At 52.4% G+C, this 111,475-nt stretch carries 112 protein-coding genes, 1 tRNA gene and 1 pseudogene (2 of these 114 running past the window's edge); 71 read left to right on the top strand and 43 right to left on the bottom strand.

The annotated features are described in order from the left end of the window. Window positions 1-922, bottom strand: the 5' portion of a protein-coding gene (locus ACFE8Q_RS12680; RefSeq protein WP_375445763.1) for a helix-turn-helix domain-containing protein. Its footprint begins 77 nt before the window's first position; the window shows 922 of its 999 coding nt (coding positions 1-922); the start codon lies at window positions 920-922; its stop codon lies beyond the left edge, outside the window. Between the two features lie 154 nt (window positions 923-1,076). Here ACFE8Q_RS12680 and ACFE8Q_RS12675 point away from each other — a divergent pair, with 154 nt between their 5' ends. From ACFE8Q_RS12675 to ACFE8Q_RS12620, 12 genes are all read left to right on the top strand, one after another. After that, window positions 1,077-2,129, top strand: coding sequence for a DUF2806 domain-containing protein (locus ACFE8Q_RS12675; RefSeq protein ID WP_375445762.1), 1,053 nt, complete (start codon window positions 1,077-1,079; stop codon window positions 2,127-2,129). 89 nt (window positions 2,130-2,218) lie between these two features. After that, window positions 2,219-2,626, top strand: coding sequence for a hypothetical protein (locus ACFE8Q_RS12670; RefSeq protein ID WP_375445761.1), 408 nt, complete (start codon window positions 2,219-2,221; stop codon window positions 2,624-2,626). Next, complete coding sequence (locus tag ACFE8Q_RS12665; RefSeq protein WP_375445760.1) at window positions 2,577-2,945, top strand: hypothetical protein; 369 nt, start codon at window positions 2,577-2,579, stop codon at window positions 2,943-2,945. Before ACFE8Q_RS12670 ends, ACFE8Q_RS12665 begins: the two co-directional genes overlap by 50 nt. Before the next feature lie 85 nt (window positions 2,946-3,030). Further along, window positions 3,031-3,297, top strand: coding sequence for a hypothetical protein (locus ACFE8Q_RS12660; RefSeq protein WP_375445759.1), 267 nt, complete (start codon window positions 3,031-3,033; stop codon window positions 3,295-3,297). Window positions 3,298-3,302: 5 nt separating this feature from the next. After that, entirely contained in the window at window positions 3,303-4,616 is a 1,314-nt protein-coding gene (locus ACFE8Q_RS12655) for a hypothetical protein (protein WP_375445758.1), read from the top strand. 2 nt (window positions 4,617-4,618) lie between these two features. After that, entirely contained in the window at window positions 4,619-5,581 is a 963-nt protein-coding gene (locus ACFE8Q_RS12650; protein ID WP_375445757.1) for a DUF6712 family protein, read from the top strand. Continuing rightward, entirely contained in the window at window positions 5,578-6,420 is an 843-nt protein-coding gene (locus ACFE8Q_RS12645) for a hypothetical protein (RefSeq protein ID WP_375445756.1), read from the top strand. Before ACFE8Q_RS12650 ends, ACFE8Q_RS12645 begins: the two co-directional genes overlap by 4 nt. Further along, window positions 6,348-6,986: a hypothetical protein gene (locus tag ACFE8Q_RS12640; RefSeq protein ID WP_375445755.1), complete on the top strand. Its 639-nt coding sequence runs from the start codon at window positions 6,348-6,350 to the stop codon at window positions 6,984-6,986. Before ACFE8Q_RS12645 ends, ACFE8Q_RS12640 begins: the two co-directional genes overlap by 73 nt. 103 nt (window positions 6,987-7,089) lie before the next feature. Further along, window positions 7,090-7,353 (top strand): hypothetical protein, encoded by a 264-nt coding sequence (locus ACFE8Q_RS12635; RefSeq protein WP_375445754.1) that lies wholly within the window; start codon window positions 7,090-7,092, stop codon window positions 7,351-7,353. 1 nt (window position 7,354) lies between these two features. Further along, window positions 7,355-7,534 carry a hypothetical protein gene (locus ACFE8Q_RS12630; protein ID WP_375445753.1) on the top strand — a complete coding sequence of 60 codons (180 nt, stop codon included), beginning with the start codon at window positions 7,355-7,357 and terminating at the stop codon, window positions 7,532-7,534. Beyond that, window positions 7,534-8,418 carry a hypothetical protein gene (locus tag ACFE8Q_RS12625; RefSeq protein ID WP_375445752.1) on the top strand — a complete coding sequence of 295 codons (885 nt, stop codon included), beginning with the start codon at window positions 7,534-7,536 and terminating at the stop codon, window positions 8,416-8,418. Before ACFE8Q_RS12630 ends, ACFE8Q_RS12625 begins: the two co-directional genes overlap by 1 nt. Then, complete coding sequence (locus ACFE8Q_RS12620; RefSeq protein WP_375445751.1) at window positions 8,415-8,885, top strand: hypothetical protein; 471 nt, start codon at window positions 8,415-8,417, stop codon at window positions 8,883-8,885. The genes ACFE8Q_RS12625 and ACFE8Q_RS12620 overlap by 4 nt, the downstream gene beginning before the upstream one ends. On the opposite strand, the gene ACFE8Q_RS12615 is transcribed toward ACFE8Q_RS12620, so the two are convergent. After that, on the bottom strand, window positions 8,882-9,679 hold the full coding sequence (locus tag ACFE8Q_RS12615; protein WP_375445750.1) for a hypothetical protein: 798 nt from the start codon (window positions 9,677-9,679) through the stop codon (window positions 8,882-8,884). The genes ACFE8Q_RS12620 and ACFE8Q_RS12615 overlap by 4 nt on opposite strands. Before the next feature lie 267 nt (window positions 9,680-9,946). Here ACFE8Q_RS12615 and ACFE8Q_RS12610 point away from each other — a divergent pair, with 267 nt between their 5' ends. Genes ACFE8Q_RS12610 through ACFE8Q_RS12600 form a run of 3 tightly spaced genes read left to right on the top strand, consistent with a single transcriptional unit; the run spans window position 9,947 to window position 13,973 of the window. After that, window positions 9,947-10,447 carry a hypothetical protein gene (locus ACFE8Q_RS12610; RefSeq protein ID WP_375445749.1) on the top strand — a complete coding sequence of 167 codons (501 nt, stop codon included), beginning with the start codon at window positions 9,947-9,949 and terminating at the stop codon, window positions 10,445-10,447. A gap of 53 nt (window positions 10,448-10,500) precedes the next feature. Beyond that, on the top strand, window positions 10,501-12,531 hold the full coding sequence (locus ACFE8Q_RS12605) for a DUF5977 domain-containing protein (RefSeq protein WP_375445748.1): 2,031 nt from the start codon (window positions 10,501-10,503) through the stop codon (window positions 12,529-12,531). Continuing rightward, window positions 12,531-13,973, top strand: a complete 1,443-nt coding sequence (locus ACFE8Q_RS12600) for a hypothetical protein (protein ID WP_375445747.1) — start codon at window positions 12,531-12,533, stop codon at window positions 13,971-13,973. Before ACFE8Q_RS12605 ends, ACFE8Q_RS12600 begins: the two co-directional genes overlap by 1 nt. Here ACFE8Q_RS12600 and ACFE8Q_RS12595 read toward each other — a convergent pair. Further along, window positions 13,936-14,274: a hypothetical protein gene (locus ACFE8Q_RS12595; protein WP_375445746.1), complete on the bottom strand. Its 339-nt coding sequence runs from the start codon at window positions 14,272-14,274 to the stop codon at window positions 13,936-13,938. The two genes, ACFE8Q_RS12600 and ACFE8Q_RS12595, sit on opposite strands and share 38 nt — an antisense overlap. After that, complete coding sequence (locus ACFE8Q_RS12590) at window positions 14,237-14,509, bottom strand: hypothetical protein (protein ID WP_375445745.1); 273 nt, start codon at window positions 14,507-14,509, stop codon at window positions 14,237-14,239. Before ACFE8Q_RS12590 ends, ACFE8Q_RS12595 begins: the two co-directional genes overlap by 38 nt. A gap of 170 nt (window positions 14,510-14,679) precedes the next feature. Between ACFE8Q_RS12590 and ACFE8Q_RS12585 the strand changes: the two genes are divergently transcribed. Then, window positions 14,680-15,486: a DNA adenine methylase gene (locus ACFE8Q_RS12585; RefSeq protein ID WP_375445744.1), complete on the top strand. Its 807-nt coding sequence runs from the start codon at window positions 14,680-14,682 to the stop codon at window positions 15,484-15,486. Between the two features lie 303 nt (window positions 15,487-15,789). Here ACFE8Q_RS12585 and ACFE8Q_RS12580 read toward each other — a convergent pair whose 3' ends face one another. Further along, window positions 15,790-16,203 carry a hypothetical protein gene (locus tag ACFE8Q_RS12580; protein ID WP_375445743.1) on the bottom strand — a complete coding sequence of 138 codons (414 nt, stop codon included), beginning with the start codon at window positions 16,201-16,203 and terminating at the stop codon, window positions 15,790-15,792. Between the two features lie 95 nt (window positions 16,204-16,298). After that, window positions 16,299-16,484, bottom strand: coding sequence for a type II toxin-antitoxin system HicA family toxin (locus tag ACFE8Q_RS12575; RefSeq protein WP_375445742.1), 186 nt, complete (start codon window positions 16,482-16,484; stop codon window positions 16,299-16,301). Between the two features lie 169 nt (window positions 16,485-16,653). Between ACFE8Q_RS12575 and ACFE8Q_RS12570 the strand changes: the two genes are divergently transcribed. From ACFE8Q_RS12570 to ACFE8Q_RS12495, 16 genes are all read left to right on the top strand, one after another. Next, window positions 16,654-17,199, top strand: coding sequence for a hypothetical protein (locus tag ACFE8Q_RS12570; protein WP_375445741.1), 546 nt, complete (start codon window positions 16,654-16,656; stop codon window positions 17,197-17,199). Between the two features lies 1 nt (window position 17,200). Next, complete coding sequence (locus tag ACFE8Q_RS12565) at window positions 17,201-22,072, top strand: hypothetical protein (RefSeq protein WP_375445740.1); 4,872 nt, start codon at window positions 17,201-17,203, stop codon at window positions 22,070-22,072. 52 nt (window positions 22,073-22,124) lie between these two features. Further along, window positions 22,125-22,607: a hypothetical protein gene (locus ACFE8Q_RS12560; protein WP_375445739.1), complete on the top strand. Its 483-nt coding sequence runs from the start codon at window positions 22,125-22,127 to the stop codon at window positions 22,605-22,607. A gap of 174 nt (window positions 22,608-22,781) precedes the next feature. Further along, window positions 22,782-23,339: a hypothetical protein gene (locus ACFE8Q_RS12555; protein WP_375445738.1), complete on the top strand. Its 558-nt coding sequence runs from the start codon at window positions 22,782-22,784 to the stop codon at window positions 23,337-23,339. A 2-nt stretch (window positions 23,340-23,341) separates the two neighbouring features. Then, a complete protein-coding gene (locus tag ACFE8Q_RS12550; RefSeq protein ID WP_375445737.1) occupies window positions 23,342-24,457 on the top strand; it encodes a hypothetical protein in 1,116 nt (371 codons plus the stop codon). 2 nt (window positions 24,458-24,459) lie between these two features. Continuing rightward, complete coding sequence (locus ACFE8Q_RS12545; RefSeq protein ID WP_375445736.1) at window positions 24,460-24,915, top strand: hypothetical protein; 456 nt, start codon at window positions 24,460-24,462, stop codon at window positions 24,913-24,915. 1 nt (window position 24,916) lies between these two features. Continuing rightward, window positions 24,917-25,324 (top strand): DUF1353 domain-containing protein, encoded by a 408-nt coding sequence (locus ACFE8Q_RS12540; protein ID WP_375445735.1) that lies wholly within the window; start codon window positions 24,917-24,919, stop codon window positions 25,322-25,324. Between the two features lie 132 nt (window positions 25,325-25,456). Then, window positions 25,457-26,320: a S49 family peptidase gene (locus ACFE8Q_RS12535; RefSeq protein WP_375445734.1), complete on the top strand. Its 864-nt coding sequence runs from the start codon at window positions 25,457-25,459 to the stop codon at window positions 26,318-26,320. A gap of 28 nt (window positions 26,321-26,348) precedes the next feature. After that, window positions 26,349-26,843 (top strand): hypothetical protein, encoded by a 495-nt coding sequence (locus ACFE8Q_RS12530; RefSeq protein WP_375445733.1) that lies wholly within the window; start codon window positions 26,349-26,351, stop codon window positions 26,841-26,843. Between the two features lie 103 nt (window positions 26,844-26,946). Further along, window positions 26,947-27,870, top strand: coding sequence for a hypothetical protein (locus ACFE8Q_RS12525; RefSeq protein ID WP_375445732.1), 924 nt, complete (start codon window positions 26,947-26,949; stop codon window positions 27,868-27,870). 91 nt (window positions 27,871-27,961) lie between these two features. Next, complete coding sequence (locus ACFE8Q_RS12520) at window positions 27,962-28,681, top strand: hypothetical protein (protein WP_375445731.1); 720 nt, start codon at window positions 27,962-27,964, stop codon at window positions 28,679-28,681. A 72-nt stretch (window positions 28,682-28,753) separates the two neighbouring features. Continuing rightward, window positions 28,754-28,939, top strand: coding sequence for a hypothetical protein (locus ACFE8Q_RS12515; protein WP_375445730.1), 186 nt, complete (start codon window positions 28,754-28,756; stop codon window positions 28,937-28,939). Continuing rightward, on the top strand, window positions 28,939-29,337 hold the full coding sequence (locus ACFE8Q_RS12510; protein ID WP_375445729.1) for a hypothetical protein: 399 nt from the start codon (window positions 28,939-28,941) through the stop codon (window positions 29,335-29,337). Before ACFE8Q_RS12515 ends, ACFE8Q_RS12510 begins: the two co-directional genes overlap by 1 nt. Window positions 29,338-29,417: 80 nt before the next feature. After that, window positions 29,418-29,795 (top strand): hypothetical protein, encoded by a 378-nt coding sequence (locus tag ACFE8Q_RS12505; RefSeq protein ID WP_375445728.1) that lies wholly within the window; start codon window positions 29,418-29,420, stop codon window positions 29,793-29,795. A gap of 29 nt (window positions 29,796-29,824) precedes the next feature. Beyond that, window positions 29,825-30,358 (top strand): hypothetical protein, encoded by a 534-nt coding sequence (locus ACFE8Q_RS12500; RefSeq protein ID WP_375445727.1) that lies wholly within the window; start codon window positions 29,825-29,827, stop codon window positions 30,356-30,358. Then, window positions 30,342-31,838 (top strand): hypothetical protein, encoded by a 1,497-nt coding sequence (locus ACFE8Q_RS12495; protein ID WP_375445726.1) that lies wholly within the window; start codon window positions 30,342-30,344, stop codon window positions 31,836-31,838. The genes ACFE8Q_RS12500 and ACFE8Q_RS12495 overlap by 17 nt, the downstream gene beginning before the upstream one ends. A 290-nt stretch (window positions 31,839-32,128) precedes the next feature. Here ACFE8Q_RS12495 and ACFE8Q_RS12490 read toward each other — a convergent pair whose 3' ends face one another. Next, entirely contained in the window at window positions 32,129-33,394 is a 1,266-nt protein-coding gene (locus ACFE8Q_RS12490) for a hypothetical protein (protein ID WP_375445725.1), read from the bottom strand. Between the two features lie 387 nt (window positions 33,395-33,781). Next, a tRNA-Ser gene (locus ACFE8Q_RS12485) sits at window positions 33,782-33,866 on the bottom strand. Window positions 33,867-34,002: 136 nt separating this feature from the next. Here ACFE8Q_RS12485 and purL point away from each other — a divergent pair. From purL to ACFE8Q_RS12465, 4 genes are all read left to right on the top strand, one after another. Beyond that, window positions 34,003-36,351: a phosphoribosylformylglycinamidine synthase subunit PurL gene (purL, locus tag ACFE8Q_RS12480; RefSeq protein WP_375445724.1), complete on the top strand. Its 2,349-nt coding sequence runs from the start codon at window positions 34,003-34,005 to the stop codon at window positions 36,349-36,351. Between the two features lie 145 nt (window positions 36,352-36,496). Continuing rightward, entirely contained in the window at window positions 36,497-37,279 is a 783-nt protein-coding gene (gene truA / locus ACFE8Q_RS12475; protein WP_375445723.1) for a tRNA pseudouridine(38-40) synthase TruA, read from the top strand. A 107-nt stretch (window positions 37,280-37,386) separates the two neighbouring features. Then, window positions 37,387-38,289: a glycerophosphodiester phosphodiesterase family protein gene (locus tag ACFE8Q_RS12470; protein ID WP_375445722.1), complete on the top strand. Its 903-nt coding sequence runs from the start codon at window positions 37,387-37,389 to the stop codon at window positions 38,287-38,289. Then, the gene (locus ACFE8Q_RS12465; protein WP_375445721.1) at window positions 38,286-38,672 is read left to right on the top strand and encodes a DUF2809 domain-containing protein; all 387 of its coding nucleotides are present in this window, start codon (window positions 38,286-38,288) and stop codon (window positions 38,670-38,672) included. The genes ACFE8Q_RS12470 and ACFE8Q_RS12465 overlap by 4 nt, the downstream gene beginning before the upstream one ends. 117 nt (window positions 38,673-38,789) lie before the next feature. Here ACFE8Q_RS12465 and ACFE8Q_RS12460 read toward each other — a convergent pair whose 3' ends face one another. Together ACFE8Q_RS12460 and ACFE8Q_RS12455 are read right to left on the bottom strand one after the other, a co-directional pair. After that, window positions 38,790-39,353, bottom strand: a complete 564-nt coding sequence (locus ACFE8Q_RS12460; protein WP_375445720.1) for a PEGA domain-containing protein — start codon at window positions 39,351-39,353, stop codon at window positions 38,790-38,792. Window positions 39,354-39,524: 171 nt separating this feature from the next. Next, entirely contained in the window at window positions 39,525-41,114 is a 1,590-nt protein-coding gene (locus ACFE8Q_RS12455; protein WP_375445719.1) for a GNAT family N-acetyltransferase, read from the bottom strand. Window positions 41,115-41,317: 203 nt separating this feature from the next. Between ACFE8Q_RS12455 and ACFE8Q_RS12450 the strand changes: the two genes are divergently transcribed. The 9 genes from ACFE8Q_RS12450 to ACFE8Q_RS12410 all read left to right on the top strand — a co-directional run bounded on the left by ACFE8Q_RS12450 (window position 41,318) and on the right by ACFE8Q_RS12410 (window position 49,440). Beyond that, window positions 41,318-41,758 (top strand): OsmC family peroxiredoxin, encoded by a 441-nt coding sequence (locus tag ACFE8Q_RS12450; protein ID WP_375445718.1) that lies wholly within the window; start codon window positions 41,318-41,320, stop codon window positions 41,756-41,758. A 161-nt stretch (window positions 41,759-41,919) separates the two neighbouring features. Continuing rightward, window positions 41,920-43,125: a TolB family protein gene (locus ACFE8Q_RS12445; RefSeq protein ID WP_375445717.1), complete on the top strand. Its 1,206-nt coding sequence runs from the start codon at window positions 41,920-41,922 to the stop codon at window positions 43,123-43,125. A 122-nt stretch (window positions 43,126-43,247) separates the two neighbouring features. Then, a complete protein-coding gene (locus ACFE8Q_RS12440; RefSeq protein WP_375445716.1) occupies window positions 43,248-44,165 on the top strand; it encodes a sterol desaturase family protein in 918 nt (305 codons plus the stop codon). A 94-nt stretch (window positions 44,166-44,259) separates the two neighbouring features. Then, window positions 44,260-44,535 carry a 30S ribosomal protein S15 gene (gene rpsO, locus ACFE8Q_RS12435; RefSeq protein WP_375445715.1) on the top strand — a complete coding sequence of 92 codons (276 nt, stop codon included), beginning with the start codon at window positions 44,260-44,262 and terminating at the stop codon, window positions 44,533-44,535. 341 nt (window positions 44,536-44,876) lie between these two features. Next, window positions 44,877-47,012 (top strand): polyribonucleotide nucleotidyltransferase, encoded by a 2,136-nt coding sequence (gene pnp / locus ACFE8Q_RS12430; RefSeq protein ID WP_375445714.1) that lies wholly within the window; start codon window positions 44,877-44,879, stop codon window positions 47,010-47,012. Between the two features lie 73 nt (window positions 47,013-47,085). Next, window positions 47,086-47,949, top strand: coding sequence for an RNA polymerase sigma factor RpoD/SigA (locus ACFE8Q_RS12425; protein WP_085413706.1), 864 nt, complete (start codon window positions 47,086-47,088; stop codon window positions 47,947-47,949). 150 nt (window positions 47,950-48,099) lie between these two features. Further along, window positions 48,100-48,456: a VOC family protein gene (locus ACFE8Q_RS12420; RefSeq protein WP_375445713.1), complete on the top strand. Its 357-nt coding sequence runs from the start codon at window positions 48,100-48,102 to the stop codon at window positions 48,454-48,456. A 34-nt stretch (window positions 48,457-48,490) separates the two neighbouring features. Continuing rightward, window positions 48,491-48,979 (top strand): FKBP-type peptidyl-prolyl cis-trans isomerase, encoded by a 489-nt coding sequence (locus ACFE8Q_RS12415; protein WP_375445712.1) that lies wholly within the window; start codon window positions 48,491-48,493, stop codon window positions 48,977-48,979. 11 nt (window positions 48,980-48,990) lie between these two features. After that, a complete protein-coding gene (locus tag ACFE8Q_RS12410) occupies window positions 48,991-49,440 on the top strand; it encodes a hypothetical protein (RefSeq protein ID WP_375445711.1) in 450 nt (149 codons plus the stop codon). Window positions 49,441-49,515: 75 nt separating this feature from the next. Here the strand turns inward: ACFE8Q_RS12410 and ACFE8Q_RS12405 are convergent, their stop codons facing one another. Next, on the bottom strand, window positions 49,516-49,911 hold the full coding sequence (locus tag ACFE8Q_RS12405) for a hypothetical protein (RefSeq protein ID WP_375445710.1): 396 nt from the start codon (window positions 49,909-49,911) through the stop codon (window positions 49,516-49,518). A 234-nt stretch (window positions 49,912-50,145) separates the two neighbouring features. Next, entirely contained in the window at window positions 50,146-50,442 is a 297-nt protein-coding gene (locus ACFE8Q_RS12400) for a putative quinol monooxygenase (protein WP_375445709.1), read from the bottom strand. Between the two features lie 136 nt (window positions 50,443-50,578). Here ACFE8Q_RS12400 and ACFE8Q_RS12395 point away from each other — a divergent pair, with 136 nt between their 5' ends. Both ACFE8Q_RS12395 and ACFE8Q_RS12390 read left to right on the top strand, forming a co-directional pair. Next, window positions 50,579-50,944: a DUF1304 domain-containing protein gene (locus ACFE8Q_RS12395; RefSeq protein WP_375445708.1), complete on the top strand. Its 366-nt coding sequence runs from the start codon at window positions 50,579-50,581 to the stop codon at window positions 50,942-50,944. A gap of 91 nt (window positions 50,945-51,035) precedes the next feature. Beyond that, window positions 51,036-51,509, top strand: a complete 474-nt coding sequence (locus ACFE8Q_RS12390; protein WP_375445707.1) for a hypothetical protein — start codon at window positions 51,036-51,038, stop codon at window positions 51,507-51,509. Window positions 51,510-51,583: 74 nt separating this feature from the next. Here the strand turns inward: ACFE8Q_RS12390 and ACFE8Q_RS12385 are convergent, their stop codons facing one another. From ACFE8Q_RS12385 to ACFE8Q_RS12375, 3 genes are all read right to left on the bottom strand, one after another. Next, window positions 51,584-52,801 (bottom strand): DUF1501 domain-containing protein, encoded by a 1,218-nt coding sequence (locus tag ACFE8Q_RS12385; RefSeq protein ID WP_375445706.1) that lies wholly within the window; start codon window positions 52,799-52,801, stop codon window positions 51,584-51,586. A 13-nt stretch (window positions 52,802-52,814) separates the two neighbouring features. Next, window positions 52,815-54,284 carry a DUF1800 family protein gene (locus ACFE8Q_RS12380; RefSeq protein ID WP_375445705.1) on the bottom strand — a complete coding sequence of 490 codons (1,470 nt, stop codon included), beginning with the start codon at window positions 54,282-54,284 and terminating at the stop codon, window positions 52,815-52,817. A gap of 86 nt (window positions 54,285-54,370) precedes the next feature. Beyond that, window positions 54,371-54,691, bottom strand: a complete 321-nt coding sequence (locus ACFE8Q_RS12375; protein WP_375445704.1) for a hypothetical protein — start codon at window positions 54,689-54,691, stop codon at window positions 54,371-54,373. A 252-nt stretch (window positions 54,692-54,943) separates the two neighbouring features. Between ACFE8Q_RS12375 and ACFE8Q_RS12370 the strand changes: the two genes are divergently transcribed. The 5 genes from ACFE8Q_RS12370 (at window position 54,944) to aac(6') (ending at window position 57,390) form a co-directional block, all read left to right on the top strand. Next, window positions 54,944-55,531, top strand: a complete 588-nt coding sequence (locus ACFE8Q_RS12370; RefSeq protein ID WP_375445703.1) for an RNA polymerase sigma factor — start codon at window positions 54,944-54,946, stop codon at window positions 55,529-55,531. Between the two features lie 30 nt (window positions 55,532-55,561). Then, window positions 55,562-55,870 carry a hypothetical protein gene (locus tag ACFE8Q_RS12365; RefSeq protein ID WP_375445702.1) on the top strand — a complete coding sequence of 103 codons (309 nt, stop codon included), beginning with the start codon at window positions 55,562-55,564 and terminating at the stop codon, window positions 55,868-55,870. 4 nt (window positions 55,871-55,874) lie between these two features. Next, window positions 55,875-56,372, top strand: a complete 498-nt coding sequence (locus tag ACFE8Q_RS12360; RefSeq protein ID WP_375445701.1) for a Spy/CpxP family protein refolding chaperone — start codon at window positions 55,875-55,877, stop codon at window positions 56,370-56,372. A gap of 92 nt (window positions 56,373-56,464) precedes the next feature. After that, entirely contained in the window at window positions 56,465-56,887 is a 423-nt protein-coding gene (locus tag ACFE8Q_RS12355) for a hypothetical protein (protein WP_375445700.1), read from the top strand. 62 nt (window positions 56,888-56,949) lie between these two features. Beyond that, window positions 56,950-57,390 (top strand): aminoglycoside 6'-N-acetyltransferase, encoded by a 441-nt coding sequence (gene aac(6'), locus ACFE8Q_RS12350; protein WP_375445699.1) that lies wholly within the window; start codon window positions 56,950-56,952, stop codon window positions 57,388-57,390. 16 nt (window positions 57,391-57,406) lie between these two features. Here aac(6') and ACFE8Q_RS12345 read toward each other — a convergent pair whose 3' ends face one another. The 9 genes from ACFE8Q_RS12345 to proS all read right to left on the bottom strand — a co-directional run bounded on the left by ACFE8Q_RS12345 (window position 57,407) and on the right by proS (window position 68,526). Continuing rightward, the gene (locus ACFE8Q_RS12345; RefSeq protein ID WP_375445698.1) at window positions 57,407-58,186 is read right to left on the bottom strand and encodes a heme ABC transporter ATP-binding protein; all 780 of its coding nucleotides are present in this window, start codon (window positions 58,184-58,186) and stop codon (window positions 57,407-57,409) included. Further along, window positions 58,179-59,246, bottom strand: coding sequence for a FecCD family ABC transporter permease (locus ACFE8Q_RS12340; RefSeq protein WP_375445697.1), 1,068 nt, complete (start codon window positions 59,244-59,246; stop codon window positions 58,179-58,181). The genes ACFE8Q_RS12345 and ACFE8Q_RS12340 overlap by 8 nt, the downstream gene beginning before the upstream one ends. Beyond that, entirely contained in the window at window positions 59,246-60,103 is an 858-nt protein-coding gene (locus tag ACFE8Q_RS12335) for a hemin ABC transporter substrate-binding protein (RefSeq protein WP_375445696.1), read from the bottom strand. The genes ACFE8Q_RS12340 and ACFE8Q_RS12335 overlap by 1 nt, the downstream gene beginning before the upstream one ends. A 106-nt stretch (window positions 60,104-60,209) precedes the next feature. Then, the gene (locus ACFE8Q_RS12330; RefSeq protein ID WP_375445695.1) at window positions 60,210-62,552 is read right to left on the bottom strand and encodes a TonB-dependent receptor; all 2,343 of its coding nucleotides are present in this window, start codon (window positions 62,550-62,552) and stop codon (window positions 60,210-60,212) included. An 85-nt stretch (window positions 62,553-62,637) separates the two neighbouring features. Continuing rightward, window positions 62,638-63,141 carry a hypothetical protein gene (locus tag ACFE8Q_RS12325; RefSeq protein WP_375445694.1) on the bottom strand — a complete coding sequence of 168 codons (504 nt, stop codon included), beginning with the start codon at window positions 63,139-63,141 and terminating at the stop codon, window positions 62,638-62,640. Between the two features lie 210 nt (window positions 63,142-63,351). Continuing rightward, complete coding sequence (locus tag ACFE8Q_RS12320) at window positions 63,352-64,164, bottom strand: SDR family oxidoreductase (RefSeq protein WP_375445693.1); 813 nt, start codon at window positions 64,162-64,164, stop codon at window positions 63,352-63,354. Between the two features lie 116 nt (window positions 64,165-64,280). Beyond that, complete coding sequence (locus ACFE8Q_RS12315) at window positions 64,281-66,155, bottom strand: TlpA family protein disulfide reductase (protein ID WP_375445692.1); 1,875 nt, start codon at window positions 66,153-66,155, stop codon at window positions 64,281-64,283. 178 nt (window positions 66,156-66,333) lie between these two features. Further along, the gene (locus tag ACFE8Q_RS12310) at window positions 66,334-66,948 is read right to left on the bottom strand and encodes a thioredoxin family protein (RefSeq protein ID WP_375445691.1); all 615 of its coding nucleotides are present in this window, start codon (window positions 66,946-66,948) and stop codon (window positions 66,334-66,336) included. Window positions 66,949-67,053: 105 nt separating this feature from the next. Further along, window positions 67,054-68,526: a proline--tRNA ligase gene (proS, locus tag ACFE8Q_RS12305; RefSeq protein WP_375445690.1), complete on the bottom strand. Its 1,473-nt coding sequence runs from the start codon at window positions 68,524-68,526 to the stop codon at window positions 67,054-67,056. A gap of 290 nt (window positions 68,527-68,816) precedes the next feature. Between proS and ACFE8Q_RS12300 the strand changes: the two genes are divergently transcribed. From ACFE8Q_RS12300 to ACFE8Q_RS12270, 7 genes and pseudogenes are all read left to right on the top strand, one after another. Further along, on the top strand, window positions 68,817-70,130 hold the full coding sequence (locus ACFE8Q_RS12300; protein WP_375445689.1) for a hypothetical protein: 1,314 nt from the start codon (window positions 68,817-68,819) through the stop codon (window positions 70,128-70,130). Window positions 70,131-70,322: 192 nt separating this feature from the next. Further along, the gene (locus tag ACFE8Q_RS12295) at window positions 70,323-71,927 is read left to right on the top strand and encodes a hypothetical protein (protein WP_375445688.1); all 1,605 of its coding nucleotides are present in this window, start codon (window positions 70,323-70,325) and stop codon (window positions 71,925-71,927) included. Between the two features lie 184 nt (window positions 71,928-72,111). Further along, window positions 72,112-72,228 (top strand): annotated as a pseudogene (locus ACFE8Q_RS12290) (Clp protease N-terminal domain-containing protein); the annotation flags it as partial. Window positions 72,229-72,482: 254 nt separating this feature from the next. Continuing rightward, window positions 72,483-72,617 (top strand): hypothetical protein, encoded by a 135-nt coding sequence (locus ACFE8Q_RS12285; protein ID WP_375445962.1) that lies wholly within the window; start codon window positions 72,483-72,485, stop codon window positions 72,615-72,617. 58 nt (window positions 72,618-72,675) lie between these two features. Then, window positions 72,676-74,667 carry an ATP-dependent Clp protease ATP-binding subunit gene (locus ACFE8Q_RS12280; protein WP_375445961.1) on the top strand — a complete coding sequence of 664 codons (1,992 nt, stop codon included), beginning with the start codon at window positions 72,676-72,678 and terminating at the stop codon, window positions 74,665-74,667. Between the two features lie 15 nt (window positions 74,668-74,682). Beyond that, window positions 74,683-75,501: an aldo/keto reductase gene (locus tag ACFE8Q_RS12275; RefSeq protein ID WP_375445687.1), complete on the top strand. Its 819-nt coding sequence runs from the start codon at window positions 74,683-74,685 to the stop codon at window positions 75,499-75,501. A gap of 89 nt (window positions 75,502-75,590) precedes the next feature. Then, on the top strand, window positions 75,591-75,992 hold the full coding sequence (locus ACFE8Q_RS12270; RefSeq protein ID WP_375445686.1) for a glyoxalase: 402 nt from the start codon (window positions 75,591-75,593) through the stop codon (window positions 75,990-75,992). Here ACFE8Q_RS12270 and ACFE8Q_RS12265 read toward each other — a convergent pair whose 3' ends face one another. The 4 genes from ACFE8Q_RS12265 to ACFE8Q_RS12250 form a co-directional block, all read right to left on the bottom strand. Further along, window positions 75,993-77,591 (bottom strand): hypothetical protein, encoded by a 1,599-nt coding sequence (locus tag ACFE8Q_RS12265; RefSeq protein WP_375445685.1) that lies wholly within the window; start codon window positions 77,589-77,591, stop codon window positions 75,993-75,995. A gap of 94 nt (window positions 77,592-77,685) precedes the next feature. Next, on the bottom strand, window positions 77,686-78,561 hold the full coding sequence (locus ACFE8Q_RS12260) for a carbon-nitrogen hydrolase (protein WP_375445684.1): 876 nt from the start codon (window positions 78,559-78,561) through the stop codon (window positions 77,686-77,688). A 129-nt stretch (window positions 78,562-78,690) separates the two neighbouring features. After that, complete coding sequence (gene argH / locus ACFE8Q_RS12255; protein WP_375445960.1) at window positions 78,691-79,950, bottom strand: argininosuccinate lyase; 1,260 nt, start codon at window positions 79,948-79,950, stop codon at window positions 78,691-78,693. A 187-nt stretch (window positions 79,951-80,137) separates the two neighbouring features. After that, window positions 80,138-80,509 (bottom strand): DUF6970 domain-containing protein, encoded by a 372-nt coding sequence (locus ACFE8Q_RS12250; RefSeq protein WP_375445683.1) that lies wholly within the window; start codon window positions 80,507-80,509, stop codon window positions 80,138-80,140. 169 nt (window positions 80,510-80,678) lie between these two features. On the opposite strand from ACFE8Q_RS12250, the gene ACFE8Q_RS12245 reads away from it, so the two are divergent. Then, on the top strand, window positions 80,679-81,671 hold the full coding sequence (locus ACFE8Q_RS12245; protein WP_375445959.1) for a type I phosphomannose isomerase catalytic subunit: 993 nt from the start codon (window positions 80,679-80,681) through the stop codon (window positions 81,669-81,671). Window positions 81,672-81,842: 171 nt separating this feature from the next. Further along, the gene (locus ACFE8Q_RS12240) at window positions 81,843-82,640 is read left to right on the top strand and encodes an energy transducer TonB (protein WP_375445682.1); all 798 of its coding nucleotides are present in this window, start codon (window positions 81,843-81,845) and stop codon (window positions 82,638-82,640) included. A 66-nt stretch (window positions 82,641-82,706) separates the two neighbouring features. Here the strand turns inward: ACFE8Q_RS12240 and ACFE8Q_RS12235 are convergent, their stop codons facing one another. Next, entirely contained in the window at window positions 82,707-83,522 is an 816-nt protein-coding gene (locus ACFE8Q_RS12235) for a TIGR02757 family protein (RefSeq protein ID WP_375445681.1), read from the bottom strand. Window positions 83,523-83,612: 90 nt separating this feature from the next. Between ACFE8Q_RS12235 and ACFE8Q_RS12230 the strand changes: the two genes are divergently transcribed. Continuing rightward, on the top strand, window positions 83,613-84,638 hold the full coding sequence (locus tag ACFE8Q_RS12230) for a patatin-like phospholipase family protein (protein WP_375445680.1): 1,026 nt from the start codon (window positions 83,613-83,615) through the stop codon (window positions 84,636-84,638). 22 nt (window positions 84,639-84,660) lie between these two features. On the opposite strand, the gene ACFE8Q_RS12225 is transcribed toward ACFE8Q_RS12230, so the two are convergent. Together ACFE8Q_RS12225 and ACFE8Q_RS12220 are read right to left on the bottom strand one after the other, a co-directional pair. Continuing rightward, window positions 84,661-84,873, bottom strand: a complete 213-nt coding sequence (locus ACFE8Q_RS12225) for a hypothetical protein (RefSeq protein WP_375445679.1) — start codon at window positions 84,871-84,873, stop codon at window positions 84,661-84,663. Window positions 84,874-84,918: 45 nt separating this feature from the next. Next, the gene (locus ACFE8Q_RS12220) at window positions 84,919-86,106 is read right to left on the bottom strand and encodes a LysM peptidoglycan-binding domain-containing protein (protein ID WP_375445678.1); all 1,188 of its coding nucleotides are present in this window, start codon (window positions 86,104-86,106) and stop codon (window positions 84,919-84,921) included. 93 nt (window positions 86,107-86,199) lie between these two features. Between ACFE8Q_RS12220 and kdsB the strand changes: the two genes are divergently transcribed. From kdsB to ACFE8Q_RS12205, 3 genes are all read left to right on the top strand, one after another. Continuing rightward, window positions 86,200-86,958, top strand: coding sequence for a 3-deoxy-manno-octulosonate cytidylyltransferase (gene kdsB / locus ACFE8Q_RS12215; protein WP_375445677.1), 759 nt, complete (start codon window positions 86,200-86,202; stop codon window positions 86,956-86,958). A gap of 60 nt (window positions 86,959-87,018) precedes the next feature. Beyond that, on the top strand, window positions 87,019-87,882 hold the full coding sequence (locus tag ACFE8Q_RS12210; RefSeq protein ID WP_375445676.1) for a glutamate--tRNA ligase family protein: 864 nt from the start codon (window positions 87,019-87,021) through the stop codon (window positions 87,880-87,882). Window positions 87,883-88,034: 152 nt separating this feature from the next. After that, window positions 88,035-89,612, top strand: coding sequence for a PglZ domain-containing protein (locus ACFE8Q_RS12205; protein WP_375445675.1), 1,578 nt, complete (start codon window positions 88,035-88,037; stop codon window positions 89,610-89,612). Window positions 89,613-89,690: 78 nt separating this feature from the next. Here the strand turns inward: ACFE8Q_RS12205 and ACFE8Q_RS12200 are convergent, their stop codons facing one another. From ACFE8Q_RS12200 to ACFE8Q_RS12175, 6 genes are all read right to left on the bottom strand, one after another. Continuing rightward, window positions 89,691-90,440 carry a hypothetical protein gene (locus ACFE8Q_RS12200; protein ID WP_375445674.1) on the bottom strand — a complete coding sequence of 250 codons (750 nt, stop codon included), beginning with the start codon at window positions 90,438-90,440 and terminating at the stop codon, window positions 89,691-89,693. A 58-nt stretch (window positions 90,441-90,498) separates the two neighbouring features. After that, window positions 90,499-91,263 (bottom strand): hypothetical protein, encoded by a 765-nt coding sequence (locus tag ACFE8Q_RS12195; RefSeq protein WP_375445673.1) that lies wholly within the window; start codon window positions 91,261-91,263, stop codon window positions 90,499-90,501. 133 nt (window positions 91,264-91,396) lie between these two features. Continuing rightward, the gene (locus ACFE8Q_RS12190) at window positions 91,397-91,795 is read right to left on the bottom strand and encodes a DUF2267 domain-containing protein (protein ID WP_375445672.1); all 399 of its coding nucleotides are present in this window, start codon (window positions 91,793-91,795) and stop codon (window positions 91,397-91,399) included. 125 nt (window positions 91,796-91,920) lie between these two features. Beyond that, on the bottom strand, window positions 91,921-93,000 hold the full coding sequence (fbaA, locus tag ACFE8Q_RS12185) for a class II fructose-bisphosphate aldolase (RefSeq protein WP_375445671.1): 1,080 nt from the start codon (window positions 92,998-93,000) through the stop codon (window positions 91,921-91,923). Window positions 93,001-93,183: 183 nt separating this feature from the next. After that, window positions 93,184-93,819 carry a vancomycin high temperature exclusion protein gene (locus ACFE8Q_RS12180; RefSeq protein WP_375445958.1) on the bottom strand — a complete coding sequence of 212 codons (636 nt, stop codon included), beginning with the start codon at window positions 93,817-93,819 and terminating at the stop codon, window positions 93,184-93,186. Window positions 93,820-93,972: 153 nt separating this feature from the next. Beyond that, entirely contained in the window at window positions 93,973-96,615 is a 2,643-nt protein-coding gene (locus ACFE8Q_RS12175) for a DNA gyrase/topoisomerase IV subunit A (protein WP_375445670.1), read from the bottom strand. A 305-nt stretch (window positions 96,616-96,920) separates the two neighbouring features. Between ACFE8Q_RS12175 and ACFE8Q_RS12170 the strand changes: the two genes are divergently transcribed. Next, window positions 96,921-98,753: an ABC transporter ATP-binding protein gene (locus ACFE8Q_RS12170; RefSeq protein ID WP_375445669.1), complete on the top strand. Its 1,833-nt coding sequence runs from the start codon at window positions 96,921-96,923 to the stop codon at window positions 98,751-98,753. Between the two features lie 15 nt (window positions 98,754-98,768). Here ACFE8Q_RS12170 and ACFE8Q_RS12165 read toward each other — a convergent pair whose 3' ends face one another. The 3 genes from ACFE8Q_RS12165 to ACFE8Q_RS12155 all read right to left on the bottom strand — a co-directional run bounded on the left by ACFE8Q_RS12165 (window position 98,769) and on the right by ACFE8Q_RS12155 (window position 103,254). Next, on the bottom strand, window positions 98,769-99,701 hold the full coding sequence (locus tag ACFE8Q_RS12165) for a PhzF family phenazine biosynthesis protein (RefSeq protein WP_375445668.1): 933 nt from the start codon (window positions 99,699-99,701) through the stop codon (window positions 98,769-98,771). A 46-nt stretch (window positions 99,702-99,747) separates the two neighbouring features. Further along, window positions 99,748-100,368 (bottom strand): hypothetical protein, encoded by a 621-nt coding sequence (locus ACFE8Q_RS12160; RefSeq protein ID WP_375445667.1) that lies wholly within the window; start codon window positions 100,366-100,368, stop codon window positions 99,748-99,750. A 189-nt stretch (window positions 100,369-100,557) separates the two neighbouring features. Next, on the bottom strand, window positions 100,558-103,254 hold the full coding sequence (locus ACFE8Q_RS12155) for a sodium-translocating pyrophosphatase (protein WP_375445666.1): 2,697 nt from the start codon (window positions 103,252-103,254) through the stop codon (window positions 100,558-100,560). 192 nt (window positions 103,255-103,446) lie between these two features. Here ACFE8Q_RS12155 and ACFE8Q_RS12150 point away from each other — a divergent pair, with 192 nt between their 5' ends. Both ACFE8Q_RS12150 and ACFE8Q_RS12145 read left to right on the top strand, forming a co-directional pair. Beyond that, entirely contained in the window at window positions 103,447-104,709 is a 1,263-nt protein-coding gene (locus ACFE8Q_RS12150) for an N-acetylmuramoyl-L-alanine amidase (protein ID WP_375445665.1), read from the top strand. Window positions 104,710-104,826: 117 nt separating this feature from the next. Continuing rightward, the gene (locus ACFE8Q_RS12145; protein ID WP_375445664.1) at window positions 104,827-107,352 is read left to right on the top strand and encodes a PIG-L family deacetylase; all 2,526 of its coding nucleotides are present in this window, start codon (window positions 104,827-104,829) and stop codon (window positions 107,350-107,352) included. A gap of 108 nt (window positions 107,353-107,460) precedes the next feature. Here the strand turns inward: ACFE8Q_RS12145 and ACFE8Q_RS12140 are convergent, their stop codons facing one another. Beyond that, the gene (locus ACFE8Q_RS12140) at window positions 107,461-108,174 is read right to left on the bottom strand and encodes a DUF2461 domain-containing protein (protein ID WP_375445663.1); all 714 of its coding nucleotides are present in this window, start codon (window positions 108,172-108,174) and stop codon (window positions 107,461-107,463) included. 216 nt (window positions 108,175-108,390) lie between these two features. On the opposite strand from ACFE8Q_RS12140, the gene ACFE8Q_RS12135 reads away from it, so the two are divergent. Further along, a complete protein-coding gene (locus ACFE8Q_RS12135; protein ID WP_375445662.1) occupies window positions 108,391-108,600 on the top strand; it encodes a hypothetical protein in 210 nt (69 codons plus the stop codon). Between the two features lie 158 nt (window positions 108,601-108,758). On the opposite strand, the gene recR is transcribed toward ACFE8Q_RS12135, so the two are convergent. Further along, entirely contained in the window at window positions 108,759-109,376 is a 618-nt protein-coding gene (recR, locus tag ACFE8Q_RS12130; protein ID WP_375445661.1) for a recombination mediator RecR, read from the bottom strand. A 109-nt stretch (window positions 109,377-109,485) separates the two neighbouring features. Next, complete coding sequence (locus ACFE8Q_RS12125; RefSeq protein ID WP_375445660.1) at window positions 109,486-109,764, bottom strand: ATP-dependent Clp protease adaptor ClpS; 279 nt, start codon at window positions 109,762-109,764, stop codon at window positions 109,486-109,488. A 104-nt stretch (window positions 109,765-109,868) separates the two neighbouring features. On the opposite strand from ACFE8Q_RS12125, the gene ACFE8Q_RS12120 reads away from it, so the two are divergent. Together ACFE8Q_RS12120 and ACFE8Q_RS12115 are read left to right on the top strand one after the other, a co-directional pair. Next, on the top strand, window positions 109,869-111,371 hold the full coding sequence (locus ACFE8Q_RS12120; RefSeq protein WP_375445659.1) for a sodium:solute symporter: 1,503 nt from the start codon (window positions 109,869-109,871) through the stop codon (window positions 111,369-111,371). A 71-nt stretch (window positions 111,372-111,442) separates the two neighbouring features. Next, window positions 111,443-111,475, top strand: partial view of a hypothetical protein gene (locus tag ACFE8Q_RS12115; RefSeq protein WP_375445658.1) — the start only. It continues 768 nt past the right edge of the window; only the first 33 of its 801 coding nucleotides appear in the window; its start codon is at window positions 111,443-111,445; its stop codon lies beyond the right edge, outside the window.

The raw sequence follows: 111,475 nt of genomic DNA, 5'->3' as shown, positions 1-111,475 counted from the left end.
CTTGAAGGTAGAATATATACGTTTGTTTGATTGGGGCGGATAATTCACCCCCAGCAGTAAGGTTTACAGTCAGCATTAGGGTGTTGGTGATATTAATTAATTCTCCCGCTCGTATATGAAGTTTTAATGAAAACTCAACTGGGATACCAATAGGAAGAATCAGCTTTAATGAGTCGTCGAATGCTTCCCTTAGTTGATCGCCGCGTGATGCTGGATCTGTAAAAGACCCGAAATCTGTACGAATTATGTAAAATATATTTTTGTCATTTATAGCTTCCGATAAATTGGTGATTGAGCCTTCTAACGCGATAACTATTAAGTCTTCGGCATATGACGGGTTCCATTTTCTCTTTATAAGGTTATAAACTGTCGCTTTTAGATTTGCATGTAAAATAGGACGTTTAAACTGCTTGAAAAGAGCATCGATTACATAATGGGGAGCTGCTTTTGATTGACCGTCCAGCCGGATGAAATAGCGGTCGTCAAATTGGTGAGGCTTCACTTCGCTTTCAGGTACGTCAAACAGATATACGTACTTTCCTTCTTCAATCTCTATTGATCGAAACAGGGCTGGGGATGCAAAAGGGATAATCTTGGTTGACAGCTTGCTGATAAACTCATCTTTCGAGTACCGTTTTTCAACGGGAGAGAGCGGTCCAGCGCATACCTTGTAACCCTTATCCCTTCTGACTTCTATTGGTGCTCCCCATATAAGCAAACCACCGCTCGAATTGAGAAAAGCGCAAATAGCTCGCATTACCCCCTTCTCTTTGAGGCTTATATCGTTTTCCCGCTGGCAAAATGACTTGAATTCTAGCGTTAATGATTCTTCGCGTTCAACAATGAAAAAGTCGATAAGGTCTTGAGCCTCTAATTGATCTATCGTTTTCCCAAGATGAGTTTGAGCGTAGGAAGTAGGCATATGTTTGAGGTAAGTCTGCTCGAAGATAGCATATAGCTATTTCTATTATAGGCTTGTTCGGTAAGTGAGGAGGCTAAACCAAGTAGTGAGGATTACAGCATATATCTAAGTTTACTATTATATTGCCAGTGTACTAAACTCTCAAATTCATCATATGGAGAACCTGCCTATTCATTTAGATCATGATAATTTGAACCGGTTTGGAGAGCTTGCGGCTAAAGCTTTTGGGTCTAAAGGGGTGATTGAAGTCTTCAAAAGTGTTTTAGGAGAACAGGCAACAATGTTGCTTTTTATGAAGAAAGCCAAGCAAGAGGTTGAGAAAGCTCGGCTTTTGAGTGGAGTCGAATTTGAGAAGTATTTGTACACCAAAGCAGTAGATGGTTTCATTCAAACTGAGGAAGGTAAGCATGTGATGAACGCTGTTGGAGGTTCTATCCTGTATCAGCAATTACATAAGATTGGCAATCTTGAGTCAGTGATTGAAACAGCTGCTGAAGAGTTATCTCAACAAAATACACCCATCAATGACGTACCTATTGACAAAGACTGGATGACTCGTTTCTTGTTTGATGCAGAAGAGATATCACAAATTGAGATGCAAAAACTGTGGGGCAGAGTGCTAGCAGGTGAAATAGCTAGACCAAACAGCTTTTCTTTAAGAACATTGTCCGTACTTAAAAATCTATCGAAGAGGGAAGCTGAGCTAGTTAACACAGTCGCTAAGTATCATATAGACAGTGGGTCTTCTTCGTTTTTACGCGGAAGACTGTCCGATTATAGTGCAAACAGTGATATTAAATATGGCCACCTATTATTGCTGAGTGAATTAGGTATAATAACACTTAGGGACTCTGCTCATTTAATCGATTTTATGGAAAGGTCTGGGCCATTTGCTGATTACAGTGTATTATTTTACACGGGTAATAGAATGATCAGCTTTAGTTTGGTGGGCTTAGATGAATCTAATTTAGAGAAATATGAAAAGGTATCTATCCCCGTCATTGCTTTTACAACGGTGGGTCGTGAATTGTTAAGATTGATCGAAACAGAATTGAATATTCAAGAACTTAAACTTCTTCAGAAGGCAGTTATGCAAGCATTTGATGTCTCTACATCAGCTTGCTATGTTTCAGATCAAAACCTATTCGAGTTAGGCGCTGATTTTGATAGTTTGTCTTTTACTCAATTATTCGACGATAAAGAATAGTTTTTGAAAAAGTATACTTAAAATCCTACTGGTAAATTTAATAAGATATTTGTCCTTTATGGCGGTTCGATATCGGGCGAGGTTTGGGTATGTTTTTGAAATACATTAGCCCAGTTCTCAATTTTCTTCAGGGCACGTACGCCAAATTCGGCACCACCAGCAACCTGTTTCGGGAGGTAATCGTCAGTGTGATGGCGGCGGTGGCAGTGGCGCTGACGGTGCAATTACTGCTCCCCACTGCACCATCGCCGATCGCGGAGGTGCGGGATCTGATCAACCCCATCCTGAAAGCACAGCACCGGGCCGACTCGGTATTGGGGCTGCAACGCGAATGGGTTCTCCGGGAGCGGATCGACTCACTCATTTTCGTACTTCATGATCGCGACCTACAAGACTCGTTGCGTGCTACTGCTGGCCTGTCTCCTCTGGATGCCATGCGCCGAATTAATGGCGCAAGCGCCAACACCCGGCTGGAAAAGCGACGGGGCATCGAGTAAACTCCCTGACAGCCTGGCCACCGTACGGGCATTTGTAGCGTCGGCACCAGCGCTGCTCGACAGCCTGACTGCCCTGCACTTCTGCCGGCTGCGGATTCATTCGCTCGAGGCGCAGCTGGTGCGCACAAAAGCTGAGCGTAATGGTATGGTCACAACGTTTTCGGATGCCCACCATGAGGCCACCGTTACGTCGACCCAACTCCTGGAGGCTATGGCTGATCGGGACAGCTATCGGAAAAAGTACCGAGCCGCAAACGCAGAGCGGTGGGCTTTCCGCATTGGCCTGGCAACGTACCTGGGCATACTGATCAGGTTCTAACGGTCGACATTGCCCTGTCCTTTTTGGCGGTGTATTCCGGAGGGAGTTTTGGGGTATGAGTAAGCTGACAATTAACCGTAGGGCCATGTTTGCCGAGATTCACCAGGATATCCGGGAGGGTGGCCAGGTGCATGAATTCGCGATCACCTATGTCAAAAAGGATGGGACGCTGGGCGAAAAACAACGGTGTTCCAAAAGTATCAGCCGGTTGCCGCAGCAGCGGGGATACAGGGGCAATGTCAGTGCCAATCACGTGCTGCTCCTGACCAACCGGGAGAATGACAAACCGTTCGAGGTGCTCATCGATCTGCTGCTGACCTACAACGGTCGCCGTATTAACCACCAACACTAGCTGCTATGGAAATGGATTGGATAAGCCCAAACGTGGCCGTTGTGGCTGGCCGTCGTACCAGGCAAGGAGCAACGCCCAGCGCGGCTATTCTTCAGTTGACAGAGACTCAAGCGGTCCCGCGTCCGGGTCGCGATCATGCCTACGGTACCACGTCTTATTTTGGCGGTGCTGGACAGATGCACGTGCCCTGGGGAAATGCCGACAATCAGCCTAACACGATGGGGGTGCTGATTCAGAAGAATAACCAGATCAGGCCGCTGCTGGAGTCGAACCGGGATATGATCTACGGCACCGGCATTAGTTTCAACAAGCGGGTATATGCTGACGGTGGTGTAAAGCTGGAGCCCTACGTCGACGCCAGGCTAGACGACTGGGCATTCGATACCCGCCTGGCGCACTACGCAGTAGCAGCGATCAACGAACGGCTGACCAACGGTAACCATTTTACCCGCTTCGAATTCAGGCTCGACGGTACGCCGATGCTGGATGTACTCGACTGCTACAGCTCACGCATCAGCCTGAAGAGCACCAGAGCTAATCCTGCCTATTTCTATAATCCATATTTCGGTGATTCAGGCTATTACAAATCGAGGGAGAGCGAACCCATTGCCGGGTTTAATCGGGCCGATCCGACAGCCAACGTGGTTAGCCTGCTTCATTCTAGGGAGCACCTGTCGGGCAATCCACACTACGCGTTCCCCAGCTGGTGGGGCGCTGCGGAATGGATCGAGCTGGCCAACCTGATTCCTGTCTTCCACAAGTCGGGTATCACCAACGGGTACAATATTAAGTACCTGATCAAAATCCCGAAAGACTACTTCGATACAGAAGGAGGGAAGCCAGTACCGGTCGACAAGGTGCGCCAGAAATGGAGCGAGTTTTCCGATAACCTGAGCAACTGGCTGGCCGGTACCAAGAACGTCAACAAGTCGCTTATTCTGAAGTACCTGCGGGGCGAAGATGGCAAGCCACTCGATAGCATCGAGGTGGTGCCGCTCAAAAACGAAATGAGCGACGATGCCTACGCCAAGGTGTGGGAAATGGCCAACGTCTCCATTGCCAACGCGGCCGGAATTCTTCCTACGCTGGCCGGTGTCAATCCGGGCAAGGGCAACGACTCTGGCAGTCAGATTCGGGTGATGGCCGATTTTCAGATGCACTTCCGCACACCGGTGCACCACGTCATTCTGCTGGAGCCGGTGCTGCTGGCGCTCCGGATCATGGGCTATACCGATGTGGTGCCCAGCTTCAACGGGGTGCAGATCACCACGCTCGACACGAACCCGACCGGCGCTCAGGCGGTCACTAATCACAACTAGCCATGCTGACGCAGGATATTTTGAAAGCCCAGCTGGGTACGTTGCAGTCCAGTATGAGCGAAGTAACGGTAAAGCCGTTCATGCAGCATGCCGAGCGGTGGTTCGCCGATGAAGTTGGGACCGATTTGTGGACGTACCTGAAGGCACTACCGCCCACTGATGCAGCGCAGGCTGAGCTGCTACGACTAACCCAAAGTTGCCTGGCCTGGCAATGTTATAGCCTGGCGTTTCCCCATCAGAAGTTTCGGGTGGGTGATCTGGGCATGATGAAGGCCTCGCCACAGAACGCCATTGCGGTTACGAAGTGGGAATATGCCGACAGCCGGGATGCCAATTTGTCGATGCTCGATCTAAGCCTGGAGTATTTCTGGCGTGAACTGGAAATACAGCGCCCAGCTGCCTGGACAGCTTCTTCGGCCTACCAGGAGCGACAGCGCCACCTGATTCGGTCGGCGGCTGAGTTTGGGTCATTGCTCCCGATCGCGGGCCGCAACTACCGATTCTTCCAGAAACTGCTTCCCCACCTGGCCGACGTGGAGAATGACATCATTCGGGTAACACTGACCACTCAGGTGTATAAAGACCTGATGCAAAAGTGGCTGGCTCCGGAGCCAGCCTTCAGCTTTGAAGAGGAAATGCTACTGACTCATTGCCGGAAAGCGCTGGCCTATTTAGGTACGTATGAAGCCTGGCCGTATCTGCCGCTGTCGCTGAATGAAACGGGGATATCGGAACGGCGCGACAAATCCGGGATGCTGGAGGAAGTAGCCGCCGATGGGAACCTCCGTCAGAGCATGCGGCAGCAACTCTACAACGATGGACAGAAGCGACTCGCTCAGGTACGTTCCTTTCTGGATGAAACGGCCACCAGCACACTATTCAGTAGCTATTACCAACAAAACCTTGTGGCAGGAGCAGTGATTCCTGACGACGATTTTACCAATAAACCGCACGTGATCCTATGAACGCACGATCGAATAAACTCCGCGACGTTTCGGTCGCGCCAACCCTGAACGGTAAATCCACAGGTGAAGTAAAACCCCTAAAGATGGTTCAGGTGGGCGATGACCCGGCTGCTCGGTATGAAGCTGAACTGGCCGATATTGAATCGAGAAAAAGAGCGTTGGCGGATGATAACAAGGCCAGAGAAAAGGAGATGGCCGATCTGGTAGAGGCCGAAAGGCAGGCCTTCGCCAAAAAGCAGGAAGCTCGAAAACGGGAGAAGACGGAACTGCGCAACCTGGCTAAACACTACCGGGAGATGGCCGCAGCGAGCGAAGATCGCCAACAGGCCGACGAACTGTTGCGCTGGGCAATGGAGTGCCACGAAGAAGCCCAGCAGATTATCATCGAGGGTGAGGCTGAGCCGGTGGTATTGGCCGCTAGCATTGAGCCAGAGGCCTGGTGGGAGCGCAACCGGAAGCTGATGGCCATTGGGGTAGTAGTACTTACCTGTCTGTTGATCTGGGCAATGAGTGAATATTTCCAGATGTTCCGGGATATGATCATCGAGCAGAATAAAGCACTTCCGCCTGAGCAGCAGATGCAGCCATACGACCGCACGAGCATTCAGAAACTCATTTTTGAGAAGCTGGTGCAGGCCACAGATTTGCCGGTAGCCCTGCTGATGCTGTTCATCGTGATGCCTCCCGTTGCGTTTTACGTCCTACCATTTGCCCGTTCGAAGCCTGACTTTTGGAGTGATTTTAAAACGTTAACACCTGCTGTTAGATGCACTATCGCCACCTGCTTTGTTTTGGGCTTCTTGTTGCTGGCTGTGCTGGCGCACCTGGTCAAGTCGTAAAAAAGAAGCCAGTTGTTGTACCTCCATTCACGCTGGATGAAACGGTGCTGCGGCAGGCCATTTTCGACACGGCCGCAACCTACGTTGGCCGAACAGAACGTACCGACCGCAACGATGCGCCCTGGATCGCTGAGATCAACAAATACAACCACCTGCCTACGCAGGCGATGTATTGCGCATCCGGCTTCTACTACGTCCATTCAAAAAATGGGGTAAAGCTGCCGGTTACCAGCGTTGGTTACGTTCGGGTCTATTTCGCTGATGCAACGAAGATTGTGTATCGCAGGAACCAGCGGGGGAATCAGCGGGTAGGCAAGCCGATTCGGCGCATGGATGCCGTTTCGTTGTATGCCAGCCATATCGAAGGTATCGCCCAGGATCGGTATGATCCCGCTGAAGACGATACGGTGCTGCTGCTGGGATTCAATACCACCGGTGGTAAGGGAACGAAGGGCGGCTGCTACATCAACCGGCGACGAACCAGCGAGATCAACGCCATTGCCAACTGGCTGACACCCTACTTGGTGCAGTTCAAAAAGCCGCCCAATCCGGTATCGCCAGGCTGAGCAAGAAGCCCGCAACGGCGGACCGGTCCTTCGGGGCGGCTTTTTTCATGGCCTACTTCGGCACTGTGAAAGTCGAAAGACCAACTAACCAACCAGTTTTCCAATGAATATTCAAGATGAATTAACCATTCCAGAGCGGCTGGGCGCACCAACGCCGAGGCTGTTCAAAACCGTTCGCGTGATTGGCATTACAGTAGCAGCAGTGGCTGGGGCATTGATCGGGGTGAAGGCACAGGGTATTGCTCTGCCTGCCGGTATCGAATTCTTCGCGCAGAAGGCCTACATCCTGGCTGGGGCGGTAGCGGCGCTGGTTAGCCAACTGACGGTCGATGTGAAAGCGTATCAAAAGGCAAACGCCCTTCGGTAGGATGAGAGCAATTAGAATCCTGATAGGCATCCCATTGGTTATCGTGGCCTGGCTGATCGAATTCGCTGTTTGTCTCTTGTTCTGGCTGCCGATCAGGCTGATCTACGGGAAGAACGCGTTCAAAGCGCTGCGCTCAGAAATGAGCCTGAGCGAGTGGCTAATGGTAGAAACAGACGACTGATGCAGCAAATAGACCTTGATGGCGTTCGGTATAACCTGCCCGAACGTTGGAAGGATGTAGATCTGGAGCGGTTGCCGCGTCTGATCGAACTGATCTTCCTGACGCCTGAATCAGGAAAGATGTACCATGCCCTGATTCAACTGGCGCTGAACATTCGCCCGAAGGTGTGGCGCAAGCTGCACCAGGCCCATTTTTCGGAACGGCTGAGCGAGACGGTTAAACGGAAAAACGCGGAGGTGCTGCATCTGCTGCTACAGCAATTGTCGTGGCTGTTCACGGAGCCAATGGATCAGCAACCGTTCGAGTCGCTTCAGGTTGGTAAAGAGGCCTGGCTGTTACCCGAGCCTGAGTTCGTAACGATGAGTTACGGCGAAATGACCGATCTGTATGTACACCTGAACGGCTTCATTCAGCAACAGCCAGCAGGCGATGAACGACTCGACTACCTGGTAGCCACTGCCTGCCGACCGCGCCGGGCGCAAGGTTACACAACTGATCCGGATTGGAACGGCGACCATCGGGAAGTATACAATGAGTTCATCGTGCGCGATCGGGTAGCGACGGTGTCCGGGCTGGATTTTAGTCTGAAAATGGCGGTACTACTCTACGTGGCCAGCACCTTCAAAGATGTATTGAGCCGGTACGTACTCTTCGACCGCCCCAGCGTTTCAGATGCCACCACAGTTGGTATACCTGACGAAACGGGCGAGGCCTACATTGGACAGGGGTTCATCAGGAACCAGCATCTACTGGCCGAGAAGGGGATTTTTGGAACAATGAAGCAGACTCAGGCAGCGAATGCCCACGAAGTGTTGCTTTTCCTGGAAGAACATCGGGCTGACATGATAGTCCGTCAAAGAGCCGCCGAGGCAGAACGCCAATGACCGCAACGGATAGCATTTATTGGCCCTATTTTCAGGCTTTGGCGCTGGGCATAGAGGGAGTAACGACGGTGCGCCTGAGCGATGGCGACCGCATGGAACGGCTGATCTCAGCTTCGGTGTCGGAGAAGATATACCCGGCAGTCTTTTCTATGCGGCCGAAGTACCGGATTCTGGACACCGGTGCTGAACAGTTTTATGCCGTTTTTGAGATAACGTTCTACGTTTTTTGCCAAAGTGAGGTAAGTAATGAAGCCAGCCAGGATGCCGCCTTTAACCAGGCTGAAACGATAGCACTGGCGGTGCTGCACCAACTGAAACAAGACCACCTGACAACTGCCACTGTAGATTTCGACTACGGCTCGGCAGGCCTGGAGCCTGTGTCAATGATGACCATCGACTCGACACAGGGATACGAAGTAAAGCTGAAACTGACCATGTCGGCACAACCCTTATTTGAACGACTTTAGTCTAGTAGGTCCTTAATTGAGTGCCAATTTTCTTCTTTAAATATTTCTCCCGTTAGTTTTTTGAGTGATTCTTTCTTGAATTCGGAAAACAAGTCTTTAATGAGATCAATGCCGTGTTTTCTGGCTTTGGCCCATAATTTAGCCATCCGGCTTATTGTTTGGTTTTGGGTAAGTGCGGGCAGGTCGGCCTTTAACGACTCGGTTTCATTTATCAGTTGGGCCAGTTCAGCCGCTTTCTCTACGTTTGATTCGTTCGCCTGTCGAATGGCCAGACGAGCGGCAACTTGTGCTAGGTAATCGCCAAAAAGTAACTGGCGCGGCAAGTCAAAAGGAATTTTATCTGCTTTTTCATCTGCCATCCTAAAGAAATCAGTGAACTCTGCCTCGTATGCTTTCTGAATAGGATCATCGTAGATAGTAACTAATTCATCATAGGCTTTTAATAATTCAAACCACTGCTTTAAACGTATGGCCATCTCCTCGACCGTACTTTCTATAGTGTACGTTTTGACTGAAATCTCGCTTTCTGGTTCAAACTTGTACTTAACCATTCCACCAGACGTATTTTGGTGGCTGATTATAAAAAAGAAGTTAGAGTTAGGATCAGCATCTCCAATTATGAATGCATTTTCAGTGTTAGGTGGTTCTACAATAACATACTTACGATATTGCTCGAGCAAAGGCTGTACGTGGTTCCACAAGTGGAGTGATATCCGTTTCTTCATTAGCTTTATACTATTGTAGGTTTTTGGGAAATGCCTGTCAGGTCGCCAAACTTGGGCAGGCATTTTCATAAAACACAATATTAGGTTCTTTTGTAACCATTTTTCAACGTAGTCATGGTGCTTCGTAAAATTCTCTTCTGGCTAGTTTGGATTCCGCTCTCGCCGATCGTTTGGGCCATATGTGGTGGTGGCCGTACATATCATCTTGATTACGTCGAGGACAAGGTGGGGCGGATAAAGCAGGCTGTCTGGGAGAAGTACGTGCTCCGGAAAGCTGAGGAGCGCCAAAGTCTGAATGAGTATAAACGAAGACACCGCTTGTAAAATAAATATTTTATGACTCTTTCTGATTGGCTTGCCGTAGGTGGGATTTCTATTGCTATAGCAACTCCGCTTGTTACTAAGTGGGTTGATTTGCATTTAACTACTAAAGAGGCATATAAAGAATTTATAGAAAAGATAGTTGATATCGGTTCTCTGCTATATATCTGTGGACTGCTGGTGTACTACTTCGTTAGTTACGAATCCGTTACAAAAGGGTTTGTATACAATGTTGGCTTCACCTTTACAGCTCTTTCAATAGTCATTAGCTTTCAAATGAGGAAGGCTATGAGTAAACGGTTGCAAGATGTGTACATGAGTTTAGCAGGTGGCCAACAGGAACTATTTAGCACTCAAATCGAAGTAATGAAACAACAAATTCGAATGACTGAGGAGGCGACTAAGCTAGCAAATGTGACTGGTGAAGGATTCACTCGTACGAATGAATTAATAGCAGATACTGTGGATGTAATAAAAATTATATCCGACAAAGAAGAGCCAAGTTCTCAAGTGTAACGTCCTTTAACCAGTTGATTGTGATCGTCATCTTTACCAAAAACTGATTTGGTATGATCGACGCACTGGCTCAGAACCTTGTATTTCAGCCGCTGGCCTTCTCCCGGAATCGGCTGGAGGTGCTCATTGACCCCGCCGACACGGCCCTGACCGACCGCAGTAACCTGCGGTACGCCCTGACGCTGCTGGTACCGAACTACCCGCAGTCGACCACTTTCGAGGAATTGACTACGCTGAGTGGTCGGGAGCGGCCACCGGTGATCAGCGCCGGTGCCATGCGGTATGATGGCGCACAATTCCGCATTGATGAGTTGCTGGATGGGTTTCTGCAAGTACAGAAGCCGTTTCCCCGTCAGGCTGTGCTGGGCATCGTGCCGAGTCTGACGATGCCTTATTGCCTGCACGAAAGGGTGACTGGAGGAACGCCAGCGGTGAGTACGGATGTGACCCGGCCAAAGATGTGGGTGTTTGCCGGTGGCCTAGATCGAGCGGATTTTGCCGGATGGGGTACCAATTTCTTCAACACGTATCTGGCCGCGAAACGTCAGTTTTTGACGTGGCAACCCGCTGATAAGGTGGTATCGGGCGATGTACTGGCGGAGGAATACTTGTATTTCCTGATCAATTTTACGCCAACCCCGACGCAGATCAGGCTGAAGGCGCAACTAACCTGGCCCGATGGGAGGCAGGAAACCTGTCAGCTGCTGGCGCTCGACAGTCCAGTACTGAACTCGGTAGTGAGTGTGCCGGCCGGCGTGGCGCAACTGGGCCTGGTCGGCGAAGGGATAACAAGTTACCAGCTCTGGCTGAGCAATCAGAATGACGAGCGGCTGAGTGAGGTACGTACCTACCGGATCGATCCGGAGTATCGGCCTGATCAGCGGTGGGTACTGTTTGCCAACTCACTCGGCGGATTTGATACGGTGCGGCTCCTGGGCCAGGGATCGGAGACGATGACCGCCAACTGGGCTATTACGGAACAGGACCAATTCGGTTCCACAGCCATCGACTTCGCATCGATGCGCGTCGTGAATGTAGATGCTGATAATACGCTGACCGTTTCTACCGGCTATTTCGAAGAAAAAGGGTCGTACTGGCTACAGTACCTGACGGAGTTGATGCTGACCAGGGCGGTGTATCAGATCACGGAGAAAGGGCATATACCCCTGTTGTTGACTACAGCCGAGTTGACCAATAAACAGGACAACAGTGACGTAATTGCGCGAACCCTGACCTTTAAACGGGCCAATCAGGAAAACAATTATAGCCAGTTGCCGGTGGCCACATCGGGACCAGTCAGGCCAACAGCCTGGCGTGGTGAGGGAGCCGTGATCCTTTTGCGGCCAGACGGAAAGCGGAGCGGAGCCGGTCGGCCGCTGAAGCTTCAGAAATATTATGTCGATGATAGCAGCCTGTTTAAGCCTGTGACCGAAAAGCCCAACCTGCCAGGCGATCCTGATTATATACCAGAAATCATGATTCCGGGTATTGCGGCGGGTAGCACACCATATCCAAGTACCGCCATTATTCGGGAGGGTACGTTTTTCAGGGATAACTGCCCAACGGGCCAGACGGGTCAGAATGCCGCTATCTCGATTGCGGCCGGTGCGTTTGGGGGCGAAAACCCAGGCGACGCTGATGTGTTGGCGGAGGCTGAGTTTACCAGGCTTAACAACCAGGTATACGCCAACATATATGGTGGCTGTAGCCTGAACCCGTATGATTATCCGGCCACTGTTGGCGCGGGGAACTGGCGTTTTCGAACGAATGCACCAGGGCGGATCGTGCTGCGAAATGATACGGCTGGTTTAGGTAACGCCTGGTTTGCGGTAAACGGTGCGAACCTGTTCCCACTAACGGCCAACGACCGGGACGTACCGGTAACCAGTTCGCCAGGCGACTGGACGATTGGCATAACTACGGCGGGGAGTGGTGGCGTATCGACGGTGAAAACGTACCGAAACGGGGTGCTGGTGGCTTCGCGGAGACTGGCCTGGAATGCTGGCCCGTTCCGGCTGCTGGATGCGGGAGTGGCCGTAGTGGCGGCGGGTGATCGAATCTTTATTGAAGAAATTCTAGACTAATGAGCGTAGACATTCGCATCGATGGGCGGTCGGTTGATCTGGCTGCCGGAGCAACACTTGGGCTGAAGCTGACCAACCCGCATTTTGATTTTGAGCGCGTTGTCAGCAACACGGCCACGATGCCGGGTTTTCCGCTGACGCGCACCAACCAGCAGATCTTCGGATACTGGGAACAGCCGCAGGCCATTGGCGCAGCTGGGGGGATACTATCGCGCAGGAGGCTTGAACACTACTATAACGGCCAACTGATCCGGGAGGCTCAGTTTCTGCTTACCGAAGCGGGGCCAGGCGGGTATGCCGGGCAGATGGTGGAACCGTTGGGCGAGTTCTTCGGCGACTGGCAAAACAAGCTACTGACTGAACTTGATTTCGGCACCCTGCCAGTACCTGCGGTGATACCCGCAGCAGGCATAAACCTGGAAGGGCAACTGGCAGTCGTCTTTCCAACGATCATCAACCCGGATTTTTACGGCACCCAGGGGGCTGGTGCGGGGTATGGGGGTCGAATGAACCCTTATTCGGGTGGGGTGTATCAGATGAACGGCGGTGCCGCGTCCGGGCCACTGGTGCCGATGGTGATGCTGAAGTGGTTGCTCAGAAAACTGGCTCTGGCCACCAACACCACCATCGACGGTGACTTTCTGGACCACCCGGCTTATTCGCAACTGTTGCTCTACAACACCAGGGCGCTCGACGGAGCCGCGACGATCACGATTAACCGCCATCTGCCGGTGATGACACCCGTCGAGTTGATTCTGGAGATCAGGAAGCTGTTTTGCCTGCAACTGGATTTTGACCTGGTGAACGGTCGGTTATCCATGAATTTCTTCCAGGATGCCATTGCCGAAGGGGCAGTACTGGACTGGAGCAGTAAGCTGGCCGGGCGTATGGTGAAGACGCCAGAGCCGAATAAACGTCTAAAGCTTGGCTATGATTTGGACGGAGGTGATGCCCTGATGAAGGACAAGCCAAGCTTGCTGGCCGACTACGAAACGGCCGGTACCAGTACGTTTGCCACGATCAAGAGCCAGTTCTCGACTTTACTGACAGATAATGCAACGTACCCAGACGTGGGACCGCTGGCCACAACATCGCAGCCGGGAATTACGGTGCAGTTTGGGCAGTTGAGCAACACTTTTACGCCGAGGCTTCTATTCTGGAACCCAGTTGATGGGCTACCGAAGGCGCATAATGCGCTGGCCGGGTTTGGACTTTACTGGAACGGATTGGCCGGATTGTATACCAACCACTGGCGCGAACTGGAAGCGATGCGCCAGGCGCAATTCTGGGCGAAGGCGAGTTTGAATCTGACGGAAACCGATCTGGCTGGCTTGAAATGGCACAGGAAAGTGCATATCAATGGAGTGAACTACTTTGTGGTGACCGTAGAGGTAACCTTACCCATCAGGAAGGCCGCGACGGTTCTATTGGTTGCAGCGTAGTTGGCTCGTCACCGGGTTTAATCTGTGTATAGTAGTACCAATCGCCTAGTCGGCTAAGCAAACCAGGGGTGATATCGGCGGGGTTCTGAAAAATCTGAACGACCTCAATGAGCATTGGTAGATCACGGACCAAGGTGACGTAGGTAGGCTGATGTTCGTTCAAGTACGCTTCAATAGCCGCTTCATCTGGAAACGACAACGCCCGCGCTACAAAAGCGGGGCGTTGGGTATGCACAATAAATGGGGAAGACACTTTAGCAGCTTCATTTTGGGTAATCAGGAAGCGAGGTAACTTCTTCATCAGGTCGGTCGGCAAACCGCACGAAGTGAACCCTTTCACCGTCAGCGATAGGGTATTGAATAACCCACATCACCAACACTGAATTGTCCACGTCGGGCGCGAAGTAATATGGCACCATCAAATGCTCTCGGATGTAAGCCGGAACGTTCCGACCCATCCAACGACTGCCCTTTGCTCTAATTCGGGCAAAGTGTTTTAGGCCGACAGTCTGGCCGTTGGCGAATAATTGATCCATGAGATAGCCGGATGTTTAGCCTGCTGGCAGTGCAGGGGTTTGGACCTATGTACGCTGTGAATTTACGGGTATCGTCAAAAAAATGACGGTTTTGCGTCAAAATAATGTCCTGTTAGGCGGTTTGGGCTGCTTGTAGGTTTGGGTAGTTCTTTCTGAATTACTCAAACGTTATGGATACTAAAGTTTTGCCGCTGCTCAAAACGCCGATCACTTACTATGGTGGCAAGCAGCAAATGTTGAAGCATATTCTACCGAAGATTCCCGCTCACATTACCTATGTGGAACCCTTTTTCGGGGGCGGTTCCGTGTTCTGGGGGAAGCCACCATCGGCGGCTGAAGTGGTCAATGACATCAGCAACCGGCTGATCACGTTCTATAAGGTGCTGAAATATGATCTGGATGAGTTGCAATCGCTGATTGATGAGACATTTCACAGCCGGGCGCAGCACCGCGAAACAGATGCCGAGTATGAAAGCGGGGAAGAAGAAATCAGCGATGTTCTTCGGATGGCCTGGGCGGTGTGGGTGCAGAGCAACATGAGTTTTGGTAGTGCGATTGGCGCTGGTTTTGGGTACGACAAGTATGGTAAGTGTGCGTTAAAAATCTTCAACAAGAAGAAACTGCTGTGCGATGCCTACCAGGAGCGGCTGAAGTTCGTGACGGTAGAGAGCTACGACGTACTGAAGGTGATGAAGGCGTACGACACACCTGATACGTTTTTCTATCTTGACCCACCTTACGTGTCGAGTAACCAAGGTAGTTACAAAGGCTATACTGAAGACGACTTTGTGAAGCTGCTGGAGGCCTGCGTAAAACTGAAAGGAAAGTTTCTGCTGAGCAGCTACCCAGAGCCTATTTTGCTGGAGTACCGCCAGAAATACGGATGGTCGACGGAAGACATCGAAAAGACCCTGGCGGTTGATGGTCGCCGAAAAGCGGCCAAAACGAAGGTGGAGTGCCTGACATGGAATTACTGATGGTCGTGGTTTCAATCCCCTTAGAAAATCAGGTTATTTAACCTAAAAAAGCCACACAGCGCATGTCTGTGTGGCTTTTTTTAAAGATTAGATTCCAATTTCAATACCACCATATGATAGTATGAAGCCTGTACAAAGCTTAATGTGGACGACTGCCACCGAACTTCTAATTCAAATAAGGTACAGACTAAATTGGAGTCGTGTGTACTGTAGTTGTGCGAGCGGACTAGCCCTTATGCCATTATGAATAGGTTGTTTGAGTACATACTGTCATCATTTGATGACAAGTTGAGACAAAAAAAATTAGGCCACTGATACATGCATGAGTCGTTCGCCTAACTGACGTAAGGCAGTCTCAATCTTCTTTGCCTGCTTTTCAGAAGGCTTTTTATTACCGGTGGCATACTGGCGCATCAATGATGAGTTGATACCAGCAAATTCGGCAATGATCGTAATCTTTATAGCCTTGAATACATCGAATAAGGCCGTGAGGTCGTATTCATAGTCGTAGGTGATGTCGGTTTCCTTGATACCTTCCCACTCTGGCATATTCTTGCCTTCGTTTTCGAGAAAGTCAACGACTAAGTCGCGTAGGTTCGTGGTCACCTCCTCGACGGAGGCTCCAACGGAAGTCAGTAAGAAGCCGGGCGCGTCAATGCTGCCCCAGAGTTCATCATCACCCTTTTCGAGTGTGATGGTTAATGTTTTGCTTGCCATTTCAGTGACTGTTTTGTTCAACAGGAATAGAGTGGTTATACATAAGTGCAATTAACTGTTGGTAAACTGCTGTAATCGCCCGAAGCGGGCGGGGGCTATTTAACCCCCGCCGTTTTCAGGATGCTGCTTAAGAGGCCGGGTTTAAGATCGTCCTTGCCATGTTCGGGAACCGTGATGATCTTTTGAATGGAATCATGTTTGTAGATCCGGTGGCTTCCGCGTTGGCGAACTTCATACCAACCCTGCTTCTCAATCAGCTTGATCACTTCCGAAGCTTTCATCAGTTAAGCTGTTTAAGTATGGGTCAAAGGTAACACAAACGTTACTTATTTGTCAAGTTTTCAGGTAACTATTTTGTTACTTTTGTTTTTGCCCTGCCCTGACCGGTAGGGCTTTTTTGTGCTGTTCCGCGTCCTTCTGTGCCTTCGGGGGGGGAATGACCTTCGGGGCATGGCAGATTCGATACCGGTGCAGTTTGCGGATGCTGAGCGGATTGCTCAACTCCTGAACGCGTATATCCAGAAGGCAGAAAATGCATTTCAACGGCGCATCAGTTCGCAGGGACTGGTGCTGACGGGGGAAATGCTGAATTCATTCCGGCAATATGCCGCTGAGCGTGGTGAAGGCTATGTAGAGGCCAAACTGGGCATGGTGGGCTATCTGCGAATGAAGGATTTAAAGTCGCTGAACTACAGCCGTACCCCACCGCTCCGGGCGCTGATGGACTTCGTGGAGAAGGTCGGTGTCGACAAGTTTGCCTACGTACCTGGGTATCCACAGGGCGTGAAGCCTGCCACCGAAGCCAAAGCCATCGAGCGCATTGCCTGGGGCATCAAAATGAACATGCAACGGCACCCGAACGTGAAACGGGGCTACCGGGGCATCTACGCAGACCCGCTTCTGAGCGAGGTGCTGCCCAACTTCTTCCGCGACCTGACCGACGATTCTAACCGCACCGCGATGCTCGGTGTGAAGCAACTGTTTAGCCAATTCTGACATGGCCATCAATCTTAACGAAGAAGCTACCCTTACCCTCAAGGCCAATACAAGGGACTTCGCCAATGAAATAGCGGTGCTGGATACGAAGGCGAAAGACCTGAAACAGACCCTGTCGGACATTGAAAAAACGGGCGCTGGCAAAGGCTCCGAGGAGTGGAAGAAGTACCGGACGGAGCTCACCCAGGTAAACGCTGAACTGGCCAAAACGCGCAAGGAAACAGACCTGACAAAGCTCACCTACGGGCAACTGGGCAACCTGGTGAAGCAACTTAATGCTGATCTGAAAGGCCTGGTGCCAGGTACGGAGGCGTTTGTCAATGCCACCAAACGCCTGGATGACGCAAAGGCCAGGCTGAGCGACGTAAGCAAGCAGGTCAACAGCATCAATACGGAAAGTACGGCCCTGGGGCAACAGAGCCGCTGGCAAAAGGTGGCCAGTGGGGTTTCGCTGATGGGCAAAGCTTTCCAGGCCATAATGGCGCTTCAGGTGATTGGCTACATCATCGAGATCGGTAAAAGCATCTTCGATATTACCGGCAAGTTCGAGCGGTACGAGAAGGTACTGACCAACGCACTTGGGTCTGAAAAACTGGCGAAGCAGTCGTTAGCGGCCATTTCACAGATGGCTAAAAACACGGTCTTCACTGTAGACGAACTCACTGAAGGCTATGTGAAACTGGTGAACCGGGGTATGCGGCCGAGCCAGAAGGAGATGATTGCGATGACCGATCTGGCGGCATCTCAGGGCAAAAAGTTCGATGAACTGGTAGAGGCGGCACTGGATGCCCAGACGGGTGAGTTTGAGCGGCTGAAGGAGTTTGGTATCCGGGCTACGAAATCGGGCGATAGCGTAACGATGTCGTTCAAGGGAATGAACCAGACGGTGAAAAACACACCGGAGGCCATTCAGGGAGCCATTACGAAGTTTGGCGAAATGAACGGGGTGGCGGGTCAGAATGCAACGATGATGTCGACGCTGGAAGGCCAGACCAGCAACCTGTCGGATTCGTTTGATGCGTTGAAGGTGGAAATGGGCCAGAAACTGAGGCCTGTTTTCGTGGCCATCATTCAAGTGATTAACGGGGCGATTCCTGTCGTTCGGTTGCTGGCCAATGTGCTGTTTACGGTGATATCTGCTATGGTCACGCAGTACAACACGTTGACGGACTTTGCCGCTGGAGCCGCTGGTGTATTGGGTAACCTGGCATTAGCTGCTCATGAATTCCTGCAAGGCAATTTCGCTGCCGCAGCTGTAGCGTGGGATAAGACCAAAGCAGCTGGTGCCAAGACAATTGATGGCATTAAAACCAACGCCAAGCAGGGTGCCGCAGCCATTATTGGCATCTGGTCTGACCCAGCGGCGACAACAGCGGCCGATTTTGCCGGTAAGGCGCAGGGTAAGGCGCACCAGGACGGGCTGACCGATGCTCAGAAAAAAGCACTGAAGGAACGGGAGGCTGAGGAGAAGAAAGCGCAGAAGCAGGCTGAAGCAGACCTGAAAAAATATCTTGAAGATGTCGGCAAAGCGAATCAGAAGGCGATTGAAGACCTGCACAAGCTGGAGGCCGACGCTCATATTGCCAGTATTCAGGATGAGCAGAAGCGGGAATTGACCAAGATTCTGGCCAAGCATGACCTGGCCGTTGAGGAGATCATGCGGGGGATTCAGGATGAAAAACTGAAGAATCAGCAGATTGCTTTTCTGGATCAGCAGCTTCAGGGGGAAGTCACCAAGTTGCAGGCCGATCATGCCGAGAAGCGCCGTAAGAAGTCGGAGGATGAGGAGAAGGCCAGGCTCGAAACCCAGAAAAATATACTGGAGCAGGAGCGCCAGGCTGAAAACGCCTTGCTCGACTGGAAGGAAATAAACGCCAAGGGCAATGCCACCAAACTGGCGGCGATCCACCTGGAGCGTGTAATGGTCAATTACCGGGCAACGGTTGAAAAACTCGAAGCTGAGGAAGCTGCCGAAAAGGCCAAAGCAACGCGGGAAATTACCGACAAAGACCAGCTTGATCGGGCCATCACGGCGATTGAAGCCAGGTACCACAACGAGCAGTTGCTGGCATCGGCGAAGACTGCGGAAGAGAAAGCCAAGATTGAAGAGGAGCTTAAAGCGAAGAAAAAGGCGATCTGGGGCGAGGTAAGCAGCGCATTCGGTGCGTTGCTGAAGGGCGATATGAGTTCGTTTCTGGATCATGCTGATAAGCTGGTTCAGGGCGAGAAGTCGGCCATGCAGAAGAAGCTGGCAGCTAATCAGGAAACGTACGCTGCCATCGGATCAATGGCCAGCCAGGCGGCGCAGTTTTTGGCTGATCTGGCAAAGGCGAAAGCTGACCGGGCCATTGCTGAGATCAACCGGGAGCGGGATGCCAACGTGGCTGCGCTGAACGATAAAGTGGCTAAGGAGCAGGCGGCTATTGATAAGATTGAGTCGGATAAGCAGCGGATCAAGTCGGAGTCGGATGCCAAGATCGAGATGCTCCGGACGAACAGTGAGCAGACGATATCGAATCTGGAGAGCCAGTACCGGCAGCTGAGCAGTTCGGAAGAAAAGGCGAAGCTGACTGACCAGTTACAGGGCTATCGGGATAACGCCGATGGGAAGACAGAGGCTGCTAAGCAGGCAGCAGAGGACGCTATTGATGCCGCCAAACTGGAGGCTAAAGAAACCATTGATGCAGCACAGAAGACGGAGGCAGCGGCTATTAAATCAGCTGTAAATGAGAAGAATGAGAAGATTGACGCGGCCGAGGCGACTCGTGATGCGGAGATCGCCAGCATTAACAAGCGCACTGATATTGACCAGGCTACCCGGAAAACGTTGCTGGCTGAAGCCAAAGATAAGTTTGAGCTGGAGAAAAAGCAGGCAACGGAAGAAGCTGACCACAAGATCGAGTCGGCTAAAGCGGAAGCGAAAACGAAGGTTGACCTGGCCAATTCTACCCAGAAGACAAAGATCGAACTGGCCAATGACCAGCGGGATGCCGAACTGAAAGCAATCGAAGCCATCAGGAATGGCGATGAGAAAGCAGCCAAAGAGATTCTGGCCAGGGCGAAATCGGATGCCAAAGACAAGATTGCGCTGGCCAAAGATGAGGCGACCAAAAAGATCGATGAAGCTGAACGCGAGAAACGGGAAAAACTGAAGAAGGTAGAAGCCGAAAAAGCTACTCGGATTGCCAACCAGAAAGACCTGAACCGGGCTATCGAGCAGGAAAACGCACGGGCTAAAGCAAAAGAGGCGGAAGAGAAACGGAAGGCCTGGCAGGCGCAGAAGAAGGCCGATACGGCTAGTGCGTTGATAACTGGAGCGCTATCTGTCATTAAGGCACTGGCATCGGGTTTCTGGCCGGTGAACCTGGTGTTTGCGGCGATGGCGGCCGTGATGACGGGTATTCAGGTGGCGAAGATTAACAGCCAGCCAATGCCACAGTTTGAGGGTGGCGGCTTTATTCCACAAGGTGGCCGACATGGGTCGACGTACGGTACTGGTGGGCTGGCTATTGTAGACCGGCAGAGTGGGCGCGAGCAGGGTGAAATGGAAGGTGGTGAAGCCATTATTTCCCGCGAACAGACGAAGGCTAACCTGCCCATTATTCACCGCATGTTTGCCAATGCCCGAACGCCTGGGCGAAGGAACCAGCCAGTTACGACAGACCGCGATGCGCTGGGCAGGCCTGCCGGTTTCCGGGATGGTGGTCTGTTTGACGGTTTTGGTGGGTCGATGTACGTCTATGGCGGGGTTATTCCCAAGTCGAGGAAGCGGTATGATGAGGGGGGGATGGTTGATGGTGGATCTGACGGCGGCGGGGGCGAAAGCAGCGGTGGTGAAAGTAGTGGCAGCGATGGGCTGGACTCGGCAAACAGCGATTATGAAGAATCGAAAAAACAGTTTGAGAAGCAGGTAAAAGCCCTGGAGGACATCAGGCTGGCGGTGGTGCAGGCGAGTAACGACAACCGGAATGCGCTTAATTCGCTGTACTGGGGACTCGGTTGGCAGAATAGTCAACTGCGTGATGAGGTTACGTCGGCCATTCGGGCGATGAGCCAGAACCTTCAGAACACGATTACGACCAGTAATGAGGGTTTACGGACGTCGCTGGCGTTGCTTGTATTGCGGCAGCAGAATGACAACAAGGAGGTGATCAAGGCGTTGCAGGCAGGCTTTGGGCTGATGCAGCAGGAGGAGCGAACGACCCAGCGGGCTGTGGCCACCAACACGGCAGCGGTGGAGACGAGTACGCGCCAGAACACGATGGATCTATGGCGGCTGGAGCTGACGATGGCCAGCAACCTGAGCCGACTGGAGCAACACCTGGTGAACGTGCTGACTGACCAGACGCGAACGCTCGACGATCGGATGCTGGCCAGCACCACCAGCCTGGTGCGATCACAGGATGCCGCAACCCGGAGCATGGGTTTGAGCCTGGCCAACCTGGCGTTGAGCATGAGTTCGGGGATGCTCAGACTGAGTGACAGTATGACGCTGGGGCTGACTCAGCTGCGGCAAACGACTACTCAGGAGTTACGCCAGTCGGCAACCCGGCAGGAGGTGGCGATGAGCAACCTGGGGAGCCTGCTGTACTGGAGCATGACCGACCTGGCCAGCCGTACCGAGCGCAGCCTGGCGATGGTAGCGGACGTAACAAAAACCGGGTTGCGGCAATCGGCTGATCGAACGGCGGGAGCCACTGATGCTATGGCAAATGAAGTGCGGGGGCTGCGCTGGAGTATCAACTCAGTCGAGGCGGCGGTGTGGGCCAATCGGCAGGCGACACAGGGTGTGGAAGGTGCTATCTGGGGAAGCAACCAGCAGGGCAGGCTCGATGCATTGATTGCAACGATGAGCGTTTTTGGAAAGAAGTAAGTAGTTTTAGGTGTTCTAAACCCGCCATGAAATTACTTTTCTCTATACACTTATGTTGAAGACGCTGACGCTGTCTGTTCCAAAATACCTGCAAAAATTTCTGGTTGGTGAATACTCCGGGGAGGAAGGTCGTATCCACGTGGAGAAGTGGAGCCAACTGGGAAGCCTGATCGATCTAGTTTCGAGATCGTATCCGTTTCCACTGCCTGTTCAGCAGGTACGTGGGACAACTATTCAGATCACCTACTACTGTCGTGAAAAGAGCTACGATATTCCACCCGATAAGTACCCGGCGCTGGTGCGGAGTATGGATGAGTTGTTTCGCCGGGCGATGATCTGCGAAGTGCGCAAAGTTCACGAGATGGCGGGTGGGGCGTATGGCCCTTATGTACGCTCGTTTCTGGACCGGTACGATATTGTGGCGGACGTTGATGTCGACTTTGAGACCATGCGCAAGATCTATCGGGACTATCTGGCCCGAAATGATCGAAAAAATGGAAAAAACTTATGCGTAAAAAGTCCGGCTGTGGCCTAAAAAGTCCGGTTTAGACCTGAAATGTCCGGGCTGCGCGTAAAAAGTCCGGGCTAAGGACCTACAAAAACCCCACTGGTTAATCGTCAGTGGGGTTTTTTCGTGCCATACAGTGCTGGAATGGGCGGGGATTTAGTCCTTTTGATGGGGGTATGAAGGGGGTAGTTTTGGCCGTAGATGGTACAAACAAACACGTTCGGCGGCATTGGTGGAGGCGAAGCCAATCTGGGCTATATAGCCGAGTTCTGGCTGATCGATGTACGGGACGTGATTGATTTGGCGAAGCCAGTACTGACCCAGGCTGGCCTGCAATTTCCAATTGGTGCCGTAGCGCTGGCTTCGGATGCTGCGGTTACGCATTTCCGGTTTGGGGCCAAGGCCTGCACCGCCGGGAGTGACGTAGTCCGTAGTGAAGCGGGCATTGCCTACTCGGTAACCATAACAGGGAGTATGCCAAAGCCTGACATGCACCTGCTGGGCTGGCTGTTGCTCAATGCCCGTCGACGGTGGCTGGTGATCTGGCGCGATCGGAACGGAATGCTGTGGCTGGGTGGCCAGCCTGACCAGGGTTTGCGACTAGACTGGAAACAGGTCACGGCCGATCGAAATGCGCTGGAGCTCTCGTTGACGGGGCTGACTACGAAACCGCCTATTCAACTAACCGCCACTACGCTGGAGACAATGTTCCCGGTGGGCGAATTCGATTATTCATTCGATTACTCTTTCAATTCATAGATATGGCCAGTACAACAGAACAGATCGATGGGCTGATCGACAGTAACCTGCCCGATAATAACACGCGCAGTAATAAAGCGCTGACCGTGCGAACGCTGCTGAAACTGATTACTTCCTGGGTACGTGACCAGGTTAATGCCACGACAACGACCTGGTTAAGGCCAGGTACAAACATGGCGGGTACAAATTCAGAGGCGGTATACCGCACTGGACAGATAGAGACACGAGGCGGTATTATCGCTCTTACCAGACAAAATAGCACGGCGGCTATGGCCATGTTGGAAATCGGCCCGTCGTCGGCAATGCAGGTGACAGGCGGCGCAGCAGGTAACGCAGCATTTATTGAGTTTCATGTTCCCGGCCTATTGATTCAACAGTTTGGCGTAGATACGGACGGAAGGCTGAAACTGCATCCGTGGGGCACATCGACTGCCTACGACTTCATTTTGGATGGGTACAATGATAAGATCAGCACTGGTAACGCTATACAGAAGCGGAAGTTAGTTCTGTACTCGACCGCTTCGAATGACCACCAGTTTTATGGATTAGGTGTTTTGGGCGGCCAATTCGTGTACCAGGTTCCTACGTCGACGGACGCACATATTTTCATGGCTGGCCTGAATGCGGCAACCAGCAAAGAGGTAATGCGCATTCTTGGTAATGGCCGCGTTGGCATTGGTACAGACGTGCCGAGCACAGCACTGGATGTTGCTGCCAGCAACCCGACGAATGGGATAATTGCCATGTTCATTAATTCCGCCAACCCAGGCGCGACCGGCGCATTCGTAGCCATTCATCAGTCAGGCGTTGCGATCTGGTTAATGGGTCAACCAGGCGGCGTCGATGCGTGGGTGCTTAAAGGGTATGGTGGTGGGGCTTTCCCTGAATTTGTTCGAGTTGATCTGAATGGTAACATGGGTATCGGAGTCAATAACCCTACCTCAAGACTGCACGTGAAAGGCGCACTGGGTCACAATCAGTTTAGGGCTGAAACGCCCTACACGCCCACTGGTACTGCTGATGTTAATGGCGCAACAGGTCAGGTGGCCTGGGACGCGAACTACCTGTATGTAAAAACGGCGGCAGGCTGGAAGCGGTCTGCCTTAACTACCTTCTAATTATGCAGAATAAAGACAGTATTCATGTTCCTATATCGCCTGCGCCTTTTACCGTAAAGGCCAGAATAGCAACGCATCGTTTTTTTGGAATCACCGAAAACCTGAACATGATCCAGCAGGTTGATGTCAGCTACACTGATGAAGCTGGTAAACCGATGCATGAGGTGATTGACGGCATCGAAAGCTTGACACCCATACAGAAAGAGTTGGCAAAAGCTCAGTACCCTGATCGTATGGTAAGCAAAACTACTGAAGCTGCCTGGTGTAACCCTGCAACGGGGGCAGTGGTACCAGCAGGAACAGAGGGTGCTATTTCTCAATTGCAATTCTTTCAGTCCATAACCGTCGAGCAAATGCTGGTGGAGACGGGTAAGAATTTAAAAAGTGGTTTTGCCGAGGTGCTGTACACGGTGCTGGCCGGTGAGATACTGAAGATCGACGCTAGAGGCGAGTTGTAGAATGCACCAGAACGTACCGCGCAGCGGACCGCCCGAAATTATAGTACGCTATTGTTGGGAGAATGAAAAGGCAGACCGGTTTGAGGTGCAGCAGCCCGTTCATTTCCAACTCACTGGCGGTCGGAGTGTCACAATACCGGTTGGTTACAAGACCGATTTTGCGTCAGTACCTGCTATATTGTGGGGGTTTATTCCTAGCATTGGCCGACACAACCATGCCGCGTTAGTCCATGATTATCTGTACGATAATCGATTATTCGAGGAGGAGTTGGGTCCGTTCCAGGCGCGGCTCTTCGCCGATCAGGAATTTCTACGCATTGCCAACGAAATTGGACCGACTCATCGGCTGAGGCACCTGATCATGTATCGGTTTGTCCGCTGGTTCGGACTGAGTTGGTGGGTGCAGTGAACGTTATTTACGGTGGGTGTCGAAAGCCTCCTGGCAGTTGCCGGGGGGCTTTTTTGTGGCCTGAAAACGTCCTTTATGGCGGGTTAATGGGGTAATTATTTCGTAGCGTATTAAACCGCTGCTGGCACCGCAATGCAATCCATCAACTTCTCAGGGCTCTGGTATCTCAATGATCAATTCGCCGAGCGTATGCAGAGCATCATTGTTCCCAGGCTAAGTGCAGGGTATGATGCGATACCGAACTACCTGATCAACCCACATCCGTCGGCGATGAAGGGCGATAATGATTCGCCCAGGCCGAGGGCAGGTACGTTGGATTACTACCAGTATTTCGCTGATGCCTACCGGGTTGGGTCGGTGTGTGTGGTGCCCATGATTGGGGCCATGAGCCGTTACGGCCAGTGCAACTGGGGCACTGAAGACCTGGCTGGTATTCTGAAAGCAGCTGATAAACTGGAATCGGTATCTGCGCATCTGCTCAAATCGGATGGACCAGGCGGAACGGTTGATGGCACTGGGCCACTGGCCGACGTGATAGCGGGCCTCACCAAGCCGGTGGTGGCCTGGACGCCGTATTCGGCATCGGCGCATTACTACGTGATCAGCCAGGCTGACGAGATCTGGATGGAAGACCAGACGGTGAGCGAAGTGGGCAGTATTGGGGTACTGATGGTCTACGTGGACCAGAGTGCAGCGCTAGCCAAGGCCGGGTATTCTCCGACAATTTTCCGGGCTGATGGATCGACTGATAAAGCACTGGTCAATGGTATAGAGCCACTTAGCGATGGCACGAAGGCCGAAATCGTGTCGCAACTCAATGCGGCACGGCGGAGATTTGTGGGCGCTGTTCGACGCGGCCGGGGGCAGAAGCTGAGCAGTGATGAAGTATTTACGGGCAAAATGTATGGCCCTAAAGAAGCAATCCGGACGGGGCTGGCCGATCGCACAGGTACGTTGGAGCAGGCCATTCGTCGCGCTGCCCAACTGGGCAAATAATTAAGCAATTTCTTTTTTCACGATTCATATGGTCAAGAACACAATTACGGGGAGTCTGCTGGCCAAGCTGTTCCCGTCGATGAGCAAGTATTTTCTGGAGAACGCCTCGCAGGAGCAGGTGAACCAGGCCGAGCAGGAAGCGGCCGTTATCCATCAACAATTACAGGCAGCAGAGAAGCCCGCCGGTGTGGTAGTAGCTGAAGCGACGCCAGTACTGGCGGGGGGAGCTGAAGCCGTGGAAGCGGTGCTGCTGGAAATTCCTGCACCACAACAGCCAGGCGCTGTGGATGTGATGGCTTTAACGAAACGGGCTACCGATGCTGAAGCGACGGTAACTACGCTGCAAACGCAGTTGGCCACCGCCGAAGCCGATCGGGACCGCTACAAGGGCTGGTATGACAAGCAGGCCGGGGCCGGTACGAGGTTGCCGGGGGCCGACGCATCGACGCGCAGTCAGGCAGAGGGTGATAAGCAGCTCACGGCCGCTGATCAGTACGCGTTGAGCCTGGTGAAAGGGCGCTAAGGCGCACTAAGGCAAAGGAAATAAGCGGATTAAGACACTTTTTACTAATTAATAGAACGTGGTAGGACCAACAATTGATTTTACAAACTTCGGGCCGGAACTGATGAAGACGGTCGAGGACATGGGCGGCGGGATCGTGCTTCAGGAAGCAACTATTGACGGCGTTGCCAGCCTGAGCAACGACTTCTCGGTAGAGATTATTCGGGACCGGGGGCAACTGGTTACGGCGGAATTTCTGGACGCCTTTATGCCCGCCAGCGATACGTTTAGCCCGCAGGCGGCGATGACGGTGAAGAGCCGTACGGCGAGTTTCACGGAGGCAGACATTGATCTGAAGCTGACGAATTCGGATATCTCGAAAGCCTACCGGTCGTATTTGGGCTGGGTGATAGAGAAAGGTCGGAGTGAAGCGGAGGTGCGTGCGAACCCGTTCAATCTGTTCTTCATACGCCAGATCATTGCGAACCACTTCAAATTTGCGAGGCTCAAAACCTCGTGGAAGGGGGTATTCAACCAGGCAGGTAACGGAGCCGGGTCCATTGCGGACGGTTTCCTGAAGAAGACCGCCACAGGCCGGGCCGTTGGGGGTGACATTGCGGCAGGCCACGTATTTGCGGCGGCAGCGATTACGGAACTCAACGCCTATGACCAGGTAAACGGGTTGGCCGAACTGGTGGACGAAGAGTTTCTCTCGTCGGCGTTCAATATGTATTTGAGCCAGGCCAGCTACGACAAGTACTGCCGGAACAGGCGGTCGCTGTTTAAAGAGCACGTGGGGCCGGGCGAAAAGCCGGGTACGCTCGATGAGCGTAGCAACATCACATTTGTGGTCGATCCGGGTTTGTCGGGGAAAGACACGCTGGTGGTTACGCCGCAGCAGAACCTGAAGTTCATCGCCAACGAGGCTCCGGGCGTGTACAGCATCAACGTGGTGCGGCAGGCCAAACACTGGGAGATCAGCATTCGGATCAGCATTGGGTTCGATTACGCCTCGCCTAGTTTGCTCTGGCTGAACGACAAGATTTAACCCAGGCGGCGGGCCACCGCTCCCAACGGGGTGGTGGCCCGCCGCCTGGTTGCAGTGAATAAAGTAGGGTTTCTAAAGACAGCTAATTGACATGAAGTATTTCAAAGTTTTGATGGGGGTGGCACTGGTGCTGCTGGCGAGTTTGGTGGTGCAGGCCACGGGTAATGTGCTGCTGGGGGTGGCGACGATTCCGGCTGTTACGTACCTGGTACAGGTGACGGCGGGTTTCTCGCTGTTTTCGGCTGATAAGTTGGTACTGGGTTCGCTCATTTCGATTAAACGACCAGGACAGGGGCAACCCAACCCTGGCGGTGGTCGACGGTTGTTTCTGGTGCCTATTAACGAGCTGACGGCGGAGTGGCCTAAACGGGCAGATATTATTGCTGGTGAGTTGACAGTGGCTCCACCGTTGCAGGTAGCGGCGGCTGGGCCACCGGCTATTACGGCGGGGGCCTTTGTGGAAGTGGACGTGTCGGATGCATCGCTAAAGATTGATCAGGCCCTAAAAGGTGCTTCGGGGTATCAGTCGTGGGAGCAGTCGGTGGAGGTGAAGATTGCCGGGTTCAATGCGGCTCAGTGTGCCGGGATCGACAAGCTGTTGAACCAGGAGGTTGTGGCGGTGGTGCTGAGCAATGATGGCACACGGATCGTGGTTGGATCGAGCTTTAACGGGCTTCAGTTCGAGATTACGAATACGTCGGGGGCGAAAGGGTCTGACCGTCGTGAATGGTCGCTGAAGGCCAAGCAGGATGGCTATATGTTCGGCTACCAGCCGATTGCGACGTCGGTGGTGATTCCGGGTATTGTCTAACTATTGATTGAGTATCATCTAAAAAAGCTCCCGCTCCATCCGGAGCGGGAGCTTTTTTTAATCTGTTTTATCATGAAAAAAGTGGAGTTGATCTGTGGCCCGGAGATGAAATTCTCATTGGGCGACGAAGTGGTAACGGCCGCTAATCTGACGGTTGATCAGGCGGAGTTGATTGCGGGTCAGTACCCGGATCAGTACGTGCGGATAGTTGAAACGAAACCAGTAAAAACGGTGGCTGAGAGTGCCACAGCGAAATAATGGCCAATTTGACACAGTTGAAGGGATCGGTTGACCTGGCGCAGATGAACCACAGCGCGATGGGTACTGACCAAACGAAGGCGGCACTTGAAGCAGCCCAGGCGATGTATGATGATGCTGTTGCGGCTGAAGAAGCGGCTGGCAACGATAAAACCGGTGATGTCGTCGATGAATTTGTTAAGCTAGGTAAGCAAGCAGCAGCAGCTGGAATTAACAACGTGCTGACTCCCGAAGAGAAAGCAGCTAAAGTGATGGAGAATGCGAAAGCAATTGAAACAGTCTTCACAACGCCAGCTAATCTACCAGCTGCAGATTCACAGCCTGCTAATGGATCAGAGCCCACCAATACTGGTGAGGGTGCCGGTGATGCTGCCGAGTTAGAAAAAAAAAGCGAATAGCGCCTGTAAAGGAGTCTGTGGACGCTGCGAAAGAGCGACTCACGTTGGAGGCCGATCGGCTGAATCGTGACGTCGCTCTTTTGAGTAATAGGCTGGGTGACTTCGCCGATGATGATGTTGCCGGCCGAAAGAAGATAGTTGATCAGATCATTGAACTGCGTGAGCAGTGGAAAGACTGCCGGTACGAACTGGAAACTGGCCAGGTACGTCGGCCGGTGGCGATGGAGAAGCCAACGAAGACCACCACTGGGTTGTCGGTAGCTGAAATTAAGGTGGAGTTGGGCCGGATCAGGACCAACATCAGCAAGCTGAAGGATAAGCTGCAGGAACGACCTGAGCATAAGAAAGCGGCCGAGTGGCAAGCCGATCTGGACAGGTTGATTGGCCTGCGCGAAGCCTATGAAGCAGAAGTGGCTGATTTGAAATTTGCTAATTCTGGAAAAACTGAAGAGGGCTAAAAATTCTGGCTTTTACCGGGAATGATGAGATGAGACAGCATAATAAATACTTGGTGAAGGTACAGGAGGAGTTGAGCGTGTATCAACGCTACCTGCTGAATGATGGTGTAGAGCTGACACCGACCCAATTTGACACGTTCGAGAAAATAGATACGGTACGTGCCTGGCTGCGCGAAGGCTACTCTGATCAACAGGTGCTGTCGATGCTGAAGAACGGCCGGTCGATTCAGGATAGGCGGGGCCGGGAGATTCTGGCGTTATCCTACGCGATTTTTGCTGAGCTGCGCCGGGCTCGTGATAAGGATGGTGTAAAGTACCTGTATGCAGAAATGTTTAAGGCGGCAGCGAAAGAGGCAAAGGACGCCGGTGATCTGGTCAGCTTCGGCATATTGCTGGAAAAGGCGGCGAAGATCGACGGGGCTTATGATAAGCAGGAAGCGATTGATCAGGAGCAGAAGAAGAAACCGCAAAAAGTCGTGATCAAGGTGAAAACGATGAATGTGCTCCCGGCTCCGGAGCAAGCACGTACTGTAATTGATACGACCCATGAACTCGGAGAGTAGCGTTGATGACGAGTTGGAACTGCTCGTGAATGAAAAGCAGGCCGAGTTTCTGGCGGCCGTGACCAGTCGCCATTATAAAATGGCCGGGATGGTGGGCGGTCGTGGATCGGGCAAGTCGATTACATTGGCGGACTTCCTGAAGGTGGCCTCGGAAGAGTTACCCAGGGGGAAATGCGGCTGGGGCGTAAAAACGATCAAGAAAGCGAAGTCGAAGCTGACGCCAGGACTAAAAGCTGGTTGGCTTCGCTGGCGCTGTTATGAATATGACTTTGCTACTGGCCAGGGTGATTATGTTCTCTGGAGAGAACCACCAGCGCATTTCGATCGGCCGTATGAATCGCCGGATAACTGGGAGAACTGTATTTCGTTTGCGAACGGATTTGTGGTCGAGCTTGAATCGTTCAAGTTGGCCAGCGATGAAAACAGGGGCTCCAATTACGATCTTTATGTAGTTGATGAAGGGCTGAACTTTAAACGCGCCTGGCTGAAAATCGTATTACCGACGCTACGAGCGAACGTCGGAAAATTTGCGTCTTTTCTGCACCATACGTTTGCGGTGTTTTCGTCGCCACCCTGGACGCCGGATGGCCAGTGGATGTACGACATTGAGGAGTCGGCCAAGAAGAATCCGGACAAGTATTACTTTATGGAAGTGAAGACGCGGGATAACCAGGCGTTTCTACCTCCTGATTACATCGATGATTTACGGGAGACGTTGACAAAGATGGAGTTTGAGGTGGAAGTAGATGGTAAGCGGATTTCGAAGCTGCCTAAAACATTCTACCCGGCTTTCCGGAGAGAGGTTCACGTCATTATGGATGACGATCTGGAGGATGACGTTCCACTGATGCTGGGAGGCAAGCCGTTTTACAACGCTAATGATTACCTGGTAGCCTCGTGTGATTTCAACGCTCACTTCACGTCGGCGACCATGTGGCAGGAAGACCCTGAGTGGGCCAGGCAGGTGGAGAATGTGTTCGTCAAGAGCGCCGGGGAGTATGAGTCTATGGCGGTGGCATTAGGGCATGCTATAAACGACCGCTTTTCCAGACATCGTAAAAAACGGGTGATTTTGACGGGTGACCGGAACGGGCGTAATAAATCGGCGGGTTCTAACCGGACCATGTATGAGCAGGTGGAGGCCGTGCTGGAGGCAGCAGGGTGGGATGTAGTAGCAGCACCACTCACGTTCAACCCAGCCCATAAGGACAAGCACAATGACATCAATAAGGTGCTGGCCGAGAGGGAGGGATGCGAGTGGCGGGTGCGCATCGATGAAGAGAAGTGTAAGGCGACGGTGATCAGTATAGAGAACAGCCCGATCGAGACGGACTATAGTAAGGATAAGAGTAGTGAGAGCGCCGACGTAGAGCAGGAGCGGGCGACCCACCTGAGTGATACGGTCGACTACTACATCTACCGTCGACTGAAGGTTGGCTTGACACGAGCCAGTGACGACTTCGAAGTGGATTTTGGGTAAGCCGGTACCAGTGAATAGCAGTGCTTGCCAGGTCAGAATAACATAGCTGAAAAGGCCAGCGGCCAATCTATTGCAATGAACGGATTGGCCGCTGGCCGTTTCAGCTATTCGGCATTTTTGAAAATGGAAATTTCCAAAATGGTAAAGGGCGGGGTCAGAATACAGAAAACCGCACGAAAAAATAGATACGATGCCCTTAAATGCCTGTCTATCTGGCATTTCATCGATCAAAACGGTGCAACTTTTTGGGACGAGTGCCACTTAATACCAACTGCCAGACAAATAAAGGGTTACGCAGCTGAAGCGAGTTCATTCCAACTCGTGAGCAATTTCGCCAGGCGTTCACGACGGGGACGAACGTAGTGGCGTAGACGTTTGGTACTGCGCAGGCCGAGCATAGTGGCCACGTCATCGGCACCAATCAGCATTTCATTCAACGCCAGATCGGCGAAGGTCTTGCGGGCTATTTTGGTACTCAGATTATAGGGCAGCTCGACATGAACCGCGATAAACTTCAACGAATCGTTTCGCTTCTGATTCGATTTAGCAGGCAGGTCAGCCAGGTTGCCGCCATACTGCTTTAGGATTGTAACGGCCGGTTCGAGCAGTTTCAGGAAAAATTCGTTGCCGGTCTTCTGACGTTTGCCAGTAAGCCAGTACACATCATTCTTATCACGCTCAATGCGGAATAATTTCGATGTGTAATCACAGTGGTGCATGCCGGTGAAACAGTTGAAGACGAAAGCATCCCGTTCAGCCGAGAGCGTATTGGCAGTGATAATATGCATCTTTCCCGCCGCCACCAGCGCGTGAAAGTTGAAATCGATCAAGCGTTGCAGTTCCTCAATTGTTAGGTGGGTCGTGTCAGGCTCCTCATCACTACATTCTATCACATACTCTGCGATTGGATTACGCTTGATAAGTTGCCTGGCACAGCACCATTTCATGACCTGCTTGACATACTTCAGATGTTTCTCGATGTGCGGCCCACCGAATTCTTCAGTTTCAGAAAGGTGTAGTTCCAGATTCTCCATGAATTCTTCGTTGAACGCGGTGGCTGGTAACTTCTCCCGTTTAGTTGCAGTCAGATAGTCGTGGATATTGGCAGCATAGTTAGCCTGGATATCGAGTGTGGCCTGACTGATCTTATCTAATTTGAAGCGTTTAACCTGATGCTCGGTATGAAAGACAACCAGATCTGGAAAGGTGAATAGAGTACGTCGATGAACGATACCTGCTCCGGGTTCGCCATTAGGGCGGTGCTGTAACTTGAAAAAATCTTTAATCAGTGCAGCATTGAGCTCGTGGCCATCACGTTCCAAATTTTCTACAAGGGTATCAATGCGTTTTGTGAGCTTTTTGAGTTTTAAATCTTGCTCCTGAGCCCAGACTGATTTGCCGTAGAAACACTGATTCTCTTGATCCCATTGAGATTTCTTGCATAGGATGTGAGTTGAGCCTAATTCTTCACGATCTGCGTTGAAGGTGAGACGCATTTGAATTGAACCTTCTTCATCGTTTTGGGTGGATTTTCGGAACCAGAATAGAAGTGCCATTCGGTTAATGTTATACATGAGTCACTATAAATTGGTGGACTCAAGGCCACACAAAATATAGTCCTAGGTAGATAGGTGTATTTATAAGGATTAATATAACTACAATAAGTTAACTTAATCCTTTATTTGCCTGACGTAACCGCGTTGGGTTGACGTAACCGCGAACGTAACCGACGTAACCGATTTAGGTTGACGTAACCGCGATGAGTTGACGTAACCGCGAGAGTACCCGACGTAACCGCGCTGGGTTGACGTAACCGCGAACGCAACCGAGTTAAAACGACCTTGTAAAGTCGTGGTGGCAGTTGGAAAAGGGGCAAAAGAAAGAGCCACGCGGTTTTCCACGTGGCTCGGCCTCTAAACCAATAAATTAATTTTCCTTATTTGCAGAGAGAGAGGGATTCGAACCCCCGGACCTGTTACAGTCAGCGGTTTTCAAGACCGCCGCAATCGACCACTCTGCCATCTCTCTGTGGATTCGATGATGCAAAAGTAGGCTTATTTCTGACATTTGTCAAGCCGCAAGCAGAAAAAAATGGCCCCGAACGGGCAAAAAAGCCTATTTTTGCCCTGTCAAGTATGGGCCGTTCCGGCTTACCGGCTTGATAATGAATGGGTATAACCAACCTACTCAACTCGTTTTCATCCTCCATTTTTCTCCCTTTGTGGTACGCACTGTGAACGCTCCCGAACAACCGCAGACTAGTCTAGATCCCATTCCCACCGTTGAAACCGCCCGTAAGCTAGGGGTGCTACCCGAAGAATTTGACAAGATCGTCGCCATCCTCGGTCGTCAGCCCAACTTCACCGAACTCAGCATCTTCTCGGTGATGTGGTCGGAACACTGTTCGTATAAAAACTCCATCGTCTGGCTCAAAACGCTCCCCCGCGACTCCGACCGGATGCTGGCCAAGGCCGGCGACGAAAACGCAGGGCTGGTCGATATCGGCGATGGACTGGCCTGTTCCTTCAAGATCGAATCGCACAACCACCCCTCAGCACTGGAACCCTACCAGGGTGCCGCCACGGGCGTTGGCGGCATCAACCGCGATATTTTTACGATGGGTGCGCGGCCCATTGCCCAGTTGAATTCCCTCCGTTTCGGTGATCTGAGCCTGCCCAAAACCCGTCGGCTGTTGCGCGGCGTAGTGAAAGGCATCGGCGACTACGGCAATGCATTTGGTATTCCAACCGTTGGCGGCGAGCTCTATTTCGACGAATGCTACAACACCAACCCGCTCGTCAATGCGTTCTCGGCGGGTATAGTTGAGGTGGGCAAGAGCGCCAAAGCAACCAGCTACGGCGTGGGTAACCCGGTGTATATTGTCGGTTCGGCAACGGGTAAAGATGGTATCCACGGGGCCACGTTCGCGTCGGAAGATATCTCGGCTGCCTCGACCGACAAGCTGCCAGCCGTGCAGGTGGGTGACCCGTTCATGGAGAAACTGCTGCTCGAGGCCACGCTCGAAATCATTGCCACCGGGTACGTGATTGGTATTCAGGACATGGGCGCGGCCGGTATCATCTGCTCAACCTCAGAGATGAGCGCCAAGGGTGAGCATGGCATGATCATCGACCTCGACAAAGTGCCCACGCGCCAACCGAATATGGCTCCGTTTGAAATTCTGCTGTCAGAATCGCAGGAGCGAATGCTGGTGGTGGTTGAAAAAGGCCGCGAGAACGTGATCCAGGGCATTTTTGATAAGTGGGACCTCCACTGCGCCCAGATCGGTGAAGTGACCGCCGCCCCCGAAGATGGCATTGGTCGACTGCACTTTTACCGCTATGGTCAACTCGTTGCCGACGTACCTGCGCATGACCTGGTGCTGGGTGGTGGTGCGCCGCAGTATCGCCGCGAATACAAAGAGCCTGCCTACATTAAGGAGTTCCAGAAATTCCGCATCAGCAGCGTACCCGACGTAACGACCAACGAGTTGAGCACCGTGGCAAAGCACCTGTTAAGCCACCCGAACATCTGCTCGCGGCAGTGGGTATCGCAGCAGTACGATTCGATGGTGGGCACCAGCAACCGCAGCACCAACGCGCCGTCTGATGCCGCCGTGGTGCGGGTGAAAGGCGCGGGTATTCCGAAGTCAGAAAAGTCGATCGTGATCACCGTCGACTGTAACAGCCGGTACGTGAACGCCAACCCCTATGTGGGCGCACAGATCGCCGTGGCCGAAGCCTGCCGCAACGTGGTTTGCACCGGTGGCGAACCGCTGGCCGTGACCAACAACCTGAACTTTGGCAATCCTTACGTACCTGAAGTATACTGGCATTTCGTAGAGGCCGTGAAAGGCATGGGCGAGGCCTGCCGCCGTTTCGAGACGCCGGTCACCGGCGGTAACGTCAGCTTCTACAATCAGTCGTCAGATGATGGGCCGGTGTTCCCGACGCCAACCATCGGGATGCTGGGCCTGATGGAAAAGCCCGACAACCGCATGACGCTCAACTTCCGGGCGGTCGGCGATAGCATCTACCTGATTGGCTCATCACAAAACGACATCGCGTCGTCGGAGTATCTGTACTCGTACCGGGGCGTGAAAGCGTCGCCGGCGCCCGCCTTCGATATCGATCAGGAACTGACGCTTCAGTCAGTAATTAAGCGGTTGATTATTAAGAAGCTGATTGCATCGGCACACGATATTTCAGACGGTGGCCTGTTCGTTACCGTGGCCGAATCGGCAATGGCGGGCGGTACCGGTTTCGCCATTACCACAGACGCTGATTACCGCAAAGATGCGTACCTGTTTGGCGAAAGCCAAAGCCGGGTTGTCGTGTCGGTATCGGCTGAGCAACAGGCTGATTTCGAGCAGTTTATGGACCATGCGAGCGTGGCTTACAGCAAAATAGGCGACGTGACCGCCGCCGACTTCGTGGTCGACGGCCAAACCGTTCTACCAACTGCCGAAGCGTCGGATCTGTACAACAACGCGCTAGGCAAGATCATGGCGTAATTTGCCTGTGGCCGCTCCGGCGTACCGGTCATTAAGTGGTCATTATGCTGCGCTAATAGTTGTAGTTATTCATTATCAGTAGATAGTCATTAATCAGAATAATGAATGACTACAAATGACAGCGCAGCGTAATGACCAATATACTATGCAGCGTTATTTTATTGAACTGAGTTATAAGGGTACCGACTTCCACGGCTGGCAGTTTCAGCCGAATGGTATTTCGGTGCAGCAGGTGCTGGAAGAAACGCTGACCAAACGACTCAGTCAGCCAATCTATATTGTTGGCAGCGGCCGCACCGATGCGGGTGTACACGCCCGACAGCAGTATGCCCACTTCGAGATCGATGGCGAGCTGCCGGCCCATGATTTGCTGGTTCACTCGCTGAACAACATGCTGCCCGACGGCATCGCCATTTATCGCATCTTCCCCGTTAGCCCCAACGATCATGCCCGGTTTTCAGCTAAATCGCGGTATTACCAGTATCACATTCGTCGGCAAAAAAGCGCTTTTCTGCCCAATCAGAGCTATATTTTTCGGCCGCATCTGGATGTGCCACTGATGAACGAAGCGGCGGCGAAGCTGTTGACATTCAGTAATTTCAAGAGCTTCAGCAAAGTACGTACGAACGTGAACCACTACCATTGCAATATGATGCGGGCCGAGTGGGAGCAAGGGCCTGATTCATTAATTTTCCATATCAAAGCCGACCGGTTTCTCTACGGCATGGTGCGCTGTATTGTTGGCACGATGCTCGATATTGGTCAGCACCGCATGACCCTTGAGCAGTTTGAGGCTATCATCTGCGCCGAAGATCGAACGTTGGCTAGCCGGGCTGCCCCCGCCAGCGGGTTGTTTTTAACTGAAGTAACGTACCCGGAAACGGTGCTGGCGCGTCGGTTTGATAATGGTTACCCCCCAACCCCCTGAAGGGGGCTAATGCGCTGCTAGGTTATGAAGCAGCGCATTAGCCCCCTTCAGGGGGTTGGGGGTAACACCGAGAAAAATTAAAAACACTCCATCACAAACGCTTTCCCATGAATCGCTTTCAAACCTCATTCATCTATTCCCTTGCCTTTACCAGCTTATTTAGTAGCTGCTCGCCCAAAACCACGCTAACCAACTCATCTATTCGAGCCACCGAACGGTTCAGGTACGTTGCTGGTAATCACCCGTTAATTTCTGTGCACCGGGGTGGCGGAGACCTGCGCGGCTTTCCCGAAAACTGCATCGAATCGTTCGAGTATGTGACCGGCCAAATTGAACGCCCCGACGCCCCGGCCGTCATCGAATGCGATATTGACCTGACTAAAGACAGTGTGCTGGTGATGATGCATGATGCTACGCTCGACCGCACCACCACCGGAACGGGCAAACTTATCGAACGTACCTACGCCGAGGTGCAGCAAGTAAAACTGGAAGATAATCAGGGCAATCCAACGGCATTCCGCGTGCCCACGCTGGAGGAAACCCTGAATTGGGGCCGCAAGCGGGGGGCCATGTTTACGCTCGATGTAAAACGCAATGTGTCGTTCGCTAAAGTCGTTGACCAGGTGCGCAAGACCAGGACAGAGAATAACGTGGCCATTATCACCTACAACACCAGGGATGCCGCGCTGGTGAATCGGCTGGCTCCTGAACTGATGATCTCCGTTACGATCCGTAACGAGGCCGAATACAATCAGCTTCACGAACTGGGTATTCCCGATAACCGGATGTTCGCGTTCGTGGGTGTGAAAACGCCCGAATCGAGCCTGTACACGTTTCTGCACGCCAAAGGCATCGCTACTATTCTGGGTACGTTGGGTAACCTCGACAAACAGGCCGCTGCCAAAGGGGATGCGCTTTACAAAGAATGGACAGCCGCCGGTGCCGATATGCTCTCGACGGACCGACCGCTGGAAGTTGCCAGAGCGTTGAACCAGAACGGACTGAGGTGAAACGGAATCGACTTATTTACTGTGGTCTGACAGTCAGTGTACTAGCTTTAGGGTTAGCGTCGAGGCGATTTGGCACGTACCTACTGCCATTCATCGGTGCCTATGCCGGTGATACGCTCTGGTCACTGATGGTTTTTTTTGGTATCGCACTTCTGTTCAATTGGCTGCCAACAAAACGAGTGGCGCTACTGGCTTTGCTCTTTTCCTTTGGAATCGAAATCAGCCAACTCTACCATGCGCCGTGGATCGACGCCATTCGGGCAACCCGCCTGGGTGGCCTGATTCTTGGCTTCGGCTTTCTCTTAACAGATTTGTTCTGTTACAGCGTCGGTATTGTAGTGGGAACGTTGATTGACCGGTGGGTAATTGCCCATACGAAGTGATCGGGGGCATAAACAGACCGCAGCCATTTGGGGTCGGGCAGTGTCATTGATCGTACCTGCCATCCATCAGTTGTGGCGTAGTAGGAGAACACTGCCTGACCCAAATCAATCAGCGATTTAATCGTTACTGTCGAGGATTTTCTTCTTTTCCGATTCGTATTCTTTTTCGGTCAGAATCTTCTCGTCGTAGAGTTTCTTGATATCGCGCAGGCGGTCAGCTTTGGATTTCGTGCCTGTTGCCTGGGCTGCTGATGCGTTAGGAACACCGTATAAGGGTTGCGCCATTGACGCAGGCGGAGTAGCAACGGGCTGATCAACGCCATTCAGCGGCCGTAACTGATAGGTGTGATCCGGGTCGTATTTCATTGTCCAGAGGAAAGGAAAAAGAAAAAAAACGCCCCCGACAATAGCGCCGGCATCTGCCCGTTCGTTTCGGACGAGTGGCACCTGAAAGGGTTCAAATCCGTCTTTTTCCAGTCGAAGATCTGTGGTACTGCCCACGATTTTGGTATCACTGTACTGGTAAGGCGTAGTGCCCTTATACTGCCCGTTCACGAACAGTTTCGCTCCGGCGGGCTGACTGGTGATAACTGTCGAGCTACTACAGCTACTAAATAATACAACGCCTGCTGCCAACAGTGACAGGCTTGTTTTGGTGTTTTCAACGATGTGAGTAAACATAGACTATACGCGGTTGAGGTTTATTCCGTGCACCATTGCCCGGCGTTATGCCGTTTGGATAGGGCTTTGGTGAAAAAGATTAACGCAAGTAAACAAAAAAGCTATTGCTGGTCCATCTAGGCGCAGCAATAGCTTTTTTAATAATGATAAGATAATAACTGAACGTACCTGCTACTCCGACACCACGATCAGTGGGGCATTGTGTTCGGGGTCATTGTCATGAGAGGCTTTTTTGGCGGCCCGCCGCGAGGCCCGTTTTACCGTCACATCATACAGGTCAGTACGACGGTCTTTCAGGTTCTGTACTGAGCCGTATTCGTGCAACTCTTTCAGCAACGATACATCGACGTCGGCGAAAAGGACCATTTCGGTATTCGTTGTCGCTTCTGCCTTAATGGCGTTGTTGGGAAACTGAAAATCCGACGGCGTAAATACCGCCGACTGTGCGTAGTGAATATCCGTGTTGGGTACGTTCGGCAGGTTGCCCACACAGCCTGAAATGGCCACGTAACACTCGTTTTCAATTGCCCGCGCCTGGGCGCAATTCCGCACGCGGTAGTAGCCGTTCTGCGTATCGGTCAGGAAGGGAACGAAGATAATCTGCGCACCCTGCGCCGCTAATGCCCGTCCCAGTTCCGGGAATTCGACATCGTAGCAGATCATCAGGCCGATTTTGCCGCAGTCGGTATCGTAGGTTTTCACGTCGTAGCCACCTACCATGCCGTAGAATTTCACTTCGTTGGGCGTAATATGAATCTTGCGGTATTCTTCATACGAGCCATCCCGGCGACAGAGGTACGACACGTTGTAGAGTTTACCTTCATCCATCAGCGGCATCGAGCCGGCAATGATGTTTACGTTGTACGAAATAGCAAACGAGCACATCTTTTCCCGCACTTCTTCCGTGTATTTTGCCAGTTCGCGAATGGCCTGTGGCTCAGGCATATTCTTGAACTGCGCCATTAGCGGCGTATTGAAGAATTCGGGCAGCACCAGGAAATCGGCCTTGTAGTCGGAAACAACGTCGGTGAAGAATTCTACCTGGTCGAAGAAGGCCTGGATGTCCGGGAAGTGGCGCATCTGCCACTGCACCACACCCAGCCGGATAATCGAGTCGGTATGCGGTTTGCGGTCCTTTTCAGCCACGTAATAGATGTTGTTCCATTCCAGCAGCGTCGCGTACTCTTTCGATTCGGTATCGCCGGGCAGGTAGCCCCGCAACACTTTCTTGACGTGGAAATCATTCGACAACTGAAACGAGAGCGTGGGATCGTAAATATCTTTCTGTTTCACCCGCGTGATGAATTCGCGGGGCGATAGTTCGTCGGCGTATTTCCGGTAGTTGGGAATCCGGCCCCCTGCCAGAATGCCTTTCAGGTTCAACTGTTCGCATAGTTCCTTCCGGGCGTCGTAGAGGCGGCGACCCAGCCGCAGGTCGCGGTAGTCGGGGTGAACGAATACCTCGATACCGTAGAGCCAGTCACCTTTGTTGGTGTGGGTATCGAAGGTGTATTCACCGGTAATTTCCTCGAAGGTATGATTATCACCAAAGTCGGCGTACTTCACCCGGATAGCCAGCGCGCACGCAACCACCTTGTCATCGACTTCCACGCAGAACTGCCCGTCGGGGAAAATATTGACAAGTTTATCGATCAGGTTTTTCTCCCAATAATCGCCACCGATACCACTGTACGACTCGATCATGGCCTCTTTCAAATCGGCGTAATCACTCTTCTTGAGATTCCTGCTTACAATACGCATTTATAATGGAGTAGTTAGAACTTGCTATGCCGAAGTAACAGCGGGTAGGGCGGGCTTGGTTTCGAAAGTGGCAAAAAGTGGTGCGTCTGGTGCTGTTATCAATGAATGATCGATAAAGTCGATGCGCCAATGAAACAATCTGGGCTATGCTGCTGGTTTAAGTGGCAACGTCATATACCTGACGCTCATTTTTAACCACAATCATGGCACAAGCAAAACGCAGAGCATCGGCCACCTGGTCGGGCAGCCTACAGGAAGGTACCGGCTCATTATCGGCCACGGGAGGCGTATTGAACAACACTCCCTTTTCATTCAAAACCCGTTTCCTGAGCGAAGACGGTAGTGCGGGCACAAACCCCGAAGAACTACTGGCCGCTGCTCATGCGGGTTGTTTCACTATGGCCACCGGAGCCACGATGGGCCAGCAGGGTTTTACCCCAACCAATCTGGAAACGAAAGCCGTTTTGACAATGGACATGGACACGCTAACCATCACTGCTGTAGATCTGGTGCTGACGGGTAGCGTACCCGGCCTCGATCAGGCCAAATTCGAAGAGATCGCCAACGATGCCAAGAAAAACTGCATCATCTCGCGCGCGCTGTCACCCGATATTAAGGTGACACTGACCGCTACGCTGGTGTAAAGCATATAGACCGTACTGCTCCCAAATGCCGCTCTAGCTGCCTGTATGTAGCTGAGCGGCATTTGGCAGTAATAATGGAATGATCTAGTTACACATAGCTTTGCAACCAGGCCGTCTGAATCTGGGTCTCGGGGAAATATGCAGTCAACTAAGCCGACATTATGAATTACAAGCTACTTATTTGCCTCTTTACGATTCTGGTAATTGGGTGTAAATCCAATGAGGTTGCGCCAAGCGGGTACTTAAAAAGTCTATCCCTGGGTGTAGAGCCACTTCCCGATGGGCTAGTAATGAAGTGGGCCCCTACTTTCTATTTCGAAGAAGGGATGTATAGCACGCCTGGCAGCCCTAAACCGGTCAGTCCGACTCAGTATGAAATCTATATGTCGGAGCAAAGCGAAAAGGACCTGGTGAGAGTAGCCGTTGTGAATGGAGACGTGCAGCAATATACACTTCGGAACCTGACTTCAGGGAAAACGGTATACGCTCAGGTAAAGGCAACCCATCCGAAACTGGCCAGTAGTGGCTCCAGGGTAGTCACCACCAATGTCGGTACGTTAAGTACAGCATTATTACTGTTCCCATCCAATACTCCGTACATTGCCTATGGTGCCTGGGGTGGTTCAAGTTTGGTCTACGAGGGGATTGCCGGAATAGAAGTGAGACGGTCTGATGGCAGTGTACGTACCCTGAAAAGCGTGGGTACAATGCCGGTTTTATCACCAGATGGCCAATATGTAGCTTTTTTAGGAGGCAGGAATAATAACACCAGCTATAGTACGCAGGTATTCATTGAACATGTAGACTCTGGGACAGTAAAGTTGTTGGATACACAACGATCCATCTTTACCGTCGAATGGTCTAGTGATGGTAAAAAGTTGGCTTACGTTGCCAATGGAGCAGAACTCTGGATAGTGTCAGTATCAAATGGAGGAGCGTCTCGTCTAGGTTCGTCTTTGGGTGGGTTGTACTCAGATCAAATAGATTGGTCGTCAGACGATACATACATTGTAGTTTCCCAACAGAAAGATGTTCCTTCTGCCAATCGCACCGCTTATAACCTCGTTCGAGTTCCGCTTAATGGAGGAAACCCTACTCCACTTTTAGCTTCTGACTGGTATGATAATCGACCATCATTTTCACCCGATGGTCAGCAGCTTGCCTTTGTCAGTGACAGGTCTGGATATAATGCCATCTGGGTCATGAACCTCAAAACGCTTAAGATCAACCAGCTTACGAGTGCTGATGAACGCCTATCCTATCAGACTCGGTTGGACTGGCGCACCAATACACAGTTAACTTTCTCAACATATTTGCCTACGTCGTTGGCCGTTAATGTCTCGCTGAAGCAGATCAGCCTTCCGTGATAGTAAATTGATGTTGGCAGCCGCTTTGGCTTGCAATACACTACCCACCCGCTCAACTGCTTGTTGTGGCGGGTGTTTTTTTGCTGGAACGTACCTAGATTTGTATGAATCCTTGAAAGAATATGAACGATCTGGTCAATTACTCCATTCCAGCTTTTGTGATACTGATCGCTGCCGAAGTGGCTATCACAGCCTGGCAACAACGCGACCATTACGAGGCCAAAGACAGTGCGAGTAGCATCACAATGGGCATTGGCAGCGTGATCGTCGGCTTCGTAGGGAAGGCTTTTGCGCTGGCTGCCTATACACTGGTGTATCAGTTCCGGCTGTTCACGATCGATATGGCGCAGGTATGGCCGTGGATTGTGCTCTTTTTTGCCGAAGATTTCAGCTATTACTGGTTCCACCGCATCAGCCACGGAAGCCGCTGGTTCTGGGCGTCGCATGTGGTGCATCATTCGTCGCAGAAGTACAACCTGAGCACGGCTGTGCGCCAGACCTGGACGGGCACCATCACGGGATCATTCATTTTCTGGCTCTGGTTACCCCTGATCGGCTTTTCACCGCTGGCCATTATGACTATGCAGTCGATCAGCTTACTCTACCAATTCTGGATTCACACCGAATTGATTAACCGGTTTCCTGCGCCCATTGAATGGGTATTCAATACGCCATCGCACCACCGGGTTCATCACGGTTCGGATCTAACGTACCTGGACAAAAACCACGCGGGGGTACTCATCATCTGGGATCGCCTGTTCGGCACCTTCGAGCCGGAGCAGCACCGACCCACGTATGGCCTCACCAAGAATGTAGGCTCCTACAACCCGGTAAAGATTGCTTTCCACGAATGGGAGGATATAGCTCGCGACCTGCGCCATGCCGGTTCTCTTCGCAACGCCCTCGGCTACCTCTTCGGCCCCCCCGGCTGGAGCCACGACGGATCGAGGAAAACGACAAAGGAGCTACGGCAATTATCAGTGAACAATGACCAAGTATCGATGGCTTTGCAGAACGACCGACTAGAAACCAAGCCGTAGGCTCCGTAATTGATCAATGCTCATTGATAATTGAGCATTGATTGACTACCTTTGCGGCTGTAAAATCATTTTGTAAACAAAAAGCTGTCTGACGATGTATTTACCATCAGAAAAAAAGCAGGAAATTTTCGCTGCCCAGGGTGCCCAAAAAAGTCCGGGGGACACTGGTTCAGCAGAATCTCAGATTGCGTTGTTTACGTACCGGATCTCTCATTTGACTGAGCACCTTAAAGTGCACAAGCATGATTACAGCACCCGTCAGGGATTGCTGAAACTGGTAGGTAAGCGTCGTAGCATGTTGGATTACCTCCAACGTAAAGATATCAACCGCTATCGGGCTGTATTGGCCGCCCTTGGCATCCGTAAATAAGCGGACTGGTTGTCGAAAAACAGGGAACTCGCTAGCGAGTTCCCTGTTTTTCTTATGTACCAATTCAATTGTGCCAACTCAGTTGTGCCTATTCAGTAAATTATTCGTCTAAGTTGTAGTACAGAGGTTAGCGTCTGTTTCCGCCCCTTTGGCTGCTCGCAGTCGTAATCAAGAAGTGTCCAGTATCAGGTTGTCGTAGCAGTGAGTCTGCTTTGTGAAGGGAAAAACCTTCCAGTTTGTGAACCGGTTTATCTGGCGTTTTTCTTTTTTGTGGTGAAAGCGGTAGGAGTGAGTCAAAGTGATGTTTTAAAGCTGTTGTAGCGAGAATCCAAATCTGTTGTATGTTTCAAGTCACCACGCAAACGGTTGCGCTTCCCGATGGACGGGAAATTACCATTGAAACCGGCAAACTAGCCCGTCAGGCCGACGGAGCGGTTGTTGTCCGGTTAGGCGACACGATGTTGTTAGCCACCGTAGTTGCCTCTAAAGATGCCCGCGAAGGCATCGACTTCCTGCCTTTATCGGTTGATTATCAGGAGAAATTCGCGTCAGCGGGTCGCATTCCTGGTAGCTTTCAGCGCCGTGAAGGCCGGCTGTCGGATTACGAAATCCTGATTTCCCGCCTGGTCGACCGTGCCCTGCGGCCAACCTTCCCCGAAGATTTCCACGGCGACACGCAGGTGATGATCACCCTGATCTCGGCCGACCCCGAAGTGCTGCCCGATCAACTGGCTGCACTGGCAGCCTCTGCTGCGCTGGCCGTTTCGGATATTCCCTTCAATGGGCCGATCTCGGAAGTGCGCGTTGCCAAAATCGACGGACAATATAAAGTAAACCCGCTCGCTTCAGAACTGGAGCGCGCCACCCTAGACCTGATCGTAGCGGCCAACGCCAACGATATCAACATGGTTGAAGGTGAAATGAAAGAATGCCAGGAAGCCGAAGTGGTTGAGGCGCTGAAGATTGCCCACGACGTCATCAAAGCGCAGTGTGCGGCTCAGAAAGAACTCGAAGCAAAGGTTGGCAAGACCGAGAAACGTACCTACAACCACGAAACGCATGACGAAGAACTTCGGAAAGCGGTGCACGCGGCCACGTACGACAAGGTATACGAAGTAGCGTTGAAAGGTCAGGCGAGCAAAAAAGCCCGTTCGGAAGGGTTCAAGGCAGTTCGTGAAGAATACATTGCCTCGCTGCCAGAAGGTACTGAAGTGAACACATCACTGGTGAAGACCTACTTCAGCGACGTTGTTTGGGAAGCCTCACGGAACCTGGTTCTGAACGAGCGTTACCGCCTCGATAGCCGGAAACTCGACGAGATTCGCCCGATTCAGTGCGAAGTAGATTACCTGCCCCGTGCCCACGGTTCGGCCGTGTTTACGCGTGGCGAAACGCAGTCGATGACGACCGTTACGCTAGGTACCAAACTCGACGAGCAGATTGTTGATCAGGCCCTGACGCAGGGATACAACAAATTCCTCTTGCACTACAACTTCCCCGGTTTCTCGACCGGCGAAGTGAAGCCAAACCGGGGCGCCAGCCGCCGCGAAATTGGTCATGGTAACCTGGCTCACCGCGCGCTGAAAGGCATGCTGCCCGAAGGTGCCGACAACCCGTACACGATCCGTATTGTATCCGATATTCTGGAATCAAACGGTTCGTCATCGATGGCGACAGTTTGTGCAGGTACGTTGGCGCTGATGGATGCCGGTATCAAAATCAAAGCACCCGTAGCCGGTATTGCAATGGGCTTGATTTCAGACGAAGCCACGGGCAAATACGCCGTTCTGTCAGACATCCTGGGCGATGAAGATCACCTGGGCGACATGGACTTTAAAGTGACGGGTACGGAAAAAGGCATTACCGCTGTTCAGATGGACATGAAGGTGAACGGTCTGTCATATGAAATTCTGACCGAAGCCCTGAATCAGGCCCGTGCTGGTCGGTTACACATCCTGGGCGAAATGAAGAAAGGGCTCGACGCTGTGAAGCCCGACCTGAAACCATTCGCACCACGAGCTTATGTAATTAAGATTGCGCAGGATCAGATCGGCTCAGTAATCGGGCCCGGTGGTAAAGTTGTTCAGGAAATTCAGCGCGAATCGGGGGCCACGGTCAACATCGAAGAGCGCGAAGGGTCTGGCTTTGTCAGCATCTATGCCACCAACAAAGAGAGCATGGACAAAGCCGTTAGCCGTGTGAAAGGCATTACGGCAACAGCCGAGGTAGGCGAGATTTATGACGGTAAAGTGAAGACGATCCAGCCGTTTGGCGCCTTCGTTGAATTCCTGCCGGGTAAAGATGGTCTGCTCCATATCTCGGAAGTGAAATGGGAGCGTCTCGAAACCATGGACGGTGTGTTCCAGGTAGGTGAAACGGTTCGGGTTAAGTTGGTTGAGATTGACAAAAAGACGGGAAAATACCGTTTATCTCGTAAGGCACTCTTACCTCGCCCAGAGAACAATACCAAAGCATAGATTGTTGACAAGATAAGCACGTGTGCCGTCATACGGGTATTTACGCCCGTGTGACACCATCCTCAGCAGATACATGAGACAGCTAAAAATTTCAAAACAGATTACCAACCGCGAAAGTCAGTCACTGGATAAGTACCTCCAGGAGATTGGTAAGGTTGACCTGCTGACGCCCGACGAAGAAGTGACCCTTGCCCAGAAAATTCGGGAAGGTGATCAACTCTCGTTGGAACGATTAACGAAGGCCAACCTACGTTTCGTCGTGTCGGTTGCCAAGCAATACCAAAACCAGGGTCTCTCCCTGGGCGATTTGATCAACGAGGGAAATCTCGGCCTGATCAAAGCCGCTCAGCGTTTTGATGAGACGCGTGGCTTTAAGTTTATTTCGTACGCCGTTTGGTGGATTCGCCAGTCGATTTTGCAGGCCCTGGCCGAGCAATCTCGTATTGTTCGTCTTCCCCTGAACCGGGTTGGTTCGCTGAACAAAATCTCGAAGACCTTCTCTGATTTGGAGCAGAAATTCGAGCGCGAGCCTTCGCCGGAAGAACTGGCTGCCGTACTGGAGATTTCACCAGCCGAGGTAGTCGATACACTTAAGATTTCGGGTCGGCACGTATCGATGGATGCGCCGTTTGTTCAGGGTGAAGAAAATAGCCTGCTCGACGTTCTGGAAAACGACGGTGAAGACAAGCCTGATTCTGGCCTGATCAACGATTCGCTCCGCAAAGAAGTGCAACGCGCCCTCTCCACGCTGACGCAGCGTGAAGCCGACGTGATTACACTGTATTTCGGTCTGAACGGCGAACACGCTATGACGCTGGAAGAGATCGGTGAGAAGTTTAACCTGACCCGCGAACGCGTTCGTCAGATCAAGGAGAAAGCCATTCGTCGCCTGCGTCACACCTCACGTTCAAAAGCGTTGAAGACGTACCTGGGGTAACCCCGCCTTGCGGGCGGTCCCGCGTCCGGGCAGGTAGTAGCAGACTAAACAGATTACAGAAAAGCTCGCTTCGGCGGGCTTTTTGTGTAGGTACGTTTTACCGTGACAGGCAGGTAATCCAATTCGTATTTTCTCTATGTTTATGGCCAAATGATTCAATTCAAACGACTCGACCATGTGCTGGTATCCATACCAGAGCAGAAAACAGAAGACGCGCGGACTTTTTATACGCAGGTGCTTGGCTTGACGGAAATTCCGGGTACTCATCCCGGTGGCGCGATCTGGTTCGAGATCGCCGATATTCAACTGCATCTGCGCGAAGAAGCAGGTGCCAGTTATTCCCTTCGGCACCCCGCTTTTGAAGTGGTTGACCTGGACGCAGCGCGGCAGGAATTAGACCAAAAAGGCGTTGAGATCACGTACTCATCTGACATCGACGGGCGCCGACGGTTCTTCATCCGCGACCCGTTCGGCAACCGGATGGAATTCATCGAATATGATATCTGACGATACACATTTTGAAAAGGCGTAACTTGCCATCATGATACAACGCATGAAAAAATGGAACATAGCCTGGCTGGCCGTAGCCTGGCTTTTTTGTACATGTCAGTCGGGCGAACAGAGCCCGTGTACACAGCCGCCAGTTGATATCAGAGCGCCTGAAGAAGAGGTAGCTACGCTTAAACAATACATCGACGCAAACCAGATTAAGGCTACTGCCGATGCGCGCGGTTTTTATTATTCCATCAAGAACCCAGGTAAAGGCGCTAAGCCAACCGTGTGTTCCAACGTAACCGTTAATTATAAAGGACAGCTTACCAATGGCACGTCCTTCGATAGTGCAGATGGCGTCAGTTTTGGGTTGAATCAACTGGTGCTGGGTTGGCAGGAAGGTATTCCACTGGTGGCACCCGGTGGAAGTATCATGCTGTATCTGCCGCCCAGCCTGGCCTACGGCGCTCAGGAGCAAGCAGATATTCCGGCTAATTCAATTCTCGTATTTCAGATTGATCTGCTAAAAATTAACTGAAAAAAACTACCATGATCTATAAAAATACACGCTTGTTGATCCTTACTTTTGTGCTGGCAGGCTGTGCTAAACCAGAGAAGCCAACCTCGATCGTTGGCACCTGGGAACTGGTTTCGGCAACGAGTATCGAGAAGGGGAAAAGCGAGTCTACGTTTGACCCGAAACGAAAAATGATCAAGATTATCAACGATACGCACTTTGCTTTCCTGAATCACGCTATCGGTGCTGCCTCAGATTCGGCGGCTGCTCCTTTTAGTGCAGGAGGTGGAAAATACACGCTTGACGGAAATGTTTATACGGAACACCTGGACTATTTCACGGATAAACAGTGGGAGGGAAATACATTTGAATTCACGGTCCACTTTCTCAACGACACCCTGATTCAGCGCGGCGTTGAGAAGGTGGAAAAATTAAACGTCGACCACGTAATTATCGAGAAATATATACGCGTGAATCAATAAGTAATTCAACTGAATTACCTATTGAATATTAACTACTGGACTCTTTTTATTCACTATCCAACATCCAATAATAGCCTACTGTATCGTAATGGAACGTACCTGTTGAATTGGCTGCACGGTAGTGATTTTGATTTCCCGTGTAAGCATTTCTAAGCCGTTCGACACTTTCAGAACGTAGTCATTAGCCGATAAATGGCTCAGGTCCATGTTGAGGCGAATGAATTCCTCATCGGCATATAGCGTGTGGTTGTAGTATACATGACCACTTCGGTCCAGCAACTGAACGTATACCTGACCGCCTAACTGCTTGTCTACATTGACGCGCAGTTTGCCACTTCCGGTAATAAGGGCACCCACATCAAAGCGAACAAGTTTTGTCGGGTGGTCGCGTTTATTCTGCCGGATCGGACCGGCCAACGTAGTGGGACTGACGGTCAGCGTCAGTAGAAGAGAAAAGATAAGCGCGTTCATTATCGTAACCGTTTATGAGTAAGGAATAACCTGTTATTGTCAGGTAACTCAAAGACGATCAGATGCTGAATACGTTGCCCGAATTGTATGAACGGTCAATTCTTTCTGTAAACGGGCATTGCCGGATGAAGGGCAGGCCTGTTTCTGTAGTTTCTGTGGCTGTGTATAACGCACAAAGGGCCTCCGATCTGTGGAAGGCCCTTAACGCTGGTTACCGGGAATTGTTAAATAGATTTATTTCGAGGCAAGCACTGTGATGGGTTTAATGTCTGGTGCTTCGGCTAGTAATTCATCGGCATGAGCCATCAAAGCCGCTGCGATTGGGCCGCTCAAATGCGCCTGACGACCTTCTTCATGGGGAAAGGTATCAAAGATGCCGAAGGTACCAGCGTCCAGTTGCATGGCATACCAGGTCACCGTATCTGACTCAACGTTGGCCAATGGCAACGCACTCGCCAGGAAATCAGAAACAGCCTGTTCTTTACCGGGTTTCGCCACTAAGCGAACAAGCAATCCTACTTTCTTTTCCATAATTCGTTGGTTTTAAGATATGATCAAATGTAGGGTTAATTACCGGGGCATCCTCTAGGTGACTACGGATTACTTGGTTAATTTTCCGGTCGTAATCCGAAAAAAAGTACCTCCACTACTTAAAGCCCACTAGCATATGACTATTATTACCACCATCCTGATTGCCTTTGTCGCTCTTGAACATCTGTATATTCTCTGGTTCGAGATGTTTGCCTGGGAAACCAGAGGTAAAGCTATTTTCAAAGGTGCGATGCCTGCCGAACTGTTCAAGCCAACAAAAGGACTGGCGGCCAATCAGGGCCTGTACAATGGATTTCTGGCTGCCGGGCTGATCTGGACGTTTTTTATTACCGACGAAGCCTGGAAATTCTATATCGCCATCTTCTTTCTGAGCTGTGTCATCATCGCGGGCATCTATGGCGCTTTAACGGCCAGCCGGAAAATTTTCTTCGTGCAGGCGTTGCCCGCCATTCTGGCGTTGATTGCGCTGCATATCAGGTAACGTACCTGCCCGTTAACAGTCCGCTCCGTAAGTCGCCTGAACAGCCGTTGTCCGTCAGAGTAGTTAGTTATAAACTAAACGGCTACTCAGGATGACAACGCACTCACCAGCGACCGACGACGATAACGAACCCGATGAATCACGGATTATCGATGCCAACACGACGCTCGATATCTTTATTGGCCCCAACAAGTCGATCATCGAACTGGCCGATACAATCGACACAATAGACGGCGTGACGGCCGAAACCATCGACATTACCAACGAAAAAGATGGTACGCATCTTGAAGTAATATCAATTGAGGAGCCAGCCGCTGGCCAGTCAACCGCTGATATGGTTGACAATTTTGTTACCGTTGAAGGAATTGGGCCGGACGTAGCTGCCTTGCTGATTGCCGGTGGCATACGTACGTTCAAGCAGTTGGCGAATACACCGGTAGAGCGTATTCGCCAAATTCTGGAAGTTGGTGGCCCGCGTTTTCGCATTCATGACGCCGCCGAGTGGCCCGAACGGGCAGACAAACTACAGCAACAACTTCCCCAACGGAGGGCGGTGCCTGAGTGAGAAGATGGCGCTAAAAAGCCGTAACTGACTAGACAGATACGTACCCAGCTCATTCGTGATCGTGACAGGACCACTTAAACGAAACCGAGCGTATCGAATTTACGGCCCAGGATGGCTGTATCGTCGGCTTTGAGCCAGTCGCGGAGGAGGGTGGCGTAGATGTTACGGAAATCAACGGTGTATTTCAGATCGCCCTCGTCAAGGCTGGTCAGGTTAGGGGCTTCGTTGAATACTTTGCCCGGAGTCAATCCGCCGCCGACGAGGAATACGTTATTGGCCGTGCCATGATCGGTGCCGTTGCTGGCGTTCTGTTTCACTCGTCGACCAAACTCCGAAAATGTCATCAGCAGCACATCGTTCTGCCGGTTCGTTGCTTTCATATCGCCCATAAACGCCTTCACGGCATCGGCGTATTGCCGCAACAGACGTTCCTGCTGGTTCGGCTGGTTGATGTGCGTATCGAAGCCGGAAATCGAGATGTAATACACGCTGGTACTCACTCCCGACTGAATCAATTCAGAAACCGTTTTTAGCCGGCTGCCCAGTTCATTGGTTGGGTACGTTCCTTTCGTCGCGCTTACCGGGCTGGCCGACCGGGCCGATTTGTCGTACACATAGGCCGCCGAAGAGACGGTTTCGGCTAGTGTTTTATACAGATACGATACATTGGTAGGCTCGTCATGGCTGGTTTTTGCCAACCCTTCGATCAGGCTACCCCGCGTCTGATTGTATAATTTTTGCGGATTTAGCATGGCTAGTCCGTTCACGTGCGAGCCTTTCAGGGCCAGGCTAAGCGTGTCGTCGACCTCAACGGCCCTGTGCGGCTGACACCCATCGGTGCCGCTACAACTGGCGTCCAGATAGCGCCCCAGCCAGCCCGTTGATACGTATTTGTCGGAGTCGCTGGCGGTTTGCCAGATATCCATTGACCGGAAATGCGACCGGTCGGGATTGGGATAACCAACATTATTGATCACCGTCACCAACCCGTCGTCATACAGTGATTTCAGTGATTCGAGCGCGGGGTTAAAACCGATTTCGTCGTTGAGCGACAAGACTTTATCGCGCGGAATAGCAAGCGTAGGGCGTTCGCGATAGTAAATGTCATTGCGATAGGGGACCACCGTGTTCAGGCCGTCGTTGCCACCCGATAACTGCACGATAACCAGGGTTTTACCCGTTGCCGGAGCCATGCCCAACTGGTTCAGTTCGTAGGCCTTCAAAAAATGCGGGATCAGCATGGTCCCGGCGGTAGTGAGGGCTGATTTTTTTAGAAAGTCTCTGCGTTGCATGATGTTGCCGGGATTAGCAAAGTTGATATTCGGGGAGAGCCATGATAGTGGCTGTTAACAGCCTGATCTGTTCGCTTCTGGAACTGTCGGGCTTAATTCGTTTCACAACGGCCGCCCGCTGGGCCGCACCCAACGGCTGCTGAAGCAGGTAACTGGCCAGTTCGTCGGGGAGTTTGTCGGTGCTCACGCTGGCAAACGCGTCTTCAAATGCTTTCCAGTCTGCCGAAGCCTGCATAGACCCTTTTCCGCGTTTAGACAGCAGTTCAGTGTTCACATCGCCGTCTTCTTTGGGCCTGATCGTTACCTGGCCAGCCTGAAGCAACAGGTCGGGGAGTTTCATGCGGAAAAGTAAGCTTGAACTGTCGATCCAGTTACGCCCGCCCGGCCAGCCTGCTACGTTTGGCGGATACAGCAAGACCTGCCCGAGCGTGCGCTGAATAAAAATGAGCGACTGCTTTTGTTCGAATTGCAGACCCAGCGCATGTTCCATGCCCGCCAGCAGGTCAACCGGTGATTTAATACGGTTGCCAACCACGGCGGGTTCGTAAAACCAGTCGGCCGTCAGGATACTCTCCAGCAGGTCGGCAATGTCATAGCCCTTGTTATAAAATCGGTCGGCCAGCGTGTCGATTCGGGCTCTGGCCGTGGCATTAGCTGCTTGCTCATCGACCAGAAACCGGTACAGTTTGGTGGTGATAAAGCGGGCGGTTTGCTTCCGTTCCAGCAATAGTCGGATCACATCTTCGCCAGCGAACGTACCCGACTGCCCGAAGATGGTTTTCAGCCCATCGTCGTGCTGGTTTTTGCGGAACATGAATTCGCCCTGGGCGTTGAATCCCCAGCCGGTAAAGGCGCGGGCGGCATCTTTTACGTCAGCTTCCGTGTAGTTGTTGGCTGATCCGTCGGCACCCGAATCGGTTCGGCCAAGGGTGAACAGTTCCATCACTTCGCGCGCAAAATTCTCGTTTGGCGCGTTCTTACGGTTCTGCTGATTGTTCAGGAACTGAAGCATCGCCGGTTCTTTGGAAACGGCCATCAACAGATCGCCGAACGTACCCAGCGCATGTTTCCGAATGGTGTTGAGGTACTGCTGAACAGCCACCGGATTAAGTACGCGACAGGCAAAATGACCATGCCAGAACAAGGCCATTTTTTCGCGAAGCACATCCTGACTGCTGCCCATTCGTTCGACCCAAAGCACATTCAGATCCCGAATATGCTCCGTATTTTCTTTCAGCCGCTGCTTCAGCATCGTGCGGTCGATCAGGCCCGTGCGAACCATGTTTTGCAGGTCTTTCCGGTCAACCAGTTGCGAGGTATCAACCACCGTCAGAGGAGCAAACGATTGGTCGCTATGGATCAGGTCACGCACCACTTTCTTGATGGACCGCTGGCTTTCCCGTTGCACCACAGCAGGGGTGGCACCGAAGCCGGCCCGCCAAAACAGGTGCTGAATTTGCTGTTGTTTACTGATCGAACGCATACTGGTAAGGATATAGTGAGTGGACTACAAACTGGTTTTCTGACAGGATTACAAGAAATATCTACAATCCTCTGAGCATAAATGTATTACCGTAACCGATATGCCCGACGTGGGGCAACATATACCCGACGCGGCGCGGCGTACACCACCCGGCGAGGAGCTACATAGACCGGGCGCGGTGCAACGTACACTGGTCGAGGAGTCACATAAACAGGTTGTGGCGCTACGTAAACAGGTCGGGGGGCTATATATACCGGCCGTGGTGCCACGTAAACGGGTCTTGGGGCCACATAAATCGGGCGTGGCCGCGGATTGACACGTACTATAATGCGTTGTGCATCAGCTAACTGGTTAGTAAGTAGGCTGATGCCCAGAAAGAGAAACGAGGCAATTTTTGCAGTTTTCATCAGTTGTTGTTCGTCAACGTTGTGTGTAGGACTCCTGATACTCATTCGGTGTCCATCTACTCATAAAATGCCATTGCCGGAAAAAACTTGCGGGTTGGTCTAAAACTTTTTTATCTGACCAACGGCGAGTAACGTACCTGGATTTGAAACAGAAACCTGGCACCAGCGAAAAAAGCCTGAAAATAGTTTACCCTTGCCCGCAAGTTTTACCGGCCAATCTGCATTTAATCACTGTAGCCCATCAACACCCGTTTGGACGTACCTGAACTCATTACCGGATTAAAGCGGGGCGACCCCAGTGCGTTTCGGCGATTGGTCGAAACGTACCAGCAACGTGTATACAATACGGTGCTGACCATCGTGAGGCAACCCGACGAAGCGGAAGATGTGGCGCAGGAGGTATTTATTCAGATTTATGAGTCGATTCATTCGTTTGGCGGAGACGGAAAACTGACAGCCTGGATCTACCGGATCGCCACAACCAAGGCACTGGAAGCGTATCGAAAACGACATGCTCGCAAACGGTTTGCGTTTTTCAAGTCGCTGTTTTCGTCCGACGGAGATGCGGGGCTGGACGAAAGGCTTCACCCGGTCGATTTTGTGCATCCGGGCGTAAAGCTGGAGCAACAGGAGCGGTCAAAAGTACTGTTTGCGGCCATTGCCCGGCTATCCGATCAGCAGAAAATCGCCTTTACGCTGCATCAGATTGAAGGCTTGAGCTATCAGGAAATTACCGAGGTCATGCAGGTATCGCTCTCGTCGGTCGAGTCGCTGATTCACCGGGCAAAGGTTAATCTACGGAACTGGTTACGAACGTATTATGAAGCAGACAAGGCGTAGTTTTTGGTTGGCTTGAAACAGATAATGAACATGAAATCGCAACGTGAAGAAGAAGTCGAGAAGACACTTCGCTCAATAGATGGCCTGGAACGGGCCAACCCCAACCCGTTTTTCAGCACGCGGGTAGAAGCCCACCTCCGTCAGCGACTGACGTCGGCAACGCCCACAACCTGGGTGTTCCGACCTGCCTGGGTGGTTGCTTCACTGGGGCTCGTGTTGGTGCTGAACCTGTCGGCGGTTGTGTATGTCCGTGAACAGATGGCCCGAGATGAACAGGAGCAGGAAGCAACCAGCCTGCCGTCGGAATGGGGCTTCGATGCTAACGTACTGGACTGGTAAGCGCATGGAAACAAAACGGAAATTTTACTGGCTGTGGGCAGCCATCGGGCTGTTACTCTGCCTGAATCTGCTGACTGTAGGCTGGGTTGTGCGCCGACTAAATACCGCCAGGACCAACCGCCCACTGCCAGAGGCGATGCTGGTGAAGCAACTAGGTTTTTCCCCCGAGCAGCGGAAAGCCTATCGCCAGAGTCGGGTGCAACTTCGCCAGCAGGCAAAGCCCCACGAAGATAGTTTGCGGGTACTGCGAACGACACTGCTCGACAAAATCAAAGACACGCTGGTGACCGATGCTGAACTGGACCAGTTAAGTGAAGCGATGTTTCGGCAGAATAGACAGGTCACCCGAATTCGGTTCCGGCATTGGCAGCAGGTACGTTCCCTTTGCACCCCGGAGCAGCAGATAAAGTTCGATCAACTCATCCGCCGGGTTGGGCAGGGACTGAATAATCCCGGCCTTCGCGGTAGATTGCAAGCCCGGCGCGACCAAAAAAGTGACTAGCCTGCGCAAGTTTTTCATCTAATTCGCATTCATATAAGTGCCGGGCCGCTGATTGGCGGTCTTTCTTTCACCAACTACAACAATTAATCAGTATGAAAACCAACCTAATGCTCACGGTGCTTGTCGGCGCTTTTGTTTCAGTACAGGCCTATGCTCAGACTACACCGCCTACGGCTGATAATCGGGCTGAACGCCGTGAGCGCATGGCCGCCAGTACACCCGAGCAACGGGCCGAACGTCAGACCGCTCAGATGAAGACGCAATTGGCCCTAACGGCTGAACAGGAAAAGAGCGTAGCCGCTATTAACCTTAAATATGCCCAGGAAGCCCAGAAGATGATGACATCCGGCGACCGGAATCGTGGCATGATGAAACAGGCCCGTGAGACGATGGAAGCCAAAGATGGCGAACTGAAAGCGGTACTTAGTAAAGACCAGTATCAGCAGTATGTAACCATGCGCGACGAACAGCGGAACCGTATGCGGGAAGGCCGTGGCCCCCGTAATAACCGATAATCTGAGGCAGTGAACCCTATAAGGTCTCGAAGACCTTATAGGGTCAGTTTACAGTAAACTAGATGAGCATCAGGGAAGTAACCCCATCAGATTTTCAGGAGTGGTTCGATTTGGCATGTCAACTGTGGCCCGATTACGAAACCGACGAGATGACCGACGCCCTGACAGCGATACAGCGATCGCCCATTGAAGCCGCCTTTCTGCTGCGGAATGACGACCGGGAAGCAATTGGTTTCATAAACCTGTCGCTTCGTTACGATTACGTACCTGGCGCGACGAAAAGACCGGTAGCCTATGTGGAAGGCGTATTTGTGCGGGCTGATTTCCGCCAAAAAGGCTGCGGTCGGCAATTGATCGAATACGCCGAAGAGTGGGCTCGTCATCAGGGTTGTAGCGAACTCGCCTCCGACGTGCAACTTGACAATGTTGCCAGTCAGGCGTTTCATCGGCAGGTAGGGTTCGATGAAGCCGAACGCGTTGTGAGCTTCATCAAGTCGGTATGAATCAACGACAACGTACCTACACCAGCATCACCCGTCTGCCCGTTCCGGGATGCGTCATAAAGTAAGGCGTTAGCTGGAATACCGTTTCAATGGCACTCTGCGTGAGCACTTCGTTGGGCACTCCATTGCCGACGATTCGACCATTATCCATCAAAATCACCCGCTGAGCATATTGTAAGGCCAGATTGATGTCGTGTACAATAACGAACACCATCATGTTTTGGGCGGCCAGATCACGTACCTGGCTTATAATCTGGTGTTGGAAGTGAATGTCCAGCGCCGAAATTGGCTCGTCGAGGAAAAGGTATTTCGTGCTGTCGTCGGCCGGTTGGCGGTGGAGTTGCGCCAGTACCCGCGCCAGATGTACCTTCTGTTTTTCGCCACCCGACAGCGAGGCGAACGCCCGTGACCTGAACGTCAGCATGCCCACTAACTCCAGGCATTCATCCGCAATCTGCTTATCCCGGCTGGTCGGGTTCAGCTCAAAATACGGATACCGGCCCATCATCACTACCTCCGCAACACTCAGATCGAACGGGAGCGAGAGCAACTGCGACAGTACCGCTTTTTGCCGCGCCATTGTGGGTAGCGGAATTGAGTGCAGCGGCTGGTCGCCGTACCATATCTGGCCTTGTTGCGGCTTTTCTGTGCCCGTCAGCAATTTGAGCAACGTACTTTTCCCCGCGCCATTCGGCCCAAGCACCATCGTAAATTCGCCCGGTTGCAACGTCAGCGATACATCGTCGATCAGCGTTTTCTGCCCGATTTTGAACGTTAAGTGGTCGGCTTTAAGCATAGAATCCTCCTTTCTGAAATGCTTTCGCGTTGCGCATCAGTAACCAGATAAATACGGGAGCGCCAACAAAAGCCGTGATCACGCCAATCGGAAACTCGGCCGGGGCAACCAGTCGGCGGGCGATGGTGTCGGCCAGGGTTAGTAACGAACCGCCCAGCAGCGCCGAGGCAATGACCAGAAACCGATTGTCGGATGTTTTGAGTAACCGAAGCAGGTGCGGCACGACCAGCCCAACAAACGAAATGACGCCAACCATTGCCGTGCCAATGGCAACCAGTAATGTATTCAGGAGTAACACCTGGATTTTCAACCGGTCGATGTTATAGCCGAGATGCCGCACTTCATCTTCTCCTAAAATCAGGATGTTCAGGGCCTTGGTGAAGCGCAACGCCAGCAAAATACCGATGACGGTAACGGGCAACACAATGGCAAACTGAGTCCAGTCGGCCCCGGAGAACGTACCCAGGTTCCAGAACGTGATGGACCGCGCCTGCGGATCACGCGCAATGTAAGACAGGAAACCCGTGCCGCCCGTTGCCAGCGCGTTGATGGCAATGCCCGCCAGAATCATCGTGGCCACGTTGACCTTGCCGCCCGCTGAGGCAATGCGGTAGACCAGAAGTGTGGCACCAAAAGCGAACGTGAAGGCGACGCAGGGTAGCAGAAAAAGGCCAAGCGCATCGGTAAAAGCCCAGTTAATATTCTTGCCAAGAACGAAGACAAGAGCCGCGCCAAGGGCTGCGCCGGAGCTGGTACCGACTAGTCCCGGCTCAACGATGGGGTTCCGAAACAGCGCCTGCATGAGCACGCCTGATACCGACAGACCCGCGCCGACTGTAGCGCAGAGCAGCACCCGAGGCAGCCTGATCTGTAAAAATAATCCCTGCGAAACTGGATCGACGGTACTGGCCGAGAATCCCAACCCATTGAGCACAATATGGCGAATATCGTCGAAGGTGAGGTCTACGGCCCCGATTCGTAAGGCTACGACAATCGTTACGAGCAGTAAACCGGTCAGAAGCGCGTACCAGTTTCGCGGGGTTAACAGTGTTAGATTCATTATTGATGAATCAATTTCATGAGCAACTGCACATTTTCGCCCGTCCGTGGCCCCAGGTAGATCAGATCGTGTTCTTCGATGCGGTAAATCTTCTTGTTCTTACCGGCGGGCGTCAACGCAATGCCCGGTAGGGTCGCCAGCTTCTCGGCATTCCCCAGTCGGTCGTAGCCAAAATCAGTCACCAGAATAATGTCTGGCTGCGCTTTGCTGATAATTTCCGGACTTAGTGGTTTCATGCCTTTCAGTGTATCCATTACGTTCGTGCCACCCGCCAGACCAAGCATGTACGAGGCCGTTCCTGCCTTGCCGATAACCAGGTAGTTGTTGATCACCCGGCCGAAGTGGATGATGGCTACTTTCGGCGTAGTCTTGTACTGTTTAACTGCCTTGGCTGCGTTGGCCAGATCGGTATCCAGTTTCGTTTTCAGGCTGTCGGCCTGTTTCTGGGCACCAAACTGAGCCGCCAGGGTGTCGATCAGGGCTTTGGTTTCGACAATCGAATGCGCATCGGAGAATACTTTCATCGGCACGCCCACTTTTTTCAACTGATCGATCACCGCTTCCGGGGCCACATTTCCATCATGGTACACAACTGTTGGTTTCAGGGCAATGATCCCTTCAGCATTGAGCATCCGGTGGTACCCGACTTTTGTGAGTTTCTGCGCCGCTGGTGGGTACGTACTCGACAGGTCAACGCCAACCAGTTGGTCGCCAGCGCCCAGCGCGTAGATCAGTTCGGTAAGCTGTTTGGCAACGCAGACAATGCGCTGTTTACCCGCCGTCTGTGATTGGTCTTTCGGTGTAGAAGTGCATGCCAGCAGGCAGGTAAGCAGCAGGAGAATGGATAGTTTTTTCATGAATCAATACTTGAGTTAGTGAGATGTAAAAGGGTATTTAACAGGCATTTTGCGTTGAGAGCTAGCGAAGATTGCACCAACACAAAATGCCTGTTTGCCAGTCAGCTTAGAACGTATACTTGACCATCGCGCCTGAATAGTAAGTAATTTTTGGCGCGGGGTTGAAAAACAAGGGTCGGTTATTCGCCGGATTGGGGAGGTTCAGGAAGATTAACGACGAGTAGGTGCTGCTCAGGATGTTGTCTGAACCCACATATAGATCCAGGTTAAGGTGCTTACCCAATGCGCTTCGGTAGCCAAGCTTCCCATTTACGAGCGTATACGCCTGTGCGTAGTGGTCGTTAGCCAGCGTAATGGGCATCTTATCGACGTACATCATCGTCGCGTTCAGGTAAAAACCAGGACGTACCTCCACATCAATTCCAGCATTGAGCAAATTTGGGGCAATGCCCGACTCCTTTTTACCGGTGTAATTGATAGTCCGGTTGTCGCTGTTGTTATCGCTTTTGTAATCCTGATAATAAAAATCGCTGTAGGTGTAGGATACAAACGGCCGGACCAGCGAAACGGCTCCGGCAAGCGGGCGGTAGGCATATTGCACGGCTAGTTCAAGCCCATTATGCTGCACTTTTCCGGCGTTGGTCGTGAGCGTATAGGCGGGCTGTGAGCCAGCGGCGGGGAAGTTTTGTGGCACAAGCTTATCGGTTACGGCCATACTGAAATAGGCGATTTCGTACGTGAGCGCTTTGCTCAACAGGCTGCCTTTGCTGCCTATTTCGTAGCTGGTGCCCAGTTCCGGGCGCAGGTTGTAGTTGACTACCCCAGTCTGGGCAATCACCACCTGATTGGTTGCCGGTGCTGAATATCCCTGACTCACGCTGGCATACAGTGACACATCGTTTGTAAGCTGGTAGGCCAGCGCACCACGAGGCGATAACACGGGCTTGAACCGATCATAGCCCGACACGTTCACGTATAGGGGCGTAGTCGTGCTGGCGCGCATGTCGGTAATGCCATATTCGACGTAATTTACCCCCGCGCTGGCCGACAGCGTAAGTCGGGGGGCGAGTTGAAGGGCCGCCTGCGCAAAAACGCTGTACTGCATGGCCTGTATTTCCAGATCGGAGCGAAGCGCACCCAGAATGCCATTGGATAGGCCATAGCCTTTGGCGTAGTTGAAATTCTTCAGAAACTCAGCACCAACACTCAGTGTCGGCCGTAATGAAGCCGACTCGTTGGTGTAGGCAAACACCGTGCGACCACCAAATTTGAACTTGTTGGTCTTGTTGACCCCGGCCGCAAAAGGTTGGTCGATAACCTGACCGCCCACAAACAGCGTAGTGCGGTTCGAGAAGCGGTCCGTAAACTGGTAGTTATGACTGATGCCGATACGGGCACTTTCCGTTTTAATGCTGGCATTATTGGCCAGATACGCTACCTCCGCCGTATCAGGGTGAACAATCAGGTTTAGGCTGTCGACCTGGCCAGATAGCAAATCGTAGGAATTCGTGTAACCAACAAAGACCAATAACGACCGTTTTGCACTCAGGTACGTATCGCTGGTGACGGTCAGGAAGTCTTTTTTTGACGTGCCATGCAGCCGGAAACCGTCGTATTTCTGATGGCCGTAGTTAATGTTCAAACTAGTATTATCGGAACCGGTTTTTATCGATGTGTTGGTGCGAACCAGGCCATACGACCCCACTAAAAGCTGTTGACTGACAGATGTTTTGCCAATCGGAGCCCGCTCTGTATACAAATTGACAACGCCGCCAAGGGCATTGCCATATACGCTGGAAGCCGGTCCTTTCAGTACTTCAACCCGGCTCAGCGTCGTGAAATCCACGTCGTCCAGGAAGGTGGTGCCGTCGCCATCCGTCAGCGGAATATCGTTTAGATACGCTTTGTACCCGACGCCGTTGAAATTCGTCTGGTTACCGTAGCCCCGAATCACGATCCGGTTACCGGCGGCCACCGTCCGCATCTCCACTTTCACACCGGGAATGAGGTTAACGAAATTTTGTAGATGAATGCCGCTGGTGCGCTGAATGTCGCGGCTGGTAACTAAGCCAACGGCACCAGCCGTCCGCTGAAGCGTTTGCGGGGCCGAATACCCGGAGACGATCACCTCGTTCAGGTCTGTGTTCGACGATTCTAGTTCCACCGTCAGCATGCGCGTTGTGGCCTTGATTGTCACCTGCTGGGTAAGGTAGCCGATGGCCGAAATCTGTAGCTGATCACCTTCGTTGACACTTATCTCAAACTGCCCTTTATCGTTGGCTGTTGTACCACGGGCCGCACCGGTGACCAGTACCGAAGCACCCACGATGGGCTGGTTATTAGTTGGGTCAACCACTCGGCCCGTTACCACCAGTTGGGCGTACAGGCTGGGAAAAAGGCAAAGTAGAAGCAATACGGTTGTATAGAACCGGACGTAAATTGATTTCATGAACTACGTTGATTGATGAGGTAAAGAAATTCCTGCCGGAAAGGACGTACCTAACCGGATTGCTGGCTATTAACCAGACAAAACTCTAAAAATTCAGTCCGCTATTGGGTGGGGGCGACGGTACTTCCAGCAATGGAGACCGAAGGTGATGCGCTGTATACGTAAACGGAAGCCGTAACTCAGGCAATGCAGGCCGCTGAGTTTGGTTTACCTGCTCGGAGACAGGCAGTATGAACACGGTCGGCCATTTTGCCCGTTTGCTGCGCGCATCGGGTAGTTGACCGGGCGACGGATTATCCTGATAGAGCCACGCCGCTTCCTTTTTCAGGTTCGTTTCTGCTTCGTCGCGGAAACCATAGATGTATAGGGTATCCGAACGGACCTCGCGGTGAAGGACATCAACCATCTGCCCTTGCCATTCAAACTCACCTGCGTCAGCCAGAAACGCGTTTGCCTCTGTCAGATCGGCCTTCGGTAAAGTGATAAGTAAGAGCTGGTCGGCCTCGAAATAGGTTTGATGCGCGAAAGCCCATTTGGCAACCAGCTCACAACCAGAATAGTAGCCATAGATGCTTAACAGCGCGAACATAACTGTCCCCAGGAGCATACGACCAACAGGTATACGACTACTGTGCATCCGACTTAACAATCAGGGTATAGGCTGAAGACAGAATTCAATACAAGGTAGTTGTTGGTTACTGGTTATTAGATATTGATTGTCAGTTATTTGTTAACAGGTTGGTTGTCAAGTAATAAACAGTAATTCAATGATTAGCAACTAGTAACCAATAGCCAATATCTACACTCGTTTCAAAGGCGAATCTTTCTCCTTAGCCAGGGTATTGTACGTCAGTTTGTCGACCAGGCCCGGCAGTAATTTATTGAGAAAGACGGTTAGTTTTCCCTGACCGGTTAGTATCAATTCGCGTTTGCGCTGCTGAACGGCTTTTAAAATATGGTTAGCACATTCTTCTGAACTCATCATCGATCCTTCTTCGCGCATGGTATCGCCCGTCGCTTTCCCATGATTATCGAGTGCTGAAAAACGGATGTTCGATGCCGTAAAACCGGGACAGGCCGTCAGCACGTGAACTCCTGAATACCGTAGTTCAATACGGATTGCTTCCAAAAAGCCATTCATCGCAAACTTTGAAGCGGAATAACCAGAGCGAACCGGTAGCCCTTTGTAACCTGCAATCGACGATATACCCACTATCGAGCCCTTCGTTTTCAGGATGTGGGGTAAGGCGTAGCGCGTGGCGTAAACCGTTCCCATGAAGTTGATATCCATTACTTTACGCAACACGTCAGGGTCAGTATCGACAAATAGCGCGCGCATGCTGATCCCCGCATTATTGATTAGAATATCGATCCGGCCAAAGCGGGAAACGGTCTCCTCCATCAGGCGTTTCATGTCGGCCTCCACGCTTACGTCGGCCACAACGGGGAGGTTTGTGATGCCTGCTGCCGTCAAAGCGTCGGCAGTAGTTTGTAAGGCATCGGCTTTACGGCCGCAGAAAATGATAGCAGCGCCTGTTCGACCAAAAGCGAAAGCAAGCGCCTGCCCAATACCCGATGAGGCACCGGTAATTACAACGACAGATTGATTCATGGGGTCAAAAATAAAGGAGTTTTCTGTTTACTGTCTACCGTGTTCAGTTGCTTCGCTTCGAGCAAGCACCGTTGCCGGGCAGAGTAACAGAAAACAGTAGATAGTAAACAGAAAACTTACTGTTGTTTTAAGGCTTCAATCACGAGCGTGATCTCTTCAGCGGTTGCGTCGGCGTTGCCCGAGTAACCCAGGCTGCGGTAACGTACCCGGCCTTTGGGGTCGATGATCACCTTGGTTGGCAGGCCCTGTACGCCGTACGATTCGGATACTCTCTTGCTGACATCGAGCGGAATGACGCCGGTATACGGTTGTTTGTCCACAAAAGAACGTACCCGGCTAACAGGGCCGCCTTCGCGTGTATTGACGAACAGGAACTGGACTTTCGGGTCGTTTTTGAAATGGTCGCGGGCTTTGCGCATGGCGGGAAACGAGGCAATGCACGGGCCGCACCAGGTTGCCCAGAAATCGAGAACCACCACTTTGCCGCGAAGGGAGGCAAGCGAAACCGTGCCTCCATCAAGCGTGGTGAGTGTAAAGTTTGGTGCCGGTTCGTTCACAAACGATTCGGCGAGTTCGGCCTGCCGGTCGGCGCGGTAGTTTACCTCCAGGCCAGCCAGGTACGTATCGGCTTTGGCGACGCTTCCCAGTTTTTTAACCTGCCAGTCGCGGAGGCTGGCGCGGAGCCGGGGCGTTACCCGGCCCACCCGAACGACCCGCTCGATGAACGGCAAAACCGAATCGGCACGATTGGCGCGGACGGCGCAAGTCCAGATCCGTTCGTTGGTACGCGGCTCGGTTGTCTCTGGCTCAATCCCTTCCAGGGCTTGCCGATACGTGGCCAGTGCCGGGGCCAAACGGTTCTGCTGATCAAAAGCGTAAGCGAGGGTAGCCTGGTAGGAGCGAAGTTGAGCCAGCCGTTCCGAATCGCCGTTTTTAGGCTGTGGCCGCTGTTGCAACGCCACAATGGCACGGTCGGCCAGCCAGTCGGCTTGCGGAATGCCACGCCCTTCGTCGGTCATCTGCTGAGCGAAACTATGCAGCAGGGCAGGGTCACTATTCTTTAGCTCCTGCTGACCCAGAAAGGTGTTTAGCTCCCGAAACTGGCCCGCCTTAAAGTAGGCCTCGGCAAGGGAGCTAACCAGCACAGGCCGATAGGGAGACGCTGGAAATGCCGCTGTAAAGGAGGCATAATCAGTCAGTTTTTTAGCCGTATTCGTTTCGGCTCGTATTGCCCCGGCGCGGGCTTTCTGAGCTGCATCGCCAGTTGGGTCAACGGTCTTTATACGGTCGCGGACGGCCAGCGCCAGCGCTGGTTCGCTGAGTTGGTCGTAGAGCCGGGCGGCGTTGTTCAGATCGTCGGGCGTTGGGGCCGGTTTTCGGCTTTTCAGGTACGTGTCGATGTTGGCCAGGGCTGTTTTCTTATAATTCGGCTTCTGCTGCCGAATCTGCGCGGCTACCAGGTCGGCCCAATACTGAGGGCGGTTGGCCGGAAACGTCTGAATTTCCAGTTCATATTGCTGAACCGCCCAATTCCAGTCGGGTTTAACGTTCAGCGCGTAGGGAAAGGCTGTCCGAATCAATACTGACGCCTGCCCGCCAATAGCGTGGGGCTGCATGGCACCGGTAGAATCGTAGAGGATGATTGGGAAAAAATGACCGTTATTATGGTCCGTCAGGGTGGGGTTAGCTTTGCTCTGAAATGCCATTAGCAGGCCCGAAACCGTGTTTTTGGGCACCTTTATTTCGCCAATGACATCGTTTCCCTGACGTACGGCCGTGGCCGTGGCGGGCTGGCTCAGGCGCATTGTGGCAGGGCCAGCGTAGCGCACGTACCTGCCTTCGATGGCTGTCTCTTTCACCAGCGTTGCGCTGGGTGTGTATGTAAACGACACCACCTCACCCGGCATCGGCCGCTTGGGAACGTACCTGAACTGTGCCGTTGAAGGAATTGCTGCAATCAGCGTAAACAGAAAAGTAAGCCAGTAATTCATCCCGGAAGATAGCTCACGATCAGAAAGCGGGTGAAGAAAAAGTTAAAAAAGCAGGAAAAATGCCCTTACTATCGCAAACGGTGGCTTCGCTGGTGACTAACCTGGCAAACTGCTGGTAGATTGATGAAGGGTAAATAATGGCCTGCCGGGCAACGTACCTGAGCAGTGCCATTATTTATTATTGCCGCGCCCAATCCCGGATCATTACTGCCAGTTCGGCCTGGGTGTGAAGCGTATGGTCTTTAGCGTACCAGCCGTGAGCGCGTTCAATAACCTGATCGAAGGGTATATTTTCCGTTTTCCAACTATCCATCTCCGCCTGAAGTGCCGCCGGCCGAGGCCCCCACGTACCCAGTTCGGTGAGGTCGCTCTGACGCAGGCAGATCAGCTTCGGAATAGAACGGCCTCCGTTGGTTTTGTAGGCGTCCATCACTGTAAGGTTCCTGTCGCGGAGCAACAACCGAATCTGGATTTGGCCTGAATAGTCGGCTATGTGCTTCATCACGGGCAAAATCTGGGCTGCATCGCCGCACCACGATTCGGCCAGAACGAGCCAGATCCACGGTTCACGTACCTGCGCCAGCGCGTCGGTGACGTCGGCGGTGAGATGGGTCGTTTTCTCCAGTCGGGCAATGCGCGAGAAGTTCAGCTTCGTGAAGCCCAGAATCTGCTCCGTATTATAATGCGAATCGTCGGATGTGGTCAGGTGTTGAGCGAACCGTTCGTGCGCCAGGGCCATATACTCCGCGTAGGTCATGGCCGATTCGAGCAGCACGGGGGTAATTACTTGCATAAGTCGTTGATTTGCAAAGCAAGATGCCTACCGTAATAGCCTGGCCGAACGTACCTGCGCCGCCACGGTCAGCCTGTTTTACAGTAGGCATTATCTTTTAATTTGTTAGTAAGCCCGGGCGAATACCACGCGCTTGTTCGATGGTTTGCCGGAGTAAACACACGTACCTGCTTCTTCAGGTGTGTTCAGCGGAATACAGCGGATCGTGGCTTTGGTTGCGTCTTTGATGGCATCCTCCGTTTCCGACGTACCATCCCAGTGGGCCATAATGAACCCGCCTTTCTCGATCTGCTCTTTAAACTGGTCAAACGTATCGACATGGAACGTATTCGCTTCCCGGAAAGCCAGCGCTTTCTGGTAGATCGACTTCTGAATGTCGTCGAGCAGGGTTTTGATATGGTCGGTCAGGCCGTCGAAGGCTACGGTTTCTTTGGTTTTCAGGTCGCGGCGGGCAATTTCGACGGTACCGTTTTCCAGATCGCGGGCACCCATCGCCAACCGGACTGGTACACCGCGCAGTTCATACTCGGCAAACTTCCAGCCTGGTTTGTTGGCGTCCGAGTTGTCGTATTTCACCGAAATGCCCGCCTTTTTCAAGTCAGCGATAAGCGGTTTCACTTTGTCGGTGATCGCATCCAACTGCTCCTCAGACCGGTAGATCGGCACAATAACAACCTGAATCGGAGCCAGCTTCGGCGGAATAACCAGCCCTGAATCATCGGAATGGGCCATCACCAGCGCACCCATCATCCTGGTCGACAAGCCCCACGACGTACCCCAGACGTGTTCCAGGGTGTTCTGTTTGTTGAGGAACTGCACATCAAATGCTTTGGCGAAATTCTGACCCAGAAAGTGGGACGTACCTGCCTGTAGCGCTTTACCATCCTGCATCATGGCTTCGATGCACAGCGTATCGTCGGCTCCGGCAAACCGTTCGTTGGCCGATTTGGTGCCGCGAATCACGGGCATGGCCATCCATTCTTCGGCAAATGTGGCGTACACTTCCAGCATCTGACGGGTTTCTTCCTGTGCTTCCTGGGCGGTGGCGTGGGCAGTATGCCCTTCTTGCCAGAGAAATTCGGCCGTGCGCAGGAACAGACGCGTCCGCATTTCCCAGCGCACCACGTTAGCCCACTGATTGATCAGCAGGGGTAAATCGCGGTAACTCTGAATCCAGTTTTTGTAAGTACTCCAGATAACGGTCTCCGACGTTGGCCGTACGATCAATTCTTCTTCGAGTTTAGCGTCCGGATCAACAATGATTCCAGAGCCATCTTCAGCGTTTTTAAGGCGGTAGTGGGTCACAACGGCGCACTCCTTGGCGAAGCCCGCCACATGTGAAGCCTCTTTGCTCAGGTACGACTTGGGAATAAACAGCGGGAAGTACGCATTCTGGTGACCGGTCTCCTTGAACATATCGTCCAGTGCCCGTTGCATCTTCTCCCAGATCGAAAAGCCGTAGGGTTTGATGACCATACAGCCCCGAACGGCTGAATTTTCGGCCAGATCAGCCCGTTTAACCAGTTCGTTGTACCATTCCGAGTAATCCTCGGCCCGCGTAGGTAATGCTTTAGCCATGAAAGGGGGTCATTGGCTACGCGTCATTGGTCATTGGGCTACGCTGTCATTGGTAGCTGGGTACAACTAATGACAGCGTAGCGTGTGACCAATGACGCGTAGCCAATGACTATTTTAAACTTTAAATTAAACCTTGATTAGTTGTCCCGGTCTAAGGATAGAAAGGGGTTGCAAAGATAGATTTAAATCCTATTTTTGTAATCAAACCGCCACCATTCTGGTTATTATGGCAGTAGTGTATCCCTTGTTTCTGCTTAACCCTTTACAGACACTATAAACGCTTTGTTTGTATGAAACTCAATAATACATGGCATTACCTGGCAGTCGTTGCCATGCTGGGTATGGGAGCGTGTAGCTCCAGCCGTCAGGCAGCCCAGAATGCTGGGGAGGTCGATGACCTTTATGGCAATTCAGGGGATGCAGCCGTGTATGCCGGCGATGACAGAAAAACAACGCAGCAGGATGTGCGTCAGGCCTCACGGCTCGACCGTCGCCAGTCGCAGCAGCGTGGCAGCAACCTCAATCCCGATTACACGGATAGTCAGCAAGGCACCACCGGTACCGACGCTGATTATTACTCTGAGCTGAGTGCCCGTCAGGTACAGCGCGGTATATCACCCGACCCAGGTTGGGGCGCTACCGACGCGTATGCCAGCGGGTATTCAAACGGATACAATCAGGGCCTGTACGGAGCCAACAGTTGGAATCGCTGGGGACTGGGTAACGCCGGTTTCGTAAGTGGCATCAGCCTGGGCTTAGGATTTGGCTCTGCCTTTGGCTACAGCCCATTTGGGTACAGTCCGTTTGGGTATAGCCCATACGCATATGGCGGAGGATACGGCTATAGTCCATTTGGCTACGGCGGTGGCTTCTACGATCCATTCTACAGCTCGTATGGGTATGGTGGTTATGGCTTTAGCCCATTCGGTTATGGCGGTGGCTACGGCGGGTATAATCCGTATGCGTTCGGTGGTTACTACGGTCGTCCATCGGTGATCAACAACAACTACATCGTAACGGGTGCTGATCCATACCGCAACAACCGCACATACGGTCCTCGCGGAACTAGCTCGTCGGCCCGCTACAGTGGCGACTTTAACAATACGGCTCCAAGTTATAATGGCGGTCGTCGTTCGGGTAACTACGGCTCAGCTTATAATAACTCGGCTACTGGTGATGGAACGTATTATACGAACCCTAATGCCTCTGGTCGTGGATCGAGCCGGGGGTCAGGGTCGTACAGCAATTCGGCTACCCCCAACGGTGGACGTACCTCTGGTAGCTACACGCCATCGACGGGTTCGGCTTCGTCAGGTACGTATTATGAGCGTCCATCATCACGTGGCGGATCCTATTCGCAACCGTATAGCAGCGGAGGCGGCAGCAGCCGGGGAAGTTACTCGCAGCCAAGCCAGTCGCAGCCCTCTTATTCGCGGCAGAGCCAGCCATCGTATCAGCAAAGCCAGCCGACCTACCAGCAGCCAAGCCGTAGTTACAGCGCCCCAACGCCAAGCTACAGCGCGCCAAGCTATAGTGCGCCGAGTTCAGGCGGTGGCGGCGGTGGCTACTCAAGCGGTAGTGGCAGCTCACGTGGTCCAAGGTAGACTGACCTAACTTTTTAAGCGAATAATCCCCGTTGGAAAGACTTCTGACGGGGATTATTAGTTAATAGAGGCATGGATGCCTAAATGCAGTTTTTTAACGTTAAACCAAATGATGGTTTGGCGTTCTAACAACTACTGCGTCACCCGCAGGTAGCAATGGCTCCCATTCACTTATCTTTCTCACATACGCACATGAAACGCCTTTTAGCTGGTCTTTTGCTGGCTCTTCCCACATCATCGCTTCTGGCACAGGGAAGCGCAGCCGAATACGCCGATGATGCTTTTCGGTATAATGATTTTGTCTTGCAGGGCTCGGCCCGGTTCAGGGGCGTGGGCGGCAATCAGGCTGCCCTTGGCGGCGACGCCAGTAATATTTCGGGTAATCCGGCAGGGCTCGGTTTCTACAACCGGTCTGAGTTTACACTGAGTCCGTCGATCAACCTGTCATCGTCTAAAAACGGGTACCTGGGGAGCAACACCAACTCCGATAAAACGAACTTTAACATTGGTCAGCTCAGTCTGGTGTTTGCAGGCGAAAAGTCGCCGTATAGCCGCTGGAAACGCTCGTCGTTTGGAATTTCTTATTCGCAGTCGCTTAATTTTTCAAGTAGCGTAGATGCCCAGGGGCGGAATAACAATCCGAATTCGACATTCCTGAACGAATACATTCCAGGACTGAATAATGGTGCACCCGGCAGTGTGAAGGAGCGGGCATTGTCGCAGGATTTTGATCCTACTACCAATACTGCCCGTACCCCGGAGGCCGCGTTGTATGGCCTTTTCTTACTAAATCCGACGGTATATGGTGCTACCCCGGCCAATCCAACAGGCACTCAGGATACGAACGGATCGCCTTTTTTCAATAACGATCTCAACGCGGGGCTTCCACGAAACCAGCGGGTAACAACCAACCAATCTGGTGCTAATTCGCAGTGGACGTTTGCTTACGGAAGCAATTTCGAAGATAAGCTCTATCTGGGTGTTTCAGCGAACATATCCCGAATCCGGTACAATTCAGAAATTACAGTGAGAGACGCGCCAATAAACGGTGATTTTGATAATTACGGACGTACCAATAATCTGTCCGTAACGGGTACCGGATTTGGCCTTACGCTGGGTGCTATCTACCGGCCGGTGCAGAGTTTTCAACTGGGTGTTACGGCTTCTTCACCTACTTTTTATAGCATGAAGGAAACGTTCCAGCAGTCGTTTTTTGCCTTTGGGCGAAACCCTGCTCTCATTCGGGAGATGGGGACCAATAACGTATCGGTAGACCCGAATGATTTCGATTATTCAATGACTTCGCCGTTCCGGGCGTCGGGTGGCTTTACGTATTTTCTGGGTGGCGGTAAGATTGGTTTCCTGACTGCCACCGCTGATTACGTAGGTTACGGCGGGATGCGCGTTAGCACAGATGCTTTTAACTCAACGCAGGGAAACACTGATTTTCGAAACGATGTAAAATCGGAAGTTCAGAATACCTACCAGAACGTAGTGAATGTGCGCGGAGGCGTTGAAATCCGGGCGAATGTGTTACGGCTACGGGCGGGTGTGGCTTACTTGCCGTCTGCCTACCGTATTGACCTTGACCGGGTGAGTGCTGCGTCGCGCGCACGAACTCTGTTCACGGCGGGCGTTGGGATGCGCACCGATCGTTTCTCCGTTGATTTGTCGGGCTCATTCTATAGCCAGAAATCAGGTCTGTCACCTTACATTCTGAATGATAATGACACGCCAACGGTATCAACCACCACGCAGCGCACCAATGCTATGCTGTCTGTTGGTTTCTTCTTTTAAGTTGTACAATTAATTACCCACAAAAAAGCCTGTTCATCACCTTGATGAACAGGCTTTTTTGTGAATAGACAAGGCGTATTCGTGTGTTCGATAGGTTTGGCAGAATATTGTTCCTGGTCAGGTACGTAGAGTAATCCAATTGGCTAACTTGGCTATTCGTACATTGCCTCCAAAACTCATCCTTATGAACCTATCTGCGGAGACCAAACGCGCCATTCAGATTGCTCAGGCTTTAGTGCATGAACACCGGCACGACGCCATTGCACCCCCGCACCTGCTGCTGGGACTGTTACATAACGATGTAGGCCTGGCTTCGTGGCTGGTTGCCCTTGATAAAGACATCTATTTCCTGCGCGACTGGGCCGACTATCGCTTGGAATTACTGCCAAAGGCAAGCAAAAATGTAGCCTTACCCGGTAACGATGCCGCTACGTCGCAGGCCATGCAACTGGCCGATCTGATCGCTACGCAGATGGAAAGTATGCAGGTTGAGCCCGCCCATGTGCTGGCCGCCCTGCTCAAAGCCAACGTAGCTTTTTCGGCCGAGCAACTTAAATCACTGCCTATCTCGCAAAAAGAACTGCTCGACGCCCTTCAGGACGACCATATTGCCGAGAAGGCATTGTCACACCTGACGAGTGGGAATGGGCAGGCAGCCGGTCCAGGTACGTCCCCGGCCGTTGGTGCTGAGCCGGGGGGCGGGGCGGGCGAGTCGGCGCTGGCCCGGTTCTGCGAAAACAAGACGAATATGGCTCGTGAGGGCAAGCTGGACCCAATCGTTGGGCGAGACCGCGAGCTTCGGCTGATGCTCGAAATTTTGTTGCGGCGCACCAAGCCCAACGTCATGCTGGTTGGTGAGCCGGGCGTTGGCAAAACCGCGCTCGTCGATGGATTTGCGCAGGCAATTGTGGCGGGCACCGTACCCAGTGGATTGCAGGTGGCCGAACTCTACGAGCTTGACCTTGGCTCGCTGGTGGCGGGTGCTTCGTATAAAGGCGAAGTGGAAGACCGCCTGAAAAGTATTCTGAAGGAGGTGAAGCAGCACGATAAAGCCGTATTATTCATCGACGAAATTCATATGCTGCTGAACCCGAATGGCTCGGTAGGAGCGGGGGTATCGCAACTGCTGAAACCCGAACTGGCAAGGGGCGAAATCACCGTCATTGGCGCCACCACACTCGATGAGTACCGGCAGTATGTCGAGAAAGATGAGGCTTTTAGTCGCCGGTTCGAGCAACTGCCCGTGCATGAGCCCACAACGGTGGCCGCTACGCGCATGGTCGAAACCCTGATACCGCGCTACGAAGAGCATCATAAGCTGAAAACCGACGAAGGTGTAGCCGCCGAAGCGGTTCGACTTGCCCAGCGGTATGTAAAAGATCGCCGTTTGCCCGACGCTGCCGTTGACCTGCTCGACCGCACCATGGCGGCCATTCGCACGATGGGCGACACGGCCACCCAGGATCTGGAAGCCCTGCGGAGCCAACTGGCCACGGCAAAGGAAAAAGTAGCTGCGTTTGATGATGAACGCCAACTGGCCGAGTACCAGTGGGTGTTGCAGCAGTTACAGCAGAAAGTGAGCCCGATTCTGCAACAACAGGTTGAAGACAGTGGGGCAAGTGACCGACTGCAACCGGAGAAAATTGAAGTACCCGAGGCGTTGCATACGTACCTGACCGAGCGCATCGACGAGTTGATGCCGCTGGCCGGGATTCCTCATGAAACGGTGAGCAAGCAGGATGTAGCCGCGATGGTAGCCGCTAAAACAGGTATCCCGATGGGAAAATTGCAAACCAACGAACGCGAACGCCTGCTAAAAATGGATGAGGTATTGCAGAAGCGTGTGGTGGGGCAAGACCATGCTATTCATACCTTAACCGCTAGTATTCTGGAGTCACGCGCCGGGCTGTCGGGTGGCAAACAGCCTACGGGGGCGTTCTTCCTGCTGGGGCCAACCGGTACGGGTAAGACCGAACTGGCCAAAGCCCTGGCCGATTTCCTGTTCAACGACGAGTCATTCCTGATCCGGTTCGACATGTCGGAATTCAAGGAAGAGCATTCAGCGGCGCTTTTATACGGTGCCCCTCCCGGGTACGTTGGGTACGAACAGGGCGGCTTGCTGGTGAACAAAATCCGGGAGAAGCCGTACTCGGTAGTGCTTTTTGATGAGATCGAGAAGGCGCATCCGTCGGTGTTCGATATTTTCCTGCAAATTCTGGACGAAGGGAAATTACATGATCGCCTGGGCAAAGAAGGCGACTTTACCAATTCTGTAGTGCTGTTCACGTCAAACATTGGCAGTGAGTTTGTGGTGAAGCAGTTTGGCGAAGGGATCATTCCGGCGGCTAACGACCTGATGGAAATTATGTCGCGGCATTTCCGGCCCGAATTTCTGGCTCGCCTGACTGAGATTGTTCCGTTTGCGCCCATTTCTGAGGCCAACGTCGCTAAGATATTCGACATCCACCTGCGCGGTTTGTCTGAGCCGCTACGTCAACAGGGAATCCGGCTCGAGATTAGCCCGGCCGCACGTGACTTCCTGGCGCTCAGTGGGTTTACTCCGCGCTACGGGGCCCGGCCGCTCAAGGGCGTTATCCGCAGTCAGTTGCGCCGCCCCATTTCGCGCATGATCATTTCCGGCGAAGTAAACAAAGGCGACACCGTTCAGGTGGGCATCAGTGAGGCCCGCGAACTGATCTGGAACGTCATTTCAGATACAGTGGCGGTTGAGGTGCTTTAGCGCTTATTTTTGGCTATGAATTCACCAACTACTACGCTGAACAACGGCGTGACCATGCCCCTGTTGGGGTTAGGCGTGTACGCCCCCCAACACAATAGCGAAGTGCAGCAGGCCGTAGAAGCGGCCCTTGAACTGGGTTGCCGGCTGATCGACACGGCGGCAGCCTACGGAAACGAGGGCGAAGTAGCTCTTGCGCTGGCGGCCAGTGGCGTAGCCCGCGACGAGGTTTTCATCACGACCAAAGTATGGAACGACGATCAGGGGTATGAGTCTACACTACGCGCCTTCGATCGTAGCCTGAACCTGCTTCAACTCGACGTGGTAGACCTGTACCTGATTCACTGGCCAACAAGTGAGCACCGGCTGGATACCTGGCGGGCTCTGGAAAAACTATATGCCGATGGCCGGGTTCGTGCCATTGGCGTGTCGAATTATTATCCGGCCCATCTGGATGAGTTGCTCGAGATAGCTACTGTGACGCCCGCTGTGAACCAGATCGAATGTAGCCCGTACTGTTACCGGCCCGACGTGATGGCCTATTGCAGCGCAAAGGGAATTCAGGTGGAAGGGTATGCGCCGCTGGTTCGGGGTATAAAACAGCATGACCCCCGGTTGGTTGCGATCGCGGAAAAATATGGCAAATCAACGTATCAGGTGCTGGTCCGCTGGTCGTTGCAACATGGCGTGGTTACGATTCCGAAATCGGTAAAAAAAGAGCGCATCGCTCATAACTTCGATGTGCTCGATTTTGAGCTATCGCCTGACGATTTCGAGTTGATGAACACGTTTTACGACAACACCCGCATCGCAACCGATCCGGCTGATATCGACTAAGCTGTATTAGTCAGGCCATATATTGCCAAGATATGGTCTGACTGATACACATACTGGAATAGGCTGCTATGCTTTTCTGTTGTAGGCGTATGAGAGACACTGCCCTGCTGGCCCTGCGCCCACAGATTACGTCCGATGCTACGACGACAAGTTTGGCCGAGACATTCCAGAATCAGACGCTTCGGCCCATTCTTAAACTTCAGAATGATTTGCTGCTGAGCCTGTTTCGGCATTATTTGACCAAACGAAAGCAGCTTGGCCCCGATGCCCGTTTTGCCAAAATGAGTGCTGCCGAGCAGGAAGCCTACATCGACCACACGATTCGTACGGACCTGAAATTCCGAAATCTGCTGGTTGGTACCGTGATCGGTCAGTTCACCACCAACGAGTGGGCCGTCTTTCTGGCTGATGAGTCGGAGCTGACCCGCCGCCTGGGCAACATGCTGACACAGCGAATCCAGAGTCAGAAAGAAGCGTTGATTACCAGTTGATTACATTGTTGCGCGGCCCAGGTAGATTTCGTCGCCTTTGAGCTGAATGGTGGTGTAGAACTGTTTGCCATTGTCGACGTACCTGACCATCAGCGAGGTACGTTGCTCGGGTTTGGCATAGGGCATCGTTGCCGCGATTAGAATCTGGTCACCGTTTACAATGGCTCTGGCAAAGGGTAAGTTGCGGATTTTCAACTGATTAGCGTTGTACTTATACCACGTTCTGCCCCCGTCATAGGAGCATTCCGTTTGCTGGTTCAGGTATTGCTCTTTCCCGTCGAACAGGTCACCATGATGTTTGAACAGGCGCCAGAGCCCATGCAGGTAATGTTCGTAGCAGGCATACATCCGGTCATTCCCGATCCCCTGCTGGGCCGGATCGCCAGGGGTGGGCTGATCGGGCTTCAATTCAACATAATCGTCCCAGAAAACGGCTCCGTAGGCCCCGGTAAACCAGTAAAAAACAGCTAGCCCTTCAGCAACGGCGGGCGGTGCCGGATTTGATGATTTCTCGCTTCGATTAAAAGGCCCCTGCGTGTTGAAAACCCAATGGTAAGCAATCCGCTTTTTATCAGTCAGCCGGATGTTGTATTCCTGCTCAGAAAGTACGCCCGCCAGCCAGTGCCGGCCTGCATCGGCATTATGTGGAATGGTGTAGTCGAAGTCAGGGTAATAGAAATACGTACCTGGCATGTGGAAGTCGGCGTAGTCGCTGTAACTTTTGCCGATAATCTCGTCGGGCATCCCCCGCTGGCGCGACGTAGCCGTTTGGCGGGCGGGCATTGTGAATAGCCAGTTGGTCGGAGCGTTGTAATCGGCAGCGCGGGAATAGCCAAACCCCAGATGGGCAATGGGCGCAATGCCGCCGATATCTGTATGCCGACCGGCCACATCGGGCGCAATGTCGCGGGTTGCTTTTATAAAATAGGTGTACAGATTAGCCTGTTCCTGGCGTTTACTGTCGCTAATGCCGTCATTCTCAATGTCAAAGAAAATCTTGCTATATCCGCTGGACCGCACCCCATTCGGGCAATCACCGAAGGCTTCGCAACTACCGGCCAACGCCTGAATGGCCGAGTAGATGTTCTGGATTGAGCGGGAATTGTTGCCTGATGGCCGGAAGTAGGTTTCGGGAGCCAGTTCGCTATTACCAGCCCAGGCGATGTTGAACGGGCCGTTTCGAAAGTGATGTTGCCCTATCGCATCCGCCCGCTGGTCGAAGGTCAATCGGCTTTTCCAGCCTCTGGGCAGTTTCGACAGGTCCTGAGCAATTTCCTGATCGAAGACCATCCGGGTGCGGTCGATGGACGAAAATCCGCGCCGGAACAAGATATCCCAGTCTTTCAAATACAAGTTGCGCCCCGCCCCCGAAAAGGTGAGTGATTTGGTTTTAGGAAGCGTGAAATCACCGACCACGTTTGCATTCCAGTACCCTTTACGGGTCGTTGGTGTAAACGAACTACGGGGAGTGGGCGAGAGAGCGGTTTGCGTTGGCACAGCCCCCTTGATTTCTGCTCCTTTTGTGTGCAGTATTTTATCGGTACTCGTCACCAGTAGACCACCGATGAGACAGATAGCTAACAAAAAAGGTAGTCGCATGGGCAGCGGGAAAGTAAGTCGCACACGGCACGAGCCGTGTGGTCAGGTAAAATAACTAGTTCATCTTACTACACGGCTGGTGCCATGTGCGACTCTATTCTTCGTCGAGGTAACGTTTTGTGATGGGTTGGTACGAGTCGATGCGGCGATCGCGGAAGTAGGGCCAGGTGGTTCGGTATTTTTCGCCCGCTTCCAGGTCAATTTCCTGAACGTGCACCACTTCCTGGTCGTGCGGGGCCAGGTAGAGCAGCGTACCAAACGGATTCGACACAAACGAGCCACCCCAGAACTGCTGATCGGCTTCGCGCCCAACCCGGTTGACCGATACCACGTGCAGGCCGTTGGCGATGGCGTGGCTCCGCTGAATGGTTTGCCAGGCGTTGTATTGCTCGGTATTCTGAGCGGGGTCGGGCTCGTTGGTGTCCCAGCCAATGGCGGTTGGGTAAACCAGAAAATCGGCGCCCATCAGGGCCGTGATGCGGGCCGCTTCGGGGTACCACTGATCCCAGCAGATAAGCACACCGATCCGGGCAAATTTGGTATCGAATACCTTGTAGCCCAGATCGCCGGGGGTGAAGTAGAACTTCTCGTAATAGCCCGGATCGTCGGGAATATGCATTTTCCGGTACTTACCCAGGTACGTTCCGTCGGCATCGAGTACGGCGGTGGTATTATGGTACAAGCCCTGCGCCCGCTTCTCGAACAGCGACGCCACAATGACCACGCCCAGTTCAGCCGCTAACGTACCCAGCCGGTTGGTGGTTGGGCCGGGAATAGCTTCGGCCAGGCTGAAATTATGGTGGTCTTCGACGTCGCAGAAGTAGAGCGAGGTAAATAATTCCTGCAAACAAACGACCTGAGCCCCTTTTTGGGCGGCTTCGCGAATGCGTTCTTCTGCTTTCTGAATGTTGGCTTCCACGTCAGCCACACAACTCATCTGGACCAGGCTAATATTAACTTTTTTCGACATAATAGCTGTAGCACCGTAGCTCCAGCTACGGACGTGTTGCCAATCAGGAAGACGATGCTGCCGTAGCTGGAGCTACGGTGTTATGTTGAAAACGGTAAATACGCCTGTCCTGTTCCGGTTCTTTTTGGCTTAAACCAGCAGGGCCTCTTCGGCGGTCTTTGCTTTATCGGCTCCAAAACCGGCCATTGCCTGCTCCATTGCCGCCACAATCTGTTCGTTCATCAGGTTGCCAATGCTCCCTTCGTGGGTGTGGTGCAGTTCGCGCGACGGCAGGTACGTATGCTCGGCGATTTCTTTTCCCACCGTGCGGTAGGCTTCGCGAAAAGGCACACCACTCAATACCAGTTCATTAACCCGTTCAACGCTGAACAGCAAATCGTATTTACTATCCTCCAGCAAGTTGGGCTTCACCTCGATATGTTCTAGCATGTAGGCCGTAATGTCGAGGCAGTCGAGCAGGTCGTCGAAGGCGGGCATCAGCACTTCTTTCAACAGTTGCATGTCGCGGTGGTAGCCCGATGGCAGGTTGCTCATCACCAGCGTTACCTCCATCGGCAGGGCTTTCAGGCGGTTGCATTTGCCCCGAAGCAACTCGGCCACGTCGGGATTTTTCTTATGCGGCATAATGCTGCTGCCCGTCGTGAGCGCGTCGGGAAGGGTCAAAAAAGCAAAATTCTGGCTGTTATACAGACACACATCCATCGCCAGGCGAGCCAGCGTTGTTGCCACGGCAGCCAGCGCGTTCAGGGCCGTTTGTTCAGTCTTCCCCCGGCTCATCTGTGCGTACACCACGTTGACGTGAAGCCCCTCGAAACCAAGTAGTTCGGTGGTTAGCGTACGGTTCAGCGGGAATGACGAGCCGTAACCCGCCCCGGAGCCAAGTGGGTTACGATTGGCAAATCGGTAGGCTGTTTGCAACGTCAGCATATCGTCGGAAAGTGCTTCGGCATACGCCCCAAACCACAACCCGAACGATGAGGGCATGGCAATCTGAAGGTGCGTGTAGCCAGGCAGCAAATCAGCCTTATGCTGCTCCGAGCGTTGAATAAGCCGGTCGAAGACACGGCGGGTTGCCTCGGCTACCCGCCACAGGCGCGACCGCGTGAATAACTTGAGATCGACCAGCACCTGATCATTGCGCGACCGGCCCGAATGAATCTTCTTGCCCACGTCGCCCAACGCCCGCGTCAGCATCAGCTCAACCTGCGAATGCACGTCTTCCACGTCATCCTCAATCACAAATTCACCCGACTGCGTTTGTGGGTAAATGCGTTTCAGTTCAGCGGCAAGCTGTTCATAATCAGAGGGAGACAGCAGACCAATGGTTTCGAGCATCTGCGCGTGGGCCAGGTTGCCCAACACATCGAACGGAGCCAGATGAAGGTCCATCTCCCGGTCGCGGCCAACGGTGAACCGGTCAATTTCTGCGGCGGTGGATACGCCTTCTTTTTGCCAAAGCTTTGCCAACGAGTGAACGAGTAAAGGAGCGACTGGTAGATCGCTCGTTATAATCCACAAAGGTCGCAAAGAAAGCCTGGGGTAAGCAAACAGATGATGAATAGATTTACCAAGCTGACTAGTGGGTCTTTTGCCAGATTTCTGTTTTCTCAGTGGCTTCCTTGAAAAAATCAGCACAGCGGCCATCGCCCCCCGCCCACCCTCCGCTCGGTGAACACAACGTCTGGCACGTATCATCATACAGGCGGTCGGGAAAGTCGCAGCAGTCGGAGAGCGCAAAATATACGTACCGATGCTGGTATTTGTAGCGCGTAATGGCTACAACACCTGGATAGGTAGTTGACGACTGCCCATTGTTCTGAATAATCGCCTGGATGCAAGCGGGAATGTCATTCGGCGTTGGCTCGTCCCGTTGGCAGGCCAGTAACAAGGATAGACCGATCAGAACGAAGTAAACTTTCATGGCAACATGTTTTGCCTGAAGATTCATACCCGTGTTGTTCAGTTGGAAGAGGGCCAAAAATAATTGGTTGGGCGTGTTAACGTGCTTGGGCTCTATAAAAGCGAATGAGATCAACAATCCATTTCATATGCGTTTCTATCCTTCCTAAACCCCACCTTATCTTTGCTGGTTGTTAGATAAAATGAAGCCAACTCCTATGCTGTACCCGCTGACGTTCACGCCTCTTTTCAAAGATAAAATTTGGGGCGGTCACAAGATCAAATCCATCCTTGGTAAAGACTTCCCAATAGGCCCCGACGGACCATTACCCAATTGTGGCGAAACATGGGAAATTTCGGGCGTTCCGGGTAATATATCCGTCGTGAAAGAAGGTGCGCTGGTCGGCGAGAGTTTACAGGCTGTGCTGGAAAAATTCGGTCCTGAACTGGTTGGTAAACACGTATATGAACGGTATGGCAACGAATTTCCGCTCCTTGTGAAGTTTATTGATGCCAATGACGACCTCAGTATTCAAGTACACCCGAATGACGAACTGGCCCGTCAGCGGCATAATAGTTTCGGCAAAACCGAGATGTGGTACATTATGCAGGCCGACCCCGGCGCTAAACTTAACTCGGGTTTCAACCGCGAGGTAACAAAGGAAGAATACGTAAAAGCCGTTGCCGACAATACCATCACCGACATATTGAACATCGAAGAGGCACAGCCCGGCGATGTGTTTTTCCTGCCCGCCGGCCGGGTGCATTATATCGGGAAAGGCCTGCTGCTGGCCGAAATTCAGCAAACGTCAGACGTCACGTACCGCATCTACGATTTCGACCGGAAAGACGATAAAGGCAATACCCGCGAGCTGCATACCGAACTTGCCGTTGACGCCATCGACTATACGTACCACGCTGATTACAAGACGCATTACGAGAAAAAGGTGAACGAGGGCGTCAACGCTGTAACGAGCGATTACTTTGTCACGAACGTACTCCGTTTCGATGAAGAAGTGCTCCATGACTATACCCACCTCGACTCATTCGTGATTCTGGTCTGTGTCGAAGGGTCGCTCACGATCCAGACAACAGGCGGTTATTCTGCCGCCCTGAAAATGGGCGAATGTGCCCTGATTCCTGCGTCTGTTACGTCTGTAACGCTTGTCCCCAATGGCAGCATGACGGTGCTCGAATCGTATGTGCCGTAGGGAAGGATTTAGGGTCTATAGCTGAGGATTACCGTTAAAAGTCGCTCTGCTAAGTCACCTATTGTGATTGGCAAAGCGACTTTTAACGGTAATCCTCAGCTGTAGACCTTGAACTGACACTTATGCATTCCCTGGCCATTCGCATCTACACAGAAACCAAACTGTGTTGCTATGGCTAATTTCGACGACATTCTTTTTGCGAACCGCAACCAGGCCTACGGGGCTTTCGCGTTGCGACAAGCCTACCGCCACACGCTAGGGCGGGCGCTGGTGCTGAGTACGTTAGTATTTATTGGCGCCTTGCAATTACCTGCGCTCTACAGTTGGGTAAAACCTGACAAGCAGGTGTTTATGCGAGAGCTTACGTTCGAAAACATTCCTCAAGAGAAGCAGCCCGACGAAAAAATCGTTGTGCCGCCAAAACAGGAAGTCGCACCAGCGGTTGCTACGGTGAAGAATACGATGCCCGACGTTGTAGCCGATGCGCCCGACGAAGCCCCACCCGTAGCGACGGTTGACGAACTGGAGAAAGCTACGTCCGGGCAAACAACGCAGGAAGGAACCGGCGACGTTGAACTGATCCTGGCTCCCGAGGCTTTAACAGGCCCCACGAAGGTTGAAAAAGCAATTGAAACGCCGGAAGTGAAAGACGATACCCCTTTCCTGACGGTGGAGCAAATGCCGGAGTTTCCGGGTGGACAAACGGCGTTGCGGGACTTTCTGCAACGTACCCTCCGCTACCCAACTGCGGCCAGCAGTGCGGGCGTGTCCGGTCGGGTAGCCGTTACGTTTACGGTCAACGCCGATGGTAGCCTCACGGATGTTCAGGTGCTGAAAGGACTCGGCTTCGGTACGGATGAAGAAGCCCTGCGTGTGCTGAAGGCCATGCCCCGCTGGAAACCCGGTCGCCAATCCGGTCGGCCGGTGCGGGTGCGATTTACCCTCCCGATTACGTTCACGCTGGAATAGACCTGTTGATGAATGGGGTGTCAGCGTCTGCAAACCGCTGACCCTCTATCGATCACTCGTGCTAGATTACATTTCCCCTTCGACACCCAGGCCGAATAGGGCAAAATCGTAGCGAACGGGATCGGTGGGATCGAACTCGCGGAGAACATCGGTCAGTGCGAGGGCTGCTTTCCAGTCTGTTTTTGGCGTTTCATCGTTCTTAAGTGCCAGCAGGCCAAGCTTACCCGCTACCCGGCCCACGTGCACGTCGATCGGGATGACCAGTTGATCGGGGCGGATACGTTGCCAAAGGCCAAAATCAACACCCGCGTTGTCGCGTCTGACCATCCAGCGGAGGAACATGTTCAGCCGTTTACAGCCTGAGTTACGGGCGGGCGTAGCAATGTGCTTCCGGGTACGTTCGGGGAAGAACAGTTCATGATCACCCGATTGCCCGCAAAACCGATCATGGAAAATTCGAAGATGGAGTTCTGTGGTCGCACTATCGGTGCCGCCGGGCGGCAGGAATGCGTCTTCCAGCGACTCGTGTTTCAGGTAATACTGCTTCAGGAAATGCAGGAAATACAGCGCATCGGTCGCGTTGAACGTCCGATGTTTGAATGCCAGAAACCGGCGAAGGTCCGAATCTTCATGATAACGGACAAAATCGTAGGGCACGCCCTCCATTAGCGTGATCAACTGGTTGGCTTTCTGTAGGATAACGGGCCGTTGCCCCCACGCCAGCACCGCCGCCCAGAAGCCCATGATCTCGATATCCTGTAGCCGGGTGAACCGATGCGGAATACTGATCGGGTCACGATCAATGAAGGAAGGCTGATTGTATTGGGTTGCTTTCTGCTCTAAAAAGTCACGCACAGAGACGTATGAATCAGGAAGTGGCATACAGATTATTTACAAAATGACCGGATAGGAAATACTGTGCGTGTAATCAGCAGGTATGCCTTATGTTTAGGGCATCTCATTCACACACATATGAAAAAAATACTATCAATTGATGGCGGCGGCATCCGGGGCATCATTCCGGGGCGTATCCTGGTAGAACTGGAGGCGAAGTTGCAGGTACGTACCCAGAATCCGCAAGCCCGCCTGGCTGATTTCTTCGATTTCTTTGCCGGCACTAGCACCGGCGGCATTTTAACCTGTCTGTATCTGTGTCCTGACAAAGCTGATCCGGCAAAATCACGGTTTTCAGCCCAGGAAGCCGTTGACCTGTACGTCAAAAAGGGAGGACAGATCTTTGATACAACAGTTTGGCACCGGATTCGTGCGGCCGGTGGCATATTAGAGGAAAAGTATGATGCCGCCCCACTGGAAAAACTGTTGAAACGGTACTTCGGCGATGTGCGTCTGAGTCAGCTTCGGAAACCCTGCATCATTCCGGCCTACGACATCAAACGGCGAGAAGCGCACTTCTTTGCCCAGCACGATTTTGCCAAAAAAGGCTCTGGTTCCGACTTTCTGATTCGCGATGTGGCGCGCGCTACCTCTGCAGCTCCAACTTACTTTGAAGTAGCCAGCATCGACTCGCTCAGTCACGTTTCGTACCCGTTGGTTGATGGGGGCGTGTTTGCCAACAACCCGGCATTGTGTGCGTATTCAGAGGTTCGCAATGCTAAAAAAGACCCCAAAGCGGCCGACATGATGATCCTGTCGATTGGCACGGGAAGCCAAAATCGGCCCTACGATTACGACGTAGCCAGGAACTGGGGACAGATTGGGTGGGTGCAGCCCGTGATTGACATTATGATGGCGGGCGCGGCCGAAACGACTGATTATCACCTTACCCGTATGTTTTCAGCGGTGAATCAGCCCGATCAATACATCCGCCTGCAACCGGCTAACCTGGGCGACGCCACGCCTGATATGGATAATGCCAGTGAGGAAAACATCAAGGCGTTGTTGCAGGTAGGCACCGAGACGGCGCAAAACTGCCATGCTGAGCTGGATCGTATTGTGGAGATGCTGGTTAAAGACGGTCCCGATCCCGTCTTATTTTGACGCTACTTCTCTCAGCTACAAATTACTTACTCCGCCCGCCGCTGGCGATCCAGGCTCCTGCCCGCGATACGCCCGACATGACCGCCAACAACGACGAGATGGCAAATGTGAATGTGGCAATGAACGGATAGGAGAGGATAAACAGCACGTTGAAGGTTTTAAACCCGGCTGAAGCTCTCATTTTTGCATCCCGTTCCTGATGCCGACGGGCCAACCGCTCTTCTTTCGTCTCCATAACTTCTGTCAATTCTACCTCACTACAGCGGTGCACCGCTATTCCTTAATTTGAATAACTCACTTCAGCCCGAAAACGCTGGCCATTAGGTGAAAGTTTCTCGAATGCCCGACCCGACAGGCGGATCAGTACCTGATTATTGATGCCCGTTTTGGGCAGTTTGCCGATCACTTTCACGTATAGGCTCTGGTTCGTAATGTCGTTACGTACCTGCACCAACGTACCTATCGGTGCCGACCGGTGCAGCGCCAGGTACTTGGCAGAGGCATCGTTTCCTTCGATCAAATCAGCAAACCCAATCTCTGACTTCATATTGGGTTTACGTGTGTTGGCGATGGGCTCGTTGTCTGATTTTGGTGCCGTTGCCTTGGGCTCGGTTGCTTTGGGTTCTGCTGATTTTTCAACTGGTTTAGACTCGGCGGGCTTTGTTTCAGTAGCCTTTGGTTTGGGTTTTGAGCCCGGCGTAGGAAGTGGGTCTGGCGTAATGATTGGCTTTGCTTCCAACTTAACAGGTTCTGGTTCAGACACTTTTACTGCTGGCTTGGCTTTGGCCGTATTTGCTATAGTGGCTCCGTCGTCGCCTTTTTTTGCGTCAAACGCCTTCTCAGACACGATTAGTGATTGCCCTACCTGGATCCCATCGGCACCCAGATTGTTCCAGCGGCGGATATCGGCCATCGTGACACTGTACCGAACGGCCAGGCTATAGAGCGTTTGGCCCGATTCAACAACATGAACCCCGTTGTTGGTAGTGTTGGCCGTGCGGGCGCCCGTTTTATCGGCTGCTTTTTCAGCTTTAGTCTGCTCTACTTTGGCAGGAACTTTCTCTGTTTTAGTAGCGGTTTTGGGCGCTTCGGCTTCTAAGGGATCCGTTTCTTTGGCGGCTTTCTGCTTCTCTTTTTCCTCTTTCTTCAGCGCCTTTTCGGCTTCCCGTTCTTCCCGACGCGATAAAGTAACCGTGGCAACGGGCACACGCAGTAGCTGATCGTATCGCAGGGAGTTGTCGGAGAGGTCTGGGTTAGCCGCTTTGATCGCGTCGACGGAGGAATTATACCGGCGTGCAACGGCGTAAAGCGTTTGGCCCTGATCGACCCGGTGAAGCACAAATCGTTTGCCATCTTTGCGTTCAACGCCCACAGAGTCAGCAGGAAAGGAGCAGGGAACGAGATTGGCAAAGCTGGCGTGGGCCAGGGCCAGGAGGGTGGGTAGAGCGAAGGTAACTAGGCGATTCATGGGATCTGAGCAGGCTGACGCACTCAAAATTGTCGCAGCCCTATAACGTAAAACTAAATAGAAAAGCGGGCATATTTGCAAGAAAACGCCTTTATGGACATTCTTGGTATTATTCCGGCCCGGTATGCGTCAACTCGATTTCCAGCCAAAGCGTTGGTCGATATTGATGGAAAAAGCATGATTCAGCGCGTATACGAACAGGCCCGGCAAGCTACTTCGCTCACTGCCGTAGTAGTGGCTACCGACGACGTTCGCATTTTCGATCATGTTCAGGCATTTGGTGGTCAGGTGGTTATGACCGGTACGCACCATCAAAGCGGCACCGACCGCTGCCAGGAAGTGGTTGAACAGCTTGGGGGTACGTACCCATACGTGGTCAACATCCAGGGCGACGAACCGTTCATTCAGCCCCGCCAAATCGACCTGCTCACGTCTGTTCTCGACGGCGTCACAGAACTGGCCACGCTTGTCAAGGCGATTACCGATTCGGCCATATTGATAAATCCTAACTCACCCAAAGTGGTGGTCAGTCAACTAGATGGCTCGTTGCGGGAAGCGCTCTATTTCAGTCGGCACCCGATTCCGTACCAGCGCGACCGGCCGGGCGATGTGGCCGCCTGGTTGCAGCATCACACGTACTGGAAACATATCGGCCTGTATGCCTACCGAACCGATATTCTGGCGCAGATTACTAAACTCCCACCTTCACCGCTGGAAAAAGCCGAAACGCTGGAACAACTCCGATGGCTCGAAAGCGGCTACCGCATCCGCGTGGTCGAAACAGACCTGGAAAGCTACGGTATCGATACCCCGGAAGACCTTTTGCAAGTAACAATGAACAAGAATCAATGAACACACGCGGGAACACGTATGCAACTGCCCATTAGTAACTGATATTTGTTCATTGATAAGATGCTTTTCCGAATTGCACCTACGCCTTCTGGATTTCTGCACCTCGGCAATGCCGTGAACTTTGTGCTGACCTGGCTGGCGGCGCGAGGGCGCGGTGCACCACTGTTGCTGCGGATCGATGACCTCGACGCCGACCGAAAACGCCCCGAATACGTTGACGATGTGTTTCGAACGCTGGATTTTCTGGGCCTGGATTACGATCTGGGGCCTGCTTCGCCCGATGATTTTGAGGCTCACTGGTCGCAACGGCACCGGATAGGCAGGTACGTTGATACACTCGAAGGGCTGCGGGCGTCAGGTACGTTGTATGCGTGTGGGCTGTCGCGCCGGGCGTTGCAGGCGCGTGGAGTAACGTACCCAGCCGAAGGGAGGGCACAGCAACGTTCACTGGACGAACCCGATGTTGCCTGGCGGTTTCGGGCTGAAGGAGACGGATCGGCCGATTTTGTGGTCCGTCGCCGCGACGGTTTACCCGCTTACCAGATTGCTTCCCTCACCGACGATCACGAATTCGGCGTAACGTACCTGATCCGTGGGCGGGACTTACAGGAATCGTCGGACCGGCAGCGGCAACTGGCCTCGGCACTTGGCTGGTCTGATTTTCTCGACGCACAGGTCTGGCATCATCCGGTTTTAATGGGCGAAAACGGCCAAAAACTATCGAAATCGGTGGGCGATGGGACGGTTGCCAATACATCGATCCGGGCTATGCGTGATCGGGGAACTGGTCCTGACCTGGTGTATGGGCAGGTGGCCCGGTTGTTGAACGCGCCCCCGGAAGCCGCTCACCGGTTAACTGACCTGCTGGCGTGGGGCGTTTCAGACAACTTATTTTCGCCTGTTGAAAGTGTTAAACTATCATAAAGACGAACTGCGTGAACAGACCGGGTCGTTAGAAGTTAATTAGTGGTAAGTTGGAGCAAGCCAGCAGTTATACGGCTGCGCGACCGGAACAGCCTCATTGACTGTCCAGCCTTACCTCATTCGCAATGCCTTTCCTGACTATAAGAAGTCTTATGCAAAATTACACTATACTCTGGGCCGACGATGAAATCGATCTGCTGAAGCCACACCTGCTTTTTCTAAAAAATAAAGGCTACGATGTGACACCCGTCAATTCAGGAGCCGATGCGCTGGACAAGGTGGAAAGCGAAAAATTTGACCTGGTGCTGCTCGACGAAATGATGCCGGGCATGACGGGCCTCGAAACGCTGGCGCAGATCAAACAGATGCGGCCCAACCTGCCCGTGGTGATGGTCACCAAGAGCGAAGAGGAGCATATCATGGAAGAGGCGATCGGTTCTAAAATAGCCGATTACCTGATTAAGCCCATCAATCCCAGCCAGTTACTGCTATCGCTGAAGAAAAATCTCGATAATAAACGCCTCGTTACCGAGCGGACCAATATTGGTTATCAGCAGGATTTTCGGAACCTGGCTATGCAGTTTGGCGACCGCATGGATCACAACGAATGGGCTGATGTGTACAAAAAATTGATTTATTGGGAGCTTGAACTCGACAGCGCGCAGGATAACAGTATGATCGAGGTGCTGAATATGCAGAAAAGCGAAGCCAATTCGAATTTTTGCAAATTCATCATCGAGAACTACGAAGACTGGCTCAACGACCCAAAGATCGACAAGCCAATCATGTCGAATCAGTTGATGCGCAAAAAGGTGTTCCCGTTACTGAACACGACCGAAACCGGTCCGCCGAGCGCGCCGCTGTTCTTCATTCTTGTCGACAACCTGCGGTACGACCAATGGAAGGTCATAGAACCGATCATTGCTGATTTCTTCACCGTTCAGGAGGAGTCGTCGTATTATTCTATTCTGCCCACGACCACTAGTTTCGCCCGTAACTCGATTTTTTCGGGACTGATGCCTAGCGAAATGGAAAAGCAGCACCCGGATATCTGGGTCAATGACGACAACGAAGAAGCGGGGCTGAACAACCACGAAGACGAATTTTTGAAACGCCAGCTCGACAAAGCGCGGGTAAACATCAAAACGTCATACAACAAGATTCTGAATGTAGGGCAGGGGAAAGCGTTAGTTGATAACGTAAGCAACCTGATGCAGAACCAGTTGAACGTGGTAGTTTACAACTTCGTTGACATGCTTAGTCACGCCCGTACCGACATGGCGATGATCAAGGAACTGGCCCCCGACGAAGCGGGCTACCGCAGCCTGACCCGGTCGTGGTTCCTGCACTCGCCGCTGTTCGAGCTGATTAAGAAGATTGCCGATAAAGGTGGCCGCCTGGTCATCACCACCGATCACGGGATGATTCGGGTGCAGAAACCGGCCAAAATTGTTGGTTACCGCGAAACCAACACAAACCTGCGTTACAAGCAGGGCAAAAACCTTGGCTTCGACGAGGATCACCTCTACGTGGCTCGTAAGCCAGAGCGTTTGTTCCTGCCCAAGCCCAACGTGTCGACCGCCTACGTGTTCACGACGGAGTATTATTTCTTTGCCTACCCGAACAACTACAACTACTACGTCAACTATTACCGCGATACGTTCCAGCATGGCGGCGTCTCGCTCGAAGAGGTCATTATTCCCTTCGTGTACCTGACGCCGAAGAAATAGTAACGTACCTGAATGCAACAAAAATGCCCGTTACAGATCGTAGCGGGCATTTTTTGTAGGTACGTTCGATTGAGGTTATTAGTTAACTATTCCTGATTGTAATCGCTCAAGCTGGGCAAACGCCTGGTTGTCGGCCTTATTCCTTTCGATGAGGTGCGTCCTCATCTGTTTTGTCATGCTTTCCGGAAACCGGCGGAGAATAACGTCGGGGTTATCGAGTTGGGCCAACTGTCGGTCGAACGAGCGCTGACGGACTGGTTTATACAGTCGCAGGTTTTTGCCCGCCAGTTGTACCAATTGTCTGAACTGTTGAGCGGGTACGTGCGGCTGAATAGCTGTTAAGGCGTTTGCCTGCGTGCCAAAGTCATACGACCCAGACTCGATCAGTTCACGTGCGAAGTAGGCAACTAACGGGTAATCACGGCTGGTTATCACTCCATACTTATTCAGCAGAATACGCGGATACAACTGCCTGAAAACAGCAAGTACAGGTTCGCCCGTATGGTCGGTAATGAACTGTTTGTAAAGCTGTACCGCTTCGTCAGATGAAATAGTCGGATCGAGATTTGGTTGAGGAACTGGAATCGGATCAAGTTTCATTAACTGGGCCTGAAACGCATATGTCTGTTCGGCACAGTTTGGCGTGACCGGAAGTAGGCTATTGCAATATGAGGAGGCGTTGATGAACACATCCGAGAGTGATTTTCTGATCTCGATTCGCGTTGCCCCCGCGAATCGAGGACTGGTTTCTTCCAACACATCGACCTGCTGATGCGTACAGGCAAGGCTTGCCATCGTGATGGCGGCAGCGTAGATGATCTGTTTCATGATGCGTTTTTTTTTACAGATGCCAGACCCTGGGACATTCCACAAAAGAGGTACTAATTTAATCGGTAAGTGCCTCCTGCCATTGAGTAAGCTGTGTAATGGTGGCCGAAATCTGGGAGTGTTCGTATTGCTCCACAAGCCGTCGGTGTGATGCCGTCAGGTACGTATCGGGGTCAGAAGGAGAAAACTCTGCTGGATTCAGGGCAATCAGCGAGTTTAGGCGGGTAACCTCTTTTTGCTGACGTTTAGCTTCGTTTTTTGCCGACTCAAGTGTGCTGTCGACAAGCTTTGCGTATTGATCGGTAGGAATATGTCCCTTTAATAGTGGTAAAAGCCTGGTTCTAAGCGGAAAGTCGAGCGCATTTGACTTGGCCATTTCGGTAGCGAAATACGCAATTAAGCCGTAATCGTTACTCTCTATAATGCCGTACTTAGTCAGCAGAATGCGTGGATAAAGTTGCTGAAATACGGCCAGCAACGGTTCCCCTTTGTGGGCGTTGACAAACTCTTTATACAATACCGTTGCTTTTTCAGCCGAAATCGGTTTGGCGGAATCCGATTGGGGTACGGGAATGGGGTTCAGGTCATTCAATTTGTGTTGGAGGTGATCGAGCTCAACAACACAATCTACGGCTTGTTCAGACTGGCAGAAGGCCGCTGTGTTAACCCAAATGTCGGAGAGAGACCGGCGTAAGGTACCATCCTCACCAAGCATCTTGCTGTTTACCATGCGTAGCAACTCTTCCTCTGAAAAGAATTGCTGACGGAACTCACAGGCAATAGTACTTATAGACAGAAAAAGGAGTAGAAAGAAGCGGTACATGAAGATGGCCAGATAGTTGACCAAATATAAATAAACGTTTATGGCAAAAAAGAACCTACCTAAACCATTCCAGTTGATGGCGTCAAACCGGAAGGGTTCAGGTACGTTCTTTTTGGGTATGGCATGCCAGAAACTACAAACTGCCTGCTGTTTCAAACAGCGGCGCGTAATCATCCGATAATGTACCGGCGACCTTACGGAGTTCGGCGGCGGTTACCATCTGACCTAATAACTCCGCGAACTGATGCGTGTACCGTTTGCCGGTTTCTTCATCAACACCCGCCCGGTCGGCTACGCGTTCATAAAATTCAGTTAGCTTGAACCGTTGCCCCTGATCGCGGTCCTCTGGACCAATTTCGCGGATGATATCGAGGAGTTGAGCGGGTAATTGCGCACCGAGGTTGTCGGCTGCGTTACCGGCAAGGTGGTCGGTTAAGGTGTGCAGGAAGGCCCGGCTAATCGTTAATACTTCGGTTTCGGTTGTAACGCCAAGCTGCTCTTTGGCAGCGTGAACAAATTCAGGATACTGCATAATGTTGGTCGACTTAGTAGGTTGTAAATCTATCAACCCATCATTATGCAAAGGGTTTGCCTATTGGGCATAAAAAAGCCCATCAGCAATTCAGGCTGATGGGCTTTTTCGGGTACGTACCTGGCTTACGCCAGGCGGTTAATGCAGTTAAGGTCTTCGAACGCCGTTTTCAACCGGGCAATCATCGACTCCTCGCCTTTACGCAGCCACACACGGGGATCGTAATATTTCTTGTTTGGCGAATCTGGTCCTTCGGGGTTACCCAACTGCGATTGCAGGTACCCTTCTTTCGATTTGTAGTAGTTGAGCACACCTTCCCAGGTAGACCACTGCACGTCGGTGTCGATGTTCATCTTCACGGCACCGTACTGAATCGCCTCACGGATTTCGGCGCGGGTTGATCCCGAACCACCGTGGAAAACAAAGTTTACGGGCAGGGGACCCGTGCCAAACTGCTCAACGATATAGTCCTGTGAGTTTTTCAGGATAATCGGCGACAGTTTCACGTTACCGGGCTTGTATACGCCATGCACGTTACCAAACGCAGCGGCAATCGTGAAATTAGGCGAAATCTTGCTTAGGTGCTCATACGCATAGGCCACTTCCGAAGGCTGCGTGTACAATTTCGAGTCATCAACGTCTGAATTGTCAACGCCATCTTCTTCACCACCGGTTACGCCCAGTTCGATTTCTAGGGTCATGCCCATCTTGGCCATCCGCTCGAAGTATTTGCACGAAATCTCGATGTTTTCTTCGATTGGCTCTTCCGACAAGTCGAGCATGTGCGAAGAATACAGGGGCTTACCCGTCTGATCGAAATGCTTTTCTGAGGCTGTCAGCAGACCATCGATCCAGGGAAGCAATTTTTTGGCGCAGTGGTCGGTGTGCAGAATAACGGGCACGCCGTATAGCTCAGCGATATTGTGAATATGCAGGGCGCCCGACACAGAACCCGCAATGGCAGCCTTTTGACCTTCGTTCGAGAGCGCTTTGCCTGCGTAGAAAATGCCGCCGCCGTTCGAGAACTGAATGATAACTGGCGAGTTCACGGCTTTTGCCGTTTCCAGCACGGCGTTGACCGAATTGGTACCAACCACGTTGACTGCCGGTAGGGCATAGTCATTTTCATTTGCGTGGCGGAAAATTTCAGAAACACCATCGCCTGTGATAACACCTGGCGAAAAACGGGTGGCTACTTCGCTCATAGAAGAGATTTTTTGAACTTTAAAAAGAAAAAATTATGTCAAAGGTAGCAGTGATAAAGTGCAGGCTTTTCAGCACCGCAAAGTACAATGTATAGCCTGATAAATTGCCACTCGGGCAGGGCATGAGTACGTAACACGGACTTGAGTCCGTTTTCGCAACTTAAAAACGGACTCAAGTCCGTGTTACAACTTCCGGTTGCCCATTTCGGGCTGCGGGCGTAGCCAGTGTACATCCAGCATGGCCAATGGGCGCGCCATGTACTCGCGGATGAGTGTCCGTAGCGAGTAGCCGTCGGGTACGTCCTGCGCGGCAAACGCTACAGCATTAATGCCTTCATGGTTACCGATATATAGCGCTCTGGCATTATGGAAGTTCTGCGAGATAATAGTGATATGATGCTGCTTGAACACGTCTTTGCACCGAAGAATGGAATCGAACGTGCGGTAACCAGCGTAATCGGGAATCATAACATCGGACGGAACTCCCAGCTTGAGCAGCGCTTTCTCCATATCTTCCGGCTCGTTGTAGTACTCGGAATCGTTGTTGCCGCTCAGAATCAGGTACTTTACTTTCCCTTCTTTCCACAGCCGGGCCGTAGCTTCCATCCGGTAGCGGAAAAACAGATTCTCTTTACCGCCCTTCACAAACCGGCTGGTGCCCAGTACCAAACCTACATCGTTGGCAGGCAGGCGTTGCACATCGAAATAAATCTGTGACCTGGTGCTCGACACAACCCACCAGTTGCAAAGCAGCACAACCAGGGTTCCGCCAAATGCCAGCCCGATTCCAACCTTTACCACACGCTTCCAGGCCCGCATCGACAGGCGATGCGAGAGGCGGCGGCGAGCCGCGGCGCGGTCGATATGACGGGCGGTAATCATTATCTTTAGTTCAACGTCTAACGTTTAATGTCCAAGAGGTAGCAACCCGGTTTGTGCCAGTAGACATTGGACGTTAGACGTTGAACTTAGTTAAAACAAACCTAACTGAACAGCGACTTCGGTTTCTTCCTCAACGGTGCTTTTGTCGATAGACGGCAATTTGGGGGCGTCAACGACTAATTCGACCGCTTTGGGAGCAAGAAGTTTCGCTTCCTTCACTTTAAAATACGGCAATTTAGTGCCAAGCGCTTTCCACCCCCGAACATCGCTTGCTTCGGCGGGCTCAAGTACTGCCTTTTCCAGCGGACCACGATCTTTTAGCTGGTACTGAACCTCAATACGCGGTAACGCATCGGTTGTTGCACTGAACAGCTTGGATCCTTTTATCTCGCCAATAAAACTGAATTTCTTGTCGATCGTCGTAGTCTCGATTTTGAAGCGCTTCACATAATACAGTTTCTGAGCCGCTTCGTAATACAGGGCAGAAACCACCGTTTCGGGGTCGTATTTCTGAAGCACCAGCACGTCAGACGGTTCGTATCGGTTAGTAAGGTCAAAACTGGTCAATTCATACTCACCATTTTTGTACACCACCAGGATGCTGTCTTTCGCATCGAAGTTACCCAGCAGCCTGCCCCGTTCGTCGCGGTTGAGGCGGCCCAGATGATCGTCGTACCAGATATCGGTACCGCCCAGGGTAGATGAACCCGCTGATTTTTGCACAATCTTCCGGACCGAATACTTGGTCAGGATATTGCCCTGCGCCGACCGGTTTTTGATACCGATACTGGCAAAATCAAAGTCGAACTGCTTCAGTTTAGCGGCGCTTTGGGCCGTCAGGCTCACCGTGATCACTTCGGCTTCCCCGTTATCGTTGGCGGTGAAGTAGGTAATCTTCGATTTTGGGTTGCCCATCGTCAGGTCATACTCCCGGTCGCGGGTGACGGCGGTGATTGGAAACCGTTTCGCCATCGAAATCCCGGACTTGCCATCGAGGTAAACCAGGTTATAGACCTTCCGTTCGTCGTTTTTCTTGAACACCGACGCATAGAGGATGTCTTTTCCGACGAATGTTTTCTCCTGAATCTTGGTGACCAGGCACTTGCCATCCCGCCGGAAAATGATCACGTCATCAATGTCGGAACAGTCGCTGACGAACTCGTCTTTTTTCAGGCCATAGCCAATGAAACCGCCTTCCCGGTCAACATACAATTTCTGGTTGGCCGCGGCCACCACATTGGCGGCAATGGTGTTGAACGCCCGGATTTCGGTGCGGCGTTCGCGGCCTTTGCCGTACTTCTTCTGTAGATCCTTGAAGTAGTTGACGGCATAACGCGTCAGGTTGGCGAGGTTATCTTCTACCTCGGCCAGTTCCTGCTCCAGCCGCCGCATCAGTTCATCGGCCTTAAAGCCGTCATATTTCGAGATGCGCTTGATCCGTATTTCGGTCAGCCGGATCAGGTCATCCTGCGTGATGTCGCGGTAGAACAGCTTCTTATGCGGCTTCAGGCCCTTGTCGATGGTCTCGAGCACTGCCTCGAAGGTTTCGCACTCCTCGATTTTCCGGTAAATGCGGTTTTCGATAAAGATCTTTTCCAGCGACGCGTACAGTTGCTTCTCCATCAACTCGCCCCGGCGAATGGCCAGTTCCTGCTTCAGCAAGGCTACTGTTTGCTGGGTATTGTATTTCAGGATCTCCGATACGCTGACGAAATGCGGCTTGTCGCCAATGATAACGCAGGCGTTGGGGGAGATGCTTACTTCACAATCGGTAAAGGCGTAGAGTGCATCGATGGTCACGTCGGGCGAGACGCCGGGTTGCAAATGCACCACGATCTCGACATCCTTGGCCGTGTTATCGACCACGGCGGCAATGTTCTTACCGGGCGATTTAATGCGGATCTTACCCAGTTCGGCCGCTTTTACGATCGAATCGCAGAGCGAGGTCGTGGTGACCCCATACGGTACATCGCGAATGGCGAGCGTCTTCTTGTCAATCTCTTCAATCCGGGCACGTACCCGGACTTTGCCGCCCCGATGCCCATCGTTATAATTGCTGACGTCGATGTAGCCGCCCGTCTGAAAGTCGGGAAAAAGGGCGAATGGTTTGTCTTTCAGAATGGCGATCGACGCCTCAATGATTTCATTGAAGTTGTGCGGGAGAATCTTGGTCGACAGGCCAACGGCGATCCCGTCTACGCCCATCGCCAGCAACAGCGGAAACTTGACGGGAAGGGTTACGGGTTCTTTCTTACGACCGTCGTACGAAAGCTGCCACTCGGTGGTATCGTTATTGAAGACAACATCGGCCCCGAACTTGGAGAGACGTACCTCAATGTAGCGGGCTGCCGCTGCTCCGTCGCCGGTGCGCACATCGCCCCAGCTTCCCTGGGTATCAAAAACGAGTTCTTTCTGCCCAATGTTGACCAGGGCTTCGTTGATCGATGCATCACCGTGGGGGTGGTATTGCATCGTTTGTCCGATCACGTTGGCTACCTTGTTGAAGCGGCCATCGTCCATTTCTTTCAGGGCGTGCAGAATCCGGCGTTGAACGGGTTTCAGTCCGTCTTCAATAGCGGGTACGGCACGCTCCAGAATAACATAGGAGGCGTAATCGAGAAAATACGTTTCGTAGAGGCCCGATACCACGGTTTGGTCGTGGAGGACCGCTTCGGTTTCATGAGTGTTTGTTGTTGTGTCGTCAGACGGTTCCTGATGTTCGTCGTTCACCATGTAGCAGCGGAGGTGTTAAAAATACCCAGACAAACCTATAACAGGTATGTTGGTGGGGTGGCGTATTCTGGCAGTTTGTTTACCCCTAAAGATACAAAAAAACGGCCATAAATCCACGTAGGGGCCTGATTTGTCCGTTTATGATTTCATTGCCCAGCCAACCCGGCAGTCTTTTCCGTTGGGCTGTTTCGTTCGGCAAAAGGGCGCTTAACAGGAGATTAATTTTATATCTTTTGCCATAGAGCAAGTAGTGAATATGATTACTATTTGCCAATTTCGTAGCACCGTAACTACATACATCTTTCATGAATAATCCCTACGTAGCATTGCTCCGCATAGCGTGGCAGTATGCTCGTAACCAGAAAGGGCGATACCTCGGCGTATACGTCCTGTTCATCTGCGCCAATCTCGTAGGCGCAGCGCATCCCCTTCTCTTTGGCTGGTTTGTCGACCACATTCAGCGCGATGCTGGCGCGGTCCTGCCCGTGACCCTGCAATACGGCGGCTTGTTTCTGGGACTGAAACTCCTGGAATGGGCGTTTCATGGCCCGGCCCGCGTGATGGAGCGGCAACTGGCTTTTGATGTGAGCCGCAACTTTTTGCAGGAGCTTTACAACCAGACGCTTCACCTGCCCGTCTCCTGGCATAAGCACCACCATAGCGGGGCCACCATCAACCGGATCAACAAAGCATACGTAGCGTTGAAATCGTTTTTCCAGAATGGATTTACGTACCTGCACGTTGTAGCCAAGTTCACGCTTTCGTTCGGGGCCATGCTCTATTTTGCTCCCGTGTATGGCACGGTTGGGCTGGCATTGGGTGTGTTTACCGTCTGGATCATCCGCCGATTCGACAAGCCTTTCGTGAAAGCCCTCGAAGAAACCAACGAGCGCGAACACAGCATGGCTTCGTCGCTGTTCGATAGCCTGTCGAACATCGTCACGGTGATTACGTTGCGGCTGGAAAGTCGCATGCAGGAACGGTTGCTGGACAAAGTATCGGCCATTCGGGTGCCGTTTCAACGAGAAATCAGGATCAACGAGTGGAAGTGGTTCGTAGCCACCATGATGATCGCCGTTGTCTACATTGTCATCACGGTCGGGTACGTTCATGAACACCACGTACCTGGCTCGGTGTTCTACGTGGGTGGCCTGGTAACGCTGCTCGGGTACGTAAACCAGTTCACCAGCGTATTTAGCGATGTGGCCTGGCAGTACACCCAGATCGTGCAATACAATACCGACGTGCAAACGGCCCGGACCATTGGCGACACATTCCGTCAGCATCGTGGGTTGGCAAATCCTGAAGCGGTAGTACTGCCCGAACGCTGGCAAACGCTGGCGATTCAGGGTCTGTCATTCGCTCATTCGGCCAGCAATATACCTGTCGACGAAACCGAGTCGGGTGCGTTACCACGTAAACCTGCCTCACTCAGGAACCTGTCGGTGCAGATCGAGCGGGGTAAGCGAATTGCGCTGATCGGGGAAAGTGGCTCCGGCAAAAGCACGTTATTAACCCTGCTGCGGGGATTATACGCGCCAGCAGAAGGGGTACAGTGGTCGGTTGATGGCGATGGGCAACATGACTGGTCGGCGATTGGCAACACCGTGACGTTATTACCGCAGGAACCGGAGATTTTCGAGAACACCGTGGCGTATAACATTACGCTGGGATTGCCTTTTCCTGACGAGGAAGTGGATGAGGTCTGTCGCCTGGCTCACTTCGCCGATGTGATCCGGCAGTTACCCAACGGCCTCGATACACCGATTCAGGAAAAAGGTGTGAACCTCTCCGGCGGTCAGAAACAGCGGTTGGCGTTAGCGCGGGGTATTCTGGCCGCCCGCGAAAGCGATATCGTGCTCATGGATGAACCTACCAGCAGCGTAGACCCGAAAACGGAGTATCATATATACCATAATCTTCTGGGTGCCTTTGCCGACAAGGCGGTGATTTCGTCACTGCACCGCCTGCATCTGCTCCCCATGTTCGATTATATCTACATCATGCGGGATGGCGTCATTGTTGATGAGGGAGCCTTCGTTGAGCTTCGTCAGCGCTCGGTTATCTTTCAGGAGATGTGGCGGCATCAGTCCGACGCGGTGAACCGGGTTCGCGAGAATGTGGCGGTTGTGGACTAACCCGATACTCAAACCTCAAACGAACCAGGTACCTTCCGACACAAGCTGGGTACGTCCGCCTACGTTGATTTCGTAGTTTTCGGCCTCAGCACGACCGGTCAAATAAATATACGATTTTCGGTTAATCTGGAACCCCTGCTCGACGGTTAGATCGACGGGGCCGCCCAGATGCCTGAGCAGGTAGGCCAGGAAACAACCGTTGGCGCTACCCGTTGCGGCGTCTTCCGACAGGCGTCCGTTCTCCAGCAGGCGCATCCGGGTGTTATAACTACTGGCCGATTCGTAGGTCTCGCTGGTGAAAAAGAACAGCGATGTTGAGTGACCAGAAAGGCTGTTTGTCCGGTACTTTTTTCGGGTCAACAAAAAATCACGAAACGAATCATATTGAAGAAACAGCGAATTCATGGACGCCAAGTTTTTCAGGGGAATAATAATGTACGGAAGTCCGGTACTTATTTCCTGAACGGGCAATGACGTGTCTAACTGGTCGAACGGAATGCCCAGCTCCTCAGATACGGCTTCGTGCGTAAAAAATTCCCGGAATTCGGGCTGTACCTGCCGCATGAAGAAGACACTCTCGAGCGGAATGTCTGGCTGTAGAATGGTAATAGCGATGTTGCCATGTGCCAGTTCAAGCACCAGTTTTCCAGGTACGTTGCTGATTCCGAGTTCGGGCAACAGGCAGTTGGCAATCACATAACTGGTACCAATAGAAGGGTGCCCCGCAAAGGGCACCTCATGCTCAGGCGTGAAAATCCTGACGCCAAACTGTTGATTATTTCTATTGGATTTTATGAACGTCGTCTCCGCAAAGTTGATCTCGGTAGCCATGCGTTGCATCTGCTCGTCAGATAGCGCATCATCGAGATCAATAAAGACAGCTAACTGGTTGCCCTCGTACTTGTTAGACGCAAAAACGTCGACAATGTAGAAGCGGATTCGTTTCATAACCAGGCTGAAAAACAAACGGTTTGCTGACGTTTTATTATCGCCGCTAAACCATGCTGTAACCCATTGCTTTAAACAGGTTCAGCTTGATGGAACTGAGTTTCTTATCGTTGGGATTCAGGGCACTCATGACATCAAGTAGCCGCTCGATGCTCAATTGATTCAGGTAATTATAACCCATTTTGCCGGGCTTCTTGTCTTTCGGTAGCAGCTTGGTAATCTCAGATGGAACGCTCAGATTAACCGGGTTTTCCAGAAAGTGAACATGCTTGACAAGCGATTTTATATTCGTCTCAAATTCGTCGGGCATTGACTCGATAGGTGAGGGTACCCGTTCTCTTTTGAACGTTGGAAACGCATAAAAACCAACGATGTACGTATTTCCGTCATGCCAGTCTTTCGCTTTCAGAATAACAATTTTTACGGTTTTTGATTTTTCCGGGTCCGGTGTTTTGGCAAACAGGTGCGGTAAAAATCCACGGTAATAGCCGTTTTCGTCAGCCGGAAATAGAGTGTGGCCGAAATTTAAACTGGCGTTGGTAATATCATTTTCTTTGACAAAAGTGAAATTAGCTTTTTCTAAATCTTCAGGAGTTGAAGGCCCCTGCCAATTGTTAGAGTTCCAATCTATAGCTGCCAGTATACCGTAAGACGTCTCTTTAGTCATAATAAGTTCTTTTAAAAACTACACATATCAGTCACTTTGAGTTCAACGCGATAGTTCAGTTAACCTTGAATTTCCGATTAAGCGGGGGCGAAGCAGGCCTGATTCACGAACCGGTACTGCCAGCGTACAAACACGATCAGACCAGCCTTGGTGAGGGGCTGGTCTGATCATAAAGCAATAAACCGGGTCTTACTTCCTCGTCACACGGATAGAAATCCGGCGATTTTGGGCACGTCCTGCTTCGGTATCGTTCGAGGCAACCGGGTGTTCCTGACCGTAGCCTTCTGCTTCCAGACGGTCACCGGCAATGCCCAGCCCTTCCAACTCTTTCTTCACCGACTGTGCCCGGTCGCCGGAGAGTTTCAGATTGTCGTTGGCCTTACCGGTATTGTCGGTGTAGCCGCCCAGTTTGATGGTCACGTTCGGGTACGCCTTCAGAATCTCGGCCACGTTTTTCAACTGCTCCTGCGACTCCGGTTTCAGGGTGGCCTTGCCCGTTTCAAACGTCAGTCTGTCGAAATCAAACCAGGTCGTTTTGTCAACCGGCTTGTCTGACTTGATAAACGAAACCAGATTGGCTTCAACACCAGTTGCGTTCACGCCGGTCAGCGATACATCGCCTAAATTGATGTCGATCGGGGTAAAGACGGCATTAGGGGTGCTTACCTGCTTGTTATCGGCAGCCGTAGATTTTTCCAGGTTGACGCTTTCCAAGCCACCGGCGGCTTCGATTCCTTCGCGCTTTGAATTGAGCTGATCCGTCGATTTGATGGCGATGTAGGGTGCAATGACCAGCGACACAATCGACATCAGCTTGATCAGGATGTTCATGGATGGGCCAGATGTATCTTTGAACGGATCACCCACTGTGTCGCCCGTTACCGATGCTTTGTGTGGCTCCGATTTTTTGTAGTACATCTCACCATTGATCAGGACGCCTTTTTCAAACGATTTCTTGGCGTTATCCCAGGCACCACCGGCGTTGTTCATGAAAATACCCATCAGCACGCCCGATACGGTTACGCCGGCCAGCAAACCGCCCAGCACTTCTGGGCCGAAGATGAAGCCGACAATGATGGGTACCGACAGCGCAATGGCGCCCGGCAGGATCATTTCGCGGATAGACGCCTGCGTTGAGATGGCTACGCATTTTTCGTACTCGGGTTTGCCCGTGCCTTCCATAATGCCCGGAATCTCGCGGAACTGGCGACGTACTTCCTCCACCATCGCCATAGCGGCCCGGCCTACAGCCGCGATTGCCAGCGAGGAAAAAATGTACGGAATCATGGCGCCGACAAACAGGCCTGATAACACATTGGCTTTGTAAATATCAATGGCTGAAATGCCCGATATACCCACAAACGCCGCAAACAAAGCAAGGGCTGTCAGGGCTGCCGAGGCAATGGCGAAGCCTTTTCCACTGGCCGCCGTTGTGTTACCCACCGCATCCAGAATATCCGTGCGGCCACGAACTTCTTCGGGCAGGTAGCTCATCTCGGCAATACCACCGGCATTATCGGCAATGGGACCAAAGGCATCAATGGCCAGTTGCATGGCCGTAGTAGCCATCATACCTGCTGCCGAAATGGCCACACCGTACAAACCGGCAAATTCATACGAGGTGTAGATACCCGCCGCCAGCACCAGAATGGGCAGCACCGTTGATTCCATACCTACAGCTAGCCCACCAATGATGTTGGTAGCCGCCCCCGTTGCCGACTGCCGGATAATGGACATAACCGGCCGACGACCCATTGCGGTGTAGTATTCGGTGATGATCGACATCAGGGCACCCACGATGAGGCCCGTCAGGATGGCGAAGAAGACATCGAGGCGAGTGAATTCAACGCCCCGAATTTTCATGATGCCTTCCGGCAATACGGCGTTCACCAGGAAGTAGGAAGCAACAACGGTCAGGATAATCGATCCCCAGTTGCCCAGGTTCAGTGCGCCCTGCACGTTTCCGTTATCATCTTTAACCCGAACCAGATAACAGGCCAGAATAGAAAAGATCAGGCCCATGCCCGCAATGAGTACGGGGAGCACGATGGGCGCGTGACCAACAATGTTACTGGCTTCAGGAATAATAATTTCACGCCCCAGCACCATCGTAGCCAGAATGGTAGCCACATACGAACCGAATAAGTCGGCACCCATACCGGCCACGTCACCTACGTTATCGCCCACATTGTCGGCGATGGTCGCCGGGTTACGCGGGTCATCTTCGGGAATACCGGCTTCCACTTTACCCACCAGGTCAGCGCCAACGTCGGCCGCTTTGGTGTAGATGCCACCACCCACCCGGGCAAACAAGGCAATGGATTCGGCTCCCAGCGAGAAACCGGCCAGCACTTCCAGCGCACGCTCCATCGGCACGCCGTTGACATCGCCGAAGGTGCCGCCGGTGTTGGCAACGAAATAATTATACAACAGGATAAAGAGTACGCTCAGACCCAGTACGGCCAGACCGGCTACCCCAATACCCATCACCGAGCCGCCCGTGAACGACACGTCAAGGGCGCGTGTGAGGCTGGTACGGGCGGCGTGCGCGGTGCGTACGTTGGCTTTGGTGGCTACTTTCATGCCGATGTAGCCGGCAAAAGCGGAGGTAAATGCGCCAATGGCAAAGGCCACGCCAATGAACCAGTGCGAATTTTCGACCTGCGACCCCGCGAAGGCCAGCACAGCCGCCACCACAGTGCCAAAAATGATCAGCACCCGCCATTCGGCTCTCAGAAAGGCAATGGCGCCGTCGGCAATGTAACCGGCAATTTCCTGCATTCGGGCGTCACCGGCTTCCTGCCGGTTCACCCAACTAAACTTGGCGATCATCACCACAAGGCCTACTAAACCTAACAGCGGTACGATGTAAAGACTATTATTCATGCTTTAACTAAGAAAAGGTTGTTTGACAGGTCGCAAAGATAGAATTTGCCGTAGCATTAACATGCCCAAAAGGGTTCATTCTTGACTTTTTACAGGTTTATTTAGTTTATTTTTGATACAAAACGGCCTGTTTTAGCGCCAAAATCGTCTATTTTCTCTATTAAATCTAGCGTAGCGGCCTGATTCTCACCTATGAAACTACGGCTAATGTGCATCCTGTTGCTGCTGTCGGGGTGGGCCGCAGCACAACCCGACCGTCAGTATGAACGACGGACGATACGTGTACAGCCTGATCGAATACTTCGAGTTGACTATGATCAGCCGTATTCCAGCGCGGTGGTACATGTGAACGAAGGGCAATCGCTGCGTGCAACGTACCTGGTTGCCGATGGCGACACGCTACCCCTGCAACCCGACCCGCATGCCCCGGACGGGCAGCCTATGTCGGCACTTTGTGTGTTCAGGCATCCGGTCACCGAACTGTTGCTGCTAACGGGAAAACTGGTCGGTGAGGTTACCCTGCTCGCGCTCTACGCACCCCCATTGCCTGCCGGGTACGTTCAGCAGCAAATGCAATCGGCAGCACGCCTGAAAGCCGACTGCGGCAAGCCACTGGTGGTGCCCGCGTCGGTCTGGCGAAAAGGGCTCACTCCACCGAAGGAACTGCCCGTTCAGACGAAGGTGCAATTTGTGATCGTGCACCATTCGGTTACCAGCAACACAGCGACCGATTTTGCCGAAGAAGTGCGGAATATATACCTGCTCCATACCCTGTCTAATGGCTGGAACGATATCGGTTACAACTTCCTGATTGGCCGCGATAACGTCGTGTATGAAGGCCGCGACGGGCAAGGCATCATGGACGGCGACAATGTGCTGGGTGCCCATTTTTGCTCGCAGAACTCGGGGACAATGGGCATTTGTATGCTGGGTAATTTCAACGAAGCACAACCCAGTACGGCAGCCATCGCCTCGCTCGACCAGTTGATTGGCTGGAAATTGAAAAAGGAAGGTCTGCAACCCATCGGAATAGCCTTTCATCCGGGTTCGGCCAAGCAACTGAACCTGATTTCGGGCCACCGCGATGGGGTATGTGCCACCGAATGTCCCGGCAACAACCTGTACGCAGTGCTGCCAGCCATCAGGCAGGATGTGAGCAAAAGCTGTTGGTTTGACCCAACGCCACTGGCTACCGAACCAGCCGTGGCCGACTGGACGGTATATCCGAACCCCTCGCGCGGTAGTTTTTTCGTACTACACAAAGCGGCTATTCCCACTCAGGTACGTTTCGAGCTGGTGGACGTGCTGGGACGTACCTGGCCGGTCTGGGCGGCGCAAACGGCAGAAGATCGCTGGCGAATTACCACCGATGACGCACCAACCGGCTTACTATGGCTGCGTTGTTCCGACGGAACGGCCACTACAGTCAGGCAGATATGGCGTAGTCGGGAGTAAAAAAACGGCTTATCCAATCCAGAATAGTCGGCAGTGAACGCCATTATTGTCAATTGGGTTGACGCTATATCGAACAAACTGCTTTATTTGTTCTGAAACCCCATTGACATTCATCCTGTGAGATCTATCCGCTTGCTTTTTCTGACCGTACTGATCGGTTGGCTTTCTGTTGACACCCACGCGCAGGTTCCATTTGGTAAGCCCCGAACGGCAACCCCCGGCGATATTCAACTTGGCATTCGTCGCCTGAATGTGCTGGGAAGCGTCCTCTATATTGCCGCCCACCCCGACGATGAAAATACCCTCTTCCTGACGTACCTGCACAACGAACGAAACCTGCGCACCGCTTACCTGTCGCTTACCCGTGGCGATGGTGGACAGAACCTGATCGGTGCCGAACAGGGCGAATACGTGGGGGTGATACGTACCCAGGAATTGCTGGCCGCCCGCCGCATCGACGGTCCTGAACAGCTATTCAGCCGCGCCTATGATTTTGGCTTTTCAAAGTCGACCGACGAAGCCGTTAAAATCTGGGGACGCGATCAGGTGTTGAGCGACATCGTTTACCTGATCCGAAAATTCCAGCCCGACGTGATCGTGACCCGTTTCCCACCCGATAGCCGGGCGGGCCACGGCCACCACTCGGCCTCCGGTTACCTGGCCGAAGAGGCATTTAAACTGTCGAACGACCCGAAGGCGTACCCAGAGCAATTGAAACTGGTGAAACCCTGGCAGGCCCGGCGGTTATTCTGGAATGCGTTTATTCCGGGGCAGTTCATGAGCAACAACCGGCCGAGCGAAACGGGTACGGTCATTGGCGTGGAGACGGGGCTGTATAACCCATTGCTGGGTAAGTCGTACGGCGAAATTGCCGCCGAAAGCCGGAGTCAGCATAAGAGTCAGGGATTTGGTGTGGCGGCCAACCGGGGTGCCAAAATTGATTACCTGCTGCTGAAAGAAGGCGACAAACCACAGGCCGATCTGGTTGAAGGCATCGACATGAGCTGGAACCGGGTGCCAAACAGTGAGCGAATTCAGGAGCAGGTCTACAAGTTAAGCAGCCAGTTCAATCCGGCCCAGCCTGCCGCCAGCGTACCTGCGCTGGTTGCGCTGCACCGCGAGATCAGCCAACTGGATACGACTCAGGTGTATGTACGCACGAAACGGGTCGAAATCGAAACGCTGATTCAGCAATGCCTGGGCCTTGTCTTCGAAGCCCTGCCGGCCGACTTTGCCGCCACGCCGGGTGGCCAGATGGAGGTTCGTCTGAACGCCATTAACCGCCTGAACGCGCCCGTGAAGCTGGTGCGGGTTCGGCTGCCCCAGGCAGGCCGTGACACGACAATGAACGTGGTGATGAAAGCAAACGAACAAATCTCGTTCACGCTGCCCGCTACCCTGCCCGCCACCCTGAAATACACGCAGCCCTACTGGCTGGAAAAACCGCAACAAAAAGGCTTGTTCACGGTGACCGACCAGCGGATGATCGGGTTGCCGGAAAATCCACCCCAGCTAACGGCCGATTTTGTTGTTGAAATAGACGGCTCAACGTTTACGTACACCCGCCCCTGGCTCTATAAATACACCGATCCGGTAGAAGGCGAACTGTTCCGCTCCTTCGAAATCCGCCCGGATGTGACCGTCAACCTGACCGAGCGGGTCTATGCCTTCGCCGATAACACCGCCAAGACAGTTGATGTGGTGGTAAAAGCGAACCGGGCCAGTGTGAAAGGATCGGTCAGCCTGGAAGTGCCGCAGGGGTGGCGGGTGAGCCCCTCGTCGGAGCCATTCACGCTGAACGAAAAGCTTCAGGAACAGCGCGTTACGTTTACGTTAACGCCACAAAACAGTAATGCTGCAAGTGGTAAACTGAAGGCTGTGGCAACGGTCGGCGGTGGGCGGTTCACAACGGGGATCCGTACGGTTAGTTACCCGCACATTCCGCCGCAGACGCTGTTCCCCTCGGCCGAAGCAACGGTTGAACGGTTGAACGTGACGGTGAAGGCGAAGCAGGTCGGTTATATTGCCGGGGCGGGCGACGAAGTACCCGCAGCGCTGCGCCAGATGGGCTGCACGGTTACGCTGCTCGATGAAGTAGAATTAGGCAAAGACTTATCCCGGTTCGACGCCATTGTGGTGGGTATCCGTGCCTACAATACCGAAGACCGTCTGAAATATTCGCAGGAAAAACTGCTGGATTACGTCAAGAAAGGGGGCACGATGGTGGTGCAATATGTAACGCCCGGCAACGCGATTTTGCAATCGGGACTGAAAGTGAGTCAGATTGGTCCGTTCCCGTTTGCGGTAAGCCGTGATCGGGTGGCCGAAGAAGATGCGGTCGTTACCGTGTTGAATCCCAGTCAGTTTCTGCTGAATAAGCCCAACAAGATCACCGACGAAGATTTCAAAGGCTGGGTGCAGGAGCGCGGCATCTACTTCGCCCAGGACTATGGGCAGGCCTACGAGTCGCTCTTCTCGATGAACGATACTGGTGAAGCGCCTAAACTGGGAAGCCTGATCTATACGGCCTATGGAAAAGGTCATTTTATTTACACCGGTCTGGCGTTTTTCCGTCAGTTGCCAAACGGTGTTCCCGGTGCTTACCGTCTCTTCGCCAACCTGATCTCGGCAGGATCGAAGTAAAGCAGCCAAAAGAGTCCACAAAAAAGGCTGGGTACGTTGCTCTATTGAAAAGCAACGTACCCAGCCTTTTTTGTAAGAAAGTCGTACTATCTGACAGATCGAATCGCCTTACAATTGAAAGTCATGCGTCTCCTGTTCAAAAAACAGCTCATTCAGGAAGTCGCAGTAGGGTTTTACCAATCGGCAGCCGCGCAGGACTTCATCGGCGAAGTTGACCTTTAAGACTTCCTTATCAGTGTAGCGGTGCATGAAGAATAGTTGCTTCCGCTTTAACAACGCAATGTCTGGATGGTCGGCTGAATAGCCTTTGGGCGCTGTTTTGGTGCTTTCACCGGATATTTCCGGAAAGTAGGTTCTGAACTCGTCGGCTTCGATGATGGCCTTTAGTGCGTCGGCATTGTAATCGATCTCCTGCCGAAAGGTGGCCAGTTGGGCGGGTGTTGCCTGCCACATGCCCGCTCCTAAAAACGACTCGTTGCCCGGCTGAATGTGCAGGTAGTAATCAATTCGGCCTGAATGACGACCACCGGGGCCGAGCGCTACCGCAAAATTTGACTTGTAGGGTGCCTTGTCTTTCGAAAAACGGATGTCGCGATTGATTCGGAAAATGCAGTCTTTCGGGTTGGTGTTTGGTAACGGATGAAACGCCGAGGCTCCGTCGATCAGGCGGGCGGTAAACGCTTCCAGTTCGGTTTTTGCAGCGTCGTAACGGGGCCGATTGGCGTGGAACCAGTCGCGGTAATTATTCTCAACCAGGTCGGTGAGGAAGGTGAGCGTTGGTGCTGTCAGGGCAGCAGTGCGGGTATTGGATTGACTTGCCATTGTCTACCAAATATACTGCATTATGAAATGACCTTGCCCGTTCGAATACCACCTTATTGGCTTGGTATTTCGGTTAATCTGTAAACGCCATTCTGGTAAAGGCCGTAACCTCATGATAACCATTCGGGCGGCGTTGTAGCGTTCACCGATTTGATCGATATGGTAAACACTCTACTGATCTACTTGGTTAATGGAGTGTATTTATCAACTAACGTTATGGCAACGAAAAACGAAAAAGCGCTGGAGCAGGTCGAAAAAGAAATTAAGGAAGTGCCAGCGGGCGACAAGGCCGATAATGGCCCAACCCACGGCAGCAACCAGCCCGGCCGAAATGCAAATACCCACAAAAGTAGTAAGAGTGGTAAAGGTAGCCACTCTGCCGGTGGGTCAACCGGTGGCAGCAAGGGCGGACACGGCAACTCGTAAGCGTCCGCCATACCAGAAACAGAAAGCAACGTACCTGAGCCGCTCGTTCTGCAGCTAGGAACCAGGTGGCTCTGGTACGTTGCTTTTACATCGGTGATACAGAAAAAATCCCGGCCTGTGTGGTTCAGGTCGGGACGATCAGGTACGTTATGCGTTGGCTATTCGTAGGCGATCCGGCTTAGGATACTACGGCCAAGCGTTACTTCATCCGCATATTCGAGGTCGCCGCCGATGGGTATACCCCGCGCAATGGTCGAGATTTTAAGCTGGAACGGACGTAGCTTTTTTTGCAGGTAAAAGGCCGTTGTGTCACCTTCCATTGTGGGGCTAAGGGCCAGAATAATCTCTTTCACGGGTTCATCATCTTCGCTTTGCTGCGTCAGGCGCTGAATCAGTGAGTCGATGTGCAGATCGCTGGGGCCGATGCCTTCAACGGGCGAGATAATGCCTCCCAGCACATGATACAGGCCTTTGTACTGCGCCGTATTTTCAACGGCCAGTACGTCGCGCGTGTCTTCGACTACGCAGATGATCGACCCGTCGCGGCGGGGGTTGGCGCAGATGCTGCACAGCGTATCGTCGGACAGGTTATGGCATTTTTTGCAATACTGCACTTTCATGCGCATCTCCGTCAGTGAGTTGGCCAGCGTCTGCGTTTGTTCTTCATCGCGTTTCAGGAGGTGAAGCACCAGTCGCAGGGCCGTTTTTTTGCCAATGCCCGGCAACTTGGATACCTCCGTTACGGCGTCTTCAATAAGCTTCGAGGGAAACTCCAAAGGATTTTTGATTTGGGATTGCGGATATCGGATTGTGACGTTCGAAAGCGAAACTGCCTGACACAATAGCAGCGTAGCAAATCCGACATCCACAATCCCAAATCCGAAATCAGTTAAGGACTTCCGCCGAGATACCGCGTCGGCAGATCTCATTGCGGAGGGGGGCCAATTCCTCGAATCCGCCATTCTTGACGGTACACTTGCCCTTGTAATGAATCAGCAGTGTACACTGTTCGGCCTGCTCGGGTGAGTGCTCACAAACTTCGATCAGCGTGTCGATGACGTACTCGAAGGTATTGACTTCGTCGTTGAAGACAACCAGGTTATAGACCTCAGTTTCGACAACTTCGTCCATGACAGTTACCTCAGGTTCAAAAAACGGCATCATAACAACAGAGATTGGTAGTTGATTCTTTGGCAAATTTACGGAAATTTGGCCGGTTATTACCCGTTAAAATAACCCCGCCAGCCTACTAAAAGTTGCCCGTTCGGATGAATTCGACCATCGCTCTCGTCATTCTGATTGCCTATTTTGCCATGCTTATCACGGTATCCTACTTCACCTCGCGTGGGGCCGATACCAACACATTCTTCACCGCCAACCGGCAGTCGCCCTGGTACCTGGTCGCCTTCGCCATGATCGGTACGTCGCTGTCGGGCGTTACATTCATATCGGTTCCTGGGGCCGTAGGGGGCGTTTTTAAGGGGTTCGACGGCTACAAAGGGTTCTTCTACTTCCAGGTAGTACTGGGGTACATGATCGGCTACTACGTCATTGCTACCGTGCTGATGCCGATGTACTACCGACTGAACCTGATCTCGATTTATGGCTACCTCCAGCAGCGCTTCGGCTTCTGGTCGTACAAGACCGGAGCGGGCTTTTTCCTGTTGGCCCGTACGGTAGGTTCTGCCGTTCGGCTGTACGTTGCCGCCGGGGTTTTGCAGCTTGCCATCTTCAATGATCTGGGTATTCCGTTTGCCGGATCGGTCGCCATCACTATTTTACTGATCTGGCTGTATACGTTCAAAGGGGGAGTGAAAACGATCATCATCACCGACACGCTCCAGACCACGTTTCTGGTCACCGCCGTTATGCTGACCATCGTGTTGATCTCCAGAGACCTCAACATGAGCTTTAGCCAGGTAACCACGGCCATTAAAACCAGCCCGTATTCGCAGATATTCTACTTCGAGAATATCAACGACCCGCGTCACTTCCTGAAACAGTTTATCTCCGGCATTTTCATCGCCATCGTGATGACCGGCCTAGATCAGGACCTGATGCAGAAAAACCTGACCTGCAAGAATATCGGCGAGGCGCAAAAAAACATGTTCTGGTTCACGATCACGCTCACATTGGTCAACTTCATGTTTCTGTGCCTGGGTGCCCTGCTTTATATCTACGCCACGACGAAGGGGATTGCGCTGCCCGCAAAGACCGACGAACTATATCCGCTGCTGGCCCTGAACCACTTTGGCCCCGTGGTGGGAATAACCTTCCTGCTGGGCATCACCGCCGCCACCTACGCCTCGTCCGACTCCGCGCTGACGGCCCTGACTACCTCGTTCTGTATCGACTTTATGAACGTGGAGACGAAGCCTGAGGTAGAGCGGGCCCGCATTAAACACTGGGTACATATCGGCTTTTCTGTCCTGTTTTGGATCGTGATCGTAATCTTCAACCGGCTAAGTAGCGGCGATGTCATTACGGCGGTATTCGATCTGGCAGGGTATACGTATGGTCCGTTGCTTGGTCTTTACTCGTTTGGGCTGTTCAACAACCGGCCGGTGCGCGACCGGTTTGTGCCGATTATCTGTGTGCTGTCGCCCTTGCTGACCTACTATGTCAATGCCCATTCGGCTGAGTGGTTCAATGGTTATACATTCAGCTTCGAGCGGCTGCTGCTCAACGGGCTGCTAACCTATATCGGGCTCTGGGCGTTATCGATCAATGTGCCTGCTGTTCAGCAAGAGGCCAGCGTGGCGGTACAGTAGGAAAGCTAACTTTTTTGGGCTGATGGCGTTATGCTAGTACACGCCAGGTGACGTGTACTCCATTCTCTATCATGCTACGCTTCTTTACGTTACTGCTGATCCTG

The organism is uncultured Fibrella sp., from assembly GCF_964250085.1.
Taxonomy (GTDB): domain Bacteria; phylum Bacteroidota; class Bacteroidia; order Cytophagales; family Spirosomataceae; genus Fibrella.
Note: the sequence above shows the minus strand (reverse complement) of the source record. Positions and strands in the feature narration are given on the sequence as shown.

What these genes read in the sequence shown, in the direction of transcription:
- ACFE8Q_RS12395 (WP_375445708.1), top strand. Translation starts at nt 50,579, where the DNA reads ATGACTATTATTACCACCATCCTGATTGCCTTTGTCGCTCTTGAACAT.
- ACFE8Q_RS12495 (WP_375445726.1), top strand. Translation starts at nt 30,342, where the DNA reads ATGAACTCGGAGAGTAGCGTTGATGACGAGTTGGAACTGCTCGTGAAT.
- ACFE8Q_RS12230 (WP_375445680.1), top strand. Translation starts at nt 83,613, where the DNA reads ATGAAAAAAATACTATCAATTGATGGCGGCGGCATCCGGGGCATCATT.
- ACFE8Q_RS12325 (WP_375445694.1), bottom strand. Translation starts at nt 63,141, where the DNA reads ATGTTCGCGCTGTTAAGCATCTATGGCTACTATTCTGGTTGTGAGCTG.
- ACFE8Q_RS12590 (WP_375445745.1), bottom strand. Translation starts at nt 14,509, where the DNA reads ATGGATCAATTATTCGCCAACGGCCAGACTGTCGGCCTAAAACACTTT.
- ACFE8Q_RS12140 (WP_375445663.1), bottom strand. Translation starts at nt 108,174, where the DNA reads ATGGCAAGTCAATCCAATACCCGCACTGCTGCCCTGACAGCACCAACG.
- ACFE8Q_RS12540 (WP_375445735.1), top strand. Translation starts at nt 24,917, where the DNA reads ATGCACCAGAACGTACCGCGCAGCGGACCGCCCGAAATTATAGTACGC.
- ACFE8Q_RS12120 (WP_375445659.1), top strand. Translation starts at nt 109,869, where the DNA reads ATGAATTCGACCATCGCTCTCGTCATTCTGATTGCCTATTTTGCCATG.
- ACFE8Q_RS12335 (WP_375445696.1), bottom strand. Translation starts at nt 60,103, where the DNA reads ATGAAAAAACTATCCATTCTCCTGCTGCTTACCTGCCTGCTGGCATGC.
- ACFE8Q_RS12245 (WP_375445959.1), top strand. Translation starts at nt 80,679, where the DNA reads ATGCTGTACCCGCTGACGTTCACGCCTCTTTTCAAAGATAAAATTTGG.
- ACFE8Q_RS12490 (WP_375445725.1), bottom strand. Translation starts at nt 33,394, where the DNA reads ATGGCACTTCTATTCTGGTTCCGAAAATCCACCCAAAACGATGAAGAA.
- ACFE8Q_RS12180 (WP_375445958.1), bottom strand. Translation starts at nt 93,819, where the DNA reads ATGCGGGCCTGGAAGCGTGTGGTAAAGGTTGGAATCGGGCTGGCATTT.
- proS (WP_375445690.1), bottom strand. Translation starts at nt 68,526, where the DNA reads ATGGCTAAAGCATTACCTACGCGGGCCGAGGATTACTCGGAATGGTAC.
- ACFE8Q_RS12450 (WP_375445718.1), top strand. Translation starts at nt 41,318, where the DNA reads ATGGCACAAGCAAAACGCAGAGCATCGGCCACCTGGTCGGGCAGCCTA.
- ACFE8Q_RS12280 (WP_375445961.1), top strand. Translation starts at nt 72,676, where the DNA reads ATGGCTCGTGAGGGCAAGCTGGACCCAATCGTTGGGCGAGACCGCGAG.
- ACFE8Q_RS12155 (WP_375445666.1), bottom strand. Translation starts at nt 103,254, where the DNA reads ATGAATAATAGTCTTTACATCGTACCGCTGTTAGGTTTAGTAGGCCTT.
- ACFE8Q_RS12270 (WP_375445686.1), top strand. Translation starts at nt 75,591, where the DNA reads ATGAGAGACACTGCCCTGCTGGCCCTGCGCCCACAGATTACGTCCGAT.
- truA (WP_375445723.1), top strand. Translation starts at nt 36,497, where the DNA reads ATGCAGCGTTATTTTATTGAACTGAGTTATAAGGGTACCGACTTCCAC.
- ACFE8Q_RS12410 (WP_375445711.1), top strand. Translation starts at nt 48,991, where the DNA reads ATGATCTATAAAAATACACGCTTGTTGATCCTTACTTTTGTGCTGGCA.
- ACFE8Q_RS12560 (WP_375445739.1), top strand. Translation starts at nt 22,125, where the DNA reads ATGTTGAAGACGCTGACGCTGTCTGTTCCAAAATACCTGCAAAAATTT.
- ACFE8Q_RS12260 (WP_375445684.1), bottom strand. Translation starts at nt 78,561, where the DNA reads ATGTCGAAAAAAGTTAATATTAGCCTGGTCCAGATGAGTTGTGTGGCT.
- ACFE8Q_RS12545 (WP_375445736.1), top strand. Translation starts at nt 24,460, where the DNA reads ATGCAGAATAAAGACAGTATTCATGTTCCTATATCGCCTGCGCCTTTT.
- ACFE8Q_RS12220 (WP_375445678.1), bottom strand. Translation starts at nt 86,106, where the DNA reads ATGAATCGCCTAGTTACCTTCGCTCTACCCACCCTCCTGGCCCTGGCC.
- ACFE8Q_RS12600 (WP_375445747.1), top strand. Translation starts at nt 12,531, where the DNA reads ATGAGCGTAGACATTCGCATCGATGGGCGGTCGGTTGATCTGGCTGCC.
- ACFE8Q_RS12470 (WP_375445722.1), top strand. Translation starts at nt 37,387, where the DNA reads ATGAATCGCTTTCAAACCTCATTCATCTATTCCCTTGCCTTTACCAGC.
- ACFE8Q_RS12400 (WP_375445709.1), bottom strand. Translation starts at nt 50,442, where the DNA reads ATGGAAAAGAAAGTAGGATTGCTTGTTCGCTTAGTGGCGAAACCCGGT.
- ACFE8Q_RS12405 (WP_375445710.1), bottom strand. Translation starts at nt 49,911, where the DNA reads ATGAACGCGCTTATCTTTTCTCTTCTACTGACGCTGACCGTCAGTCCC.
- ACFE8Q_RS12340 (WP_375445697.1), bottom strand. Translation starts at nt 59,246, where the DNA reads ATGAATCTAACACTGTTAACCCCGCGAAACTGGTACGCGCTTCTGACC.
- ACFE8Q_RS12320 (WP_375445693.1), bottom strand. Translation starts at nt 64,164, where the DNA reads ATGAATCAATCTGTCGTTGTAATTACCGGTGCCTCATCGGGTATTGGG.
- ACFE8Q_RS12390 (WP_375445707.1), top strand. Translation starts at nt 51,036, where the DNA reads ATGACAACGCACTCACCAGCGACCGACGACGATAACGAACCCGATGAA.
- ACFE8Q_RS12345 (WP_375445698.1), bottom strand. Translation starts at nt 58,186, where the DNA reads ATGCTTAAAGCCGACCACTTAACGTTCAAAATCGGGCAGAAAACGCTG.
- ACFE8Q_RS12440 (WP_375445716.1), top strand. Translation starts at nt 43,248, where the DNA reads ATGAACGATCTGGTCAATTACTCCATTCCAGCTTTTGTGATACTGATC.
- ACFE8Q_RS12455 (WP_375445719.1), bottom strand. Translation starts at nt 41,114, where the DNA reads ATGCGTATTGTAAGCAGGAATCTCAAGAAGAGTGATTACGCCGATTTG.
- ACFE8Q_RS12170 (WP_375445669.1), top strand. Translation starts at nt 96,921, where the DNA reads ATGAATAATCCCTACGTAGCATTGCTCCGCATAGCGTGGCAGTATGCT.
- ACFE8Q_RS12535 (WP_375445734.1), top strand. Translation starts at nt 25,457, where the DNA reads ATGCAATCCATCAACTTCTCAGGGCTCTGGTATCTCAATGATCAATTC.
- ACFE8Q_RS12630 (WP_375445753.1), top strand. Translation starts at nt 7,355, where the DNA reads ATGAGAGCAATTAGAATCCTGATAGGCATCCCATTGGTTATCGTGGCC.
- rpsO (WP_375445715.1), top strand. Translation starts at nt 44,260, where the DNA reads ATGTATTTACCATCAGAAAAAAAGCAGGAAATTTTCGCTGCCCAGGGT.
- ACFE8Q_RS12175 (WP_375445670.1), bottom strand. Translation starts at nt 96,615, where the DNA reads ATGGTGAACGACGAACATCAGGAACCGTCTGACGACACAACAACAAAC.
- ACFE8Q_RS12420 (WP_375445713.1), top strand. Translation starts at nt 48,100, where the DNA reads ATGATTCAATTCAAACGACTCGACCATGTGCTGGTATCCATACCAGAG.
- pnp (WP_375445714.1), top strand. Translation starts at nt 44,877, where the DNA reads ATGTTTCAAGTCACCACGCAAACGGTTGCGCTTCCCGATGGACGGGAA.
- ACFE8Q_RS12425 (WP_085413706.1), top strand. Translation starts at nt 47,086, where the DNA reads ATGAGACAGCTAAAAATTTCAAAACAGATTACCAACCGCGAAAGTCAG.
- ACFE8Q_RS12360 (WP_375445701.1), top strand. Translation starts at nt 55,875, where the DNA reads ATGGAAACAAAACGGAAATTTTACTGGCTGTGGGCAGCCATCGGGCTG.
- purL (WP_375445724.1), top strand. Translation starts at nt 34,003, where the DNA reads ATGAATGGGTATAACCAACCTACTCAACTCGTTTTCATCCTCCATTTT.
- ACFE8Q_RS12355 (WP_375445700.1), top strand. Translation starts at nt 56,465, where the DNA reads ATGAAAACCAACCTAATGCTCACGGTGCTTGTCGGCGCTTTTGTTTCA.
- ACFE8Q_RS12605 (WP_375445748.1), top strand. Translation starts at nt 10,501, where the DNA reads ATGATCGACGCACTGGCTCAGAACCTTGTATTTCAGCCGCTGGCCTTC.
- ACFE8Q_RS12445 (WP_375445717.1), top strand. Translation starts at nt 41,920, where the DNA reads ATGAATTACAAGCTACTTATTTGCCTCTTTACGATTCTGGTAATTGGG.
- argH (WP_375445960.1), bottom strand. Translation starts at nt 79,950, where the DNA reads ATGGACCTTCATCTGGCTCCGTTCGATGTGTTGGGCAACCTGGCCCAC.
- ACFE8Q_RS12125 (WP_375445660.1), bottom strand. Translation starts at nt 109,764, where the DNA reads ATGATGCCGTTTTTTGAACCTGAGGTAACTGTCATGGACGAAGTTGTC.
- ACFE8Q_RS12150 (WP_375445665.1), top strand. Translation starts at nt 103,447, where the DNA reads ATGAAACTACGGCTAATGTGCATCCTGTTGCTGCTGTCGGGGTGGGCC.
- ACFE8Q_RS12300 (WP_375445689.1), top strand. Translation starts at nt 68,817, where the DNA reads ATGAAACTCAATAATACATGGCATTACCTGGCAGTCGTTGCCATGCTG.
- ACFE8Q_RS12550 (WP_375445737.1), top strand. Translation starts at nt 23,342, where the DNA reads ATGGCCAGTACAACAGAACAGATCGATGGGCTGATCGACAGTAACCTG.
- ACFE8Q_RS12330 (WP_375445695.1), bottom strand. Translation starts at nt 62,552, where the DNA reads ATGAAATCAATTTACGTCCGGTTCTATACAACCGTATTGCTTCTACTT.
- ACFE8Q_RS12650 (WP_375445757.1), top strand. Translation starts at nt 4,619, where the DNA reads ATGCTGACGCAGGATATTTTGAAAGCCCAGCTGGGTACGTTGCAGTCC.
- ACFE8Q_RS12575 (WP_375445742.1), bottom strand. Translation starts at nt 16,484, where the DNA reads ATGAAAGCTTCGGAAGTGATCAAGCTGATTGAGAAGCAGGGTTGGTAT.
- ACFE8Q_RS12565 (WP_375445740.1), top strand. Translation starts at nt 17,201, where the DNA reads ATGGCCATCAATCTTAACGAAGAAGCTACCCTTACCCTCAAGGCCAAT.
- ACFE8Q_RS12615 (WP_375445750.1), bottom strand. Translation starts at nt 9,679, where the DNA reads ATGAAAATGCCTGCCCAAGTTTGGCGACCTGACAGGCATTTCCCAAAA.
- ACFE8Q_RS12190 (WP_375445672.1), bottom strand. Translation starts at nt 91,795, where the DNA reads ATGCAGTATCCTGAATTTGTTCACGCTGCCAAAGAGCAGCTTGGCGTT.
- ACFE8Q_RS12500 (WP_375445727.1), top strand. Translation starts at nt 29,825, where the DNA reads ATGAGACAGCATAATAAATACTTGGTGAAGGTACAGGAGGAGTTGAGC.
- ACFE8Q_RS12315 (WP_375445692.1), bottom strand. Translation starts at nt 66,155, where the DNA reads ATGAATTACTGGCTTACTTTTCTGTTTACGCTGATTGCAGCAATTCCT.
- ACFE8Q_RS12165 (WP_375445668.1), bottom strand. Translation starts at nt 99,701, where the DNA reads ATGAAACGAATCCGCTTCTACATTGTCGACGTTTTTGCGTCTAACAAG.
- ACFE8Q_RS12675 (WP_375445762.1), top strand. Translation starts at nt 1,077, where the DNA reads ATGGAGAACCTGCCTATTCATTTAGATCATGATAATTTGAACCGGTTT.
- ACFE8Q_RS12520 (WP_375445731.1), top strand. Translation starts at nt 27,962, where the DNA reads ATGAAGTATTTCAAAGTTTTGATGGGGGTGGCACTGGTGCTGCTGGCG.
- ACFE8Q_RS12525 (WP_375445732.1), top strand. Translation starts at nt 26,947, where the DNA reads ATGAAGACGGTCGAGGACATGGGCGGCGGGATCGTGCTTCAGGAAGCA.
- ACFE8Q_RS12275 (WP_375445687.1), top strand. Translation starts at nt 74,683, where the DNA reads ATGAATTCACCAACTACTACGCTGAACAACGGCGTGACCATGCCCCTG.
- ACFE8Q_RS12645 (WP_375445756.1), top strand. Translation starts at nt 5,578, where the DNA reads ATGAACGCACGATCGAATAAACTCCGCGACGTTTCGGTCGCGCCAACC.
- ACFE8Q_RS12570 (WP_375445741.1), top strand. Translation starts at nt 16,654, where the DNA reads ATGGCAGATTCGATACCGGTGCAGTTTGCGGATGCTGAGCGGATTGCT.
- ACFE8Q_RS12235 (WP_375445681.1), bottom strand. Translation starts at nt 83,522, where the DNA reads ATGCCACTTCCTGATTCATACGTCTCTGTGCGTGACTTTTTAGAGCAG.
- kdsB (WP_375445677.1), top strand. Translation starts at nt 86,200, where the DNA reads ATGGACATTCTTGGTATTATTCCGGCCCGGTATGCGTCAACTCGATTT.
- ACFE8Q_RS12240 (WP_375445682.1), top strand. Translation starts at nt 81,843, where the DNA reads ATGGCTAATTTCGACGACATTCTTTTTGCGAACCGCAACCAGGCCTAC.
- ACFE8Q_RS12375 (WP_375445704.1), bottom strand. Translation starts at nt 54,691, where the DNA reads ATGAAAACTGCAAAAATTGCCTCGTTTCTCTTTCTGGGCATCAGCCTA.
- ACFE8Q_RS12265 (WP_375445685.1), bottom strand. Translation starts at nt 77,591, where the DNA reads ATGCGACTACCTTTTTTGTTAGCTATCTGTCTCATCGGTGGTCTACTG.
- ACFE8Q_RS12555 (WP_375445738.1), top strand. Translation starts at nt 22,782, where the DNA reads ATGGTACAAACAAACACGTTCGGCGGCATTGGTGGAGGCGAAGCCAAT.
- ACFE8Q_RS12620 (WP_375445751.1), top strand. Translation starts at nt 8,415, where the DNA reads ATGACCGCAACGGATAGCATTTATTGGCCCTATTTTCAGGCTTTGGCG.
- ACFE8Q_RS12625 (WP_375445752.1), top strand. Translation starts at nt 7,534, where the DNA reads ATGCAGCAAATAGACCTTGATGGCGTTCGGTATAACCTGCCCGAACGT.
- ACFE8Q_RS12530 (WP_375445733.1), top strand. Translation starts at nt 26,349, where the DNA reads ATGGTCAAGAACACAATTACGGGGAGTCTGCTGGCCAAGCTGTTCCCG.
- ACFE8Q_RS12670 (WP_375445761.1), top strand. Translation starts at nt 2,219, where the DNA reads ATGTTTTTGAAATACATTAGCCCAGTTCTCAATTTTCTTCAGGGCACG.
- ACFE8Q_RS12250 (WP_375445683.1), bottom strand. Translation starts at nt 80,509, where the DNA reads ATGAATCTTCAGGCAAAACATGTTGCCATGAAAGTTTACTTCGTTCTG.
- ACFE8Q_RS12635 (WP_375445754.1), top strand. Translation starts at nt 7,090, where the DNA reads ATGAATATTCAAGATGAATTAACCATTCCAGAGCGGCTGGGCGCACCA.
- ACFE8Q_RS12510 (WP_375445729.1), top strand. Translation starts at nt 28,939, where the DNA reads ATGGCCAATTTGACACAGTTGAAGGGATCGGTTGACCTGGCGCAGATG.
- ACFE8Q_RS12310 (WP_375445691.1), bottom strand. Translation starts at nt 66,948, where the DNA reads ATGCAAGTAATTACCCCCGTGCTGCTCGAATCGGCCATGACCTACGCG.
- ACFE8Q_RS12365 (WP_375445702.1), top strand. Translation starts at nt 55,562, where the DNA reads ATGAAATCGCAACGTGAAGAAGAAGTCGAGAAGACACTTCGCTCAATA.
- ACFE8Q_RS12205 (WP_375445675.1), top strand. Translation starts at nt 88,035, where the DNA reads ATGCAAAATTACACTATACTCTGGGCCGACGATGAAATCGATCTGCTG.
- ACFE8Q_RS12200 (WP_375445674.1), bottom strand. Translation starts at nt 90,440, where the DNA reads ATGAAACAGATCATCTACGCTGCCGCCATCACGATGGCAAGCCTTGCC.
- fbaA (WP_375445671.1), bottom strand. Translation starts at nt 93,000, where the DNA reads ATGAGCGAAGTAGCCACCCGTTTTTCGCCAGGTGTTATCACAGGCGAT.
- ACFE8Q_RS12225 (WP_375445679.1), bottom strand. Translation starts at nt 84,873, where the DNA reads ATGGAGACGAAAGAAGAGCGGTTGGCCCGTCGGCATCAGGAACGGGAT.
- ACFE8Q_RS12580 (WP_375445743.1), bottom strand. Translation starts at nt 16,203, where the DNA reads ATGGCAAGCAAAACATTAACCATCACACTCGAAAAGGGTGATGATGAA.
- ACFE8Q_RS12460 (WP_375445720.1), bottom strand. Translation starts at nt 39,353, where the DNA reads ATGTTTACTCACATCGTTGAAAACACCAAAACAAGCCTGTCACTGTTG.
- ACFE8Q_RS12595 (WP_375445746.1), bottom strand. Translation starts at nt 14,274, where the DNA reads ATGAAGAAGTTACCTCGCTTCCTGATTACCCAAAATGAAGCTGCTAAA.
- ACFE8Q_RS12160 (WP_375445667.1), bottom strand. Translation starts at nt 100,368, where the DNA reads ATGACTAAAGAGACGTCTTACGGTATACTGGCAGCTATAGATTGGAAC.
- ACFE8Q_RS12665 (WP_375445760.1), top strand. Translation starts at nt 2,577, where the DNA reads ATGGCGCAAGCGCCAACACCCGGCTGGAAAAGCGACGGGGCATCGAGT.
- ACFE8Q_RS12660 (WP_375445759.1), top strand. Translation starts at nt 3,031, where the DNA reads ATGTTTGCCGAGATTCACCAGGATATCCGGGAGGGTGGCCAGGTGCAT.
- ACFE8Q_RS12380 (WP_375445705.1), bottom strand. Translation starts at nt 54,284, where the DNA reads ATGCGTTCGATCAGTAAACAACAGCAAATTCAGCACCTGTTTTGGCGG.
- ACFE8Q_RS12385 (WP_375445706.1), bottom strand. Translation starts at nt 52,801, where the DNA reads ATGCAACGCAGAGACTTTCTAAAAAAATCAGCCCTCACTACCGCCGGG.
- ACFE8Q_RS12415 (WP_375445712.1), top strand. Translation starts at nt 48,491, where the DNA reads ATGATACAACGCATGAAAAAATGGAACATAGCCTGGCTGGCCGTAGCC.
- ACFE8Q_RS12210 (WP_375445676.1), top strand. Translation starts at nt 87,019, where the DNA reads ATGCTTTTCCGAATTGCACCTACGCCTTCTGGATTTCTGCACCTCGGC.
- ACFE8Q_RS12135 (WP_375445662.1), top strand. Translation starts at nt 108,391, where the DNA reads ATGGCAACGAAAAACGAAAAAGCGCTGGAGCAGGTCGAAAAAGAAATT.
- ACFE8Q_RS12195 (WP_375445673.1), bottom strand. Translation starts at nt 91,263, where the DNA reads ATGTACCGCTTCTTTCTACTCCTTTTTCTGTCTATAAGTACTATTGCC.
- ACFE8Q_RS12655 (WP_375445758.1), top strand. Translation starts at nt 3,303, where the DNA reads ATGGAAATGGATTGGATAAGCCCAAACGTGGCCGTTGTGGCTGGCCGT.
- ACFE8Q_RS12610 (WP_375445749.1), top strand. Translation starts at nt 9,947, where the DNA reads ATGACTCTTTCTGATTGGCTTGCCGTAGGTGGGATTTCTATTGCTATA.
- ACFE8Q_RS12640 (WP_375445755.1), top strand. Translation starts at nt 6,348, where the DNA reads ATGCACTATCGCCACCTGCTTTGTTTTGGGCTTCTTGTTGCTGGCTGT.
- ACFE8Q_RS12585 (WP_375445744.1), top strand. Translation starts at nt 14,680, where the DNA reads ATGGATACTAAAGTTTTGCCGCTGCTCAAAACGCCGATCACTTACTAT.
- ACFE8Q_RS12295 (WP_375445688.1), top strand. Translation starts at nt 70,323, where the DNA reads ATGAAACGCCTTTTAGCTGGTCTTTTGCTGGCTCTTCCCACATCATCG.
- ACFE8Q_RS12515 (WP_375445730.1), top strand. Translation starts at nt 28,754, where the DNA reads ATGAAAAAAGTGGAGTTGATCTGTGGCCCGGAGATGAAATTCTCATTG.